This is a genomic window from Aeromonas sp. TECH754 (genome assembly GCF_056279295.1).
In genome coordinates this window covers 459669-575011 of record NZ_JBWBRA010000001.1, presented here as the reverse complement: position 1 = coordinate 575011, position 115343 = coordinate 459669, and the positions used below count along the sequence as shown (strand labels likewise).

The 115343-nt window shown below is 61.7% G+C and carries 91 protein-coding genes, 2 tRNA genes and 4 pseudogenes (2 of these 97 cut by a window edge); 58 read left to right on the top strand and 39 right to left on the bottom strand.

Annotated features, from left to right (window positions below; translation table 11 throughout):
* From recN to ACZ9IL_RS02515, 8 genes are all read left to right on the top strand, one after another.
* Window positions 1-1487, top strand: partial view of a DNA repair protein RecN gene (recN, locus tag ACZ9IL_RS02550; protein ID WP_476002081.1) — the 3' portion only. Its footprint begins 178 nt before the window's first position; only the last 1487 of its 1665 coding nucleotides appear in the window; the start codon falls outside the window, past its left edge; it ends in the stop codon at window positions 1485-1487.
* A 277-nt stretch (window positions 1488-1764) separates the two neighbouring features.
* Entirely contained in the window at window positions 1765-2646 is an 882-nt protein-coding gene (locus tag ACZ9IL_RS02545) for a DHHA2 domain-containing protein (protein WP_476002080.1), read from the top strand.
* A 309-nt stretch (window positions 2647-2955) separates the two neighbouring features.
* The gene (locus tag ACZ9IL_RS02540) at window positions 2956-3396 is read left to right on the top strand and encodes a universal stress protein (protein ID WP_476002079.1); all 441 of its coding nucleotides are present in this window, start codon (window positions 2956-2958) and stop codon (window positions 3394-3396) included.
* 238 nt (window positions 3397-3634) lie between these two features.
* Window positions 3635-4798 carry an efflux RND transporter periplasmic adaptor subunit gene (locus ACZ9IL_RS02535; RefSeq protein WP_476002078.1) on the top strand — a complete coding sequence of 388 codons (1164 nt, stop codon included), beginning with the start codon at window positions 3635-3637 and terminating at the stop codon, window positions 4796-4798.
* Entirely contained in the window at window positions 4795-6891 is a 2097-nt protein-coding gene (locus ACZ9IL_RS02530; protein ID WP_476002077.1) for a MacB family efflux pump subunit, read from the top strand. Before ACZ9IL_RS02535 ends, ACZ9IL_RS02530 begins: the two co-directional genes overlap by 4 nt.
* A 2-nt stretch (window positions 6892-6893) precedes the next feature.
* Window positions 6894-8336 carry an efflux transporter outer membrane subunit gene (locus tag ACZ9IL_RS02525; RefSeq protein ID WP_476002076.1) on the top strand — a complete coding sequence of 481 codons (1443 nt, stop codon included), beginning with the start codon at window positions 6894-6896 and terminating at the stop codon, window positions 8334-8336.
* Between the two features lie 139 nt (window positions 8337-8475).
* Window positions 8476-9282, top strand: coding sequence for a siderophore-interacting protein (locus tag ACZ9IL_RS02520; protein WP_476002075.1), 807 nt, complete (start codon window positions 8476-8478; stop codon window positions 9280-9282).
* A 257-nt stretch (window positions 9283-9539) separates the two neighbouring features.
* Window positions 9540-10646 (top strand): 3-deoxy-7-phosphoheptulonate synthase, encoded by a 1107-nt coding sequence (locus ACZ9IL_RS02515; protein ID WP_476002074.1) that lies wholly within the window; start codon window positions 9540-9542, stop codon window positions 10644-10646.
* A gap of 466 nt (window positions 10647-11112) precedes the next feature.
* On the opposite strand, the gene ACZ9IL_RS02510 is transcribed toward ACZ9IL_RS02515, so the two are convergent.
* Together ACZ9IL_RS02510 and dsdC are read right to left on the bottom strand one after the other, a co-directional pair.
* Window positions 11113-11520, bottom strand: a complete 408-nt coding sequence (locus tag ACZ9IL_RS02510) for an H-NS family histone-like protein (RefSeq protein WP_025327689.1) — start codon at window positions 11518-11520, stop codon at window positions 11113-11115.
* Between the two features lie 405 nt (window positions 11521-11925).
* Window positions 11926-12870, bottom strand: coding sequence for a DNA-binding transcriptional regulator DsdC (gene dsdC / locus ACZ9IL_RS02505; protein ID WP_476002073.1), 945 nt, complete (start codon window positions 12868-12870; stop codon window positions 11926-11928).
* Between the two features lie 232 nt (window positions 12871-13102).
* Here dsdC and dsdX point away from each other — a divergent pair, with 232 nt between their 5' ends.
* The 3 genes from dsdX to ACZ9IL_RS02490 all read left to right on the top strand — a co-directional run bounded on the left by dsdX (window position 13103) and on the right by ACZ9IL_RS02490 (window position 16293).
* Window positions 13103-14440 carry a D-serine transporter DsdX gene (gene dsdX, locus ACZ9IL_RS02500; RefSeq protein ID WP_476002072.1) on the top strand — a complete coding sequence of 446 codons (1338 nt, stop codon included), beginning with the start codon at window positions 13103-13105 and terminating at the stop codon, window positions 14438-14440.
* Between the two features lie 15 nt (window positions 14441-14455).
* On the top strand, window positions 14456-15787 hold the full coding sequence (locus ACZ9IL_RS02495; protein ID WP_476002071.1) for a D-serine ammonia-lyase: 1332 nt from the start codon (window positions 14456-14458) through the stop codon (window positions 15785-15787).
* A gap of 329 nt (window positions 15788-16116) precedes the next feature.
* Window positions 16117-16293, top strand: coding sequence for a hypothetical protein (locus ACZ9IL_RS02490; RefSeq protein WP_476002070.1), 177 nt, complete (start codon window positions 16117-16119; stop codon window positions 16291-16293).
* A 98-nt stretch (window positions 16294-16391) separates the two neighbouring features.
* Here ACZ9IL_RS02490 and icd read toward each other — a convergent pair whose 3' ends face one another.
* Together icd and ACZ9IL_RS02480 are read right to left on the bottom strand one after the other, a co-directional pair.
* Complete coding sequence (gene icd / locus ACZ9IL_RS02485; protein ID WP_476002069.1) at window positions 16392-17645, bottom strand: NADP-dependent isocitrate dehydrogenase; 1254 nt, start codon at window positions 17643-17645, stop codon at window positions 16392-16394.
* 201 nt (window positions 17646-17846) lie between these two features.
* Window positions 17847-18722: a helix-turn-helix transcriptional regulator gene (locus ACZ9IL_RS02480; protein ID WP_476002068.1), complete on the bottom strand. Its 876-nt coding sequence runs from the start codon at window positions 18720-18722 to the stop codon at window positions 17847-17849.
* A 130-nt stretch (window positions 18723-18852) separates the two neighbouring features.
* Between ACZ9IL_RS02480 and manA the strand changes: the two genes are divergently transcribed.
* Window positions 18853-20076, top strand: a complete 1224-nt coding sequence (gene manA, locus ACZ9IL_RS02475; protein WP_476002067.1) for a mannose-6-phosphate isomerase, class I — start codon at window positions 18853-18855, stop codon at window positions 20074-20076.
* Window positions 20077-20667: 591 nt separating this feature from the next.
* Window positions 20668-21216: a YgjV family protein gene (locus ACZ9IL_RS02470; RefSeq protein ID WP_476002066.1), complete on the top strand. Its 549-nt coding sequence runs from the start codon at window positions 20668-20670 to the stop codon at window positions 21214-21216.
* Between the two features lie 152 nt (window positions 21217-21368).
* On the opposite strand, the gene ACZ9IL_RS02465 is transcribed toward ACZ9IL_RS02470, so the two are convergent.
* Entirely contained in the window at window positions 21369-21518 is a 150-nt protein-coding gene (locus tag ACZ9IL_RS02465; RefSeq protein ID WP_152599150.1) for a hypothetical protein, read from the bottom strand.
* 706 nt (window positions 21519-22224) lie between these two features.
* On the opposite strand from ACZ9IL_RS02465, the gene ACZ9IL_RS02460 reads away from it, so the two are divergent.
* Window positions 22225-24117 (top strand): PTS fructose transporter subunit EIIC, encoded by a 1893-nt coding sequence (locus ACZ9IL_RS02460; protein ID WP_476002065.1) that lies wholly within the window; start codon window positions 22225-22227, stop codon window positions 24115-24117.
* A 316-nt stretch (window positions 24118-24433) separates the two neighbouring features.
* Here the strand turns inward: ACZ9IL_RS02460 and ACZ9IL_RS02455 are convergent, their stop codons facing one another.
* Entirely contained in the window at window positions 24434-26749 is a 2316-nt protein-coding gene (locus tag ACZ9IL_RS02455) for an Ig-like domain-containing protein (RefSeq protein WP_476002064.1), read from the bottom strand.
* Window positions 26750-27333: 584 nt separating this feature from the next.
* Between ACZ9IL_RS02455 and ACZ9IL_RS02450 the strand changes: the two genes are divergently transcribed.
* The 18 genes and pseudogenes from ACZ9IL_RS02450 to ACZ9IL_RS02365 all read left to right on the top strand — a co-directional run bounded on the left by ACZ9IL_RS02450 (window position 27334) and on the right by ACZ9IL_RS02365 (window position 48791).
* Window positions 27334-27714 (top strand): CopD family protein, encoded by a 381-nt coding sequence (locus ACZ9IL_RS02450; RefSeq protein WP_476002063.1) that lies wholly within the window; start codon window positions 27334-27336, stop codon window positions 27712-27714.
* A 205-nt stretch (window positions 27715-27919) separates the two neighbouring features.
* Window positions 27920-28181, top strand: a pseudogene (locus tag ACZ9IL_RS02445) (hypothetical protein).
* Between the two features lie 404 nt (window positions 28182-28585).
* Window positions 28586-29131 (top strand): GNAT family N-acetyltransferase, encoded by a 546-nt coding sequence (locus tag ACZ9IL_RS02440; RefSeq protein WP_476002062.1) that lies wholly within the window; start codon window positions 28586-28588, stop codon window positions 29129-29131.
* Between the two features lie 184 nt (window positions 29132-29315).
* Window positions 29316-29840: a hypothetical protein gene (locus ACZ9IL_RS02435; RefSeq protein ID WP_476002061.1), complete on the top strand. Its 525-nt coding sequence runs from the start codon at window positions 29316-29318 to the stop codon at window positions 29838-29840.
* Between the two features lie 47 nt (window positions 29841-29887).
* Window positions 29888-30679 (top strand): XAC2610-related protein, encoded by a 792-nt coding sequence (locus ACZ9IL_RS02430; protein ID WP_476002060.1) that lies wholly within the window; start codon window positions 29888-29890, stop codon window positions 30677-30679.
* Between the two features lie 632 nt (window positions 30680-31311).
* Complete coding sequence (locus tag ACZ9IL_RS02425; protein WP_476002059.1) at window positions 31312-33216, top strand: PTS fructose transporter subunit IIABC; 1905 nt, start codon at window positions 31312-31314, stop codon at window positions 33214-33216.
* Between the two features lie 421 nt (window positions 33217-33637).
* Window positions 33638-35044: a hexose-6-phosphate:phosphate antiporter gene (gene uhpT / locus ACZ9IL_RS02420; RefSeq protein WP_476002058.1), complete on the top strand. Its 1407-nt coding sequence runs from the start codon at window positions 33638-33640 to the stop codon at window positions 35042-35044.
* Between the two features lie 210 nt (window positions 35045-35254).
* Window positions 35255-35560 carry a PTS fructose transporter subunit IIB gene (locus ACZ9IL_RS02415; RefSeq protein ID WP_476002057.1) on the top strand — a complete coding sequence of 102 codons (306 nt, stop codon included), beginning with the start codon at window positions 35255-35257 and terminating at the stop codon, window positions 35558-35560.
* Complete coding sequence (locus tag ACZ9IL_RS02410) at window positions 35561-36328, top strand: PTS sugar transporter subunit IIA (protein ID WP_476002056.1); 768 nt, start codon at window positions 35561-35563, stop codon at window positions 36326-36328.
* A gap of 105 nt (window positions 36329-36433) precedes the next feature.
* Entirely contained in the window at window positions 36434-37393 is a 960-nt protein-coding gene (locus tag ACZ9IL_RS02405; RefSeq protein ID WP_476002055.1) for a pseudouridine synthase, read from the top strand.
* A 26-nt stretch (window positions 37394-37419) separates the two neighbouring features.
* Window positions 37420-37887, top strand: a complete 468-nt coding sequence (locus ACZ9IL_RS02400) for an NUDIX hydrolase (protein WP_476002054.1) — start codon at window positions 37420-37422, stop codon at window positions 37885-37887.
* Window positions 37888-38205: 318 nt separating this feature from the next.
* Window positions 38206-39312: a tRNA 2-thiouridine(34) synthase MnmA gene (mnmA, locus tag ACZ9IL_RS02395; protein WP_476002053.1), complete on the top strand. Its 1107-nt coding sequence runs from the start codon at window positions 38206-38208 to the stop codon at window positions 39310-39312.
* A gap of 164 nt (window positions 39313-39476) precedes the next feature.
* The gene (hflD, locus tag ACZ9IL_RS02390; RefSeq protein ID WP_476002052.1) at window positions 39477-40085 is read left to right on the top strand and encodes a high frequency lysogenization protein HflD; all 609 of its coding nucleotides are present in this window, start codon (window positions 39477-39479) and stop codon (window positions 40083-40085) included.
* Window positions 40086-40121: 36 nt separating this feature from the next.
* Window positions 40122-41492: an adenylosuccinate lyase gene (gene purB / locus ACZ9IL_RS02385; protein ID WP_476002051.1), complete on the top strand. Its 1371-nt coding sequence runs from the start codon at window positions 40122-40124 to the stop codon at window positions 41490-41492.
* Between the two features lie 134 nt (window positions 41493-41626).
* Window positions 41627-42757 carry a ribosomal protein uL16 3-hydroxylase gene (locus ACZ9IL_RS02380; RefSeq protein ID WP_476002050.1) on the top strand — a complete coding sequence of 377 codons (1131 nt, stop codon included), beginning with the start codon at window positions 41627-41629 and terminating at the stop codon, window positions 42755-42757.
* Window positions 42758-43160: 403 nt separating this feature from the next.
* Window positions 43161-44573, top strand: coding sequence for a pyruvate kinase PykF (gene pykF, locus ACZ9IL_RS02375; protein ID WP_476002049.1), 1413 nt, complete (start codon window positions 43161-43163; stop codon window positions 44571-44573).
* A 147-nt stretch (window positions 44574-44720) separates the two neighbouring features.
* Window positions 44721-48041, top strand: coding sequence for a mechanosensitive channel MscK (gene mscK / locus ACZ9IL_RS02370; protein WP_476002048.1), 3321 nt, complete (start codon window positions 44721-44723; stop codon window positions 48039-48041).
* Between the two features lie 132 nt (window positions 48042-48173).
* Window positions 48174-48791 (top strand): LysE family translocator, encoded by a 618-nt coding sequence (locus ACZ9IL_RS02365; RefSeq protein ID WP_476002047.1) that lies wholly within the window; start codon window positions 48174-48176, stop codon window positions 48789-48791.
* Between the two features lie 113 nt (window positions 48792-48904).
* Here ACZ9IL_RS02365 and ACZ9IL_RS02360 read toward each other — a convergent pair whose 3' ends face one another.
* The 4 genes from ACZ9IL_RS02360 to ACZ9IL_RS02345 form a co-directional block, all read right to left on the bottom strand.
* Window positions 48905-50512 carry a glycoside hydrolase family 3 protein gene (locus ACZ9IL_RS02360; protein ID WP_476002046.1) on the bottom strand — a complete coding sequence of 536 codons (1608 nt, stop codon included), beginning with the start codon at window positions 50510-50512 and terminating at the stop codon, window positions 48905-48907.
* A 30-nt stretch (window positions 50513-50542) separates the two neighbouring features.
* Window positions 50543-51523, bottom strand: a complete 981-nt coding sequence (locus ACZ9IL_RS02355) for an ABC transporter permease (protein ID WP_476002045.1) — start codon at window positions 51521-51523, stop codon at window positions 50543-50545.
* A 311-nt stretch (window positions 51524-51834) separates the two neighbouring features.
* On the bottom strand, window positions 51835-53319 hold the full coding sequence (locus tag ACZ9IL_RS02350) for a sugar ABC transporter ATP-binding protein (protein ID WP_476002044.1): 1485 nt from the start codon (window positions 53317-53319) through the stop codon (window positions 51835-51837).
* 51 nt (window positions 53320-53370) lie between these two features.
* On the bottom strand, window positions 53371-54468 hold the full coding sequence (locus ACZ9IL_RS02345) for a substrate-binding domain-containing protein (RefSeq protein ID WP_476002043.1): 1098 nt from the start codon (window positions 54466-54468) through the stop codon (window positions 53371-53373).
* Between the two features lie 246 nt (window positions 54469-54714).
* Here ACZ9IL_RS02345 and ACZ9IL_RS02340 point away from each other — a divergent pair, with 246 nt between their 5' ends.
* Together ACZ9IL_RS02340 and pgl are read left to right on the top strand one after the other, a co-directional pair.
* On the top strand, window positions 54715-55482 hold the full coding sequence (locus ACZ9IL_RS02340; RefSeq protein WP_476002042.1) for a helix-turn-helix transcriptional regulator: 768 nt from the start codon (window positions 54715-54717) through the stop codon (window positions 55480-55482).
* A 32-nt stretch (window positions 55483-55514) separates the two neighbouring features.
* Window positions 55515-56537 carry a 6-phosphogluconolactonase gene (pgl, locus tag ACZ9IL_RS02335; protein ID WP_476002041.1) on the top strand — a complete coding sequence of 341 codons (1023 nt, stop codon included), beginning with the start codon at window positions 55515-55517 and terminating at the stop codon, window positions 56535-56537.
* 93 nt (window positions 56538-56630) lie between these two features.
* On the opposite strand, the gene ACZ9IL_RS02330 is transcribed toward pgl, so the two are convergent.
* The 3 genes from ACZ9IL_RS02330 to ACZ9IL_RS02320 all read right to left on the bottom strand — a co-directional run bounded on the left by ACZ9IL_RS02330 (window position 56631) and on the right by ACZ9IL_RS02320 (window position 59444).
* The gene (locus tag ACZ9IL_RS02330; RefSeq protein ID WP_476002040.1) at window positions 56631-57206 is read right to left on the bottom strand and encodes a lipid-binding SYLF domain-containing protein; all 576 of its coding nucleotides are present in this window, start codon (window positions 57204-57206) and stop codon (window positions 56631-56633) included.
* Between the two features lie 100 nt (window positions 57207-57306).
* A complete protein-coding gene (locus tag ACZ9IL_RS02325; RefSeq protein ID WP_476002039.1) occupies window positions 57307-58044 on the bottom strand; it encodes a dienelactone hydrolase family protein in 738 nt (245 codons plus the stop codon).
* 161 nt (window positions 58045-58205) lie between these two features.
* Complete coding sequence (locus tag ACZ9IL_RS02320; RefSeq protein WP_476002038.1) at window positions 58206-59444, bottom strand: uracil-xanthine permease family protein; 1239 nt, start codon at window positions 59442-59444, stop codon at window positions 58206-58208.
* 308 nt (window positions 59445-59752) lie between these two features.
* On the opposite strand from ACZ9IL_RS02320, the gene ACZ9IL_RS02315 reads away from it, so the two are divergent.
* On the top strand, window positions 59753-60913 hold the full coding sequence (locus ACZ9IL_RS02315) for a hypothetical protein (RefSeq protein WP_476002037.1): 1161 nt from the start codon (window positions 59753-59755) through the stop codon (window positions 60911-60913).
* A gap of 86 nt (window positions 60914-60999) precedes the next feature.
* Here ACZ9IL_RS02315 and ACZ9IL_RS02310 read toward each other — a convergent pair whose 3' ends face one another.
* Window positions 61000-62706, bottom strand: coding sequence for an NAD-dependent malic enzyme (locus tag ACZ9IL_RS02310; RefSeq protein WP_476002036.1), 1707 nt, complete (start codon window positions 62704-62706; stop codon window positions 61000-61002).
* A 274-nt stretch (window positions 62707-62980) separates the two neighbouring features.
* On the opposite strand from ACZ9IL_RS02310, the gene mobA reads away from it, so the two are divergent.
* From mobA to ACZ9IL_RS02295, 3 genes and pseudogenes are all read left to right on the top strand, one after another.
* Window positions 62981-63625 carry a molybdenum cofactor guanylyltransferase MobA gene (mobA, locus tag ACZ9IL_RS02305; protein ID WP_476002035.1) on the top strand — a complete coding sequence of 215 codons (645 nt, stop codon included), beginning with the start codon at window positions 62981-62983 and terminating at the stop codon, window positions 63623-63625.
* Window positions 63622-64132 (top strand): annotated as a pseudogene (gene mobB, locus ACZ9IL_RS02300) (molybdopterin-guanine dinucleotide biosynthesis protein B); the annotation flags it as partial. The gene mobA and the pseudogene mobB, both read left to right, overlap by 4 nt.
* Before the next feature lie 349 nt (window positions 64133-64481).
* The gene (locus ACZ9IL_RS02295; RefSeq protein WP_476002034.1) at window positions 64482-65543 is read left to right on the top strand and encodes an FUSC family protein; all 1062 of its coding nucleotides are present in this window, start codon (window positions 64482-64484) and stop codon (window positions 65541-65543) included.
* A 72-nt stretch (window positions 65544-65615) separates the two neighbouring features.
* Here the strand turns inward: ACZ9IL_RS02295 and ACZ9IL_RS02290 are convergent, their stop codons facing one another.
* Together ACZ9IL_RS02290 and ACZ9IL_RS02285 are read right to left on the bottom strand one after the other, a co-directional pair.
* Window positions 65616-66173 carry a DUF3332 domain-containing protein gene (locus tag ACZ9IL_RS02290; RefSeq protein ID WP_476002033.1) on the bottom strand — a complete coding sequence of 186 codons (558 nt, stop codon included), beginning with the start codon at window positions 66171-66173 and terminating at the stop codon, window positions 65616-65618.
* A gap of 326 nt (window positions 66174-66499) precedes the next feature.
* Window positions 66500-66658: pseudogene (locus tag ACZ9IL_RS02285) on the bottom strand (GNAT family N-acetyltransferase); the annotation flags it as partial.
* A 90-nt stretch (window positions 66659-66748) separates the two neighbouring features.
* Between ACZ9IL_RS02285 and ACZ9IL_RS02280 the strand changes: the two are divergent.
* Complete coding sequence (locus ACZ9IL_RS02280; protein ID WP_476002032.1) at window positions 66749-67165, top strand: DUF1398 domain-containing protein; 417 nt, start codon at window positions 66749-66751, stop codon at window positions 67163-67165.
* 147 nt (window positions 67166-67312) lie between these two features.
* Window positions 67313-67990, top strand: coding sequence for a Crp/Fnr family transcriptional regulator (locus ACZ9IL_RS02275; RefSeq protein WP_476002031.1), 678 nt, complete (start codon window positions 67313-67315; stop codon window positions 67988-67990).
* 69 nt (window positions 67991-68059) lie between these two features.
* On the opposite strand, the gene tsgA is transcribed toward ACZ9IL_RS02275, so the two are convergent.
* The 3 genes from tsgA to ACZ9IL_RS02260 form a co-directional block, all read right to left on the bottom strand.
* Window positions 68060-69223 carry an MFS transporter TsgA gene (gene tsgA / locus ACZ9IL_RS02270; RefSeq protein WP_476002030.1) on the bottom strand — a complete coding sequence of 388 codons (1164 nt, stop codon included), beginning with the start codon at window positions 69221-69223 and terminating at the stop codon, window positions 68060-68062.
* 54 nt (window positions 69224-69277) lie between these two features.
* Window positions 69278-69979: a purine-nucleoside phosphorylase gene (gene deoD, locus ACZ9IL_RS02265; RefSeq protein ID WP_476002029.1), complete on the bottom strand. Its 702-nt coding sequence runs from the start codon at window positions 69977-69979 to the stop codon at window positions 69278-69280.
* Window positions 69980-70251: 272 nt separating this feature from the next.
* Window positions 70252-70653, bottom strand: a complete 402-nt coding sequence (locus ACZ9IL_RS02260) for a hypothetical protein (RefSeq protein WP_476002028.1) — start codon at window positions 70651-70653, stop codon at window positions 70252-70254.
* Between the two features lie 253 nt (window positions 70654-70906).
* On the opposite strand from ACZ9IL_RS02260, the gene ACZ9IL_RS02255 reads away from it, so the two are divergent.
* Complete coding sequence (locus tag ACZ9IL_RS02255; RefSeq protein WP_476002027.1) at window positions 70907-72931, top strand: BCCT family transporter; 2025 nt, start codon at window positions 70907-70909, stop codon at window positions 72929-72931.
* Between the two features lie 458 nt (window positions 72932-73389).
* Here ACZ9IL_RS02255 and ACZ9IL_RS02250 read toward each other — a convergent pair whose 3' ends face one another.
* The 6 genes from ACZ9IL_RS02250 to ACZ9IL_RS02225 form a co-directional block, all read right to left on the bottom strand.
* The gene (locus ACZ9IL_RS02250; RefSeq protein ID WP_476002026.1) at window positions 73390-74964 is read right to left on the bottom strand and encodes an ATP-binding cassette domain-containing protein; all 1575 of its coding nucleotides are present in this window, start codon (window positions 74962-74964) and stop codon (window positions 73390-73392) included.
* Window positions 74965-75324: 360 nt separating this feature from the next.
* A complete protein-coding gene (locus ACZ9IL_RS02245) occupies window positions 75325-75723 on the bottom strand; it encodes a YybH family protein (RefSeq protein WP_476002025.1) in 399 nt (132 codons plus the stop codon).
* A gap of 140 nt (window positions 75724-75863) precedes the next feature.
* Window positions 75864-77138, bottom strand: a complete 1275-nt coding sequence (gene thrC, locus ACZ9IL_RS02240) for a threonine synthase (RefSeq protein WP_476002024.1) — start codon at window positions 77136-77138, stop codon at window positions 75864-75866.
* Window positions 77135-78115 carry a homoserine kinase gene (gene thrB, locus ACZ9IL_RS02235; protein ID WP_476002023.1) on the bottom strand — a complete coding sequence of 327 codons (981 nt, stop codon included), beginning with the start codon at window positions 78113-78115 and terminating at the stop codon, window positions 77135-77137. The genes thrC and thrB overlap by 4 nt, the downstream gene beginning before the upstream one ends.
* A 2-nt stretch (window positions 78116-78117) precedes the next feature.
* Window positions 78118-80577 carry a bifunctional aspartate kinase/homoserine dehydrogenase I gene (gene thrA / locus ACZ9IL_RS02230; protein ID WP_476002022.1) on the bottom strand — a complete coding sequence of 820 codons (2460 nt, stop codon included), beginning with the start codon at window positions 80575-80577 and terminating at the stop codon, window positions 78118-78120.
* Between the two features lie 257 nt (window positions 80578-80834).
* Complete coding sequence (locus ACZ9IL_RS02225) at window positions 80835-81527, bottom strand: tRNA/rRNA methyltransferase (RefSeq protein ID WP_476002021.1); 693 nt, start codon at window positions 81525-81527, stop codon at window positions 80835-80837.
* A gap of 196 nt (window positions 81528-81723) precedes the next feature.
* Between ACZ9IL_RS02225 and aceK the strand changes: the two genes are divergently transcribed.
* Entirely contained in the window at window positions 81724-83451 is a 1728-nt protein-coding gene (gene aceK / locus ACZ9IL_RS02220) for a bifunctional isocitrate dehydrogenase kinase/phosphatase (protein WP_476002020.1), read from the top strand.
* A 99-nt stretch (window positions 83452-83550) separates the two neighbouring features.
* Here aceK and ACZ9IL_RS02215 read toward each other — a convergent pair whose 3' ends face one another.
* On the bottom strand, window positions 83551-83940 hold the full coding sequence (locus tag ACZ9IL_RS02215) for an META domain-containing protein (protein ID WP_476002019.1): 390 nt from the start codon (window positions 83938-83940) through the stop codon (window positions 83551-83553).
* Between the two features lie 165 nt (window positions 83941-84105).
* Between ACZ9IL_RS02215 and ACZ9IL_RS02210 the strand changes: the two genes are divergently transcribed.
* Window positions 84106-84582 (top strand): hypothetical protein, encoded by a 477-nt coding sequence (locus ACZ9IL_RS02210; RefSeq protein WP_476002018.1) that lies wholly within the window; start codon window positions 84106-84108, stop codon window positions 84580-84582.
* 4 nt (window positions 84583-84586) lie between these two features.
* Here ACZ9IL_RS02210 and rraA read toward each other — a convergent pair whose 3' ends face one another.
* The gene (gene rraA, locus ACZ9IL_RS02205) at window positions 84587-85066 is read right to left on the bottom strand and encodes a ribonuclease E activity regulator RraA (RefSeq protein WP_476002017.1); all 480 of its coding nucleotides are present in this window, start codon (window positions 85064-85066) and stop codon (window positions 84587-84589) included.
* Window positions 85067-85654: 588 nt separating this feature from the next.
* Here rraA and arcA point away from each other — a divergent pair.
* Complete coding sequence (gene arcA / locus ACZ9IL_RS02200) at window positions 85655-86374, top strand: two-component system response regulator ArcA (RefSeq protein WP_033130442.1); 720 nt, start codon at window positions 85655-85657, stop codon at window positions 86372-86374.
* Between the two features lie 147 nt (window positions 86375-86521).
* Here arcA and ACZ9IL_RS02195 read toward each other — a convergent pair.
* Window positions 86522-86596 (bottom strand) — tRNA-Gly (locus ACZ9IL_RS02195).
* 105 nt (window positions 86597-86701) lie between these two features.
* Window positions 86702-86775, bottom strand: a tRNA-Gly gene (locus ACZ9IL_RS02190).
* 201 nt (window positions 86776-86976) lie between these two features.
* Here ACZ9IL_RS02190 and cydD point away from each other — a divergent pair.
* The 4 genes from cydD to ACZ9IL_RS02170 all read left to right on the top strand — a co-directional run bounded on the left by cydD (window position 86977) and on the right by ACZ9IL_RS02170 (window position 91492).
* Complete coding sequence (gene cydD, locus ACZ9IL_RS02185; protein ID WP_476002016.1) at window positions 86977-88752, top strand: heme ABC transporter permease/ATP-binding protein CydD; 1776 nt, start codon at window positions 86977-86979, stop codon at window positions 88750-88752.
* Window positions 88745-90475 (top strand): heme ABC transporter ATP-binding protein/permease CydC, encoded by a 1731-nt coding sequence (cydC, locus tag ACZ9IL_RS02180; RefSeq protein WP_476002015.1) that lies wholly within the window; start codon window positions 88745-88747, stop codon window positions 90473-90475. The genes cydD and cydC overlap by 8 nt, the downstream gene beginning before the upstream one ends.
* Window positions 90476-90698: 223 nt before the next feature.
* Window positions 90699-91073, top strand: a complete 375-nt coding sequence (gene rcsF / locus ACZ9IL_RS02175; protein ID WP_476002014.1) for an Rcs stress response system protein RcsF — start codon at window positions 90699-90701, stop codon at window positions 91071-91073.
* A gap of 5 nt (window positions 91074-91078) precedes the next feature.
* On the top strand, window positions 91079-91492 hold the full coding sequence (locus ACZ9IL_RS02170) for a DUF488 domain-containing protein (protein ID WP_476002013.1): 414 nt from the start codon (window positions 91079-91081) through the stop codon (window positions 91490-91492).
* A gap of 66 nt (window positions 91493-91558) precedes the next feature.
* On the opposite strand, the gene ACZ9IL_RS02165 is transcribed toward ACZ9IL_RS02170, so the two are convergent.
* On the bottom strand, window positions 91559-92557 hold the full coding sequence (locus tag ACZ9IL_RS02165; protein ID WP_476002012.1) for an NAD-dependent epimerase/dehydratase family protein: 999 nt from the start codon (window positions 92555-92557) through the stop codon (window positions 91559-91561).
* A gap of 212 nt (window positions 92558-92769) precedes the next feature.
* On the opposite strand from ACZ9IL_RS02165, the gene tsaA reads away from it, so the two are divergent.
* Window positions 92770-93474 carry a tRNA (N6-threonylcarbamoyladenosine(37)-N6)-methyltransferase TrmO gene (tsaA, locus tag ACZ9IL_RS02160; protein ID WP_476002011.1) on the top strand — a complete coding sequence of 235 codons (705 nt, stop codon included), beginning with the start codon at window positions 92770-92772 and terminating at the stop codon, window positions 93472-93474.
* Window positions 93475-93548: 74 nt separating this feature from the next.
* Here the strand turns inward: tsaA and ACZ9IL_RS02155 are convergent, their stop codons facing one another.
* Window positions 93549-94670, bottom strand: coding sequence for a beta-ketoacyl-ACP synthase III (locus ACZ9IL_RS02155; RefSeq protein ID WP_476002010.1), 1122 nt, complete (start codon window positions 94668-94670; stop codon window positions 93549-93551).
* 54 nt (window positions 94671-94724) lie between these two features.
* On the bottom strand, window positions 94725-95066 hold the full coding sequence (locus tag ACZ9IL_RS02150; protein ID WP_476005395.1) for a hypothetical protein: 342 nt from the start codon (window positions 95064-95066) through the stop codon (window positions 94725-94727).
* Window positions 95067-95335: 269 nt separating this feature from the next.
* On the opposite strand from ACZ9IL_RS02150, the gene cysK reads away from it, so the two are divergent.
* The 4 genes from cysK to crr all read left to right on the top strand — a co-directional run bounded on the left by cysK (window position 95336) and on the right by crr (window position 99329).
* The gene (gene cysK / locus ACZ9IL_RS02145) at window positions 95336-96304 is read left to right on the top strand and encodes a cysteine synthase A (protein ID WP_476002009.1); all 969 of its coding nucleotides are present in this window, start codon (window positions 95336-95338) and stop codon (window positions 96302-96304) included.
* A gap of 442 nt (window positions 96305-96746) precedes the next feature.
* On the top strand, window positions 96747-97004 hold the full coding sequence (locus ACZ9IL_RS02140) for an HPr family phosphocarrier protein (protein WP_005303128.1): 258 nt from the start codon (window positions 96747-96749) through the stop codon (window positions 97002-97004).
* Window positions 97005-97048: 44 nt separating this feature from the next.
* Complete coding sequence (ptsI, locus tag ACZ9IL_RS02135) at window positions 97049-98776, top strand: phosphoenolpyruvate-protein phosphotransferase PtsI (protein ID WP_476002008.1); 1728 nt, start codon at window positions 97049-97051, stop codon at window positions 98774-98776.
* Between the two features lie 43 nt (window positions 98777-98819).
* Complete coding sequence (crr, locus tag ACZ9IL_RS02130) at window positions 98820-99329, top strand: PTS glucose transporter subunit IIA (RefSeq protein ID WP_005325875.1); 510 nt, start codon at window positions 98820-98822, stop codon at window positions 99327-99329.
* Between the two features lie 230 nt (window positions 99330-99559).
* Here crr and ACZ9IL_RS02125 read toward each other — a convergent pair whose 3' ends face one another.
* The 4 genes and pseudogenes from ACZ9IL_RS02125 to ACZ9IL_RS02110 form a co-directional block, all read right to left on the bottom strand.
* On the bottom strand, window positions 99560-103312 hold the full coding sequence (locus ACZ9IL_RS02125) for an AAA family ATPase (RefSeq protein WP_476002007.1): 3753 nt from the start codon (window positions 103310-103312) through the stop codon (window positions 99560-99562).
* A gap of 38 nt (window positions 103313-103350) precedes the next feature.
* Window positions 103351-103488 (bottom strand): annotated as a pseudogene (locus tag ACZ9IL_RS02120) (exonuclease SbcC); the annotation flags it as partial.
* A complete protein-coding gene (locus tag ACZ9IL_RS02115) occupies window positions 103485-104711 on the bottom strand; it encodes an exonuclease SbcCD subunit D C-terminal domain-containing protein (protein WP_476002006.1) in 1227 nt (408 codons plus the stop codon). The gene ACZ9IL_RS02115 and the pseudogene ACZ9IL_RS02120, both read right to left, overlap by 4 nt.
* A gap of 119 nt (window positions 104712-104830) precedes the next feature.
* Window positions 104831-105259: a GNAT family N-acetyltransferase gene (locus ACZ9IL_RS02110; RefSeq protein ID WP_476002005.1), complete on the bottom strand. Its 429-nt coding sequence runs from the start codon at window positions 105257-105259 to the stop codon at window positions 104831-104833.
* Between the two features lie 180 nt (window positions 105260-105439).
* On the opposite strand from ACZ9IL_RS02110, the gene rdgC reads away from it, so the two are divergent.
* Window positions 105440-106351, top strand: a complete 912-nt coding sequence (gene rdgC, locus ACZ9IL_RS02105) for a recombination-associated protein RdgC (protein WP_476002004.1) — start codon at window positions 105440-105442, stop codon at window positions 106349-106351.
* Window positions 106352-106441: 90 nt separating this feature from the next.
* Here rdgC and ACZ9IL_RS02100 read toward each other — a convergent pair whose 3' ends face one another.
* Complete coding sequence (locus tag ACZ9IL_RS02100) at window positions 106442-107038, bottom strand: GDSL-type esterase/lipase family protein (RefSeq protein WP_476002003.1); 597 nt, start codon at window positions 107036-107038, stop codon at window positions 106442-106444.
* A 128-nt stretch (window positions 107039-107166) separates the two neighbouring features.
* Between ACZ9IL_RS02100 and ggt the strand changes: the two genes are divergently transcribed.
* Together ggt and ybaL are read left to right on the top strand one after the other, a co-directional pair.
* Window positions 107167-108948, top strand: a complete 1782-nt coding sequence (gene ggt / locus ACZ9IL_RS02095) for a gamma-glutamyltransferase (protein WP_476002002.1) — start codon at window positions 107167-107169, stop codon at window positions 108946-108948.
* A gap of 395 nt (window positions 108949-109343) precedes the next feature.
* Complete coding sequence (gene ybaL / locus ACZ9IL_RS02090) at window positions 109344-110975, top strand: YbaL family putative K(+) efflux transporter (protein WP_476002001.1); 1632 nt, start codon at window positions 109344-109346, stop codon at window positions 110973-110975.
* A 211-nt stretch (window positions 110976-111186) separates the two neighbouring features.
* Here ybaL and ACZ9IL_RS02085 read toward each other — a convergent pair whose 3' ends face one another.
* On the bottom strand, window positions 111187-112464 hold the full coding sequence (locus ACZ9IL_RS02085) for an NAD(P)/FAD-dependent oxidoreductase (RefSeq protein ID WP_476002000.1): 1278 nt from the start codon (window positions 112462-112464) through the stop codon (window positions 111187-111189).
* Window positions 112465-112513: 49 nt separating this feature from the next.
* On the bottom strand, window positions 112514-113125 hold the full coding sequence (gene puuR / locus ACZ9IL_RS02080) for an HTH-type transcriptional regulator PuuR (protein ID WP_476001999.1): 612 nt from the start codon (window positions 113123-113125) through the stop codon (window positions 112514-112516).
* Between the two features lie 305 nt (window positions 113126-113430).
* On the opposite strand from puuR, the gene ACZ9IL_RS02075 reads away from it, so the two are divergent.
* Together ACZ9IL_RS02075 and gabT are read left to right on the top strand one after the other, a co-directional pair.
* Complete coding sequence (locus ACZ9IL_RS02075; protein WP_476001998.1) at window positions 113431-114909, top strand: NAD-dependent succinate-semialdehyde dehydrogenase; 1479 nt, start codon at window positions 113431-113433, stop codon at window positions 114907-114909.
* Window positions 114910-115148: 239 nt separating this feature from the next.
* Window positions 115149-115343, top strand: the beginning of a protein-coding gene (gene gabT / locus ACZ9IL_RS02070) for a 4-aminobutyrate--2-oxoglutarate transaminase (protein WP_476001997.1). 1107 nt of this gene lie beyond the right edge of the window; the window shows 195 of its 1302 coding nt (coding positions 1-195); it begins with the start codon at window positions 115149-115151; its stop codon lies beyond the right edge, outside the window.

Sequence of the window (115343 nt, the reverse complement as noted above, 5' to 3'; positions counted from 1 at the left end):
ACAAGACGGAGGTCAGCGCACGCTTCCTGCTGGACGGCAATCCTGCCGCCCGTGCCTGGCTCACCGCCAACGAGCTGGAGAACGAAGGGGAGTGCATAGTACGGCGGGTGCTCTCCGCCGAGGGGCGCTCGCGCAGCTACATCAACGGCGTGCCCGTCCCCTTGGTACAGCTCAAGAGCCTGGGTCAGTTGCTGGTCAACGTACACGGTCAACACGCTCACCAGATGCTGCTCAAACCGGACTATCAGCTGGCCCTGCTCGATGGTTACGCCGGCCATCATCTGCTGCTGGACGAGGTCCGTCGCCACTACCAGCAGTGGCGTCAGCTGCAAAATGAGTTGAGCCGCCTCAAGGCCGAGCAACAGCAACGGGAGGCTCGCCGCCAGCTGATCGAGTATCAGGTGCAAGAGCTGGACGAATTCGCCCTGCAACCCGGGGAGTTTGAAGCCATAGAGGAAGAGCACCAGCGACTCGCCAACGGCACCGAGCTGATGCAAGAGTGCGGCTTTTGCCTCGACTTGCTCTATGACAACGAAGAGACCACCATCGCCGGCCTGCTGCAGGTCGCGGTGGACAGGGCGGAGACCCTGGTCGCCATGGATAGCCGCCTTGGCAACGTGCTCGGCATGCTCAACGAGGCATTGATAGGAGTGCAGGAGAGCCACAGCGAGCTGCGCAGCTATCTCGATCGGCTGGAGCTGGATCCCGAGCGCTTCAACGAGCTGGAGGCCCGCCTATCCAAAGCCATCAACCTGGCCCGCAAGCACCACGTCAAACCGGCCGAACTGGCCCTGCACCATCAGGATCTCGCCGGCGATCTCGCCCGCCTCAATTCGGATGAAGAGAGGCTGGAGGGGATGGAAGAAGAGTTGGCCCAGGCACGGGAGTCCTTCGTACAGGCGGCCGAGGTGCTCAGCCAGAGTCGCCAGCGTTATGCCGAAGAACTCGGCGCCAAGGTGACCAGCAGCATGCACGAGCTGGCCATGCCCGATGGCCGCTTCGCCATCGAAGTCAGGCCCGATGCCCAGAGCAGTCTCTCCCCGCTCGGCATAGATAGAGTGGAGTTCATGGTCACCACCAACCCGGGCCAGCCGATCCAGCCGCTCGGCAAGGTCGCCTCCGGTGGTGAGTTGTCGCGCATCAGCCTCGCCATCGTGGTGATCAGCGCCCGCAAGATTTCGACGCCGACCCTGATCTTCGATGAGGTGGACGTGGGGATCAGCGGCCCGACCGCCGCCGTAGTCGGTCGCCTGTTGCGCCAGCTCGGTGAATCCACCCAGGTGATGGTGGTGACTCACCTGCCCCAGGTGGCGGGCAAAGGCCACCAGCACATGGTGGTCAGCAAGCACACCGATGGCAAGACCACGGAGACCCAGATGCAGGCACTCAACGCCAAGGCACGCCTCAATGAACTGGCCCGCCTGCTGGGGGGGGATCAAATTACCGACAACACCCTGGCCAATGCCCGCGAGCTGCTGGCTTCCTGAACTCCACGCGGGAAGGAGTATCTTTCTCCTTCCCGCTCATCCCCATCAGAATATTTAATATGCCAAACACACCCACAAAGCAATTTCAGCCAAAAAACCACCAATCTTCGATACCTCACGCTACTACCACGCATTCACCCCGGATTTTTACCCTTCCCTTAGAACGCTAGAGTGACTGCCATGAGGCTGTCCCGTGTACACTGTCATCATCAGCCCACCCATTTTACCCGAGCCCGGCAACGGATCCCTGTCAGGCCCAGCAACTCAGGAATCGTCCATGCTTCATGTCTTTGGTCACAAGAATCCCGATAGCGACAGCATCTGCACCGCACTGGTCACCGCCGACTGGCTAAACGAGCAGGGCCGTCCTGCCCAGGCCTTTGCACTGGGGACCCCCATCGCCGAGACTCAGTTCATTCTGGAAACCGCAGGAGTCGAGGCTCCCCCGGTGCTGAGCGGCAGCGTGGCCGACAAGCCGGTCTTCCTGGTGGACTTCAGTGAGCTGGAGCAGGGGCCGGAAGGTCTGGCCGACGCCGACGTGCAGGGCCTCATCGATCACCACCGCATCGGCACTCTCATTACCCGTGGTCCGCTCGATGCCTGGATCAGGGCCGTCGGCTGCAGTGCCACCGTGCTGCTGGAGCTGATGGACTACGACCGGATCTCCCGCGCCCAGGCCAGGCTGCTATTGGGGGCCATCGTCAGCGACACCTTCAACTTCACCTCCCCCACTACTACAGAGCAAGACAGGATCGCGGCCGACAGACTGCTGCCCATCGCCGATCTCGCCTTGGCCCCCTTTGCCCAGACCCTGCTGGAGCGCCGCACCCAGTTGGGGGATACCCCCCTTGCCGAGCTGCTGGTTGCCGACGAGAAGGCCTACCAGATCGCGGGTCATTCACTCATGGTCAGCCAGATCTGCGTGATGAATCCAGCCGAGCTGCTGGCCCGGCAGGATGAGCTGCAACAGGCCATGCAAGTCAGGCTGGGGCAGGACAAGCTGGAGGCCTATGTACTGATGCTGACGGATCTTGCCAAGGGGGACAGCCAGCTCCACTTCGCCAGCCAGGGGATCCTGCCCGAAAATCCCGTCCACCTTGCCGGCGCCGTCAGTCGCAAGAAGGAGGGATTGCCTTGGCTCGCCAGGTATTTCGCCTGACCGACTCGCAGGCCCGTCCATAATCTGACAGCTTTAACCCCTCGCCCGAGCCCTCATCTCCATCCCATGAGGGCTCGGGCCACATCTTGAATCCATTCGCGACTCGAGCCCCAAATCCCTTCATTTTCCATTCAACTCAATCTGTTATGATGATGTAAACGGACCTGATGCGTTCCGGCATCACCGACAAGAGGTGACGCTTGGCGTGAGTGAAACGGGTCCGTTTGATGGGAAGATCCCGCGGGCTCGGAATGATGAGAGGCAAGGGCCTCATCCTCCTTGACCCGCCCCTGCGAAGGAGAACTGCTTATGACCCCAACCAATATTGTGCTGTTGCTGGAAGGCAAGGATTACGAGCAGGAGACGCTGGCCAAGGCGAGTCGGCTGGCACAAGGAATGGGCTGCGAACTGACCCTGCTGCACCTGACCCACAGCAGCAAAGTCCGGCGCAACAGCCTGTCGCTGTCACAAGAGGAGCGCAGTGCCCAGGGCACTCTGGATGCCAAGGCCATCATCAGCCAGCTCATCACCCTCCTGCCCCACCCGGTCGATTATCAGTGCCTGGTGGTGGATGACGTGGTGGCAGACCTGAGCCGTTGGCTGGCATCACACCCGACCGCGCTGCTGCTGGTTGGCAGCCGTCACCACTGGATGGAGGGCTCTCTGGCACGCTTGCTCATCTACAAGCTGCCCGTCGATATCCAGATCTGCCACGAACCCTATGCCGAACAGCTGAAAGCCGTCGGTTGATGGCGGCTTGATACCATGGAGGGCCCGCTCGTTCTGCGGGGCCTCCCCTTGTGCCCTCCGCTCGCCTTCCTTTGTTCCTGCCCGCTGATCTCCTCGCCCCCCTGCACGCCTCGCCGCAGCCACATCTAGTGATAAATTCATCTACATGATTTCTTACACATTGCTCGCTTTTGTTTAGGCCCCGTTTGCTGCAGGATGTTGGCCTCGCACGCCTTCGCACGTTTCGTTCAGGTGAAAAATGAAAACTCTCCCCAGACAGGGCAAGCTCGCCTTGTTCATCCTGGTGCCGCTCGCCATCATCGTTTGGATGCTGTGGCCCAGCAAGACACCAGACCCCGTATTGACCGCATCGGTGACTCGCCAGGACGTGGAGCAGACGGTACTCGCCAGCGGTGTGCTGCAGGCCATCGAACAGGTGGATGTGGGTGCCCAGGTCTCGGGCCAGGTCACCTATCTGGCGGTCGAGGCCGGGCAACAGGTCAAGCAGGGAGATCTGCTGGCAGAGATAGATCCCCTGATCGCCCAGAACAACCTCAAGACCGCGGAGGCGGAGCTGGCCAGTCGGCGCGCTCAACTCAAGATCAAGCAGGCACAGCTCAAGCAGAACGAGCTGAGCTGGCGTCGCCAGCAGCAGATGTTCAAGCAGGAGGCGAGTTCCCGGGCCGATCTGGAGAGCGCCGAGGCGCAACTGGCCGTTACCCGCGCCGAGTTGCAAAGCGCCCAGGCGGATATCGACAGCGCCTTCATCAAGGTAGAGCGCACCAAGACGGAGCTCGGCTACAACCGCATTCAGGCTCCCATGGATGGCACAGTGGTATCCATCGTGACCCGTCAGGGCCAGACCCTGGCCGCCAGCCAGACGGTGCCGACCCTGCTCAAGCTCGCCAATCTGGATACCATGACGGTCAAGGCCCAGATCTCCGAGGCTGATGTGACCAAGGTCAGGGCCGGCATGCCGGTCTACTTCACCCTGATAGGAGATCCGGATACCCGCTATCACGCCACCCTGCGCACGGTTGAGCTGGCCCCCACCAATATCAACGAGCAGACTTCCAGCACCACGACCACCAGCAATGCCGCCATCTATTACTATGCCCTGTTCGATGTGCCGAACCCGGATCACCAGCTGAGGGTCGCCATGACGACTCAGGTCACCATAGTGCTCGGTGAACGCAAGCAGGTGCTGGCGATCCCGCAGACCGCCCTCGGCAAGAAGCTGGGGGACAACGAGTACGAAGTCGCCCTGCAAATAGAGGATCAGGCGAGGGAAGTGCGCCGCATCAAGACCGGCATGAAGGATGACATCAAGATCGAGGTTCTGAGCGGCCTGAAGGAACAGGACAAGGTGATCCTGGAGCAGGGCAAGCCCGTCCAAGACGATGACATGGAGAGAAGGCCGTGAGTGAGCCCTTGAACCGGCTCGAGGGACCGCTGATCCAGCTCAAGGGCATCGCCAAGCGCTACCAGAGCGGCGAGCAGGAAGTCACAGTGTTGCATCCGCTGGATCTCTGCATCCAGGCGGGGGAGATGGTGGCCATCGTCGGCGCCTCCGGCTCCGGCAAATCCACCCTGATGAACCTGCTGGGTTGCCTCGACCGGCCGAGCGGCGGCCAATATCTGTTTCGCGGGCAGGATACCGCCAATCTCGATGCGCTCGCCCTCGCAAGGCTGCGTTGCCACCACTTCGGCTTCATCTTCCAGCGCTACCACCTGCTGCCCCACCTGGACGCGGCCGCCAACGTGGAGATCCCGGCGGTCTATGCGGGCACCCCCCGCACCGATCGCCAGGCGCGTGCCCGTGCATTGCTGACACGTCTGGGCCTCGCCGATCGCAGCCATCACAGGCCGGGCCAGCTCTCCGGCGGACAACAACAACGGGTCAGCATAGCCCGCGCCCTTGCCAATGGCGGCGAGGTGATCCTGGCCGACGAACCCACCGGGGCCCTCGACAGCCACAGCGGCAAGGAGGTGATGGCCATCCTCAAGGAGCTGCACGCCCAGGGCCACACCATCATCCTGGTCACCCACGACATGGCAGTAGCCAGTCATGCGGATCGCATCATTACCCTGCGTGATGGCCGGGTAGTGGAGGACAGCGCTCAGACCCAGGCAGCGACCGCCAATCCTGCCGATGCTATCGTCTCCCTGCCCGACGGCCTGATGGTTGAAGAGATCGCCCAGACCGTGGCGACCACCGCCAATCCTGCCGTTCACATCAGTTCCCTGCCCGACGAGCAGGCAGTGGAGGACAGTGCCCAGGCCACAACGACAACTACCGCAGTCAGGGCCGCCAGCCAGGGCTGGGATCGCTACCGGGAAGCGGGTCGCATGGCCCTGCACGCCATGCTCGCCCACCGCATGCGCACCTTCCTTACCATGCTCGGCATCATCATCGGCATCGCCGCCGTGGTCAGCGTGGTTGCCCTCGGTCAGGGGGCACGCGCCAAGGTGATCAACGACATCAACGCCATGGGCACCAACACCATCGACATCTTCCCCGGCAAGGACTGGGGGGATGAGAAGGCGGCCAGCATCCAGACCCTGAACGAGCGGGATCTCGACGCCCTGCTCGGTCAGCCCTATCTGGAGGGGGCCAGCCCCCAGATCGCCACCTCGGGCCAGTTGCGTTTTCGCAACAAAACCAGCAGCGGCAACGTGGTGGGGGTCGGCAGCGACTTCTTCCGGGTCAAGGGGATGACACTCACCCGGGGCCGCCTGCTCGACGAGCGTGACATCCAGAACCGGACGGCGGTGGCAGTGGTCGATGGCAAGACCATAGAGAGTCTGCTCGGCAAGGAGGATCCCATCGGTCAGGTGGTGCTGGTCGGCACCCTGCCGGTGCGCATCGTCGGCGTGGTGACGCAAGAGACCGGCTTTGGCCGCAGCAGCCAGTCGGTCAGCATCTGGCTGCCCTACAGCGCCGTGATGAGCCGGCTCATCTCCCAGAACCATTTCAGCCAGATCACCATCCGGGTCAAGGACGGGATCCAGCCCGCTCTGGCGGAGCAGGCCGCGGTGGCGCTCTTGACCCAACGCCACGGGGTGAAGGACTTCTTCACCTTCAGCAGCGACAGCATCATCAAGTCGGTGGAGAAGACCACCGCCACCATGACGTTGCTGGTTTCCGCCATCGCGGTGATCTCCCTCATCGTCGGCGGGGTCGGGGTAATGAACATCATGCTGGTCTCGGTGGTAGAACGTACAAGGGAGATAGGGATCCGCATCGCGGTGGGGGCCCGTCAATCCGACATCCTGCAACAGTTCCTGATCGAGGCCGTGATGGTCAGCCTGCTGGGGGGCCTGCTCGGCATCGGTCTGGCCCTGCTCATCGGCTTTGTCTTCTCCCTGATCGTGGAGAGCTTCCAGATGCACTTCTCGCTCTTCTCCATCCTGATGGCCTTTGGCTGCTCCTCGCTCATCGGGATCCTGTTTGGTTACCTGCCCGCCCGCAACGCGGCCCGGCTCGATCCGGTCGAGGCGCTGGCGAGGGAATGATGATGCACAACTTATCCAGTCCGAGGCAGCACCTCTTGCCCAGCCAGAAGCGCGGCCTCTTGCCCAAACGAGGGCGCAGTCTCTGGGCGAAACACGCTCTCTGCCTCGCCGTCAGCCTGGCCCTCGGCGCCTGCAGCCAGCAGAGCACCTATCACAGGCCCGATCTCGTCATGGCACCCGCCTGGCAGCAAGCAGACCAGGATCTGACCCGGCAGCAGGCGGGCCTCTGGTGGCAGGGATTCAAGGACCCCGCCCTCGACCGGCTGGTCGATGCGGTCCTCACCGCCAATCCGGACATGCAGGTGGCAGGGCTCAGGTTGAAGAGCGCCCTGCTCGGCGCGGATCTGGCCGACACCAATCTCACCCCCGAGGTCAGCGCCAATCTGGGGGCGAGCGGCTCCAAGAACATGAAGGACGGCAGTACCAGCAGCAATCTGGGGCCCTCGCTCAACCTGAGCTATGAGGTGGATCTCTGGGGCCGGCTCGCCTCGGTGCGGGATCAGGCGAGCTGGGAGGCGCAGGCCAGCGAGCAGGATCTGGCGTCGACCCGCCTGATGCTGATCGGCAAGGCCCTGGAGCAATACTGGCAGCTGGCCTATCTCGGCTCGGCCATCAGCCTCGGCGAGCAACAGCTTCTCAACTACGAACGCGCCGAGCGGCTGACCCGGGCCAAATATGACGCGGGGGCCATCACCCGACTCGATCTGGTGCAGGCCAGCCAGCAGAAGGTCGGTAAACAGGCGGAGCTCGCCGCCCTCGCCTTGCAACGGGAGCAGGCCAGCAATGCCTTGCGCCTGCTGCTCGGTCGCAGCAGCGGCCCGCTGGAGTTTGCCCCGAGCGGGCTGGTCATGGCCCCCATTCCGACCCTGGCGGTCGGCATCCCTGCCGACGTGCTGGCGCGCCGCCCCGATGTGCAAGCCGCCGAGCTGCGGCTGCGCAAGACGCTGGCCAAGGGGGACGAGATCCGCACCGGCTTCTACCCCACCCTGAGCCTCACCGGCAACGCCAGCACCACCTCGGATACCCTGACCCAGATGCTGAGCAACCCGGTGGGGACCCTGGGGGCGACCCTGGCCCTGCCCTTCCTCGAGTACAACCAGACCCGGCTCACCATCGCCAGCTCCGAGCTCGACTACCAGATAGCCGAAACCGAGTTTCGCAAGCAGCTCTACACCGCCCTGCTGGAGGTGGAAGACGGCCTGTCGGCTCGCCATCAGGGTGAGCAGCGGTTGCGTTATCTGACCCAGCAGCGGGATTACGCCAAAGAGGCCGAGCGGCTGGCCGAGGCTCGCTTCCAGGCGGGCGCCACCGGGGTGCAACCCTGGCTGGATGAGCAGAATCGGCTGTGGGACGCCGAACTCAGCCTGCTCGGCCAGCAACAGACCCAGCTCAACAACATGGCCGGGATCTATCAGGCACTGGGGGGCAGTGATCGGGGATCATAGCCTCTCATCCTTCCCCTCTTCATCACGGTCGGGATGGGTTCCATCCTGGCCGTGACAGCCCATCCCCCTCCCCACAAAGCAATTGATAATAATTTTCATTTGATGAAAAATGGCGTCATCGTCTGCCAGGAGTACTCATATGTCACAGCCCGCCCCGGTCAATCGCCCTCGCCTGCTCACCGTCAAGCATGTCCATGATGTGGGCCCGCATCTGCGCCGGGTCTGCCTGACCAGCCCCGAGCTGATCGATTATCCCTTCAGTTGCGGCGGCGCCCATATCAAGATCATGTTGCCCCAACCGGGTCAGGATCATGCGGTACTGCCGACGCCGACCCCCAAGGGGCCCCGCTGGGAAGACCCGAGCCAGAAGCCCATCATCCGCACCTTCACCATTCGAGCCTTCCGCCGTGAGGCGCTCGAGCTGGATATCGACTTTGCCCTGCACGGCGACGTCGGGCCGGCCAGTCGCTTTGCCCTGCATGTCCAGCCTGGCGATCGGTTGGCCATCTCGGGGCCAGGGGGGCCGGATCCCATGCTGCAGCCAGCCGCGCACTATTACATGGTGGGGGATCTCACCTCTCTGCCTGCCATCAGCGCCATGGCCGAGGTGATGCCCGCCGAGGCGCAGGGGCATATCGCCCTACTGGTGCCTCATCAGGAAGATGTGCAGGATCTGTCGCTGCCAGCAGGAGTCAGCCTGCGCTGGTTTGTCGGCTCCCCAGAGCAGACCGACCCGCTGGTGAGCTATTTCACCGCATTGCCCATGGTATCGGAGCTGAGCTATTTCTGGTTCGGTGGGGAAGAGGGCCTGGTGGTGCCGCTGCGCCGCCATGTCAGACGTACCCTGGAAGTGGATCGCCAGCGGGTCTATGCCGTGCCCTACTGGCGCCATGGCAAGGATGAAGATGCCTACCATCAGGATCGCCACGCCGTGATGGATAGCTGATAGTTAGTCGTTTTCCCTATATAAATCAGGCCTATCTCCACAAGAGGACAGGCCTGACTAGAATCCAATTTCCACTCTTTTTTTCGCCTCCCCCCCATCTTGGTGATCCCCTCACCAGGGCTTGCATTCGCGAGAGACAACAAGATAATGATAATCACTCTCAACAATGTGTTCTGTCGTTGTGCCCTTGACCCCTGACACTCAGGGTCTGGGTAGCAGACATCTCATTTACCCCCAGGTACAGCAAGGTAATCCAGATGGCAGTTTTGAATTCGGTAATGCGCGCCTTCGCGGTCGAGACTCTCCCCACTCCTGCCAACCTGTTGGCGCAACACCCCTGTCCCGGCGACATGGCGCAGCAGATTGATCGGCATCGTCACCAGGTTCGCCAGATCCTCACCGGCGCAGACGATCGCCTGCTGGTGGTGATCGGCCCCTGCTCCATCCACGATCCTCTTGCCGCGATCGATTATGCCAAGCGTCTGGCCCAACTCGCCCAGACGTATCAGGACAGCTTGCTCGTCGTGATGCGCACCTATTTCGAGAAGCCGCGCACCACGGTCGGCTGGAAGGGGCTGGTGTTCGATCCTCATCTGGATGGCAGCAACGACATCGGCCAGGGCCTTCATCTGGCTCGCCAACTGCTGCTGGATATCAATCAGTTGGGGCTGGCCACCGCCACCGAGTTCCTCGATACCACCAGCTTCCTCTATCTGGCGGATCTCATCAGCTGGGGCGCGATTGGTGCGCGCACCACGGAGTCTCAGGTACACAGACAGCTCGCCTCGGCCCTGCCCTGCCCCGTCGGCTTCAAGAACGGTACCGACGGCAATATCCGGGTGGCCATAGACGCCATTCAGGCCAGCGAGGCATCCCACCTGTTCACCGCCCCGGGCAGCCAGGGTGGCATCGTCGTGATCAAGAGCGAGGGCAACCCGAGCGGGCACATCATATTGCGCGGTGGCACCCTGCCCAATTATCACCAGAGCGACGTGACGGATGCCGCTGAGCGCCTGGCATACCAGGGGCTCAACCATCGACTGATGGTGGATTGCAGCCACGGCAACAGCCAGAAGCAACACAGGAACCAGCTGAGGGTAGCCGCAGAGCTCTGCCGTCAACTGAGTGCAGGGAGCGATACTATCGCCGCCGTCATGATTGAGAGCTTCCTGCAAGAAGGCAGCCAAAAGCCTGCACCGCTGAATGAGCTGCAATATGGCCAGTCGATCACCGATGCCTGCCTGTGCTGGGAGGAGAGTCAAACCCTGCTGGCCATGCTGGCCGATGCCGTCTGGGCTCGTCGCCGCTTAGCCGGCATGTTGCCGAGCGCGAACCATCGCGAAGATATCCAGCTCGTGAGCTAATTCGATCCCTATTTATTCACGGCGGGGTCAGCAGACCCCGTATTAAAAAATCATCGCACTCATCACACCCCCACATATATATCCGGCACAAGGGTGCCAAATAGAACAGAGATAACAGAAAATGTCTCTGCGAGACTGGCAAGAAGATGGGGGAGTGACACAGAAGCGTGGCCGAAAATGATCCTGATTATTTCATCGCTCTGAGTAGATCCTGCATTTGTTAATCAGGATCATCGATGACAGAAGAGGGTTGACTGAGTCTTCATCAGAGGATAGATAATGGCAGGGGGGGTGGGAACATCAAACGTTACTGATAGATACGTTTTTATCTCCTCATGCTGGCCATGACTATTCCAATGGCAACGAGACAAATATCTTGTCTACCGCATGAGTCGTTCCCTGGCATAACCACAGAAATAATAATGCCGCCCAAGAGGCGGCATTATCACTGAATAGATCGAAGCGATCAGATCAGGAAGTCATTCAGATCCTTGCCCAGCGCAACCTGCTCGGCAATGGCTTTGGGCATACGGCCCTGGCCGGTCCAGGTCTTTTCCTGGCCATCTTCTTGGTACTTGTATTTGGCCGGACGCGGAGCACGCTTGCTCTTGGTCGCGCCAGCGGCAGCCGGAGTAGCCACGCTGCCGATCAATTCACGCGGATCGATGCCTGCTTGCTGCAGCATCTCGGTGAACTCACTCAGCTTGCGCTGACGTTCTTCTTGCTCGGCCCGCTCTTGTTCAACAGACTCGGCGCGCTCGTTATATACCAGATCAAACTTCTCTTTCGCTTCTTGCAGTTGCTCAAACGGCAGTTCACGGATGGCAGCGCGCAAGCTACGAATGTTCAGCAGAACCTTTAGAAATTCGTTCATTACTTCCTCACAGAATTATTTTTGTATGTCACAGGGATGACTCATTTTGAGAATAGCATGTCTGCTCGATAACAACATAATGATTTTATAACTGTGCAAGGATTATTGACAACACCCTTTTCATTATTTTCTAGGTTAATTCACACACCGGTACATATTGAAAAACCGATGTCACAGACAATATTTTCTTCAGCATTGGTTAATGCCGGGTCAGTTTCTCCATCACATTGGTCGAACAGATAAATGCCGACGGTGCACTCCAACCCCCAGTTGGGACACGCTACCGACCGAGGAAGTTGGTCTCCCTGCACAAATGATGCGCGAGTCATTCACTCCCTGGCCGGGAATAACACCGATGAATGCAATGACCCCATGCCGATATGGGCTACCGGCATGGTTCCCCATTCAACCTGCCAGCTGCGCCTGGGTGCTGATCCAGTCGATGAAGGCCTGGATCTTGGGACACTGGCGGTTGGGGAGCGTGGCGAGGTAATAACGCTGATCGCAGCGTACCTCCTTGTCCGGAAAAGGAGCCACCAGCTCGTTTCTTGCCAACCGTTTGCTCACCAGACGCTTGCGGCCCATGGCAACACCGGCGTGGTTCATGGCGGCGATGATGGCAAGATCGGAGCGATCGAACCCCATGTTTGCCTGACAGCCGTCGATGGCGATGCCGGATTGGCGGGCCCAGCTGTGCCACTCGTCAGTCTCGGAGTCATGTCCCCAAGCCTGCCTGTCGTGCAGCAGGCGGCAGTGCTGCAAATTGTCCGGGCTATCCAGCAACTGGTGTTGCTCGGCATATTCCGGGCTGCATACCGGCACCATGTATTCGTCCATCAGCGGGTGAATGACGAGTCGCTCCGGCGTCTTGTCATCGAAATAGAGCGTCAGGTCGATGCCATAGCCGTGCAGGTTGATGTTCTCGTTGCCGGTCATGATGTTGAGATCTACCTGAGGATGCAGGCGGGAGAAATCTGCCAGTCTCGGCACCAGCCAGCACTGGGCGATGGAGGGACGGGAATAGACGGTCAATGAGCCCGACAGCTCCTGGTGCTTGATCTCCAGGATCTCCTGATTGATGAACTCCAGCGACGACTTGAGCGCCCAGAATACCCGCTGCCCCTCCGTCGTCAGCACCACCTTGCGATGAAATCGCTGGAACAGCTTGAAACCGAGCTCCTCCTCCAAGGCACTTATTCTGTGACTCACTGCGCTCGGGCTGAGCGCCAGCTCATCGGCCGCCAGGGCAAAGGAGCAGTGGCGCGCCGCCGCCTCGAAGGTATGCAACTTGGCGAGCTGATAGCCATTGAGCAGCTTGTTTCTCGATACATAGTTGTCTTCGGTATACATCCGCATCTCTCGCCAGGCTGTCGGGTAAGACCGCCATCATATCCCGGCGCCTCCGACTTTGGATGCAACAAGCAAACCCAAATCACCACATTCAGGAAAAATGTGATGAATGTGGCACATTTGCATCATCTCAACGCACCCAAGACGCCATTTTCATCATTTGTCAGCTCCCCCCTCCTTGCCGTTCAATAGCCCCATCAATCACCGCTCATCACTTATGTCGAGGCGCAGTATGAATTCTGAAATGTGGGTCGTCGGTACCTTGCTGACAAGTATCATCCTGATCGTCTTCACCATAGTGAAGGGCAAGGTGCATCCCTTCCTCGCCCTGCTGCTGGCTAGCTTCTATGTCGGCACCATGATGGGGATGAACCCGGTCAAGATGGTCAATGCCATGGAGGAAGGCATTGGCGGTACCCTGGGCTTTCTCGCCGCCGTCATCGGCCTTGGCACCATACTCGGCAAGATGATGGAAGTATCGGGCGCCGCCGAGCGCATCGGTCTCACCCTGCAAAAATGCCGCTGGCTCTCGCCTCAGGTGATCATGGTGCTGGTCGGGCTGGTGTGCGGCATCACCCTGTTCGTCGAGGTCGGGGTGGTGCTGCTCATTCCGCTGGCCTTCTCCATCGCCCGCAAGACCAACACCTCGCTGCTGACTCTGGCGATCCCGCTCTGTACCGCTTTGATGGCCGTGCACTGCATAGTGCCGCCCCATCCGGCCGCGCTCTATGTCACCAATCAGCTGGGTGCCGATGTGGGATCCGTCATCGTCTATGGCCTCGCGGTCGGGCTGTTTGCCTCCCTCATCGGCGGCCCCCTGTTCCTGAAGCTGCTCGGCAAACGGCTGCCGTTCAAGGGCGTGCCCGCTGCCTTCGCCGACATCAAGGCCCGTGATGAGGCAACGCTGCCGACTCTCGGTGCCTCCCTCTTCACCGTGCTGCTGCCCATCCTGCTGATGCTGGCCAAGACGGTGGCAGAGCTCAACATGGCGCATGACGCCGCCCTCTATTCCTTGCTGGAGTTTATCGGCAACCCCATCACCGCCATGTTCATCGCTGCCTTCACCGCCTACTACGTGCTGGGGATCCGTCAGCGCATGAAGATGGAAGGGCTGCTGGATCAGACCGAGCAGTGCTTCTCCTCCATCGCCAACATCCTGCTGATCATCGGGGCCGGCGGCGCCTTCAACGGTGTGCTCAAGGCCAGCGGCCTGGGTGACAGCCTCGCGGCCATCCTCTCCCAGCTGGACATGCACCCCATACTGCTGGCCTGGCTGGTCGCCATAGTGCTGCATGCCGCGGTGGGATCCGCCACGGTCGCCATGATGGGCGCCACCGCCATCGTCTCCCCCATCCTGGTGCACTACCCCGAGATCAGCCCCGAGATCATGACGCTTGCCATCGGCTCCGGCGCCATCGGCTGTACCATGGTGACCGACTCCCTGTTCTGGCTGGTCAAGCAATATTGCGGTGCCACCCTGAACGAAACACTCAAGTACTACACCAGTGCGACCCTGGTCGCCTCCCTGATGGCGCTTGCCGGTACTTTCCTGCTCTCCTACATCGTCTAACAAGGCCGAGAAACCATGAGAAACATCGATATCCAGCAACTTGTCAGCCAGTACCCGCTGCTGCAATCCCTGATCGCCCTCGAGCCCCTGACCTGGTTCAACCCCAATGCCAGCACCCTCGCGGTCGGGTTGCCCCATGTCGGCCTGGATCAGCGCGATGTCGCGGATGCCTCCGCCCGCCTCGCCCGCTTCGCCCCCTATCTGTGTGAAGCCTTCCCGGAGACCCGCGCCACCCAGGGCATTCTGGAATCCGGGATAGCCGCCATTCCCGCCATGCAGGCCACCCTCAATGCACGTTACGGGGTCGAGGTAACCGGCCGGCTGCTGCTCAAGAAAGACAGCCACCTGCCGATCTCCGGCTCCATCAAGGCACGGGGCGGCATCTATGAGGTGCTGACCCACGCCGAGCAGTTGGCAATCAAGGCCGGCAAGCTGCGCACAGACGACGACTACGGCAAGCTGTTCTCCGACGAGTTCCGCCAGTTCTTCGGCCAGTACAGCATCGCGGTGGGTTCTACCGGCAACCTCGGCATGTCCATCGGCATCATGAGCGCCAAGCTCGGCTTCACCGTCACCGTGCACATGTCCGCCGATGCGCGGGAATGGAAGAAACGCAAGTTGCGCGAACATGGCGTCATCGTGGTGGAATATGCCGAAGATTACGGCGTCGCGGTGGAGCAAGGGCGCAAGGAGGCAGAGCGCGATCCCAACTGCTTCTTCATCGACGACGAGAACTCTCGCACCCTGTTCCTCGGCTACTCGGTGGCCGGCGAGCGGCTGAAGGCGCAGTTCAAGGAGATGGGCATCGCGGTGGATGCCGAGCACCCGCTGTTCGTCTACCTGCCCTGCGGCGTGGGCGGCGGCCCGGGCGGCGTGGCCTTTGGCCTGAAGCTCGCGTTTGGGGATAATGTGCACTGCTTCTTCGCCGAGCCGACCCACTCCCCCTGCATGCTGCTCGGGGTCCACACCGGCCTGCACGATCACATCTCGGTGCAGGATCTGGGCATCGACAACCTCACCGCCGCCGATGGCCTCGCGGTGGGTCGCGCCTCCGGCTTCGTCGGCCGTGCCATGGAGCGGTTGCTCGATGGCTTCTACACCCTGAGCGATCAGGAGATGTATGACCTGCTGGGGCTGCTGGACCGCGATGAGCAGATCCGGCTCGAGCCTTCGGCGCTGGCCGGCATGCCGGGTCCCTGGCGGATCGCCGCCAACCCGGAGTGGCAAGCCGCGCAGGGGCTCGATAAAGCCGCCATGGCCCGGGCGACCCACCTGGTGTGGGCCACCGGCGGTGGCATGGTGCCCCCGGAGGAAATGGCAAAATACCTGGCCACGGCCCGGATCTGATCTTTTTTTCACCCATAAAACCCGCCACCTCGGCGGGTTTTTCTCTTCATGGATCAGCAAGATGGCATGTCTTTTGCCAAATGCCCGCGGGCCTTCGATCCTTCTCCTCTGCCGTCAATCCCCCCAAGTTGGTTATTTTGTGATACTATAGGGGCCGTTTTTTGACATCTGCGCTCCGTTATCGCCCTTATCCGGCGAGATCGCGACCTAGTTTCGCTATCACAACGAACCGACGCGCAGCACCACCTGTGGCCTGGATGAGTCAGTCATGGCAAGGGAATCTGCCAGACGACAACCACCAAGGGCACCTTAGATAAGGAGATCGGACTATGAAACAGTATCAAAGTTGGCTGGGACAATATCTGATGAGCCGTCGTGATGGCGATCATGCCATGGCATCCGAACTCGCCAGCTCCATCTGCGAGTTCTGGCAAACCCAGGGCGATGAAGCCGAGAGCAGCAAGTGGCAGCAGATCTATCAGCAGCACGTGGAAAAGACCACCTGATGGCCTGAGCCAGCGTGCGGGTCCAGGCCCGTCATCCATAAAAAAACCGGCGCTCATGGCGCCGGTTTTGCTTTTCGAATCCTGTTGGACCCAAGACCTTACATCTGGTCGATCATGTCCTGGGCGAACTGGGAGCAGGAGCGCAGGGTGGCGCCTTCCATCAGTCGCTCGAAGTCATAGGTGACCGTCTTGTTGGCAATCGCCGCTTCCATCCCCTTGATGATGAGATCGGCCGCCTCGGTCCAGCCCAGGTGGCGCAACATCATCTCGGCGGAGAGGATGAGGGAGCCCGGGTTGACCTTGTCCTGACCGGCGTACTTGGGCGCGGTGCCGTGGGTCGCTTCGAACAGGGCCACACCGTCGCCGATGTTGGCGCCGGGGGCGATACCGATGCCACCGACCTGAGCGGCCAGGGCGTCGGAGATGTAGTCGCCGTTCAAGTTCATGCAGGCGATGACATCATACTCGGCCGGGCGCAGCAGGATCTGTTGCAGGAAGGCATCGGCGATGACGTCCTTGACGACGATGGTCTTGCCGGTTTTCGGGTTCTTGAAGGAGCACCAGGGGCCGCCGTCAATCAGCTGGGCATCGTACTCTTTCTGAGCCAGGGCATAGCCCCAATCCTTGAAGGCACCTTCGGTGAACTTCATGATGTTGCCCTTGTGCACCAGGGTCACGGAGTCGCGATCGTTGTCGATGGCATACTCGATGGCGGCACGGACCAGACGCTCGGTACCGGCCTTGGACATGGGCTTGATGCCGATGCCGCAGGTCTCGGGGAAGCGAATTTTCTTCACGCCCATCTCGTTTTGCAGGAAGGCGATAACCTTTTTGGCTTCATCGCTGTCCGCCTTCCACTCGATACCGGCGTAGATGTCTTCGGCGTTCTCGCGGAAGATCACCATGTCGGTCAAGTCCGGACGCTTGACCGGGCTCGGGGTGCCTTCGTAGTAACGGACCGGGCGCAGGCAGATGTAGAGATCCAGCTCCTGGCGCAGGGCCACGTTGAGGGAGCGAATACCGCCACCGACCGGGGTGGTCAGCGGGCCCTTGATGGCCACGCAGTATTCACGAATGAAATCCAGGGTTTCAGCCGGCAGCCAGGCACCTTCGCCATAGACGTGGGTCGACTTCTCGCCGGTAAAGATCTCCATCCAGGCGATAGAACGCTCGCCCTTGTAGGCTTTCTCGACCGCGGCATTCACCACGTTCAGCATGGCCGGAGTCACGTCCACACCGATGCCATCCCCTTCGATGAACGGAATGATCGGATTGTGAGGAACCTTCAGTTTGCCATTAGCATCGACGGTGATTTTTTGACCTGTGGTCGGGATAACTACTCTGCTTTCCATCGGCATCTCCTAACTTCCGTTTGTTATAAATATGTCATTGAGCGCGGCCATCTTAGCCCATCCATTTTCATAATCAAATGGCGGGTGCGCATGTCCGACCATAGTCGGGCACTGGATCACAATGCACCCGCCCCGCTCGCGTTCGATCACTCCTGACCGCATCCAACGCCTGTGTTACGCAGCCTCAGGCGGTATCCTCCCTCACTCTGCCAGGCTGTCGGTCTGGCCCTGCGGCTGGCTCAGGGAGCGGTATTGAGAGGGGGTCAGCCCGGTCTTCTGCTTGAACACCCGGCAAAAATAATTTACATCGACGTAACCACAGCGGTTTGCCACCTCTTCCAACCGAAACCGGTACTTTTTCAACATGAACTTGGCCCTGTCGATGCGCACCCAGCTGATGTAATCGGCGAGGCGCATGTGCCCCTGCTCGCGAAACAGGTGAGAGAGATGGCTGGCCGAGACGTTGAAGCGGTGCGCGATGGAGTCGCGGCTGATGGGACGGTGAAAGTTCTCCTGGATGTAGATGCAGATCCCGTGGAACAGGTCCGCCCCCCTCGGCCGGTCGAAGGCGGACTCCGCCAGCAGCTGGCGGGCGCTGGTGAGCAGCGCCTGCAACAGATGGTTGTCGGTGGGCGAGCGACCGGGATCCTCGGTCAGCGCATTGAGCGCCGCCAGTATGTGCTCGATCACGTGCCCCGCCCGGGCCATGATGCTGTGCTTTTGCACGTCGAAGAAATCGGGTTCGTCGCGGCGCTTGCTCACCAGGCTGAAACCGAGCTGGCGCTTGCCAAACAACAGGCTCAGCACCGAACAGTCGGTGGTCCATTGCGGTTTGTTCCAGCCGTTGGGGGGGATGTAGAGCGCCTGTCCCGGCAATACGCTGACTAGCTTGCTGCCCTGCTCCTTGTCCCAGATCTGGTTGAGGTATTCACCGCTGAACACCAGTTCGAGGCGGGGAAAGTTGACCTGATAGCTGAAACCGGGCGGCACGCCCTGCTCGCTGGCAAACCAGATCTGCTCAAAGGGAACCTGTTCATGGAGGGCGCCGTCGAGCAGCTGGCTGAAGATGAGTGACATGATGATCCCGATCAAGAGAGAGGCAAGCGATTGCGGCGCGCGCGACCGCCCATGTTATAGTCCGGCACTGCGGGTCAATTCTACCTTTTTCTTCACTCTCGTTTTTTTCAAATTACATGAGGCGTCCCTTATGAGCAGTCGCGATCTGCCCTCTTCACTCCCCCCTTTTCTGCTGATGCAAAACCCGATTCAGGGCTATGACTGGGGCAGCCATGACGCCCTGACCCACCTGTTCGGCATCCCCAATCCCGCTGGAAAACCCCAGGCCGAGCTGTGGATGGGCGCCCATCCCAACGGCTGCTCCGAGGTAACACTGGCCGGCGCTGCACAGAAGCTCTCCAGCCTGATCGATGGCGCCCCGGCGGCTGCGCTGGGGGAGGCTACCCTGGCTCGCTTCGGCAGCCTGCCGTTCCTGTTCAAGGTGCTGTGCGCCGAGAAGGCGCTCTCCATCCAGGTGCACCCGAGCAAGGCCCAGGCCGAGGTCGGCTTTGCCAAGGAGGAGGCCGCCGGCATCTCGCCCAAGGCTGCCAATCGCAACTACAAGGATCCGAACCACAAGCCTGAGCTGGTGTTTGCCCTCACCCCCTATCAGGCGATGAACGGCTTTCGCGCCATTCCCGCCATCCTGGCGCTGTTCGAGCGGGTCAATATCCCTGCCCTGAGCGAGCTGACCGCAGCCCTGGCCAGCGCTCACTCAGCTAATCGGAGCGAGACCGGCCTGCAGCACTTCTTCCACCAGTTGCTGATCCTGGAAGGGGAACCTAAAGAGAGAGCGCTGGCGGATCTGCTGGCCTATGCCGCCCAGCATCAGGACGAGGAGACCTTTGCGCTGATCACCTCGCTTGCCACCCAGTACCCGGGAGATGTGGGGCTGTTCTCACCGCTGTTGCTGAACGTGGTGACCCTGGCGCCGGGCCAGGCCATGTTCCTCGACGCCTGCACCCCCCACGCCTATGTGCGCGGCACCGGCCTCGAGATCATGGCGAACTCGGACAACGTGCTGCGCGCCGGGCTGACGCCCAAGTACATCGACGTGGCAGAGCTGCTCGATTGCACCCGCTGCCTGCCCAAGCCGGACGATCAGATCCTGCTGGCCCCCCGCGTCGAAGGCGCCGTGCAGCACTTCGATGTGCCGGTACCGGACTTCACCTTCAGCGTCTATCCGGCCGGCGAGTACCATCTCACCACCGCCAGCGCCGAGATCCTGTTTGCCATCGATGGCACGGTGACGCTCAAGCAGGGTGATGAGATGCTGCGCCTCGTGAAGGGGCAGTCCGCCTTCGTCCCCGCCGCCACCGGCCACTACCAGTTGCTGGTCGAGGGCCGGGTCGCCCGTGCCGGCAACCGCAGCTAAGAGCCGACGCACGGCACAGATAACAATGAGGGCCATCCATCGATGGCCCTCATTGTTGCGCTACTAGCCCCCCGCCCCTGAGCCAGAGAGGTCTCTCAAGGTGCGGGATAAGGTACGTCAAGCGCCGATCTGAACTGCCAGTGCGCGAGATACTCACGGGCAACCGCCGCATGTCGCGCAGGGCTACCAGGTTCTCCGAGGTGAGCGTCTCGACGGAGGGGCGACGTTGCAGGAGCCGGTGTCGACCGTGCCGTCATCGACGATGATGTCCTGTCGTGATGGATGTGGAAATTGGTCGATGGCGGGACAGAGCGCCGCGGTGATCGGCACCTTGACTGGAACCGGTTACATGGTACGATTTTGCACCGGACAAGGCCCCTTCGACGGCCCTGCCCTCATTGTCAAACCCGCCATTCATTGCGCGCGGGCCAGACGCAGCCTCATTGGAGTCATTCCAGTGCCGGCACCAAGCCCAAGGTTTTCCATGACTGACCTGCTGTCCCCATTCGCCGCCCTCGGCAGCGAACAACCGCGCGGTAACGCGCCTCATCACGCCAAGGGCTCGGCGCTCTGCAACTGCGGTATCTCCCTGTGAATCTGACACTGAGCTGGCTGACCCCGGTCTGGACCCTGTTTCAGCAACAACCTTTGGCCCAGGGCATCGGCCTCGCCGCCATGCTGGTCGGCATCAGCGCCTTCCGCCAACGGGATGACGGGCGTTTTCGACTGCGCCTGTGCCTCTATCAGGGGGCCATCGCCTTCCACTTCCTGCTGATGGGGGCCAGCACGGCGGGGCTCAGTGCCGGCCTCAGCTGCGCTCGCACCCTCATCTCGGGGCGCACCCGCAGCCCCTGGGTGATGCTGTTCTTCCTGGTGCTGGTGTGGGGGCTCGGCATCCCCGGGATCACCAGCCCGGTGCAGTGGCTGCCCATCATAGGCACCACGGTCGGCACCTGGGGCCTGTTCCGTACCCAGGGCATAGCGCTGCGGCTCTGCATGCTGGCGGGAGGGTTTTGCTGGACCAGCCACAACATCCTCATCGGCTCCATCGGGGGCAGCCTGATCGAGTTGAGTTTCCTGTTCGTCAACTGCCACACCATGTACCGCATGTGGCGCCAGCCGCTAACGACCCCTACCTGAGGCTTGGCCCGCGTCCGTGACGCCGGATGAGCCGGATCAATAGCTCACCCGCCCCGGCGCCGAGCCTGCCAGAAAAAAACCACCGCCCTGACAGGGCGGTGGTTTTTTATTATCAAGCTGACGATGGCCATCACGGGGTGGCCATCTTCTGGCTAGTTTTCTGCCGCTTCCGGCTGGGGCGTCTCGGTGCGCTCCCGCTGCAGTTCATCGACCCTGGCTTGCCATTTGTCATGGGCCTGTTTTTGCCCCTGTGACTCAAATTCCTGGCGCATGGTGTCGATCTCTTGGTCAAGTTTTTCCATCAGGATGTCTCCTTACATCTCGGGTTACACACTGGCTGACGGCACAGTTGGCCAACCTGCTCTCTTGATTGGACACCAATCCCGCCTCCATTGTCCAACCAAATAAACGATTGATTATGCAAAAACCAATCTAAAAAATGATGAATGGTTTCTTGTGAGGCCGCCAAAAACGCCTTCTCCGCGTCGAAAAACACCCCCTCAAAAATCACAAACAATCGATTACTATCAAATACTTAAATTAAATCTAGCAACCCCTTAATCTTGGTTAAAGATGGCGGGTGACTATGCACGTTTTTCTCACTCAGCCCAGCCTCACCTCTTCTTGCACCATGCGGAGCGGGCATCATGACCCCGCTCAGCCTCCATTTTGCCAGATGGCTCACATTTCAAGACCGGCCTGAGGCGCACAAATCTCCATTCAGGTTGTGCGGTCAATATTGGCAAATGCCCTAATCGCGTTTTCATTCATGGTTTTTATAAAATTAACCATCTGTTTTTAATGGTGTTTATTAAAAATAAGTCAGATTGAAAGCCATATAGCAAAATGCGAGCAGGGTCACAGGGCTGTGGTATTGACACAAAACTCCAGTAAAGGGCACATATCTCCGATTTCGGTGAGAGGTGTTGGACGAAACAATAGCGGGGTCAATCGTTTGCTCCATCCAAACATCACCTCACCAGGGCTCGCAGGAGCCAGGAGACACCAATGCTCACCTCGTTGATAGATGAAGGACTGATCTGCCTCGACCTTGCCGCCCGCGACAAGCAGGGGCTCTTTGTCGAGCTGGCCGCCCAGCTGAAAAAAAGCGGTAAAATAGCCGATCAGGATAGTTTCGTGCGCGATCTCTGGGCCCGGGAGAATCTCGGCAACACCGGTTTCGAGCAGGGCGTCGCCCTGCCCCACGCCAAGAGCGAGACGGTGACGGCCCCCGCCATCGTTGTCGGCATCAGCCGCCAGGGGATCGACTACGGCGCCGAGGACGGGCTGCCCTCCCGCCTGTTCTTCATGATTGCCTCCCCCACAGGCGCCGCCAACCACCATATCGAGGTGCTGGCCGAGCTCTCCACCAAGCTGCTGGAACCCGATTTTATCCCCCGCATGCAAGCAGCCCGCAGCAAGGCCGAGGTGCTGGCCCTGCTCTCGGCCACAGGCAGCGTTAAGCCAGCCCCAACACAGGCGAGCCGAGCGTCTCACGTCAGTGCCCCCGAGCCCCAGGATCGCAGCATCAAGGCCCAGCTCAATACCCTCAAGCAGCACCTGCTGTTTGGCACCTCCCACATGATCCCCTTCATCGTCGCGGGGGGCGTGCTGCTGTCGCTGTCGGTGATGATGAGCGGCAAGGGCGCGGTGCCCGAGGCCGGGGTGCTCAAGGACATGGCCGACATGGGGATCGCGGGGCTGACCCTGTTTACCGCCGTGCTCGGCGGCTACATCGCCTACTCCATGGCGGACAAACCGGGGCTGGCTCCCGGCATGATCGGCTCCTGGATTGCGGTACAGCAGTTCCATACCGGCTTTCTCGGCGCCATTCTGGTGGGCTTCATCGCCGGGCTTATCGTCAATCAGCTCAAGCGCATAAAGCTGCCGGACTCCATGAGTTCGCTCGGCTCCATCTTCATCTATCCGCTCGTCGGCACCTTCCTGGTGTGCGGCATCGTCATGTGGGTGATAGGTGCCCCCATCGCCGCCATGATGGAGGGGATGAACCACTGGCTCTCCAGCATGGCCGGCTCCGGCAAGGTGATGCTGGGCGCCATTCTCGGTGGCATGACCGCCTTTGACATGGGCGGCCCGGTCAACAAGGTCGCCACCCTGTTCGCCCAGACCCAGGTCAACACTCAGCCCTGGCTGATGGGGGGCGTCGGCATCGCCATCTGCGTGCCGCCGCTGGGCATGGCGCTGGCCACCCTGCTCTCACCCCGTCGCTACAAGAAGGAGGAGCGTGAGGCGGGCAAGGCGGCCGCCATCATGGGCATGATCGGCATCAGCGAGGGGGCTATTCCGTTCGCCGCCGCCGATCCGGTGCGGGTCATCCCGGCCATCGTCGCGGGCGGCATCGTCGGCAACATCACCGGCTTCATGATGCACAGCATCAACCACGCCCCCTGGGGTGGCTGGATAGTGCTGCCGGTGGTGGAAGGCAAGATGGGTTACATCCTCGGCACCGTACTCGGCGCCCTGACCACGGCCCTCATCGTCAACGCGCTGAAAAAACCGGTGACCGACGAGGAAGAGGTCGCCACCCCGAATGGCGGCTATGAGGTCATCGAAGCGGAAGGAGAAGCGGACGTGCTCGCCATCACCGCCTGCCCCTCCGGCGTCGCCCACACCTTCCTCGCCGCCAAGAGCCTGCAAAAGGCGGCAGCCAAGGCGGGGATCAAGCTGAAAGTGGAGACCCAGGGCGCCAACGGCATCATCAACCGCATCACGGCAAAGGACGTGGCCAACGCCCGCTGCGTCATCCTGGCCCACGACGTCGCCATCAAGAACAGGGAGCGCTTCACTAATATCGAGATTATCGATGTTAAGACCAAGGATGCTATCCATAATCCAGATGGATTATTGGCCCGCACCCAGGCAAACAGCAAGGTGGCCTGAACCATCAGCCACTGACATGACGAGGGGCCGCGAGGCCCCTTTTCTTGTCTATGCCCTGTCGCCACAAGCCATCGACACCATCCTCTGGAACAGCCAGACCGGGAGGCACAGCCCCCCTGTCGGAGTATCTTCGCCTGCATCCCGAGAACGTCACCGACGATGATGAGAACACCTGTGGCTCCGATAAGGGGTTAAGCCATTTCTTCCCCAAACGACGCGAGCCGCCATTAAGGCGGCCCGCTAAGGGGGGATTTGGCGGCTCAGGATAGACCCGCCACCTATAATACGCTGCCCGCACCGGACAACAGCCAGGAGCTTATGGCTTGGCCAGGGTATCGAGGTCGCCAATCAGCAGCGTACCCCGCCCTCCCGTCATCTTGTGGAAGTTGGTGCCCTGTTGAGACGGATTGTCGGTCCGGGTCAGCAGGGTGGCGCCGTCGTTGTAGTTTTTGATCTCGGTAGCGGTAAGCGTCCGATCCGACAGGATCAACAGCAGCGCCCTGAACTGTTTCTGCGCGTCGGCCGCCGCGGGTACCCTGGGTTTCTGATCCGCCGGGATCAATGCGTAGGCGTCGAGGCTGGCCGGATCCGTCATCTCGTTCGCCGCCATCAATCCCATCAGATAGAGCTCGATATCGGCGTAGTTGGCACTCACGTCGTTCAACTGCCCGCTGATGCCAAGCTCTCTCCCCCAGTGCCCCGGCTGGCTGCTTGGCACCGCCCAGTTCGCCCAGCGGTGGGCCATCTCGTGCAAGATGGGGCCATAGGTTGAGGTAGACAGGTACTTCTTCATGTAGAGGAAGGAGACGCCCTGCAGCTTGCCGCCGGAGTGGAACGCCGCCGTGTAATCCATCGCAGGAAGACCTATGCCCAGGATGTCGTTCTTGACGTGGGTGTATTCGCCGGTGGGCATGCCAGGCGGCACCCCATCGTTGTTCATCAGCACAGTGATGAAGTCGAACTGGTCCTGAAACTGGGCATAGACCAGCCCGGTCAGCTCTTTGAGCGCCGCCTGCCCCTCGGCGGAGTTGATGGAGGTGCGGTTCCAGAATGCGAACGCCTCCGGACTCAGGACCAGGGAAGCCAGCTGGTTGCGTAGCGGCTCGACCAGGATGGGATCCGCCGCCGGCACCACCGACAGGCTGGCCAGGTTGGCACTCACTCCGGCCATCTCGGCCGAGATCAGCGCCGTCCCCTCTGCCAGTCCCGTCGCCTCACCGCGACTGCCCTCGGCATTGCTGATGGCCGCGATGGCGGGATCGTCGGAGTGCCACCAGAGCGCCGCATCCTGGGTCACCTCCCGCGTGCCGCCATCCGACAGCGTCGCCATGGCCTGGAAGGATCGCTTGGCCCCCACAACCACCGAGGCGTTATCCGGCGAGATAGCCAGGTCGGTCACCACGGCCGGGGAGACGGTCACCGCAGCCGAGGCCGTGAATGGCGCGCCGGCGACGGTCCCGCTTGCCGTGATGCTGGCCGTCCCCGCCTGGTGGCCGGTCACCAGACCCTTGCTGCCCACCGCGCTGCTGACACTCGCCAGCTCGGGGTGACTGCTGGTCCAGTGAAGGAGCGGACTCTGGGTCACATCGAGGGTACTGCCATCGGACAGATGGGCTGTGGCGGTGAATGGGGTCTGCAATCCGACGGGAACGCTCCCATTTTCCGGCTGCAGGCTGAGCCGGATCATGGTCGCCTGGCTCACCTCGATCCGTTCGCTCGCAACGAGCGCCATCTCGTTGAGGGTGCCACTCGCCATGATATCGGCGCTGCCCACCGCAAGCCCCGTCACCACCCCGTCGGGGTCGACGCTTGCCACCGCCGGGGCATTGCTGCTCCAGCTCAAGGCCTCGTGGCCGGTCACCTCGATGGGGGCACCGCCGTCCGACAGGCTGGCAAAGGCATGCAGTTGCGCGCTCAGCCCGACCGGCAGCGGACCCGCCGGCGCCTGAATGTCCAGCCCGGAGATCTGGGCGTCGGTCACCTCCAGCTGCGCCGAGGCATTGAACTCGACACCGTTGGCGCTGCCGACGGCCTCTATGATGGTGCTGCCCACCGCCACCCCGGTGGCAATCCCCTTCTGATCGGCGACATTGCTGATGGTGGCTATTTCCTCCTGCTGGCTGTGCCAGCTGATCGCCTCGGCCCGGGTCACCTCCCGCGATACCCCGTCGGAGAAGGTGGCGATGGCCACGAATTCCTGATCCAGCCCAGGAGGCACCGCCGCCTTGGCCGGCGTGACCTGCAGATCGGTCACCCGAACGTCGATCACCTCCACCGTGGCGGTGGCGCTGTAAGGCTCGCCGTTGGCGGTGCCGGTCGTGGTGATGAGCGCCGTCCCCGGGCTGATGCCCTTGGCGAGCCCATCGTCATCTATGGTGACCACGGCGCTGTCGCTGCTGCTCCAGGTGATATTGGGGTGCGGCGTCACATCCTGTACCATGCCGTCATCCCAGACGGCCATGACCTGGAACTGCTGCTCGAAGCCGACAGGCACCCTGGCACTCCCCGGGCTGACGTGCAGGGAAGAGAGGGGATGCCCGTCACCGGATGCGCCGCTCTCCTCGTCGTCATCACCACAGCCCCACAGCGCCAGCGCCGCCAGCCCTATCATCATGTACTTGCGCAAACTCATCACCACTACTCCCACTCATTCCCTGATCCGGCTCACAGCTCATGAACCGGGACTGCCTGTCGCGGCAGCGATTTGAATCTTTCGCGGAGTAGAGCAATGGACCCTGCCGCCGTCCATCGAAAGTCGCAGCGCAGAAAGCCAGGGTTCAGAAAGGAGATAAGGACAGACCAGTCAGGTGCCAACCCGTTCGATTGCAGGGATGCGTCGACGCGATCTGGCGATCATCAGTGCGATGACGGGCACCTGACCCGGCTTCCATGGCTCCGCCCGCAACGACCCGCTCCGCCCAGAAGTTATTTATTGATCTTGAACAGCTTTTAGTCGCCATTTGGTTTTGCGAAATCATGCCATTGGTTAACATCTTTAGCCGATGGCCAAACAGGGTCGCTAATGCCCTGGGGTCATCCCAACAGGATGTCAGTCCATTGCAACCTCTGCGATCGCCCATGAGATGGGACGCGTCGGTGATTGATGCGATGGTTCATTAAAGACAGATCAACAGATATATAACCGGAGGGATGATGTACGGATTGGCACTGTTGTTACATATATTGGCGGCCACGATCTGGACGGGTGGCCATATAGTGCTGTCGGTGGTGGTACTGCCAAAGGTATTGAGAGAGCGCTCCCCCGCCAGGCTGTTGGAGTTCGAGTCGGTTTACGAAAAGATCGGCATGCCGGCGCTGATCATCCAGGTGATAACGGGTCTGTTTTTGGCTTACCGAATGCTGCCAGATGTGAGCCAGTGGCTGGATTTTTCCAATCCCATCGCCCACCCGATCCTGGTAAAGCTGTCGTTGCTAACCTTGACGCTCTGCTTTGCCCTGAGTGCGCGGTTTCGAGTCATCCCCCATCTGTCCGAGAAAACACTCAATGCCATGGCGTGGCATATTGTCCCGGTGACCATCATCTCCATCCTGTTTGTCATCACCGGCGTGTCGTTTAGAACCGGTTGGTTTTATTGATGCTCGGGAATAAATCGAGCTGAGCATCTGTTTCCACGTGTTGGCATCCCGGTGTTAACTCCCCAACGCTGCCGAGGGGCCGAATCGTTGAACCCGACACCGCCCCAGCCGGTTAGGCCTCGACACAGCCCCCTGAACGGGGAGTTGAGAGCCAGACGGAGAAGATTATGATGGGCGCGCCCCCCACCTCGAGAGCGACGCCAGTATGACAACCTTGAGCGAACCGTGCGAAATCCATCGTTGCGACCGCTGCGGCGAGCGCACCCGCCATATCGTGGTGCTGGTCCCTCGCGACCACAGCAAGGACATCATGCCCAAAGACAAGTCCAAGACCTTCTGGCAAGCCTTTCGCGCCAGCCTGCTCACCAACACCGTATTTGGAGACAAGCTCGCCTACCTGGACCCTAATGTGCGACATCTTATCTGCGAGCTGCGAGCGCTGCGGCGAGACCTTTCTCGAGTATTGAGCGCCATGTCACAAAGTGGCTGGCGCCTCTGCGGTAACTCAAGTCAGCCCCGCCAATTCCGCGCTGGCCGCCCCCCCCCTGAACAAGCCATTTGTTGATCCCGAGCCGGTTTTTATCGGCTCCCTGTGTTACTACCGCACCGCTTTGATTAAGATGTTCCACTTGGCTACCAATGCCTTTGTGGAGTCGCATCCATGACACAGATCTATCACGCCATTTCAGGTCAATCGCAGATGAAAAGCAGCAAGTTGGAGGCTGAGATCCAGGGGCGGTAGCTTAGTCTGATGAAAAGGTGAAGGTCTTGAATATGTCTTCGCGAAAGTCCGATTACGCTGCGCTAATCGAACCTACAGTTATAATCGGAGCGACACTTAACCGAGTGTTATACGTAACTAGGTGAATATATGGAAATAGTAGAAGCAAAACTATCAGATTTAGATCTTTTCTTTGAGTATCTAGGTGTTCAACTTCTAGAAAACGCATCCGACAACTCACCACTATTTCAACCAATTCCAAAGGATCACTGCAAAGTATCAGAACAACTTAGAACCAAGTTTCGAGATGGTTTTGGCGTTAGTATCGGTAAGCCAAGTTGGAGAAAGCTTTGGTTAGCTAAAAACTCAAGCAGCCATATTCTTGGGCATATAGATTTGCGCCATTACAGTGGAGAATATAACACCCATCGTGTTTTGTTAGGCATGGGTGTAAAAAACAATGCCAGAATGCAAGGTTTAGGAATAAAGCTATTAGAATCAGCATTCCGATTTTGCCAAGAAACTGACAGTATTGACTGGTTAGATTTAAACGTCCTTTCAAACAACATTCCCGCAAAGAGCCTGTATTTGAGGTGTGGCTTCAAAATTATAGGTGAAGTATCTGATTTTTATCGCATTGATGGAGAATCAGTGTCAGAAACTACGATGACTCTCTGCACAAAAAATCATGTATAAGGAATGATTTTAGAGATGTTCTCTAGGCATTGCAGGCTCGTAGGCTCGTAGGCTCGTAGGCTCGTAGGCTCGTAGGCTCGTAGGCTCGTAGGCTCGAATAGCGTAGTGTATTCGAACATTCGCGTCATCACTTCGTTCATTGCACCCTACGGCACTACAACTTTACATATCAAGACAAAATATTATGAAAGCAAGCGTAATTTACTTATTATTGCTCATCGAATTATTCAGCCAAACCACATTCGGTAGCGAAGCCGGATCTCAAATGCCACCTCGGACAGAGGACTATCCGGCACCACCTGCATATAAAGGTAAGCCAGCCAAGCTTTCACTAGACTCTGAATTGGCCAGAGCATTCCGCACCCGACTGACCGAGGCATTGTCACAAAAGCCAGTATATGCAGGTGAATATGTACTTACAGGCTGGGGATGCGGTTCATCAGGTTGTTATAACCAAGTCCTGGTCAACAAACGCACGGGAAAGGTACTGGATACTGTATTTAATGCATATAGCTCATATGATGTAAGTGATGATTCTGATACCCGTGTGGGAGAATGGATAGAGTCTCCTCAAATTGATAGCAGCCTTCTTACCACGACCAAAGTTGAAAACAGTAATGATGGTGCATCATTTATTTATCACACCAATTATTACATCATTGATAAAAACCAGCTCACGCTCATAAAAACGTTTCAAGACAGTAAATAAACGACGCAAACAACACTTAAAAAACTCAAATAGCAGAATAAATAAACATGAAAAATTTTGTCATCATTGCAACTTTATTATTATGTTTCTCCGTCTCTGCAGAGACAAACTCATCTTATGTTATTGACGGAGTAAAAATTGAAATACAAAAAGAAAATGACTGTTATTATTTATTGGATACCGGAAAAGAGAAAGAAAAACTGATATGTGTTGATGATGAACTGCAATCTGATGTTATCATAAAAGATTTCAATTTTGATGGTTATAAAGATATCGCCATCACTAACTCTCTCGGCATGGTAAATACTGTTTTTTATGTATTCTTTTATGACCATATAAATGCAGCATTTAAAGAGTTAAAAACTGCGAATTATAAAATGCCAGCCTCTTCCTGTGGGGGGCTCTATAACCTTGCGGTTAGATCAGAGGCTCTTTCTTTAGTTAGCTCTTGCCGCTCCGGTCCTATATGGTATTACGACACTTACCGATATAATGCCCAAGGTGAACTCTGGCTATATAAGACAACAGAGCATCAGATCCAAAATTCCGAGATTGATACTTTCCCTCTCTACGAGCACACATTTAATCAGAAGGGAGAGAAACTGGACACCGTTGCGATTGACTTTGATGGTAAGAAAATTCTCTGGCCAGTCACTTCCGAGAAAGCCTTTCTCTACTCATCACCTGAAAAAACATCAAAGACCAAAGCCTATCTTATTCATAATGACAAAGTAGAAATTCTAGAGCAAAAGGATGACTGGATTAAGATTCGGTTTGCCTCCAGAAAAGGCCACCTTGTCCGCTGGCTTTATCTTCCAGAAGCAATAGCCAAAAGTTAAACTAGAACTTTTAATACCCAAGCATACTTAGATATTCGCGTCATCAATTCGGTAGGGTGCAATAAGCGCAGCGCATTGCACCTCTACCTTTTCTGCCTCCAAACAAGCGGTGCAATTCACTTCGTTCTTTGCACCCTACGGGGCCAATGCCTGTGGTTTCACTCGTGCGTTGTGGTGGGCTGTCTGGCACCGATGGCGCGACCCATTTATCCACCCTTCCCCTCGCCTGCCTCCCCTTATCAAGCGCCCCACCACCGCCATTTATGTGCGTCAGCTCACACCCCGCCCGCTCTTTTCACCTCACAAATTTACAGCTCCGCACCTCTTCATGGCCGAATCACATCACAAGCCATCACAAAAGCACGTTGAAAAAAAACGTCAAGATACTGATTTTTAAAAACAAAAAATCACTCACCGATTCAATTCAGACCAATTTTGTCAGCTGGTCTGCTGTGCGATCGGGGTCACATTCGAGGTGATGTCGCACAAAAATCCAGTATTTCGCAGTTTTGTCCGATAGGTGTGCTGCCTAGCGGGCGGGATAATAGTGGGGTCACTTTTGTCTGCATGTCTTGGGCGGTAGCCCAGGAAAAGATGCCAACAGGCTCCATCAAGGGAGCAGGGAGAACGCCATGATCACCACCCTTATCAACGAGCAACTGATCGCGCTCGATTTAAAGGCCACGCGCAAGGAGGAGGTCTTCAGCGAGATGGCTCGCCTGCTGGTCTCCCAGGGCAAGGTCAGCGATGAGCAGCAGTTCATCAAGGACTTGTGGGCCCGGGAAGCGCTGGACAACACCGGTTTCGAGGAGGGCGTTGCCCTGCCCCACGCCAAGAGCGCGGCAGTAAGCACCCCGGCGGTGGCCATCGGCATCAGCCGCGCCGGCATCGACTACGGCGCAGAGGATGGCAAGCCCTCCCGGCTGTTCTTCATGATTGCCTCCCCGGCCGGCGGCGCCAACCACCATATCGAGGTGCTGGCCGAACTCTCCGCCAAGCTGATAGAAGAGGGCTTCATCGCCAAACTGCTGGCCGCCAAGACCTCGGTTGCCGCGCTGGCCCTGCTGCTCGAGAAGAAAGAGGATCAAGCCGCCCCGGCTGCCGACAAGGGCTTCATCATCGGCGTCACCGGCTGCCCGGCCGGCATCGCCCACACCTATCTGGCGGCCGAGTCGCTGGAGCGCGCCGCCAAGGAGCTGGGTTACGAGGTGAAGGTGGAGACCAACGGCTCCATCGGCGTCAAGAACAGCCCGACCGCGGCCGAAATTGCCCGCGCCAGCGCCATCGTCGTCGCCTGCGACAAGCAGGTTGACATGGCCCGCTTCAACGGCAAGCCGCTGATCAAGACCGGAGTCAAGGCCCCCATCAAGGATGGCAAGGGCCTTATCGAGCAGGCGCTCAAGGCCCCCGCCTATGTGGCGGACAAGGATGAGCGCAAAAGCGAGGAGAAGAGCACCGGCGGCAGTGGCGATCTCTACCGTTACCTGATGAACGGCGTCTCCCACATGATCCCGTTCGTGGTCACGGGGGGGTTGCTGATCGCCCTGGCGCTCGCCATCGGCGGCGATCCGACCCCGAGCGGCATGCAGATCCCGGCAGGGAGCATGTGGAACCAGATCCTCAACGTGGGCGTCGCCGCCTTCACCCTGATGATCCCCATCCTGGCGGGTTACATCGCCTACGCCATCGGTGACAGACCTGCCCTGGCACCGGGCTTCATCGGTGGCTGGATTGCCAACAACGGCAGCTTCTACGGCGCCGACGCCGGTACCGGCTTCATCGGTGCCATCATCGCGGGCTTGCTGGTCGGTTATCTGGTGCGCTGGATTGCCACCCGTCACTACCACAAGATGGTGCAGCCGCTGGTGCCTATCCTGATCGCCCCCATCGTCGGGTCGCTGTTTATCGCCGCCGTCTTCATCTTCATCATCGGTGCCCCCATCGCCGACATGATGACCGGCCTGAACGCCATGCTGCTCTCCATGAGCGGCGGCAGCCTGGTGCTGCTGGGCATAGTGCTGGGGGGCATGGCGGGCTTTGACATGGGTGGCCCGGTCAACAAGGTGGCCTTCCTGTTCTCGGTGGGCATGATAGCCTCCGGCCAGACCCAGTTCATGGGGGCCATGGCCTGCGCCATCCCGGCCGCGCCGCTCGGCATGTCGCTCGCCACCGTGCTCGGCCGCAAGATGGGTATCTTCGATGCCTCCGAAATCGAGGCGGGCAAAGCCGCCGGTGCCATGGGCCTGGTGGGGATCTCCGAGGGTGCCATTCCGTTCGCCGCTCGTGACCCGCTCGCCGTCATTCCGGCCAACGTGCTGGGCAGCATGACCGCCGCGGTGATGGCCTTCCTGTTTGGCATCACCAACAGCGTGGCCCACGGTGGCCCCATCGTGGCCCTGCTGGGCGCCGTCAACAAGCCGCTGCTGGCCCTGCTCTGCATGATCTGCGGCGCCATCGTCACCGGCGTGGTCGCCGTTGCCCTGAAGAAACTGCGGCTGAAGAAGACAGGCGAAACCGCGCTGGCCAAGGCCGCCTGACGTTCTCACCTATCGCTTCTCACAGATAGCCAGAGGCCACCCCAGGGTGGCCTCTTTTATTGCCTGCTCGCCGAGGCGCTCAGGCGCCGCTCGACACATAGATTCGCTTATCGAACGGCCGTCCCGTGATCCCCTTCACACTTCGCGGCCAGATCCCGCCAAACTAGGAAATTTTCCTATCTCCCCTAGGGATGGCTCTCACGCCCTCCCGGCAGCACCTCATTACAGTCGTCCCACCTGATGTAGTGACCCGCCCCTTCGCAGACGCAAGGTGCCGGGCACAGGTTCAATCGACCGGGCAGCCCCGCTTCCCCGTCGGCCTTTCCGTGGCGTGACCTCTTATAACCGGTTGAAGCATCAACCACTGAACAAACGAAGGGCGCGGCGGGAATACCGTCTATCTCGCAGAGGATGAACGAAGATGTTGAAATTGCTCCAACAGGTCCGGGTCCCCACCCTGGACCTGCCGGTCGAAGCCCGGCGCAAACTCTGGTTCAAGCCGTTTATGCAATCCTATCTGGTTGTGTTTATCGGCTATCTGACCATGTATCTGATCCGCAAGAACTTCAACATTGCGCAGAACGACATGATCCAGGAGTACGGTCTCTCCATGACCCAACTCGGCATGATTGGCCTTGGTTTCTCCATCACCTACGGGGTGGGCAAGACCATCGTCTCCTACTATGCCGATGGCAAGAACACCAAGCAGTTCCTGCCGCTGATGCTGATCCTCTCCGCCCTGTGCATGCTGGGCTTCAGCGCCAGCATGGGCGGCACCGGTTTTAGCCTCTACTTCATGATCTTCTTCTATGCCCTGAGCGGCTTCTTCCAGAGCTGTGGCGGCTCCTGCAGCTACTCCACCATCACCAAGTGGACCCCGCGCAACAAGCGCGGCACCTACCTCGGCATGTGGAACCTTTCCCACAACGTGGGCGGGGCCGGGGCGGCCGGGGTGGCACTGTTCGGTGCCAACTACCTGTTCGATGGCAACGTGCTCGGCATGTTCATCTTCCCGTCCATCATCGCGCTGGTCGTCGGCTTCGTCGGCCTGCGCTTTGGCAACGATTCGCCGGAGGCCTACGGTCTGGGCAAGGTGGAGGAGCTGTTTGACGAGGTCGCGAGCGAAGAGGACATCGCCACCGAGGAGCAGAAGCTGACCAAGGGTCAGATCTTCGTCAAGTACGTGCTGATGAACAAGGTGATCTGGCTGCTGTGCTTCGCCAACATCTTCCTCTATGTGGTGCGCATCGGCATCGATCAGTGGTCCACCGTCTATGCCCACCAGGAGCTTGGCTTCTCCAAAGAGATCGCCATCCAGGGCTTCACCTTCTTCGAAGTGGGCGCCCTGGTCGGCACCCTAATGTGGGGTTACCTCTCCGATCTGGCGAACGGTCGCCGCGGCCTGGTGGCCTGTGTGGCACTGGCGCTGATCATCGCGACCCTGGGTCTCTATCAGCACGCCACCACCCAGTTCATGTTCCTCGGCTCCCTGTTCACCCTGGGTTTCCTGGTGTTCGGCCCGCAACTGCTGATCGGCGTGGCCGCCGTGGGCTTCGTCCCCAAGCAGGGGATCAGCGTGGCCGACGGGGTCAAGGGCACCTTCGCCTACCTCATCGGTGACAGCTTCGCCAAGCTGGGGCTGGGCATGATTGCCGATGGCACCCCCATCTTCGGTCTGACCGGCTGGGACGGCACCTTCGCCGCCCTCGACATAGCCGCCGCCGCCTGCCTGGTGTTGATGGCCTGCGTAGCCGTGGCCGAGGAGCGCAAGATCCGCCGTATCAAACGGGAACTGAAAGCGGCCGAGCTGGCGACCCAGCCCGCCTGATAGATAACGAGTTTCACTCCGTTGTGTGCATTCGGCTCGCCCTCTGGCGGGCCGTTTTTTTATCTTGGCGCCATCATCCACAAACGGGGCCAAGCCTTGGATGAAGCGGCGCCAGCGCGCCACCAAGATCCCACTTTTCGCCCGCACCTTTGGCAAAATCAGGCGCTTGGCGCTATCTTGTTGCCCCACTTCAATTTGCTTCGAGAGCCCATGAAGATCCTCGCCGTCACCGCCTGCCCTACCGGCATCGCCCACACCTACATGGCCGCCGAGGCGCTGCAAAAAGCCGCCGACAAACTGGGACTGAAGATCAAGGTCGAGACCCAGGGCGCCATGGGGCTGGAGAACGTGCTGACCGCCCGGGACATCGCCGCCGCCGATCTGGTGCTGATCGCCTCCGACATCGAGATCGAGCAGAAGGAGCGCTTCCTCGGCTGCCCCCTGCGCCAGGTATCGCTGGAATCCGTGCTGATCGACGCAGCCGCCGTGCTCAAAGCGTCCATCAGCGGCGTCTGAATGCTGCGCCGCGAGCTCACCTTCTGTTGCCGCCAGGGCCTGACCATCACCCAGGCCAAACAGCTCTGCCGACTGGCAGGGCTGTTCAAGTCTCATATCCAGTTCATCAATGTGACCCGCCGCCAGAACGTAGCGGCGACTAACCAGCTCGCCCTGCTCACCCTGGCGACCCAACCCGGCGATCTCTGCCAGCTGCTGATCGAGGGGCTGGACGCGGAGCTCGCCCACATGGCCTTCACCTGCTGGTGCGTTGAGCTCGGCCAGCCGCTTGGTCGACCCACCACCGCCGCCCAGGCCGAACAGCGACTGCGCGATGCCCAGCCCGACTACTGCTTCTCACTGGGCCAGCTCGGCCACGCCAACGCCCCCCTCGACAAGGCGCTGGCCCTGAGGGTGCTGGTGGACTTGCTGCCGGGGGAGCTGGTGCGTGACCGGCCCGCGCTGGAGCAGGCCATCGATAGCCGCGAGCGGCTCGCCGCCACCATCATCCGACCGGGGCTTGCCATGCCCCACGTGATCTGCCCCGCCATCCGCCAGCCCTCTCTCTCGCTGCTGAGCAGCGCCGAGCCCATCGAGTGGGGATCGGCGCTCGGGCCGGTCAACACCCTCATCTTGCTGGCCATCCCGACCGATCTCGCCCCCGAGCAGCTGCGCCCCCTCACCCGGCTGGCCCGCGCCCTGATGGACGAGACGGTCAGCACGGCGCTCTTGCACGCAAGCTCCCCCCCAGCCCGGCAGGCCATCGTCATCGAAGGCCTGCTGAGCTGATCAGGCTCATCGACGTCTTTGCGCTGACGTGAGCCAGCTTCGTTCATCTGCCAGCCGATCCCCCTGTGATACAATCCCGCATCCTCTGCTTTTGGTGTGCATTCGATGAAACCAGCCCGTCCCCGTCTCTCTCTCGCCAACCATCCGCCGGCCACCGGCCGCACCACAACGGCGGGCCAGGCACGCCCACGGGCCGAGCCAAAGCCGCCCCTTGCCCTGGCCGATCGCAAGCTGTTGCTGCTGAACAAGCCCTACATGGTGCTGTGCCAGTTCACCGACGAGGCGGGCCGCAAAACCCTCAAGGATTACATCACCGAGCCCGGCATCTATGCCGCCGGCCGGTTGGATCGCGACAGCGAGGGGCTCTTGCTGCTCACCAACGACGGCAAACTGCAGGCTCGCCTGACCCAGCCGGGGGAGAAGACTCCCAAGACCTACTGGGTGCAGGTGGAAGGCGTGCCGAGCGAGGAAAATCTGGCGAGTCTGCGCGCCGGCGTCGAGCTCAACGACGGCCTGACCCTGCCCGCCGGGGCGCGGATCATGGATGCGCCTGATGTCTGGCCACGCAATCCCCCCATTCGGATGCGCAAGGAGATCCCCACCTGCTGGCTGGAGATCAAGATAGTGGAGGGGCGCAACCGCCAGGTGCGGCGCATGACGGCCCACATCGGCCACCCGACCCTGCGCCTCATTCGCTACGCCATAGGTGACTGGAATCTCGATGACCTGACCCCAGGCCAGAGCCGCAGCCTGCCCGCCCCCGAGCTGGCCGCGCTCTCCCGTGCCAATACATCGCGCGCCAATGCATCGCGCCGGGACGGCCAGGGAACGCCGGATCGGGCGGTGAAATCGACTGCAAACAATAAGATTGACGATAAATTGCGCAATCAAAATAGGCCGAAGGCAGCGCGAGATGCTGTTAGCGCATCGCAGAATAGCAGGCCCCATGGCGCCGAGCGCGGCCTAACCCCATCCCGTCCCGCCCAACCAGCGGACGGCAAACCCCGCAGCTCGGGACGTGGCACGGCCCGTCGCCCGGCTCGCGGTGGCAACAGCCAATCCTGAATGAACACGAGAGACAAGGAGTCCTTATGACTGATCACCCACCCCTGCAGAGCCGTCTGACGGTGGCCGCCCTGGTACACTGGCAGGGGCGCTTCCTGCTGGTGGAGGAAGAGATCGCGGGCCAGCGCCGCTTCAACCAGCCCGCCGGCCATGTGGAGCCAGGGGAGAACCTGATCGACGCCGCCTGCCGCGAGCTCAAAGAAGAGACGGGACTCAGCGCCCGTCCCGACAGCTGGCTCGGGGTCTATCTGTTCAAACCGGCGGACAGCGAGGCCACCTTCGTGCGCACCGCCGTCATCTTCGACCTTGAAAAGGCGCCGGGTCAGCACCATCCAGAGGATCCCGACGGCGACGTGCTGGCCTGCCACTGGCTCACCCTTGACGAAATAGCCGAGTGCAAACCGGCCCTGCGCAGTCCGCTGGTGTGGCAGTGTATCCAGGATTATCTGGGGGGAACCCGGCTGCCACTGTCGGCCCTCAAGGCCTTTATTTGAGAGTCTGTCCACGATCTTACTGCGAGGCCGTGATCAAGGCTCATGTGCTGCTCGCTTGTTTGTCACCGAGAGGGCTCACGCATATCTATACGCGCCGGTTCCTGCGCTGCTCTTTACCGAGCCTCCGACCTCTCGTGACCGATCGTGAGCAGGCCATTTGAGGTCGTTTGGCGCCATTTTTTCATCATGGTGCCGACAATCAGAAAAACGATTTCCTGTCATCCTTCCTCGCAAGGGAAGCTGTGCAGGGATATGTGACCCGGGGCGCGAAATTCTGGTAGAATACGCCCCGTTTAAACGAACTGGTAACTTCGACTAATGACAGACAACAGCCAAATCAAGGTGATCGTCGGCATGTCCGGCGGCGTGGATTCTTCCGTCTCGGCCTACTTGCTCCAGCAGCAGGGTTATCAGGTCGAAGGCTTGTTCATGAAGAACTGGGAAGAAGACGACACGGACGAGTACTGCTCTGCCTCCCAGGATTTGGCTGACGCTCAGGCCGTCTGCGACAAGCTGGGCATGAAGCTGCACACCATCAACTTCGCCGCCGAGTACTGGGACAACGTGTTCGAGCACTTCCTCGAAGAGTACAAGGCGGGCCGCACGCCGAACCCGGATATCCTGTGCAACAAGGAGATCAAGTTCAAGGCGTTCCTGGAATTTGCCGCCGAAGAGCTGGGTGCCACCTACATCGCCACCGGCCACTATGTGCGCCGTGACGACAGCACCGGGCGCCCGCGCCTGCTGCGCGGTCTCGATGGCAACAAGGATCAGAGCTACTTCCTCTACACCCTGAGCGAAACTCAAGTGGGTCAGAGCCTGTTCCCGGTCGGGGATCTGGAGAAGCCGGAGGTGCGCCGCATCGCCGAGCAGCTCGAACTCGTCACCGCCAAGAAGAAAGACTCCACCGGCATCTGCTTCATCGGTGAGCGCAAGTTCAAGGACTTCCTCGCCAAGTTCCTGCCCGCCCAGCCCGGCCCCATCGAAACCGTGGACGGCAAGGTGATCGGCGAGCACCAGGGCCTGATGTACCACACCCTGGGTCAGCGCAAGGGCCTCGGCATCGGCGGTCGCAAAGACGCCACCGAGGAGGCCTGGTACGTGGTGGACAAGGAAGTGGAGCGCAACGTGCTGGTGGTGGCGCAGGGCGAGCATCCGCGTCTCTACTCCGACGGCCTGATCGCGAGCCAGCTGCACTGGGTGGATCGCACCCCGATCCGCGCACCGCGCCGCTGCACCGTCAAGACTCGCTACCGCCAGGAAGACATCCCCTGCCTCATCCAGCCCATCGACGATGAGACCATCCGGGTCATCTTCGACGAGAAGCAGGCCGCGGTGACCCCGGGCCAGTCCGCCGTCTTCTACGACGGGGAAGAGTGTCTGGGTGGCGGCATCATAGAGCAGCGCTTCAGCCATCCGGTGTGAATGACGGAATGGGCTCCCTTCTCCCCTTGCGGGAGAAGGGCTGGGGATGAGGGGAATAGCTAGCCACCCTCACCCTGGCCTCTCCCTGAGGGAGAGGCCATACAAAAGGATCATGGCTTGCTACGGCATCAGCCAATGAGTGAACAGAACAGGGCCATGAATTTATGAGCGATAAATTTCAAGACAGAACCATGGCCTTTGCCGGCATCTGCCAGGCGGCCTATCTGGTGCAAAAAGTAGCCCGCGACGGCAGCTGCGACGAGGCCTCCCTGCGTGAGAGCCTGCAAAGCGTGCTGGTGACCAATCCCAAGCAGCCGCTGGAAGTGTTCGGCAGCCACCTCGCCATCCGCGACGGCTACCGCGCCCTGGTGGAACAACTTGGCACCAGCAACCAGAAGAACGCCGAGCTGACCCGCTACGTGGTCAGCCTGATCGCGCTGGAGCGCAAGCTCGCCAAGCGCAAGGACATCCTCAACATGCTGGGGGAGCGGATCGGGCAGATCGGCCGTCAGCAACAGCATTTCGATCTGCTCGACGAGCAGATCCTGGCCAACATGGCGAGCATCTACAGCGATCTCATCAGCCCCATCGGGCCGCGCATCCAGATCGCTGGCACCCCGCTGTTCCTGCAACAGCCGCTGGTGCAGCACAAGGTGCGCGCCCTGCTGCTGGCGGGCATCCGCGCCGTGGTGCTGTGGCGCCAGCTTGGCGGCAGCCGCACCCAGATCATCTTCGCCCGCAAGAAGATGGTGGAACTGGCCAAACGTTTCTAAGTTTCTAACCCCCCACACACATCAGGAGTTCACCCCATGGAGCTGTCCGCGCTGACTGCTGTTTCCCCGATTGACGGTCGTTATGGCGACAAGGCCGATGCCCTGCGCCCTATCTTCTCCGAATTCGGCCTGCTGCGTTTTCGCGTCGAAGTCGAGGTGCGCTGGTTGCAGAAACTGGCGAGCCACGCCGGGATCCCGGAAGTCCCTGCCCTGAGCGCGGCCGCGAGCGCCCTGCTCGACGGCATAGTCCAGAACTTCAACGAGAGTGACGCCGCCCGCATCAAACAGATCGAGCGCACCACCAACCATGATGTGAAAGCGGTGGAGTACTTCCTCAAAGAGAAGGTGGAAGTGGACCCGGAGCTGGCTGCCATCAGCGAGTTCATCCACTTCGCCTGCACCTCGGAAGACATCAACAACAACTCCCACGGCCTGATGCTGAAAACCGCCCGCGACGAGGTCATCAAGCCTTATTGCGAGAAGCTGATCAGCGAGCTCAAGCGCCTGGCCCATGAGTATCGCGACATGCCGCTGCTGTCCCGTACCCACGGCCAGCCTGCCACCCCGAGTACCATGGGCAAGGAGATGGCCAACGTCGCCTATCGCCTCGAGCGCCAGTACAAGCAGATCATGGCGGTCGAGATCCTCGGCAAGATCAACGGCGCGGTCGGCAACTACAACGCCCACGTCAGCGCCTACCCGGATGTTGACTGGCACCAGTTCTCCGAGCAGTTCGTCACCTCATTGGGCCTTACCTGGAACCCCTACACCACCCAGATCGAGCCGCACGACTACATCGCCGAGCTGTTCGACGCCATGGCCCGCTTCAACACCATCCTGATCGACTTCGACCGGGACGTGTGGGGCTACATTTCGCTGGGTCACTTCAAGCAGCGCACCGTGGCGGGCGAGATCGGCTCCTCCACCATGCCGCACAAGGTCAACCCCATCGACTTCGAAAACTCCGAAGGCAATCTGGGTCTGGCCAACGCAGTGTTCCAGCATCTGGCGAGCAAACTGCCGATTTCCCGCTGGCAGCGAGATCTCACCGACTCGACCGTGCTGCGCAACCTCGGTGTCGCCGTCGGCTACTCCCTGATCGCCTATCAGGCGACCCTCAAGGGGATCTCCAAGCTGGAAGCCAACAGCGCGGCCATGGCCGCCGATCTGGATGCCAACTGGGAAGTGCTGGCCGAGCCGATCCAGACCGTGATGCGTCGCTATGGCATCGAGAAGCCCTACGAGAAGCTCAAGGAGCTGACCCGTGGTCGCCGTGTCGATGCCGAAGGCATGCGCACCTTCATCGACACCCTCGAACTGCCCGAGGAAGTGAAGGTGGAGCTGAAGAAGCTGACCCCGGCCAACTATATCGGTCAGGCCCAGCGACTGGTCGATCTGCTGAAGTAAGCGGATAAGATGCACTCGGGGGCCCTGGGCACGATTGCCACGGGGCCCCTGTTATTTTGGCCTGCAACAAAGGTCTTGCCCCAGGCCGGCAGACGCCTTGGGCAAGACCTTTCTGAATGAGATACGAGAAAATCATGTACGAACTCAATCTGGATATCGCTCACTTCCTCGAGCATTACTGGCAGAAGCGCCCGCTGCTCATCAAGGGTGGCTTCAAGGACTTCCAGGATCCCATCAGCCCGGACGAGCTGGCGGGCCTGGCCATGGAAGAGGTGGTGGAATCTCGCCTGGTGACCCGCTTTGACGGCAAGTGGGCCGCCGCCCACGGCCCCTTCGAATCCTACGATCACCTGGGCGAAGAGAACTGGACCGTGCTGGTGCAGGCGTGCAACCACTGGGCCCCCGAGGTCAACGAGCTGGCGCTGCCGTTCCAGTTCATCCCGGGCTGGCGCTTTGATGATGTGATGGTGAGCTTCTCCACTCCCCACGGCGGCGTCGGCCCCCACATCGACAACTACGACGTGTTCATCACCCAGGGTCAGGGCAAGCGCCACTGGCGGGTGGGCGATGCAACGCCGCGCAGCGAGTTCGCCGCCCACGCGGCCCTGCTGCACTGCGAGCCGTTCGAGGCGATCATCGACGTCATCATGGAGCCGGGCGATATCCTCTACATCCCGCCCGGATTCCCCCACGAGGGCTACGCCATCGAGCCGTCCCTGAACTTCTCGGTGGGCTTCCGTGCGCCGGATGCCAAGGCACTCATCTCCTCCTTTGCCGATCACCTGATCGACAACGAGATGCGCACCGAGCGTTACGCCGATCCTGATCTCAAACCCCGTGCCCGTCACGGCGAGATCCTGCCCCACGAGATGCACCGTCTGCGGGAATTGATGCAGCAGGCGCTGGACGATGAGACCCTGTTCAAGGAGTGGTTCGGCACCATGATCTCCGAGGCCAAGCACGATCTGGACGTCAATCCGGTCGAGCCTGACTACAGCGCCGAGGAAATCGCCGACCTGCTGACCCAGGGCGAGCCCGCCATCAAGGTGCCGGGGCTGCGCTCGGTCTGGTTCAGCGGCGACGCCCAGCAGTGCTACATCGACGGCGAGGCCTGGACCCTGCAGAGTGAAGATGCTGCCGCCATCTCGCTGTTGTGCGACCAGGACATCATCACCCAGGCCGACATGGTGGAGCTCGCCGATCAGGCCGGCTTCCTGCAACTGCTGACCCGCCTGGTCAACCGTGGCTACTGGTTCTTCGGCTGATCCCAAGCCGTGCGAAACCCGGTCATACCAAGGCGCCGCTGGTGACAGCGGTGCCTTTTTTCCCTCGAAGGCCTCCCTTTATTCTCCTCTCGCTGGCAACCGACGGCCCCCTCACTACACTTGGTGGCGGCTCGGTCATAAATCGCCGATCGCCCTTGGCGCCTTACTCTGTTGTTTGTTATTTAACAACATTCGTTCGACGCCTGTGCGCGCGATGAATGGGAACCAAATGGGCTGAGATCTGGGAAACCAATTATTTTAGCCCCTAAAATCAACAGTGAGCGAAAACGTTATCTTGTAAATTGAGGCGGTTTTAGCTCAAAACGTTGTTTCTGGATCATAAAAAGTATCCAAAAACTGGTGTATATTGCTCGGCGGAAACTCCTTAACCATGAAGACTCCCATGAAAAAGACCAAAATCGTCTGCACCATCGGTCCCAAGACCGAATCCAAAGAAATGCTGACCAAGATGCTGGATGCCGGCATGAACGTCATGCGTCTGAACTTCTCCCACGGTGATTACGCCGAGCACGGCACCCGTATCAGCAACCTGCGTGAAGTCATGGCCGAAACCGGCACCCGCGCAGCCATTCTGCTGGATACCAAGGGTCCGGAAATCCGTACCATGAAGCTGGAAGGTGGCAACGATGTCTCTCTGGTCGCCGGCCAGACCTTCACCTTCACCACCGACCAGACCGTGGTTGGCAACAAAAATACCGTCGCCGTGACCTACGCCGGCTTCGCCAGCGATCTGCGCGTCGGCAACCGCATCCTGGTCGATGACGGCCTGATCGGTCTGGACGTCATCGAAATCACCGAACGTGAAGTCATCTGCAAGGTGCTGAACAACGGTGATCTGGGCGAGAACAAGGGTGTCAACCTGCCGGGCGTCTCCATCAAGCTGCCGGCCCTGGCCGAGAAAGACAAGCGTGACCTCATCTTCGGTTGCGAGCAAGGCGTTGATTTCGTTGCTGCTTCCTTCATCCGCAAGAAAGAAGACGTACTGGAAATCCGTGAGCACCTGAAAACCAACGGTGGCGAAGCCATCCAGATCATCTCCAAGATCGAAAACCAGGAAGGCCTGGACAACTTCGACGACATCCTGGCGGTGTCCGACGGCATCATGGTTGCCCGTGGCGACATGGGTGTGGAAATCCCGGTTGAAGAAGTGATCTTCGCCCAGAAGATGATCATCACCAAGTGCAACAAGGCACGTAAAGTGGTCATCACCGCCACTCAGATGCTGGATTCCATGATCAAGAACCCGCGTCCGACCCGCGCCGAAGCTGGCGACGTGGCGAACGCCGTGCTGGATGGCACCGATGCCGTCATGCTGTCCGGTGAGTCCGCCAAGGGTAAATACCCGCTGGAAGCCGTGACCATCATGGCCACCATCTGCGAGCGTACCGACGCCGTGATGCCGTCCAACCTGTCTGCTGCCAACGACAGCAACAAGCTGCGCATCACCGAAGCCGTCTGTAAAGGCGCGGTAGAGACCTCCGAGAAGCTGGATGCCCCGCTGATCGTGGTTGCCACCGAAGGCGGCAAGTCTGCCAAGGCCATTCGCAAGTACTTCCCGAAAGCCTGGATCCTGGCCGTGACCACCAACCAGAAGACGGCTGCCCAGCTGGTGCTGACCAAGGGTGTAGTGGCTCACGTGGTTGACAGCATCGCCTCCACCGACGATTTCTATCGCATCGGTAAAGAAGCGGCGCTGGCCAGCGGCATGGGTCTGAAGGGTGATGTCGTGGTCATGGTTTCCGGTGCCCTGGTACCGAGCGGCACGACCAACACCGCCTCCGTTCACGTACTGTAATTAGTCCTGAACCGATGAAACGGCGCCTTCGGGCGCCGTTTTTTTTATCCGCCCCCCTGCTTCGTTTTTAAAGCCGGTGTTAGAATCCACGCGAATTCCCCCCCAGTGGGAAACCTCCCGAATTTCGCGTAATAACCCGGACGTTTTATGCCCTCAATACAGTTCAGAAGAGCCTCGGCCACCCTGCTGCCGCTGCTCTGTTTACTCATCAGCCTCTGCGCCCCCCAGGCCATGGCACAAGACGTACCGCAACGGGCCACCGTGCAGCGGGCCCTCGATGCGCTCGGCAAATCAGATACCCTCACCGTCAGCCAGCAGGCCGATCAGAAGCTGCTGACCGACACCCTGAGCCTGCTCGACAACATCGAGAAGGAGCAGGCCAAGTCCAAGGCCCAGACCCAGCGGCTACGCACCCTGCCCGCCGAGATGAAAGAGATCGGCGCCAAGCTCGACAACCTGACCCAGGGCAAGAGCCCGGAGCAACTCAAGAGTGAATACGCCAGCATGAGCCTGGCGGAGCTCGACAGCCGCCAGACCGAGATCATGGCCAATCTACAGGAGGCCCAGGAGGCGCTCGGCACCATCGGCAGCCAGATCACCAACCTGCAGACCCTGCCGGAGCGGGCCCAGGCCAACATGAGCCGCGCCTACCAGCGCAGTCAGGAGATCCGCACCCGTCTGAATTCCGGTGACAGCATCAGCAGCGCCGAGAAGATGAAGCTGGGCACCGAGCTGGCGCTGCTGGACTTGCAGCTGGCCAACCTGCAAAAGGAGCTGGATAACCGCACCAGCATGCAGGATCTGGTGGTCAAGCAGCGCGACTACCAGAGCGCACGGCTGGCCAATGAAGAGCAAAAACTGCTGGCGCTGCAGGAGCAGAGCAGCGCCAAGCGCCTCGGCGACACCGAGAGAACCGCCGAGCAGACCGGCGAGCTGGTGGCCTCCGAGGACAACCCGCTGGTACAGAAAGAGCAGGAGATCAACCACCAGCTCAGCCAGCAGTTGATCACCGCCACCACCAGCCTCAACTCGCTGGCTCAAAAAAATCTGCAGGCCAAGAGCTGGCTGGAGCGCGGCACCCAGACCGAGCGCAACCTCAATGAACAGGTGCAGATGCTCAAGGGCAACCTGCTGCTGTCGCGTATCCTCTATCAGCTCTATCAACAGCTGGAAGCCGCACCCTCCGTGCTGGTGAAGAATCTGGAGGAGCAGATAGCCGACCTGCACCTTGCCCAGTTCGAACTGAGCCAGCAGCGGGATCTGCTGTTCCAGAAGACCCAGTATCTGGACAACCTCATCGCCAGCAGCAACGAGCCGATCAGCGAAGAAGACAAGGCGAACCTCACCCGTCTCATCGAGACCCGTATCAGCCTGCTCGATCAGCTCAACCGCCAACTCGACAGCCAGCTGACCAACGCCATCAGCCTGCAGCTGACCCAGCAGCAGCTGACCCGGGTCTACGCCTCCATCGAATTCACCCTGCAACAACACATCTTCTGGGTGAGCAGCAACAAACCCATCGATGGCAAGTGGCTCATCACCTGGCCCGCCCAGGCCTACAAACAGGCCTCCGAGCTGGTGCTCAAACCGGATTGGAGCGGCTGGGGCGAGATGTTGCTGCCGGTCTCCCTGCTCGCCTTGCCACTCTTGCTGGTCGGCGGCCTGCTGCTGTGGAAACGGCCAACCATCCTCGATCGCCAGCAACGGATCGCCAAGGATCTCGGCCGCTTCCGCCATGACAGCCAGTGGCACACCCCACGCGCCCTGCTCTACACCGTGCTGCAACGGCTACCCGGCACCCTGTTCATCCTGGCCGCCGGGCTCTGGCTCACCTATTGCGGTCTGCTGAGCCCGAAACTCATCTTCCAGATCACCCTGAACCTGGCGCTCGGCTATCTGGTGTTCAGCGTCTACCTGTCGGTGATGCGCCCGGGCGGCATGGGTGAGAGTCACTTCCGCATTTCCAGAACCGAGTTGCAAGCCAAGCGCACCAGCATGCGCTACCTTTGGTTGCCGCTTTTACCACTGATTATGCTGTCTACCAAGGCTGTGGTAGAGCCTTCGTCTCTTGGCAACGACGTGATCGGCCAGGCCCTGACCCTGGCGCTGCTGGGACTTACCGCCTATCTGGTGCTGCCCATCTCCCGCGCCCGCATCAAGGGCGAAGCCAGCATGCTGCAGACCCTGACGGCGGTGGCACTGGCCCTGGCGCCGGTGGCGCTCATGGTGCTGGCGGCGCTCGGCTACTACTACACGGCCCTGAAGCTGACCGGCCGATTGATCGAATCCTTCTACCTCATCATCATCTGGAGCCTGATCTATCGCACCGCCCTGCGCGGCCTGGAGTTGGCGGCCCGTCGCCTGGCCTATCGCCGCGCCGTCGCCAAGCGTGAACACAAGTCCCTGGAGGATGCGGAAGGGGGTGAGGCCATCGAGGAGCCGGTCACGGATCTGGAAGAAGTCAGCCAGCAGTCCCTGCGTCTGACCCGCACCATGCTGCTGCTGGTGTTCGGGGTCGCCTTCTACTGGCTCTGGTCCGATCTGGTCGCGGTCTTCTCCTACCTCGACAGCATGGTGCTGTGGCACAAGAGCGAGGGTACCGGCGCCAATGCCGTGCTCTATCCGGTCAGCCTGAGCGACGTGCTGACCGCGGTCTTCATGCTGGGGGCCGCCTGGTCTCTTGCCCGCAACCTGCCCGGTCTGCTGGAGGTGCTGGTGCTCTCTAGGCTGCGTCTCGCCCAGGGCACCGCCTACGCCATCACCACCATGCTCAACTACGTGCTGATCGGGGTCGGTACCCTCACCGCGCTCTCCCTGATGGGCATGCAGTGGGACAAGTTGCAGTGGCTCGCCGCGGGTCTCACGGTCGGTATCGGCTTCGGCCTGCAGGAGATAGTGGGCAACTTCGTCTCCGGCATCATCATCCTGTTCGAGCGACCGGTCCGGATCGGCGACACCGTCACCATCGGCACCTTCTCCGGCACCGTCTCCAAGATCCGCATCCGCGCCACCACCATCACCGACTTCGACCGCAAGGAGGTGATCATCCCGAACAAGGCGCTGATGACGGAGCGGCTGATCAACTGGTCCCTGACCGACACCGTCACCCGCGTCATCGTGCGGGTCGGGGTGGCTTACGGTTCGGATCTGGAGCTGACCCGTACCCTGCTCAAGCAAGCGGCGGACGACAACAGCCGGGTACTGAAGGATCCGGCTCCCATCGTCTACTTCCTCACCTTCGGCGCCAGCACCCTGGATCACGAGCTGCGTTTCTTCGTGAGCGAGCTCGGTGATCGCAACCCGGCCGTGGACGAGCTGAACCGCAAGATTGATCAGCTGTTTCGCGAGCACGGCATCGACATCGCATTCAATCAGATGGACGTCCATATCAAGAACAAGCAAGGGGATGAGCAGAAGGTGGAATCTCGCCAATCCCTGCCCCCCCAGAGCGGTGGCAAGCCGGCCTGACCCAGGCTCCTTTCGTATCAAACAGGCCCCGTCATGGGGCCTGTTTTTTTATGAACGCGGCAGATGCCTTGAAAGCGGGCCAGGCCCCCCAATATAGATGGGACAATGGAATGTCATTACCTGAGGACTGCAATGGACTATCTCTACGCCGTGGTGCTGTTCGCCATCTCGTCATCGGTCACCCCGGGCCCCAACAACATCATGGTGATGAGCGCCGGCGCCAACTTCGGGGTCAGGCGCAGTCTGCCGCTGCTGGCCGGTATCTGCGTCGGCTTCACCATCATGCTGTTGCTGGTGGGTCTGGGCTTCGGCCAGCTCTTTACGCTCTTCCCCGACTTGCACCTCCTCATCAAGTGCGTCGGTACCCTCTATCTGCTCTACCTGGCCTGGCTGATCGCCCGCTCGACCGATGAGGTCGCCGGCGCAACACAGGCGACACCGCTCGGCTTCCTCAAGGGCGCCCTGTTCCAGTGGGTCAATGCCAAGGCCTGGGTGGTTGCCACCGGCGCCATCGCCGCCTTCACCAGCGCCGGAGTCGGCTTCTACCAGCAAAACCTGACCATAGCCCTGACCTTCTTCATCGTCTCCTTCCCCTGCGTCGGCGCCTGGCTGCTGTTTGGCACCCTGCTCAAGCGCTGGCTGACGAGCCCCCGTGCCCGTCGCGTCTTCAACCACGCCATGGGGGCGCTGCTGGCCCTGTCGGTACTGCCCGTGGTCCACGAGCTCTGGGGACAACTGGTCTCCCAATAAAACAGGCCCCTCACGGGGCCTGTTCATTATGTTGGTCTCAATCACCTTCTCAGCTACAGGAGCCGATGAGCTTCCAGGGATCCCGCCATCCCCAGATGGCGGGAGAAACCGGTTCAACTGACCAGGCTCACCGCCCGGCCCTGTCGTGTCTCGAGGCGGCCCAGCAACACCTCGGCGGCGGCGCGGGCACTCTCCGGCCTGGCCGAATGGCTGCACAGGTAGTAACGCACCTCTGGGTAGCCGAGCAGATCGTAGGGACTGCGCAGCGCCACCACGATCAGCCTGTCCACCTCGGAGCTGAGCCGGCGCACCAGCGCCTGGGCCTCCTGCTGATCGAAGTCCTCCCCGGGCAGAGGGTGGTTTTCGGTCACCAGCACCAGCCAGCCCTCTCCCAGACGGTCGAGTTCGCCTGGCCCCACCTCTCGCACCCGCCGCTGGCCCTGGCCGAGGGCCGCGATAAAGTGGTCGTAGGCGGGCTCGCGCTGATTGGGGCCTATGCCGCGGGCATTGGTGAGGTTGTGGTAGCTGGCCGTCGGGGTGGCATTGAGCACATAGAGCGGTGCCTCGTCGAGCGCCGGCACCTGGCGCAGCCAGGTCAGCGCCGCACCGGCGCACTCCCTGGCCACCCGCTGGTGCGCCGGCATGTCAACCTGCTGATAAAGCGCCATGGGCACCAGCCTGGCGAGCTTGAAGGCGACGATGCGGGCCAGGGCGGCATCGATCAGTGCCTCGTCCAGATCCCCCGCCGCCACCGCGGCCATGATGCCGTGGATCATGGCGAGCTGTTTGTCGAGGTAGCCGTCGCTGTGGTCGTAGTGCTCCTCGGAGAGCATGATCATGTTGACGCCGGCCTTGAGCGCCAGCACCGCCGCCGTGGGCGGCGAATAGTGATGGACGATGGCACCCATGTTCATGCTGTCGGAGATAATGAGCCCCTCGAAGCCCATCTCGGTGCGCAGCAGATCCTGCAAGATGACGGGTGACAGGGTGGCCGGGCGCTCGGCATCGATCTGCGGGTAGAGAATGTGGCTGGTCATGATGAGCTCCACACCCGCGTCGATGGCGGCCTGGAAGGGCAGCAGATCCTGCTTGCGCAGCTCGGCGAGGGACTTGTCGACCCTGGGGATCTCGCGGTGGCTGTCACCCTGGGTGTCGCCGTGCCCCGGAAAATGCTTGCCGCTGCCGCAGATGCCGCCGCCATGCAGGCCACGCACCGCCGCCGCCGCGTGCAGCGCCACCCTGGTGGGCCTGTCACCGAAGGCGCGGCTGTCGATGATGGGGGATCTCGGGTTGAAGTTGACGTCGCAGCAGGGCCCCAAAATGCAGTTGAAGCCGGCAAAGCGCATCTCCTCGGCCATCACGCTGTACATGCGCTCCGTCTGTTGGCCCTGCTCCGCCACACCGAGGGCCAGGTTGCCGGGCCCGGTAGTGGACTCGCCCACCAGCACCCCCCAGGCTCCCTCCTGATCCACCCCGAGCAGGAGCGGCAACCGCCCCTGTCCGGCACCTATGTCCGTCAGCGCCCGGGTCAGCCGCTGGGCCTCCTCGAAGGTGTCGCTGTTGTCCTGGCTGAGGTAACAGCCTCCCAGGTTGTACTCGGTGATCAGGGGGCGGATGGTCTCGGCCGACTTGCCGGGAAAGGCCAGGATGAACAGCTGACCCACCTTCTCCTTGAGGCTCCAACGGGCGATGATGTTCGCCACCTCGGCATCTATCTGCATGGTCTCTTCCTTGGTTGTCTGAGGGTGAACTTATTGTTTGCGCAGCTGTTTGAGCTGCCCCATGGTGAAGGTGACGGCCACGATGACGATGATACCGCGCAGGATCAGCTGCTGATCCACGTTCAACCCCATCAGGATCAGGCCGTTGTTGACCATACCCATGATGAGCGCGCCTATGACGGACCCGACCACAGTGCCCTTGCCACCAAACAGGTTGGTCCCCCCAATGATGACGGCGGCGATCACCAGCATGAGATCATTCTCCCCCAGGGTGTAGCGGGCACTCTGCAGCCGTCCCGAGTAGAGGATGCCCGCGAGGGCGGCGAGGAAGCCGTTGAGCATCAGCACATTGAGCTTGATGCGATTGATGTTGATGCCCGAATACATGGCGGAGATCTTGTTGCCGCCGGTGGCCAGCACCTGCTTGCCGAAGCGGGTGTTGCGCAGCACCATGGCCCCCACCACGGTCACCAAAATGGTCCAGACGAAGAGCACCGAGATGGGGCCGATGTCGCCGGAGCCGAAGATGAAGACGTAGAGATCGTTGTCGATGGGGATGGACTGCAACGAGGTGGACCAGCGCGCTATGCCGGTGATGATCCCCGTGGTGCCGAGTGTCACCAGGAAGGAGGGTATGCCGACCTGGGTCACGAACAGGCCGTTGATGGCCCCGATCATTGTGCCGACCAGCAGCGCCGCCGATATGGCCAGCAATATGCTGTCCGTCTCTTGCAGCGTCAGGGCCGCGACGATGGCGCAAAGGGCCACCGTCGCCCCGAACGAGAGATCGATCTCGGCGGCGCTCAGGACGAAGGTCATGCCCACCGCCATGATGGCGATGGTGGCGGTTTGGCGCGCTATGTTCATCAGGTTGACCGAGCTCAGAAAGCCCTTGTCATGCAGCACCACCGAGAAGAACACGAAGATGCCGACAAACACCAGATAGATGATGTAGTCGCGCCAGTTGATGCGGCCGCTCTTGGGCGCCGCCGGTAGGGTTAAATCTTTCATCCTTGATCCCTCGCTTGTCATTGAACCGCCGCCAGCAGCGTCTCTTCGCTCATTCGCCGTCCTTCCAGGCAGGCGACCATATGCCCCTTGTTCACCACATGGGACTCCTCGCTTGTCATTGCACCGCCGCCAGCAGCGTCTCTTCGCTTATCGACCGTCCTTCCAGACAGGCGACCATATGCCCCTTGTTCACCACATGGGACTCTTCGTTTGTCATTGAACCGCCGCCAGCAGCGTCTCTTCGCTCATTCGCCGTCCTTCCAGACAGGCGACCATATGCCCCTTGTTCACCACATGGGACTCCTCGCTTGTCATTGCACCGCCGCCAGCAGCGTCTCTTCGCTCATGCGCCGTCCTTCCAGACAAGCCACGATGCGGCCCTTGTTTACCACGTAGATGAGGTCACAGAAGCTGGCGACCTCGGCATATTCACTCGACACGAAGAGGGCGCCGTTGCCGGCGGCGACATAGCCGTCCACTATCTTCATGATTTCGTACTTGGCATGGATATCGATGCCGAAGGTGGGGTCATCCAGCAGCAATACCCTGGCCTCGGTGGAGAGGCACTTGCCGATCACCACCTTCTGCTGATTGCCCCCGGACAGGAAGCGCACCGACTGCTCGGGTCCGCTGGTCTTGACCCCCAACCGTTTGATCTGATCGCGCACCATGGCATCCCCCTTCGGCTTGTCCAGCCCCAGCCCCTGGGTGAGGCGGTCATAGGCCGCCATCAGCATGTTGTCCGCCACCGAGAAGTCGAGCACCAAGCCCTGACTGCGGCGCTCCTCCGGCACCATGTTGATGCCAAGGGCGATGGCCTCCCTGGGGGAGCGGATCCGCACCGGCTCACCCTGGATGCGGATCTCGCCGCGTCGCACGGGAGCCAGACCGTAGATGGCTTCCAGGATCTCGGTGCGCCCGCTGCCGAGCAGCCCCGCCAACCCCACTACCTGGCCCGGCAGCACCCGCAGCGACACCTCGTGCAGTTGTTCGTTGGAGACCTCAAGCAGCTCCAGCAACGGCACGGTTCCCGGTGGCGAGGCCGGACGTGACCAGCTCAGGGAGGTATCCCCCTTGCTGCCCAGCATGGCCTCCACCAGCGCCTCGACGCTGGTGCCGGTGGTCGGGGTGGCGAGCACGGTGTGGCCGTCACGCAGCACGGTCACCGCATCACAGACCCGCATGATGTCGCTGAGATAGTGACTGATGTAGATGATGGACATCCCCTGCCCCTTGAGGGTGGCGATCACCTTGAACAGCTCGTTGATCTCGCCGCTGGACAGCGACGCAGTCGGCTCGTCCAGCACCAGGATGCGGGCGTTCTGGGCCAGGGCCTTGGCTATCTCGACGAACTGTTGCTGGCCGACGCTGAGTTTCCCCACCTCGCAGGCCGGATCCAGCTCGACCCCGAGCATGGCCAGCAGGGGCCGGGCCCGGCGTATCCGCTCCCGGTTGGAGATGAGGGCCCCCTCCTCACCGCCACCGGCCAGGAAGAGGTTGTCGGCCACCGACAGGGTTGGTACCAGGCTGAGATCCTGATAGACCATGGCGATCCCCTCGGCCTGCGCCTCCCTCGGGGTGCTGAAGTGGCAAGGCTTGCCAAACAGCAGCACCTCGCCCCCGTCCCGACCGTGAAAGCCATTGAGCAGCTTGACCAGGGTGGACTTGCCAGCCCCGTTCTGGCCGACGATGGCGTGTACCTCCCCCCGTTTGAGGCGAAACGACACATCCTTGAGCACGGGGATGCCGTCAAACCCCTTCCTGATACCGCTCGCCTCGATTGCGTACTGATCCATGTCCTACTCCTTGCATGAGAAACCCCGCGTAAGAGAGCCGTCACTGTCCGTTTATTGACTGAGGGGCTGATCCAGCGCCTTGATCACGGCCGCCGGCGGCTCCCGGCGCAGCGCCTGCTGCCAGGCATCGGCCAGATTGGCGCGGGTGACCGCATCGGCGGAGACGGTGACGAAGGGAGGCGTCGATTCGCCCAGCTTGGCCAGCACGCCCATGGTGGCCAGGGTCTGGCCGAGATCGTAGGGCAGGTCCGTCACTATGCCAGCCACGTTGCGCCCCTTGGCCATGTCCAGCGCGTTGGCGGCCCCGAGATCCATGGTGATCACCTTGATATCCTTGCGCCCGGCGGCGCGGGTGGCGGCGACCACCCCCTCGGCGATGGAGTCCCAGGGAGCGTAGATGGCCTGAATGTCCGGGTGCTGGGTGATGAGGGCCGAGGCGACCACCTCACCGTCGTTGGCATTGGCGATCCCCTGTTTGGCCAGGATCTGGATGCCGGGATGATGCTTGGCCAGGTTGGTCAGCACCGCCTGATCCCGCTGGTTGGTGACGTAGTAGTTCGCCTCGTGGTAGATGAAGCCGATCTTGCCCCGCTCGCCCACCGTCTTGGCCAGCATGTCGGCGGCCAGGCCGCCCATCTCGAACAGATCGTCGGTGACGATGCCGGCATAGTCCTTGCCGTGCTGGAAACCGGTCGGCAGGTTGCTGATCAGCACCAGCTTGCTGCCCTGCTGAACCGCGGGACGGAAGGCGGCGGCCCCGGAGACGGGATCCACCACCAGAGTGATGAGGATGTCGGGGGCCATGGCCATCACGGTTTCCACATCGGTCTTCTGCTTGTTGGCATTGAACTCGGCATCGGTCACCGCCACTACCTTGACGTTCAACTCCTGAAACTTCTCCTTGGCTCCCTTGATGAGGGCACTCGACCAATCCGAGGTGGTGTGCATCAGAATGGCGGCGGTGTACTCCTTCGCCTTCGCCTGGGCCTGCTGCTCGATACTGAGTGTTATCTGGGTATAGGGGGTGGGGGGCTCACCGTTCGGTCCCAGCGTCGTCGCGGCCTCCTGCGCGGTGGCTGGGCCGGCAAGCAGCATGGCACCCGCCAGCCCTGCAGCTAAAAAGTGTTGAGGTAAGGTCTTTGCCAGCATGGTATTCTCCCTATATCCATTGAGTGGTCGATAGGTATTATCTAGGTGTTTTATAGCCTTTAATGCGACGACGCTCACCAAATGTCTCGATCATTTCGTGACGCCAATCACATGTGTGTTTGTTTTTTGTTAATGAATGGGTGTTCTGGCGGAGATACCTAGGTGTTTATTGTCCCTGGCAACGGGACAAAAGGCGTCGATGGGGCTCTCGCATGCAACACCGCAGGAAGCGGAACCGGATGGGCAATGAGTAACAAGCTGACCTCCCTCGCCGAGCAGGGACTCTGTCATCGTTTGCTGGCGCGCAACGATCTCTATTTCATCGCCTTCGATGAGCAGGAGCAGGTGGTCGCCTCCAGCTACCCGGTCGATACCTTGGTCCTCAATCGGCTGGATGACCTGGTATTCCTGGTCGGCCCGGATTATCTGAAGGCCATTCGCCAGCGCATCCGTGGCCACCTGCCTCCCCTGCACTTCGAGATCCTCAACCTCGCCTTCGAGCTGTTCGCTCATGAAGATCCGGCGCAACCGCTCATCTGGTGCCTGCAGATAAAACCGAGTGACAACCTGCAGGAGAGCGCCATCGAGCAGGATCACCGGCTCATCAACGAGCTCAGCCACTCCCTGGCGGCCCTCAGCGACAGCGCGACACCTGAGATGGAGGCCCAGCGCCTGCAACTGATCGGCCGCCATCTGCCGGAGGTGGAGCAGAAGCTGCAACAGATCCAGGATCCGGCCCTGAAGATGTGTCTGGAGCTGATCCGCGCCAGCATGGAGAACAGCCTGCAGAGCCTGGCGGGAGACGGCAACCAGCGCCTGTTGGCGGTGTTGACCCCCTCCGAGATGCAGGTAGCCGAGTTCATTCGCAGCGGCATGTCCAGCCAGGAGATCGCCAGCGCCCTCAACGTGGCAAAGAAGACGGTGGAGAATCACCGCAACAGTGTGCGCATCAAGCTGGGGCTGGCCAATCGCGGGGTCAATCTGCGCAACTACCTGCTCAGCCTGGAAAAATAATCTGTATGCCCCCTCATTCTCAGGAGCCTGTTATGCAGCAAGTGGTTTATGTCGCCAACCCGGTGAGCGGGTTGATCCATGTCTTTCAGCTGACGGAAGCCGGGTTGGTCCCGCTGCAGCAGGTGCAGACCGGCGGTGAGGTGCAGCCTCTGGTCATCAGCCCGGACCGGCGCTGGCTCTATGCCGGCGTGCGGCCCGATTTCGCGGTGCAGAGCTACCCCATAGCGGCGGATGGCCGACTCGGGACGCCGGTGTCGGCACCGCTGCTCGGCAGCGCCTCCCACACCTGCACCGATGAGTCGGGTCGGCTGTTCTTCGCCGCCTCCTACGCCTTCGACCATGTCAGCGTCTCGCCCATGGACGAGGCGGGCCGGGTGCAGGCACCGCACCAGCGTATCGACGGCCTGATGGCTGCCCATTCGGTGACCCTGCTGACGACGGTACAGGGCGAGCAGGAGCTGTTGGTGGCCTGCCTCAAGGACGATGCCATCCGCCGCTTCGCGCTGAACGAGCAAAGCCAGCTGGTGCCCCACCCCCTGGGGGACATTCACACCGCCGCTGGCGCCGGGCCCCGCCATCTGGCGCTGCACCCGAGCAACGGCGATCTCTACTGCCTCAACGAGCTCGACTGCACCCTCAACCGCTATCACAGGGAGACGGATGGCCGTATTCAGGAACGCCAGAGCCTGGAGATGCTGCCCGCAGGCTATGAGGGGCAACGCTGGGGGGCGGACCTTCACCTCACCCCGAACGGCCGTTACCTCTATACCTGTGAGCGGGCCAGCAGCCTGCTGACCCTGTTTGAGGTCGATGAGCGAGACGGCGCCCTGACTCCCCTCGCCCATTTCCCGACCGAGCCCTGTCCCCGCGGCTTTGCCATCGACCACAGCGGCCACTCTCTGGTGGTCACAGGGCAGGAGTCTCAGGATATTGCACTGCACCGCATAGACCCCGAGACGGGGCATCTGGCGCTGTTGTCCCGCCAGCCGGTGGGCAGAGGGGCCATGTGGGTGAGAGTGCTGGCGCTGGCAGAAGAAACCGCGGCTGGCCACTGACAGTGGCGCAGGAAAGGCAGTAAAAAAACAAGCGGCGCTCAAAGGCGCCGCTTGTGACTGAGGCTGAGACCGGGATGATCCGAGCCGGTGGCGCTACTTGCCGTTGAGCGCATCATCCGGCCAATACTTGTAACCCTGCATGGTGGCCTGCACCGCCACCCCCTGTTCGGTGAGCTGGTACATCTTCACCTTCTGGAAATCTGCGTTGGCCGCCTCGCTGACCACCACCTTGCCATCCTCGGCGGATTTCGCCGCCACGTCGGCCTGGGCGCTGGCATCAAAGCCGGTGGTGATGAAGCGATCCAGGGCGGCGGCATCGTTGAAGATGATCACCGCCTGGAATTTCTTGATCCCCATGCCCACTCCGAACCCGGCGGTGGCCATCTTCATGTAGGTATCGCGGCCGGTCCTGTTGTCCCTCAGCACCCCGTAGCCGCTCCCCGCACTGAGCAACAACAGGTTGTTGTTCACATTGCTAAAGACGGCATAGCCCCTGGATCGGGTCACTTCCCGCTTGATGTCCGGCGCCTTTCCATACAGGGTCGACAGCGTTTGCTGGCGCATCTGCACTATGGTATTGCGCTGCTGGGCCGGGGTATCGCCTTTGGCAGCGCAGCCGATCAGCAGCAGCACGACCAGGATCTGGCCCCATAACCGCATCTGACGCATATCATGACTCCTTGCTCTATCAATCTGTGCGATGTCGGCCCCTCACGGGACGGACCCCTTCACCAGATGAGTATATGCCCGAGCCCCACACCTGACGCCGTTAGCCCTTGGTCACCTCCCCGAGAAACTCGGTGAAGCGCCGCCAGGATTTGGCATCGGCGTCGGCGCGGTAATTTTCGGAGCCAAAGACGCTGAACGCGTGAGGGGCACCGCTGTAGCTGACGGCTTCATGCTTGATGCCGGCGCTCTCCAGCTCGGCGATCAGCGCCGCAAATTGACCGAGAGACACCGCCTGATCCGCGCTGCCATGCTGAATAAGCAGGCTCGCCCTGGTCTGCTTGTAATCCTGCCCGGCCGGGGTCTCCAGCCCACCGTGCACGCTCACCACCCCCTTCAGATCGGCGCCGCTGCGGGCCAGCTCCAACACGGCCGCCCCCCCGAAGCAGTAACCGAGTGCTACCGCATTGTCGAGCCGCCCACCGAGCTTGCCGGCCTCGGCCAGGGCTCCTGTGAGCAACTGGCGCATCCTTGGTCTGTCCTGATAGAGGGCCCCGGTCAGCTTCTTCTTCTCTTCCATGGCGGTCGGCCTGACCCCCGCACCGAACAAGTCCACCGCGAACACGCTGTAGCCGAGCGCCACCAGCATCTCGGCGCGCTTTATTTCGTAGCCGTTCAACCCATCCCAGTCATGCACCAGCAGCACCAGCGGCGCCTGCTTGCCGGCCGCCAGGTAGTAACCCTCGAATGGCTGGCCTTCGATCTCGTAGCGCACCGCGCCGGCCTGAGCCGCGCCGCCCCATATCAGCCCGAGCAGGGCCAGGATCCATGCCTTCTTCATCTCGTTTTCCCTCACCTGTGAATGACGCTCCTGATTGTAGCCGCCAGAGGCCGGGGCGCCGTTCCGGGCTCCTCACCGCCCTCTCTCTACGCTTGACCCATAAGCAAGAGGCCACCCTGGGGTGGCCTCTTGGCGAACACAGATGAAGGATGGGCAGCGCCTTAATCCTTGGCTGCATCCATGACGCCAGTCTCGGAGTGAGCAGGCAGGATCAGGTTCAGCAGGATGGCGGCCACCGAGGCCAGACCCACGCCAGCCAGGGCGAAGTCACCGATCTTCATCTCCAGCGCGCCAACCCCCACAGTCAGGGTCACGGCCACGATGGCGATGTTGCGGGACAGCCCCAGATCCACCTTGGACTCCACCAGGGTCTTGAGGCCGATGGCGGCGATGGATCCGAACAGCAGCAGCATGATACCGCCCATCACCGGCATCGGGATGGAGGTGAGCAGCGCATTGAACTTGCCAAAGAAGGCCAGAATGACGGCAAACACCGCGGCCCAGGTCATGGTGACCGGGTTGAAGTTACGGGTGATCATCACGGCGCCGGTCACTTCGGCGTAGGTGGTGACGGGCGGTCCGCCGATGAAACCGGCGAAGCAGACGCCGATGCCATCACCGGCCAGGGTGCGGTGCAGACCCGGGTTCTTGGTGTAGTCCTGACCGGTCACACCACCGATGGCGAGCACGCCGCCGATGTGTTCGATACAGGGGGCGATGGCCACCGGCAGCATGAACAGGGCGGCGGCCCAGTTGATCTCCGGGGTCTCGAAGTGGGGCAGCGCCAACCAGGGAGCGTTGACCATGCCATCGAAGCTCACCTGACCCATCAGCACGGCAGAGACATAACCGGCAATCACGCCACACAGGATGGGAATGAGCTTGATCCAGCCCTTGCAGAACACGGCGGCGATCAGGGTCACCGCCAGCGAAATCCCCGCCAGGGTCAGGGCGGTGCCAGCAGGCACAACCTGCTCACCGCCGGCGCGGCCCATGGCCATGTTGCAGGCGACCTGGGCGACCGACAGCCCGATCACCATGATCACCGGGCCAATCACCACCGGCGGCAGCAGCTTGTGCACGAAGCCCATGCCGCGCACGCGGATGATGGCCGCCAGGATGAAATACATGAAGCCGGCGGCGAACAGACCGAACATGGTGGACGGCAGCCCCCAGGTCTGGGTGGCGTAGATGATGGGGGCGATGAAGGCGAAGCTGGAGCCGAGGAAGATCGGCACCTGACGACGGGTGCAGAGCTGGAACAGCAGGGTGCCTACACCGGCGCCAAGCAGGGCCATGGAGGGGTTCAGTCCGGTGAGCAGGGGCACCAGAACCATGGCACCGAAGGCGACAAACAGTATTTGCAGCCCGGCGACACTTTGCTTGACCAAGGAAAACATGGGTGTCCTTAATTTTTTGATAACTGACAGGGATAATTGACACTTTTCAGTCATCATCACAGGTTTTCAAGGTATGAAATGAGCCGATGGGCTTCATACGTTACCTTTTACTGCTTGGGGAGGGCATGAAACTGGCTTTTTAGGCGGGATTCGTTGCGACAAGCATCGAGTATGCGATTTTACGCACTTTCATAGCAGACGCAAAACGTTTTTCCACTGAGTTTATTTTGTCAATGACCATTCAGGGGTCTGAACGAGGGAGCGCTCTATACTTGAACACGTCAATCAAGCCGGACAAGGAGTCCCCCATGTCACTACCTCACTTCAAACCCAGCCAGCGCAAACTGCTGGTGGGATCAGCGATTGCACTCGCCCTGTTTGCCAGCCCTTTCAGTTATGACTTCGCCCACCACGAGTGGCAACTGAACCAGGCACAGGCCAAATCCTGCTTCATCGCCGGCACCCGCATCCTGATGGCCGACGGGAGTGAACGCCCCATCGACAGTCTGCAGGCGGGAGAGCTCGTGCAAGACCAGTACGGCCAGGTCAACCGGATCCTGGCGGTCGAGCGGGTCATGCTCGGCGAGCGGCGACTCTACGGCCTCAACAACCTGCCGCCCTTCTTCACGGCGGAGCACCCCTTCCTGACCTCCCGTGGCTGGGCAGCTATCTCCCCGGCCATGACTCGTGCCGAGCAGCCTGCCCTGGCCGCGCTGCCACTGTTTACCGGCATGCGCATCCTGTGCGGGCCGACGGCGGGCGCGATCACCGGCAATCTGGCGCTGGCTCCCCAGCCGGACGAGCTGCTGGTCGAATCGCTCTACTCCATCGCATCTCCTCCCACCACGGCGCTGTTTAATCTGATCCTAGATGGTAGCCACAGCTATATCGCCAACTCGCTGATCGTTCACAACAAAGGGGGTGACGACAGCGGCGGTGGCGGTGGAAGCAACAGCGGCGGTGGAAGCAACAGCGGTGGTGGAAGCAACAGCGGAAGCAGCCATGGCGGTGATGACAATGGCAACGGCGAGCACGCCGGTGGCGATCACCATGCCGGTGGAGAGCAACACGCCGGTGGCGATCACCATGCCGGCGGAGAGCATCACGCCGGTGGCCGGGTAGACGACAACGGGGTGGACGCCGTCGATGCCAACGGCAACAAGCTCAGGGGTGATGGCACCGTCGACGACAACGGCGTGGATGCCGTCGATGCCAATGGCAACAAGCTCAGGGGCGATGGCACCGTCGACGACAACGGCGTAGACGCCGTCGATGCCAACGGCAACAAGCTCAGGGGCGACGGCACCGTCGACGACAACGGCGTGGATGCCGTCGATGCCAACGGCAACAAGCTCAGGGGCGATGGCACCATCGACGACAACGGCGTGGATGCCGTCGATGCCAACGGCAACAAGCTCAGGGGCGACGGCACCGTCGACGACAGCCTGCTGCTGCCCAAGAAACAGTGATAGGCGCGAGTGGCCGACAGGCGACTCAGGACCGACAAAAAAAGAGGGTGGCTCAAGCCACCCTCGTCGTATTCGCCGGTGAGTCGTCAGACCCTGCGATAGGGCAGATAGAGCGGCTCCCACATGTGGCTCAGGATGTGTTGCTGCAGATCCTGGCCGATGAGCGGATGAGAAGGATCCCTTCGCACTATGTCTTTGAGCACCGCCGTCGCCACGTGCACCGAGATGTTGCGCAGCTCGCTGATGCGCGGGTAGACAGTGCCACGAGCCAGATCCGCCTCGCTCACGCACTCCGCCAGGGCGAAAGCCGCCGTGGTGAAGATGTCGGGACTGATCTCGCGCAACTGGCTGACGATGGCGGCCAGGCCCACGCCGGGGAAGATGAAGACGTTGTTGCCCTGACCGATGCGGTGATCCTGCCCCTCGAAGTGCACGTCCTTGAACGGGCTGCCGGTGGCGACGATGGCGCGCCCCTGGCTCCAGCGGTAGATGTCTTCCGGCAGCGCCTCGCAGTTGGCGGTCGGGTTGGAGAGTGGGAACACCATGGGGCTGTCGCAATGCTCCAGCATCAGCCGGATATGCTGCTCCTGGAAGGCGCCCCCCACCCCGCTGGTGCCGAGCAGCACGGTGATGGGCACATGGCGCAACACCTCTATCAGGCAAGCTTTCTGCACGCCCCACTGGGCCAGCAGCAGCCCCGGTTTGGCGTAGCGACGCTTGTACTCGTCGAGCCCCTCCCGGTTGTCACACACCAGTCCCTGGGTGTCCATGATGTAGATGCGATCCCGCGCCGCCTGCGGATCCAGCCCCTCGCGGATAAGCCCGCCGCAGATCTGATCCGCCACCCCGACCCCGCCTGCGCCGGCACCATAGACCAGATAGTTCTGCTGGCCCAGGGTTTCTCCCTTGGACTTGACCGCCCCGAGGATCCCCGCCAGCACCACGGCGCCCGTACCCTGAATGTCGTCGTTGAACGACGGCAGGGACTGCTGGTAGCGCGACAGGTTGTTGAAGGCGTTGGACTTGCTGAAGTCTTCCCACTGCAGCACCGCATTGGGGAAGTGGCGCCTGACGCCGGCCACGAACTTGTCGATGAAGTCGTCATACTCCTTGCCGCGAATGCGTCTATGGGGCTGACCCAGGTACATGGGGTCGTCCAGCAATGTCTGGTTATCGGTGCCCACGTCCAGTGCGATGGGCAGGCAGCAGGCAGGGTGGATGCCGGCCGCCAGGGTGTAGAGGGAAAGCTTGCCGATGGGGATCCCCATGCCGCCCACCCCCTGATCGCCGATACCGAGGATGCCCTGGCTGTCGGTCACGACTATGATGCGCACCGACTTGGCATCCATGTGCCGCGCCAGGGATCCCATGTCATCGACGTTCTTCTGGGTGATGTAGAGGCCGCGCGCCTTCTGGTAGCGGTGGCTGAACTCCTGGCACGCCTTGCCCACGGTCGGGGTGTAGATGATGGGGGTCATCTCCTCCACGTGGCGCGACAGCAGGGCGTAGAACAGGGTCTCGTTGCGATCCTGCAGTGCCCGCAGGTTCTGATACTTCTCGATATCGCTGCAGGCACTCAGGAAGCCCTGATAGACCCGCTCCAGCTGGGCCTCGAAGGTCTGTACCTGGGGCGGCAAGAGGCCGCCCAGCTCGAAGTCGGTGCGCTCCTGTTCGGTGAAGGCGGTGCCCTTGTTGAGGTTGCGATCGTTGAGGAGATCGGTGCCAGTCAGTGCGACGGGGCGAAAATCCTCTCCCTGCGCGTCTTTCCACAACAGATATTGTCCGGTAGCCATAGTCATTCTCTTTGATTTACATGAAGTTGCCATTAGGCAGGAGAGCAAGACTCAGATTGGCTCTGATCATATGACGTTTAGGGATTCTGTTTTGTGAGCTCAGGCATACCCTGCGGCCAAAGCCCGTCTCCCTGCTTGCCGTGGGGCAGACAGCGGGTTGCTCCGGCGCCACTCTTGGCGCAAGATCGGCAGATTGTCGGCGCAGCCACGCTTCTCACCCTCCTGTCTCGATGGATGAGAACCCTGCCCTCCCCCTTGACCCTGATGGAGTACCATGAGCATCCGCGATCCCCAGCCCCCCGCTTTTCCCGTCTGTGCCGTGATCCTGGCCGGTGGCCGCGCCACCCGCATGGGGGGCGATGACAAGGGTTGGGTCACCTTGGCGGGCAGGCCGCTTATCGAGCACGTGCTAGAGCGGCTGCGACCCCAGGTGGACGAGGTGCGGATCAACGCCAACCGCAGTGAGGCGCGCTACCGCGAGCTCGCCCCCGTGATCGGCGACGACAACGCCGACTTCCTCGGACCGCTCGCCGGCATGCAGGCGGGGCTTGCCGCCGCCCGCCACCCTTGGGTGCTGTTCGTGCCCTGTGATGGGCCCTGTTTGCCGCCGGATCTGATGGCCCGCTTTCGCGCCGCCCTGGCCGCGCAGCCGACGGCCGAGCTGGTGGTGGCCCATGACGGCACCCATCTGCAACCCGTGGTCGCCCTGTTGCACCAGTCCCTGCTCCCCTCGCTGCAACAGGCGCTGGCGGAAGGGGAGCGTAAAGCCGCCGCCTGGTTTGCCCGCCACCGGATGGCGGTGGTGAGCTTTGCCGACCAGCCGGACGCCTTCATCAACCTCAACAGCCCGAGCGAGCTGGCGGAGTATGAGGCGCGTCTGCTCGGCGCCTCCTCGCCCCGCCAAGGGGTTGTCTCATGAAGGGCCCCACTCTGCCCCTGCTCGGCTTCGTCGCCTGGAGCGGCACCGGCAAGACCACCCTGCTGGAGAAACTCATTCCCCTGCTGAACCAGCGCGGCCTGCTGCTCGGCGTGCTCAAACACACCCACCACCAGTTCGACATCGATCAGCCGGGCAAGGACAGCCATCGCCTGCGCAAGGCCGGTGCCGGTCAGGTAATGGCAGCCTCCAGCCTGCGCCACGCGCGCATCGTCGAGACCCCGGACGGCGAGACACCCTTTGCCGATCTGCTGGCCGGCTTCGACTGGGAGCGGCTCGATCTGCTGCTGATCGAGGGCTTCAAGCACGAGCACTTCCCCAAGATAGAGCTGCATCGCGGCGCCATCGGCCGGCCCCTGCTGTTCCCGGACGATCCGGACGTGATGGCCCTGGTGAGCGACAGCCCCCAGGCCACTGTTCTGCCCCAGTTCGGCTTCGACGAGCTGGACGCCATCGCCGACTTTATCTGCCACTGGCTGGCCGAGCGCAACACCGCACCTGATGATCTTCTATCCCAGCCCGCCGATCTGAAGGCACGCCAGCCCCTGCGGCTGATGGCCCGCATCCTTGTCGACATACCGATGGCAATAGCGGCGGGTACGGGCCAGGAGGGAGCAATGCAGATGCAGCCCGGCCACCTCGAGCAGGATGCCAACGGCAGCTTGCGGGTGCGCCCGGCCCATGCTCTGATCCCCAGCGCCCAGCCGTGCGCCAACTGCCTGATTGAACTGCCGACCAACGGGCGACCCATAGTCCAGGGCGAGCGAGTCTGGATCCGCCTGCTGCCGGACTGACGCGACCCCTGCGGGCCCCTATCCACCCTAGATGAGATCATCCCTTGCGCCTGAATGCTCCGCTCTCCCGATTCGATCTGCTGATCTATGGCCGCTATCGCCTGGTGCACGGTCTGCGCATCGCCCTGGCCTTCACCCTCACCTTCCTGCTGACCCGGGAGATCAAGCTGCCGGAGAGCACCTGGCCGCTCATCACCCTGGTGGTGGTGATGGGGCCCATCTCGTTTTGGGGCAACGTGCTGTCACGGGCCCTGCAACGGGTGGTCGGCACCATCTTCGGCGCGGCCTGCGGCGTGGTGGCGCTCTATCTCGAGCTCTACTCCCTGCCGCTGATGCTGGTCTGGAGCTGTGCCATCATGTTCCTGTGCGGTTACCTGGCGCTCGGCAAGCGCCCCTATGTGGGGCTGCTCATCGGCATCACCCTAGGGGTGGTCATGGGCGGTGCGCCGGGTGACATAGAGACGGCCCTGTGGCGCAGTGGCGACGTGATCCTGGGCTCCATGCTGGCGCTGATGTTCTGCAGCATCTACCCCCAGCGGGCCTACACCCACTGGCGGCTGCAGATGCACGACACCCTGCTGATGGCCCATCGCCTCTATCACACCCACCTCTCCCCCAATGTGCTTGAGCGTCCCAAGCTTGCCCAGAAGCACTCCCACCTGCTCGCCAAGATGGTCAGCCTGCGCCCCCTGCTGACCCCGGCCGTCAAGGAGACTCGCCTGGGCGCCCCCCTGTTCGAGGCCATCCAGACCACGATGCGCAACACCCTCTGCACCCTGGAGATGCTGGCGAACACCTATTGGAACGATCGCCAGAGCCACTTCCTGATGCAGAGCACCCCGGAGCTGCGAGCCTGCCAGCAGGCGACCGAGGCGCTGATCACCCAGCTCGCCCTCATGCTCAAGAGCGGCGATCGCCAGGATGCCGAACGGGCCCTCGCCAGCCTGCACGAGGCTGCAACCCAGGTTCGCGCCCAGGTGCGGCTCAGCGCCGAGGGCGATGCCACCATCAGCGGCTATCTGTGGCTCAACGTCCAGCTCACCGAGCAGCTCACTCAGCTGAGCCGCCTGCTCGGGCTGGTGCTGCAGCCCTACGCCCGCAAATAACAAGAGCCCCCGAAGGGGCTCTTGGACCGGTGCAATTTCACCGCTCGGCTCAGACGTGACGCGCTTGCGCCATCAGGCCATGCCGCGCTGCTCGCGGCTCATCTCGGCCAGTTGCTGCTCGGTCAGGGTCGAGACCAGCTTGCCATCGAGATAGATATCCAGCAGCTCGCCCCGCTTCTCGCCGCGCATCATGCTGTTGCGACCGTCGAGATAGTGGATCTCCATCTGGGCGCTGCGCTCGTTCGGGTAGCTTATCTCCACCTCGCGCACCCCTTGCGGCAGCATGGCGAGCGGCACCTTGTTGAGGGCCGGGTCCAGGTGCTGGTTGACCTTGATCACCGTATCGGCCTTCTGATCCACCAGCGCCGGCGCCTTGCCGGTGATGGGGTTCTTGCCGGACCAGAACTCGATGGTGTTGAACACGAACAAGTCCGCCGTCGCCGCCACGGCATAGACGGGGGAGAGCAGCATGAAGACGCCGGCGCGACCGTAACGGTTGTCCACCGCGCTGAGGTTACCCTTGGTCAACATGGAGGAGATCCCCATCTGCCCCATGCAACCGCCGAGACCCAGGCTCGCCACCATCCCCAGCAGCAGTGCCGCGGCCCTGCCTTTCTGTCCAACTGCCATCTTTTTCTACCCGCTCAATGAAAAATGAGCCGGCAGCCTAAACAAGGCGGCAGGGGGAGACAATTCGCAATCCGGAGGCGATTCAGTCGGCATTCAGCTTGGGCGACTGACCGCGCACGCAAGACACATTCTTGCCAAATGCCGTCGCAGGGGCCGGCGCCTGGCGAGTCGCCCCGCTCAGAGGGAGAGATTGGATACCGTCTCGCAGACCCGGTTTGCCTCCTGCCGGATCTCGACCACAACTGCCAAGCCCTTCCCGACTCGATGGCCGCGTTGTGCATGCACCCGCTTGCCTGACCGTCGAGGTTTTCCTGAGACTCTCGGGATCAACTCGCGGGTTGCCATTCCAGATAGGCCGGGTTGGCCACGAAGCCGCGCCGCAGATAGAGGGCGCGGCCCTCGTCGCTGGCATGCAGCCACAGCTTGCCCAGTTGCTGCTCGCGAGCATAGGCCAGCATGGCATCCAGCAGGGCGCCGGCCATGCCGACCCCAGCCCCGCCATTGCAAGGCGAATCCGGGTCGATCACAATCCGTTCATTCCTCCCGCGCCCCGCGCCACAACCACAGAAGAACCCATGAGCCAAGCCATCCACAACCTGACCGCCGCCCTGCAACGCGCCATGGAAACACGCCCCGCGGTGGGTGGCTTCCCCCACCTCGCCGAGGTGCTGCGCGCCGCCGGGGTGACCCACAACCGCTGGTCGCTGCCCGCCTGCCAGAGTCTCTATCTCACCGCCCTGGGTAATGTGGTGATGCAGGGCACGCCGCTGGTGAGCGGCATCATTGATGTGCCGAGGTTCAACGAGGAGGCCCTGATCCGCGCCCTGCGCACCGATCAGGCGGGCCAGAGCAGCTTCGAGCAGTTCCTGAGCGCCGCCTGGCAGGCTGGCGTCGTCGCCTATGAGGTCGATTTCAACGCCCGCACCGTGAGCTACGTCGGCGTCTTGGGTGAGTGCTATGTGGAAGCCTACCCGGCGGTGACTCTACCCTGATCCCAAGGATCTCCTGGCGGTCGCCCTGACCGAAGAGGTGAAAGAAGTCAAGGTGGCCGAGGCTGGATGCCACATTATCGAAGACTGGAGTATCCGGAGGGGAACGTGTGTAATAATCACCGGTTTTCATCGAGCTCCGGGTCTTTCATGCAACTCAAACCTCTTCTCAAGGGGCGCTTTCAACCCCACTGGCAGGCCGGCAACGATCTGATCGAACAGGTGGTCAGCTCCTGCATCACGGAGCTGCGTCTCATCCCCGAGGGGGAGCCCCTGATGCGGCAGGGCGAACCGCTGCGAGATCTGGTGCTTGTGAAGAGCGGCCGCATCGCCATGGGCCACACTGCCATGAACGGCCGCCGCTTTCAGCTCGGCACCCTGGAATGCGATAACCAGCTGTTTGGCGAGATGGAGTTCTTCACCGGCTACCGCTGCCAGCTCGACATCATCGCCGAGGAGCCACTGGAAGTGGCCCGCATCGACGGCGAACGGCTGGAGCAGGCGCTGGTCGTCCACCCCAAGGTGGCACTTTTCTTCGCCACGGCCATCGCCATCGATTATCAAGACACGGTGGACATCTTCACCTGCCGCATGCTCTACCCCATCAGCTACAACATCGCCCTCGACCTCTATCACAGCCACTGCCACGACAATCCGGTGAGCGGCTTTCGCAAGGGGTATCAGGAGGCGGAACGCTTCGGCACCACGGACCGGGTCTACCGGCGGGCGGTGAAGGAGCTGATGGACAAGGGACTGGTGGCGCGCGGCGAGGAGGGGTTGCAGATCCGCGATCTGGCGGGGCTCAAGGGGTTTCTGGAGCAGCCATAAGTAGCCGGTTAAACAGCAACAACAAAGAGGGGCGGTCGATACCGCCCCTCTTGCCATTCACTCTCCCGCTCAGGCCAGACAAGGCTGGGGCCGGGCGATGCGCAACGAAGCCACCAGCATGGCGAGGATCAGGCCGTAGATCAGCGGGATGGCGTACATCACCGCCTGCAGACCGATCACCTGCTCCAGCAGAGCGCTGATGGCCGGGCTGAACATGGCGCCCGCGCTGCCGCTGATGAGGATATAGGAGACGTTCTTGCTCGATGCCTGGTGCACAAACGACACCCCGTAGGCGATAAAGGCGTTGTAGAGGGCCGCGCAGACAAAGCCGTAACCATAGGTGAGGTAAGGCAGCTGGCTCAGGTTGTCGGTGGTGACGATCAGGGTCGTCATCCCCATCGCCAGGGTGATAATCACCAGCAGGAAGGTACGGATCGGGATGCGGGTGACAATCACCGTCGATACCAGGGCGCCGAGTAGGGCCGCCGTCCAGTACTGGGTGATGATGTTGCCCGCCTCCTCGAAGGGGATACCGAACTTGTTCTTCACGAACATGGGCGCCCAGGTGAGGAAGGTATAGAGCGCCAACATGCCGAGGAAGAGCCCCAAGCCACCGCTGATGATGCCAAGGTTCCACTCGGAGTGCTCGTTACCGGCGCTCTCGCCGCCCGCCTCGCAGCTGCGGAAGTTGGTCAGCACCGCCACCAGCATGGTCGCCAGCGCCACCACGCCCACAGCCAGATAGCTCCAGCTCCACGCCATGGCGTGAGTCAGGGTGTAGGTGGTGATGAGCGGGAAGACCACCCCAGCCACGTTGAAGGTGGCATCCTGCACCACCAGCATGGTGCTCTGCATCCGCTCCTTCCAGACGCTCACCACAAGGGTTCCCGCGATGCAGAGCCCCACCCCGCCACACAGGCCGATCACCGTCATGGCCGCCATCACCACATAGAGGGAACCGGTCAGATGGAGCGAGGCCGCCGCCAGCGCGATCAGGCCGTAGCAGAGCAGCGTCATCCGCTTGAGACCCACCTTCTCGATGAGGAAGAAGGCGGCAATGGTGCCCGCCAGCGCCCCACCGTTGAGCAGGGAGAAGATGGAGGCCACCTGATTGACATCGGCGCCGAACTTGGCGGCGATGGGGTCGATCAGCATGCCGAACTGGGTCGCAAAACCGGCCATCACGAAGTTGGCCAGGAAGCTGATGGCAGTGAGGGAGAGCTTATTGTTCATATTGGATCTCTCATAAGGGTCAGGGTGCGTGCAGGGTGGTGCGGGTCACATAGCTCAGAGCGCGGTGTGCAGCGCCAGCTCGATCATCTGGTTGAAGGAAAGCTGCCGCTCCTCGGCAGTGGTCTCTTCACCGGTCAGGCAGTGGTCGGAAACGGTCAGGATGGCGAGCGCCTCGATCCCCTGCTGATGGGCCAGCCCGTAGAGACCGGCTACCTCCATGTCGATGCCGAGCACGCCAAACTTCTCCAGCGCCGGAATGAGGTTTTCGTCCGGATCGTAATAGAGATCACCGGTGAAGATATTGCCGACCTTGACCGGAATGCCCTTCTCCTGCGCCTGGGTGTACGCCTTGTGCAGCAGGGCGAAGTCGGCCGAGGTAGCCATCTGATAACCGGCGCTGCGCTTGGCATTGGTGGGAGAATCGGTGCCCGCCGCCTGGGCCAGGATGACGTCACGCATCTGTACGTGGCGCTGGGTTGCCCCCAGGCTGCCGATGCGGATGATGCGCTTGACCCCGAAGTCGTTCACCAGCTCGTGGGCGTAGAGCACCATGGAGGGGATCCCCATGCCGTGACCCATCACAGAGATGCGCTGGCCGTTGTAGTAGCCGGTGTAGCCCAGCATGTTGCGCACATTGGTCACCTCGCGCGCATCGGTCAGAAAGGTCTCGGCGATATAGCGGGCCCGCAGCGGATCCCCCGGCATGATGACGGTCTCGGCGAAATCGCCCGGGTTGGCATTGATATGAGCTGTCATGATTGTTGTGCTCCAGTTTGACTCCTGTAGATGAGCGCATCCTAGCCCCCGTCCCCTCGCCCCTTGCAGGACAAAAGTCCTGTTGCCCCGATCGAGATCCCAGTTCTGACAACTTGTTCTCAGGCACTGGCAGGCAACACCAACGAATCATGTCGAGACCTCTCTGCGACTTGCCCAAGGCGCTGATCAGCCCAGAACCATTGCACAACACAAAAAAGTGCGGGGGCCCACGCCCCCGCCATCACTGCACAATCAATTCCAGCGTTATCGGCTTATGTGGTCTTGACGCACTTTTGCACGAAGCTGTTCTTGGCGGCGCCCGCCAGCTTCTTGTCGGCCGCAGCCTTATCACACTGGGCTGCCTTGTCGGCCGCGGCATCCGTCTTCACGCACTTCTGGATAAAGCTGTTCTTGGCCGCCCCTGCGAGCTTCTTGTCGGCCGCCGCCTTCTCGCACTGGCTCGCCTTGGCGTTGGCCGGTGCAGTCGCGGCAGCATCCTTGACGCACTTGCCGACAAAGCTGGTCTTGGCCGCTCCCGCCAGCTTCTTGGCCGCGGCCTGGGCCTCGCACGCTTGCTGCGCCGCCGAACCCGCACTCTGCACCGTAGGCGTGGCGCTGTGCGCAACTCCCATACCGAACAGCAACACAGTCATCAGGATGGCGATACCTTTCATATGACAAGCCCTCATCATTGATTTGATTGTGGTTCTGGCGATAGGAGAACCGGGCTTTACCCGCCTCTCTCTTCCGATTGCACTATAGTCGCCCCGCCCTCGGACGACCAAAGCCGCCACCACCGACGCGCCAAATTGCTGCAAAGTGACGCAGGCGCTGCCGTGTGGGCTTGCGCTAAATGCCATCTCTTTTCATTTGTTTAGGGAACAATGGTTTTATAGTGTCTTGAGTCCCTCTACTCAAAGGTGTCCCATGAACGCTCCCCGCCCCCCCAGATGCACACTGTCGCTACCCATCTTCATTCCCGGTCTGCTCTTCATCCTGGGGCTGCTGGCTGTCTGCTCCCTAGCGCCGGAAGCGGCCGCCCGCTTCTTTGGCGCAGGCCAGAGCTGGATAGCCGAGCACTTCAGCTGGTTCTACGTGCTGGTGGTCGGCATGTTCCTGATCCTGCTGCTGGTGCTGGCCTTCAGCAGCTACGGCAACATCCGGCTCGGGCCGGACGACGCCAGGCCCGAGTTCAGCTTCACCTCCTGGCTCGCCATGCTGTTTGCCGCCGGCATGGGAATAGGGCTCATGTATTTCGGGGTGGGCGAGCCCATGACCCACTTCGTCTCCCCGCCCCAGGCGGTGCCCCTGACTCCCGCCGCCGCCCGCGAGGCCATGGTCACCACCTTCTTCCACTGGGGCTTTCACGCCTGGGCCATCTACGCCATCGTCGGACTGGTGCTGGCCTACTTCGGCTTTCGCTACAATCTGCCGCTGACCATACGCTCAGGCCTCTACCCCATCTTCAAGGAGAAAATCCATGGGCCGCTCGGCCACGCGGTGGACGTCTTCGCCCTGGTGGGCACCATCTTCGGCATCGCCACCACGCTCGGTTACGGGGTCTTGCAACTGTCGGCGGGGATCACCCGGCTCACCGGGATGGACACCTCGGGGGAGCTGTTCCGCTTTGGCCTCATCGGGGTCGTCATCGCCCTGGCCGGCCTGTCTGCCGTCACCGGGCTCGACAAGGGGGTCAGGCGCCTCTCCGAGCTGAACCTGTTTCTCGCCATCGTGCTGCTGCTGTTCGTGCTGGTGGCCGGCCCCACCCAGTACCTGCTTGGGGCTCTGTCCGAGAACATAGGCAACTATGTCTCCTCCCTGAGCCAGCTCACCTTCCGCACCTTCACCTACAGCGAGACCCGCCAGGCAGGCTGGTTTGGCAACTGGACCCTGCTCTACTGGGCCTGGTGGATCTCCTGGTCTCCCTTCGTCGGCCTCTTCATCGCCCGCATCTCCCGCGGGCGCACCCTGCGCGAGTTCATCCTCGGGGTGCTGTTCGTGCCCACCGCCTTCAACCTGCTGTGGATGACGGTGTTCGGCAACGCCGCCATCTGGGCCAGCCAGCAAGCGGGAGGCCAGAGCCTGATTGACTCGGTCAGCAACATAGACACCCTGCTGTTCAACTTCTTCGACCTCTTGCCGGGCGCCGACATCACCTCGGCGCTGGCGGTCATCCTCATCAGCGTCTTCTTCGTCACCTCCGCCGACTCGGGGGCCTTCGTCATCGACAACATCGCCACCCAGGGCAAGGAGGGCTCCCCCATCTGGCAGCGCCTGTTCTGGGCCCTGCTGCTCGGTGTCACCGCGGGCACCCTGATGAGCACGGGGGGGCTGGCGGCGCTGCAATCCATGACGCTCATCGCCGCCCTGCCGTTCGCCTTCATCATGGTGCTGCTCTGCCTCGGTCTGGTGCGCGGCCTGATTGCGGACAAGGAGCACTCGGCCAGGCGCCTCTCCCCCGCCACCGATTTTTGGAACGGCAAGCAGTGGCGCACCCGCATGGATCACCTGCTGAGCCCCTCCAGCGAGGCGGATGCCCGCCGCTTCCTGAGGGAGACAGCCCTGCCCGCCCTGACGGCCCTGTGCCGGGAGTTTGAGGCCCGCGGCCTCACCAGCCGGGTCGAGCAGAGCGATCCGGATCAGTGCCTGCTGCTGGTGCCCCAAGAGGGGCGGCGCGACTTCGGTTACGGGGTGCGCATCGAATCCAGACCCGCCCCCGCCTTCAACCCGCTGGAGGCGACCCACAACCACGACCCGGACGCCCGCATCTTCGAGCCCATGACCTTCTTCGCCGACGGCCGCGCCGGTTACGACATCCAGTACCTGACCCGGGACGAGCTGAGCGCCGACGTCTTGCGCCAGTACGAACGCTATCTGGTGCTGAGCCAGGACGAGGGGCAGGATCTGCTGAGCGCGGCGCCTGAGCACAGCCCGCCGGAATCAGGGGGCTGATGGCCCCGCTGACTGGCAAGACGGGTTAGCAAACGGCGCAGCCCCGCCGGCTCTGAAGCTTCGCCGAGCAGGCGCCCAACCCGAGCAATAAAAATCCCCCATCCAGGGGGATTTTTATTGGCAGCCACTCGGCTAGTTGACGGCGCCCCACAGGGCAAGGCAGCCGACAACGCTATCCAGCCGCGTGGCACCGCAACCAACGGCCGAGATAACAGATCGCCGTTCGCCACTACGGTCTGCGACCTCATCAGCGCGATCAGAATCTATATCCGCTCACCCATTTCCCGGCCGCAAGAGTCGGCCCTATTCGGCTTGACCACCAATTGGTGAGCTGGCGAAAAAAACGCAGATCTTCCTGATAGTTGCGTCTTTTTCTGACTGGTTTGCGTATGCAGCTTGGGCATATGCTACCCATTCGGCATGCATGACTCCATTCGGACCCCGCGCGTTGGGCCGGCTCACAACTTAGCCCCCTCCAACCAATACTCCCGCTCAATCCCCACTCCGGCAACAAAGTCGGGATCGTGGGAGATCAGCAGCAGGGTGCCCGGATAATCGGCCAGCACCTGCGTGAGCAGCTGACGCGAGGGGTGATCCAGGTGGCTGTCAGGCTCATCGAGCAGCAGCAGGTCGGGCAGTTGCGCCAGCACCATCAGCAGGCCCAGTTTTAGCCGCTCGCCACAGCTGAGAGCATGACAGGGCGCCAAGGCGCGATCCCCACGCAGCCCGATGCCCGCCAACCGAGTTCGGGCATCGCTCTCGGTTAGAGCTGGCGCCACAGCCAGCAAGTTGGCAAAGGGGCTAAGCGCGCGATCGATCAGGCTCAAGCCCTGATCCAGACAGACCAGCCTGGCGCTGATCCGGTAGGAACCCGACTCTAGCGCAAGTTCCCCTTGCAACATCTTGAGCAGGCTCGACTTGCCACTACCGTTCTTGCCGCTGAGCAGGCAGCGATCTCCCCGCTGTAGCACCAGACTGACGCTCTGGTTGTGCCAGCGCGAATGGCAAGCCGCAGTGATCACCAGCGGCTGGGCGCTGCTCGGTTTGCTGGTATCCCCCCCATCCTGCCACTGCATGCGCAGGGGCTGCACCGCCGCCAGGGCGGCTGCCGCATCAGCCTTGAGCCCCAGTTGCTGCTGATGACCGCGCTCGTGGCGATCCAGCACCTTGCCAAGGGACTTGCCCGCCTGATCCTTGTTGAAATCCAGCAGCACCTTGGCCTGAGAGCCGCGCTCCCGGCGACCCTGACTGGCGCGCTTTGCCGCCTGCTCGCGCACCCTTTGCAGTGCCTGGGCTGCCGCTTTCTCGCTGCGCACGGCCTGCGCCAGACGCGCACTCCTTGCGGCCTGTTCGTGAGCCTGCTGGGCGAGATACTCCTCAAACGAGAGCTGGGCGCTTTGCAGCCCCGGCTCGCTCAATTCGAAAATCTGCTGGGCCTGATTGAGCAATCGCCGGTCGTGGCTCACCAAGAGATAGCCGCCACTATGGTTGGCCAATCGCCGCCCCAGCCACTCGATGCCACTGGCGTCCAGGTGATTGTCCGGTTCATCCAGCAGCAGAAACTGCTCGGGCTCGGCGAAGAGCGCCAGCAGCCTTAGCCGGGTGAGCTGGCCGCCGCTTAAACAGTTGAGGGGCTGCCTGATATCGACCTGCAAACCGGCCTCGGCCAGCAGCGCGGCGAGATCGCCACGCAAGTTCCAGCGCTCCCCTAGCAGATCGAAATCCCGACTCGCGATGCTGCCCTGCTCGATGCGTTCAAGGGCCCGCAGGGCCTCCCCCCAACCGATGAGATCGGCCACTGTGCCCTCGCTTTCGGAGGCAAATTGAGACAACCAGGCGATGGGAACGGACCATTCGACCTTGCCCGAGACAGGCCGGCGCAGACCCGCCAGCACCTCCAGCAGCAGGCTCTTGCCGATGCCGTTGCGACCGATCAGGGTGCAGGGCGCACGGGGCAAGGAAAAAGTGAGGGGCGCAATGCCTGGCAGATAAGGCAGTTGCAACTGTTTGATATGACATGAGAGTTGGGTCATCTGAACTCCTGAAGGCCAATACCGGAGCACTAAGCCAAGAGTGAAGCCAAATGACAGGGACGCAGCGCCTGCAAACAAGAGAAGCAATGAGGGACAACATCAACCTGTCACGGTAAAGACACACCCGGCCTCAATGAAGAGGAGCAGAAAACTGGAGGGTGCGGACAGGTTAAATGCGCATCGGAGGAAGTACTCTTGGGATCAGAAGAGCGGTAACGGTAACCAAATGCCCCAACAAGATCAACCCGTGCACCACGGCGACTAGCACGGAGAGCGAACCGGTACCCCGATTCAGGGGCTAACCATGGGCGCGAGCAGGCCAAGGATCCAGCCAGGTGAGGCGGCATTGAGCCGCCGGGGTTATGGGACTGCCGCCAGCAGCGCGGTGCCGTAGGAGTTGTCGACGGTGCAGCGCCACTGCCCGTCGGGTTCCTTGCGAAACACATAGGTGGCGCGCCGGGTTTCATCGATCCAGCCCTCGCCGTCCGGATAGCGCAGCCGGGTCTCCATGATGACCAGGGCATTGTCGGCCCCCTCTATCACCTCCATGGCCCCCTGGGTCACCTCAAGCCGGCCCTGAAAGTAATCGGAGATGGCCGTGAAGGCGCGGCGGATGGCGGGGATGCCGCGTGCCACCATGCCGGGTTTCACCACCAGAGAGGCGTCCTCGGCGTAGAAGGCCATCAGGGCGTCGAAGTCGCGCCGGGAGATGGCGGCGTCGCAGGTCTCGATCAATGTGCGAAGGGGATGCTGGCTCATACAGTGTTCCTTAGGATCTGCTCACGCTCTGATAGTGAACAGGTGCTTAATCCAATGCGGGTTTCCCCACCCTATGCCGGACATAAAAAATCCCCCGCTCTCGTAATAAAATCGGGGGATCTTCAGCGTCTCATGGCGGCTTAGCCCACCAAAAACGCCCTTAACCGGGCGAACTCTGCCGGCAGGTTGTGGGACAGGAGCGGCAGGGCGGCGTGCTTGGCGAGCGGCGCTGGCAGTGGCACGTCCAGCCCCAGGATGGCATCCACCGACTCCTTGAACTTGGCGGGATGGGCGGTGCAGAGGAAGACCCCTACCTCGTCCTCGCCTAACTGCTCACCCAGCAGATCCCAGGCGATGGCACCGTGGGGTTCGCACAGGTAGTCCAGCTGATGCAGGCGCTTGAGCGCATCGCGGGTCTGGGCGTCGTCACGCATACCAGAACCCAGGGTCTCCAGCGCCCAGCCGTTGCGGCGGCACAGCTCCTCGACCCTAGGCCAGTTGTTGGGGCGGCTCACGTCCATGGCGTTGGAGAGGGTCGCGACCGTCTGGTGCGGCTCCCACTGACCTGTCTTGAGGTAGCGCGGCACGGTATCGTTGGCGTTGGTGGCGGCGATAAAGCGCTTCACCGGCAGCCCCAATGCTTTGGCAATCAGGCCTGCGGTGAGGTTGCCGAAGTTGCCGGACGGCACGCTGATGACCGCTTTATGGCGCTCGGATCGTGGCAGCTGGGCCAGCGCCTCGAAGTAGTAGCAGACCTGGGCCAGCAAGCGGCTGATGTTGATGGAGTTGGCGGAGTTCAGGCCGATGGCCTTTTTCAGCGCCTCGTCGTCGAAGGCATCTTTCACCAACGCTTGGCAGGCGTCGAAGTCGCCGTCGATGGCGATGGTGCGGATATTGCCGCCAAGGGTGCAGAACAGCGCCTCCTGCAGCGGGCTGATCTTGCCCTTGGGATATAGGATGACCACCTCGATCCCCTCCAGCCCGTAGAAGGCGTGGGCCACGGCGGCGCCGGTGTCGCCGGAGGTGGCGGTGAGTATGGTGATCTTGTCGTTGGTCCTGAACGCGGCTAAACACTGGGCCATAAAGCGGCCACCGAAGTCCTTGAACGCCAGGGTCGGGCCGTGGAACAGCTCCAAGGCATAGGTCCCATCTTTCAACTTCACCAGGGGCGCCGGGAAGGTGAAGGCGGCGTCGATAAGCTCGCTGACCTTGGCGGCGGGCACTTCATCCCCCAGCAGGTGGCTGATGATACGCGCCGAGCGAGGCACGAGCGGCAGCGCTAGCAGGGCATCCACGTCGGCCAGCGGCTCAAGCCTCTCGGGGAAGAAGAGCCCCTGCTCGCGGCCCAGACCCTGGCGCACTGCCTGGGCGAAGCTGACCTGTTCACTCTTGTCCTTGATATTGTAAAGATTCATAGCTCGCTTCCTGTTACCCGTGCCCCGGCCATGTCCAATTTGCAGACCCGGGCAAATCCATCTTCGTTCTGCACGAAATGTGCGTCCATCCAGTCTTTCATCCGCTCGGCCTGGGCCAGATCCTTCATCACCACGAAGACGCTGGGGCCAGAGCCCGAGATGCCGGTGGCGAGCGCACCGTTCTGGGCCGCCTGGGCCCGCACCTCGTTGAAGCCTTCGATCAGCGCCGCGCGATAAGGCTCGGCGATCACGTCTTTGAGCACGCTCGCCGCCAGCCCTTCCTGCTGGCTGTAGCTGGCGTGCACAAACGCCGCCAGCCGGCGGCCGTAGGTGAGGCAGTCCTGGCGACGATACTGGGCCGGCAAGATGGCGCGGGCGGCGGCGGTGGAGACGACTGTGCCCGGGTAGCAGACCACCCAGTACCACTGCTCGAACACCGGTATGCCCTGGCTGATGACGCCGGCCTCTTCCACGATCAGCTGCATGCCGCCGAGATAGCAGGGGGCCACGTTGTCGTAGTGCACCGAGCCAGAGATACGTCCTTCCATTTCCCCCATTAACAGCAGGAGATCGTGCTCATTTAGCAGATTATCGTGGAAGGCGTTGAGCCCCTCCAGCGCCGCCACCACGCTGCAGGCGCTGGAGCCGAGGCCCGAGCCCACCGGCAGGTTCTTCTCCAGCACCATCTCGAGCGAGCGCAGCTTGTGGCCGCGCTTCTCCAGCGCCTCGCCATAGGCTACCCAGCAGTCGTAGAGGATGTTCTTCTTGGGGTCGTCCGGCAGCTTGTGGGCGTAGCGGCCCACGGAGGAGAGGGCAAACGCCACATCGGCCGCCTTGACCTGGACGCGATCCCCCAAGAGGGAGCCATCCACGGGGGCGAGCGCCGCCCCCAATACATCGAATCCCACGCTCAGGTTGGCACTGGAGGCCGGGGCATAGGCCACCACGCTACCGCTCTGGTACATGTCTGAACTCATGCTTATAGCTCCTGCTTCCAGTTCTGGGTGCGCAGCACGTCGGCGAAGACGCCGGCGGCAGTCACCTCGGTACCGGCGCCATAGCCGCGCAGCACCAGGGGGATGGGCTGGTAATAGGTGGAGAAGAAGGCGAGCGCGTTCTCCCCGTCCTTGACCTTGAACAGCGGCTCATCGGCGCCGACCGCCTTGATGGCGACCTTGCACTTGCCCCCTTCGATGGACCCCACGTAGCGCAGCACCTTGCCCTCGCTCTGGGCCAGCGCGAACTGATCGCGGAACCAGCCGTCGGCTTCCGGCAGGCGAGCCATGAAGGCCTCCACATCGCCGCTGACGTCGAAGCCCGGCGGCAGCGCCTGCTCCACTTCCACGTCGGACAGCTCCAACGCCATGCCGGCCTCGCGGGCCAGGATCAGCAGCTTGCGGGCCACGTCCATGCCGTTGAGATCGTCGCGGGGATCCGGCTCGGTGAAGCCATTGCCGCGGGCAATCTTGGTCGCCTCGGAGAAGGCCATGCCCTCGTCCAGCTTGCCGAAGATGAAGGAGAGGGACCCGGACAGCACGCCGTCGAAGGCGCGCAGCTTGTCGCCGGCCTTGATGAGGTTCTGCAGGTTCTCGATGACCGGCAGGCCGGCACCGACGTTGGTCTCGTACAGGAACTTGCGACGGGTCTGGCGGGCGGTGCGGCGCAGCGCCTTGTAGTAATCGAGCGACCCTGTGTTGGCCTTCTTGTTCGGGGTAACCACGTGGAAACCGGCGGCCAGGAAGTCCGCATACTGGACGGCGACGGCCTCGCTCGAGGTGCAATCGACGATCACCGGGTTGATGAGGTGGCTCTCTTCCACCGCCTTCTTCACCGCCTCCAGGCTGAAGCTGCCTGGGGCCTCTACCAGCTGCTCGCGCCAGTTGGCGAGGTTCAGGCCATCCTTGTTGACCGCCATCTGGCGGCTGTTAGCGATGCCGACCACTCGCAGGCCTGTGCCCTGCTCGGCCAGCACGGGTTGCTGGCGGGCAATCTGATCCACCAGGGCCGCGCCGACGCCGCCCACACCGACCACAAACAGATCGATGAACTGCTGGCTGCCGAAGAAGTTCTGGTGGCAGGCCTTGATGGCCTCCGCCACCTTGCGATCCCGCACCACGGCGGAGATGGAGCGCTCGCTCGAACCCTGCGCGATGGCGACGATGTTGATGGAGGCCTGGGCCAGGGAGGTGAAGAAGCGGGCCGCCATCCCCTTGCTGGTGCGCATGCCGTCACCGATGAGGGAGATGATGGCGAGATCGGTCATGATCTCGAGCGGATCCAGCAGCTGGTTCTTGAATTCCAGCTCGAACTCGCGCTCCAGCACCTTGCGGGTCTTGTCGCTGTCATAGCTGTGGATACAGAAGCTGACGCTGTACTCGCTTGATGACTGGGTGATCAGCACTATGCTGACCCCGGCGCGGGAGACGGCGGAGAAGATCCGGCCCGCCATGCCCACCATGCCCTTCATGCCGGGGCCGGAGACGTTGAACATGCACATGCCGGAGAGATCCGAGATGGCTTTCACTTTCAGGTCGTCATCCCCCTGCTCGACGCCAATGAGGGTGCCCGGCCCCTGCGGGTTGAAACTGTTCTTGATGAGGCAGGGAATGTGGAACTGGGCCACCGGGGCGATGGTTTTCGGGTGCAGCACCTTGGCGCCGAAGTAGGAGAGCTCCATCGCCTCCTTGTAGGAGAGGGTTTTGAGCAGGTAGGCATCCGGCACCAGGCGCGGATCGCAGTTGTAGCAACCTTCCACGTCGGTCCAGATCTCGCAGCACTCCGCATCGACGCAGGCGGCCAGGACGGCGGCGCTGTAGTCGGAGCCGTTACGGCCCAGCAGCACGGTTTCGCCCTTGTCGCTGGCACCGGTGAAGCCCGGCATCAGGTAGAGGCAATCGCTGCGCAGTCCCTTGGCGGCGAAGCGCAGGCGGGAAGCCTCGATGTCGACGTGAGCCTCCAGGTAGCCACCGTCGGTGGCCAGCAGCTGCTCCGGCACGATGAGATCCAGTTCGAGGCCGCGCACCCGCAGCAGCTCGTGCATAAAGGCGATGGAAAGGTTCTCGCCCCGGCTCAGGATGCGGGCCTGCACGTTGTCCGGGCAAAGCCCCAGCAGCCGGATGCCCTGCATCAGCCGCTCCACCTGATCCAGTTCGCTGGTCAGGCGGGCCAGCAGCGCCTTGTCGTCCAGCGCCGGGTAAGCGGCCTTCAGCCCCGCCAGCAGGCGGGAGAAGATACCGTTGATTTCAAACAGGGTGGGGCTGGCATCCATGCCGCGACTGGTCTGCTCTACCAGGGCAACCAAGTGATTGGTCACCTTGGCCGGTGCCGACAGCACCAGAGCAACCTGGGATTGGCCGTGGGTATTGACCGCGATATCGGCTACCCGTAAGAAACGCTCTGCGTCGGCCAGTGACGACCCGCCAAACTTCAACACTCTCATCGCTTTCTCTCCCTGTATTCCCTGCAAAGTGACCTGAAAATCGGCCTGAAAACTATCCAACAAAAAGGCCCGTACTGGGTGGGTACGGGCCTTTTTTGATTTCTGTGCTTGTTCGTCAGCGCATCAACCGGCCCCAGTGCCACCTGTGGTGGTACCGGTAATAATGGTGGTGGTGACATTGATGAATGACTGCATGACGAACACTCTTGAACGAAGCTGGCTTTTAGCAATACCGCGCCGACAGCAAAGCTGTCAACTTAAACCTCTTTGCCAAGCTTGCGGGCGAGGTCTTTACAGAGCAGATGCAGCATATTCAAATCCCGCTGCGGCAGCATGGGCACTCGGTCCATCACCCATTGATGCAGTTTTTCATCCTGCGAAATCCCGATATCACCGAGAATTTCTGCTGTTTTTGATTTCAGCACCCGAACCTGCCCGGTGTTATCAAAATTTTCTGCTACGCCCTCTGGCTCGTCCAGCAGTTGGCTCATCTCGTAGGCATACAGCATGATCGCCTGACCCAGGTTCAGGGAGGGGTAACTCACCTTGAGGGGCAGGTAGCTAATAAGATCCACTTGGGCAAGCTGCTCATTGGAAAGCCCCGACTCCTCGCAGCCAAACACGATGGCGACCTTGCCAAGGGGTGGTTTGGCGCGGATCTGATCGCGGATCTCGGCCGGGGTGAGGTAGTGCTGATAGCGGCCACGCTGGCGGGCGGTGGTAGCGACCACCAGATCCATGTCGGCGAGCGCCTCGGCCAGGGTGTCGAAGGCCTCGGCCTCGGCCAGGATCTCCTGTGCCCCGTGGGCCACCCAGCTCGCCTCCTCCTCTTCGTGCACCCGGCTCGCCACCAGACGCATGGCATCGAAGCCCATGGTTTTCATGGCACGGGCGGCCGCCCCGACGTTGGCCGCCCGGGCCGGCGCCACCAGCACAAAATAGAGTTTCATTGGGTTTCCTCATTGGGCAGGACCGACGGTGCAAACGGCTGCGAACCATCGGCAAAACAGGGGCGCAATCTACCGTTTCTGCCCGAAAAATGCCACTTGAACAGATGTTTGGATGTTGCCATAGTGGCCGGACGAGTGAACAAATTGCAGACAAATAAAGACGCTATCGGCCCGACAGATCACAAGGAAGAGAGAGATGCAGCAGCCATTGGAACAGGCCGTCGCCGAGACGATCTTGCAGCGCTTCGAGTCATTTTACAGCCGCTTTCTGGAGATCACCCAAGGCAGCAAGAGCCGCTTCGAGAACAGTGACTGGCTGGGGGTGCAGCTCGCCGGGCGCGAGCGCATTCGCCTCTACGACCACCACGTGGGCGCCACCACGGCGCTGATCAAGCAGATGATGGGGGAGCAGTTGCCGAGCCAGGCGCTGCTCAAGCAGGTAAAGGGGGCCTTCAGCGATCTGCTGCCCAAATGCGAGAACTTCGAGGTGGCAGAGTCCTTCTTCAACTCCGTCTATCGCCGTATCTTCCGCCATCGCAACATCCGCGACGAGAACCTCTACATCCACCCCTTTTGCAGCCGCGGTGACAGGCCCGATCTCAGCGGCCTGCTGCGGGTCTATCGCACCAGCCTCACCCAGTTGCCGCAGACCCTGAGCAAGCTGCTCGGGGATTACAGCTTCACCCTGCCTTATGAGGACAAACAGCGGGATATCGTCGACATCCACCGCCATCTTGCCGAGAACGGACCGAGTATCCTGCATGACGAGCCGTTTGCCATCGAGCTCTTGAAGGAGGTGTTTTACCGCAACAAGGGCGCCTATCTGGTGGGACTTATTCGGGTGAAGGGAGAGGTTCACCCCTTCATACTGCCGCTGCTCAGCACCGGCCAGCACATCTATGTGGACACCGTCATCTTCGAGCCGGAGCTGGCCTCCATCGTGTTCGGCTTCGCCCGCGCCTACTTCATGGTCTATGCCCCGGTGCCGGCGCTGTTCGTACTGTTCCTGCGCCAGATCATGCCCCGCAAACCCGACTACGAGATCTACAACGCCATCGGCTGCCAAAAGCACGGCAAGACCGAGCTCTATCGCCACTATCAGCAGCATCTGATGGCAAGCCGGGAGCAGTTCGTCATCGCCCCCGGCATCAAGGGGATGGTGATGAGCGTGTTCACCCTCCCCTCCTACGACGTGGTGTTCAAGGTGATAAAAGACGAGTTCACCCCGCCAAAGGACGTGAGCCACGAGCAGGTGAAGGCGAAATACCGGCTGGTGAAACAGCACGATAGAGTGGGTCGCATGGCCGATACCCAGGAGTTCACCAACTTCGAGTTTCCGCTGGAGCGGATTTCCCCGGAGCTGCTCACCGAGCTGAAAGCGGTGGCCCCCTCGGCGCTCACCCTCACCGCCGACAAGCTGGTGATCAAGCACCTCTACACCGAGCGCAAGATGATCCCGCTCAACCTCTATCTGGACAGGGCGGACGAGCAGCAGACCCGGCTCGCGCTGGAGGAGTACGGCAATGCCATCAAGCAGCTGGCGGCGGCCAACATCTTTCCCGGTGACATGCTGTTCAAGAACTTTGGCGTGACCCGCCATGGCCGGGTGGTGTTCTACGACTACGACGAGATCTGCTACATGACGGAGTGCAACTTCCGCCAGATCCCGCCGCCGCGCTACCCGGAGGACGAGTGGAGCGCCGAGCCCTGGTATTCGGTCGCCCCCAACGACATCTTCCCCGAGGAGTTCGCCACCTTCCTGCTGCAAAAGCCCCAGGTGAGGACAATCATGATGCAGGTACACAGGGAGTTGTTCGATGCCAATTACTGGAAGATGCTGCAGAGCAACATCAAGGAGGGGGTGTTCGAGGATGTCTATCCCTACCGGCGCAAGAAGCGCTTTCGCTTTCAGCGGGGAGGATGAGTCATCTCATCCCAGCCCCATCAGAAAGGGACGCCGCGGCGTCCCTTTCTATTTCCGATATCCGCGTCCGGTTACGACAGACGCTGACGGCGGCTCCGGTTATTTCACCGCATCGAAGGTGAGTAGCGCCGCCTTGTTGGCATCGCTCAACACCAGCTGCTGGCCCTCGATCTGGAAGGTCGCGACCTTCTCCAGAGTCTGCAGATAGTTCGACTCTTTGGCGGCCAGATCCCCCGCGCACATCATGCGGGTCGATCCCAGCGGGCCCAGCACCAGGACGCCGTCGCCCTGCTGGGTGATGGCGCCAAAGTAGCGGTTGCAGCCGCCCTTGCCGACCACCTTGTCACCGGCGACCTGCAAAGTGAAGGCATCGCCGCTCGCCCCTTGCAGCTGCCAGCTCGATGCTTGCAACTCTGCCATATTGGCACCCGTTGCCATGGCGCAGCCTCCCAGGGCCAGTACGGCCAGCAGGGTCAGTTTCTTGTTCATGCGTTCATCTCCCAATGGAAAAAGCGTGAAGACGCGAAATGAGGGGTCTCTGTACCACGAGCGTAGCGCCAACTAAAACTCTTTTATTGTGAGTGAGGTAGCCTTTACTCCCCGTCGTCATGTGCCATGCTTGTAGTCCTGTTCGGACCCAGGGAGGGGAAACGAATGGTCAAGTCTCTCATCATCGCACTCGCATCCGGCCTCAGTCTCTCGGCCCAGGCAGCTGACTGGAGCTTTCTCCAGAATGGAGCAGAGAGCCAACTCTACGTGAAAAGCTACTCCGGCGTGCTGCTCGGCAACCAGACCCATCACAGCGACAACTTCGATCTCTGGCTCATCAACACCGGCTACCAATACCCGGTGCAAGACGATGTCAGCCTCTACATGGAGGCAGGGCCCGCCATCGGCACTCACAGCGAGCAGGCCGGCTTCAATATCAGCTCGGGGGTGCGCTACCAGCTCTCCCCTTCTCTGAACATCGGCAGCCAGCTCAAGCAGTTGGAGGTGAGCAAGCCCAGCACGCTGGTAGAGCTCAACAGCAGCCTGCTGCTGACACCCCAGCTGGCGATCACCGCCAATTACGGTGTCAGTGCCTTCAGCACCGAGCAGTTCCTCACCCTGGGTGTTGGTTTCAACTTCTGAGCTATCAGATGAGCCGGGCACCGCTCACCAGCACGCCGTTGAGATCGGCGTAGACATAGTCACCCGGAGCTATGGTCACCCCGGCGAAAGAGACCACGGTATCCAGCTCGCCCTTACCCAGTTTCTCGGTCTTGACCGGACAAGCCGCCAGCGCCTTGACCCCCAGCGCCAGCGTCCCTAGGGTACCCACATCCCGCACCGCACCGTGGATCAGTATGCCTTCCCAGCCTTGTTCCGCCGCCTTGATGGCCAGCTGATCCCCGAGCAAGGCGCGGCGCAGGGAACCACCGCCGTCGATCACCATCACCTTGCCCTGACCGGGGCGGGTCACCAGCTCTCGCACCAGGCTGTTGTCTTCGAAACAGGAGAGGGTGACCGCCTGACCATGAAACAACGGCTTGCCACCATAGTCGTGAAACAGCGGCTCAGCCACCTGCAGGGCATCGCCGTGTAGGTCGCAAAGATCGGGCAGTAAATCCAGCATGTTCAGCATCCTTCCATGGAATGAGTGAGTCCGCTCATTCTTTCATCAAGCCGTGACTCTGACAATCCAGTGAGACGCAGGAGGTGACGACATGAGCTCGGGCATGGCTGAATATCAGACGGTGGTGATGGCGCAGACAGGCCAAGAGGATGGTGCCAGGGGGCAATAAGACACAGTTTTCTGTAGTTTTCCCACAAATCCATGTCAACCACATGTTACATCCCATTACATTCCATAGGGGCGAAAAAGCGGGCCAGCCCAAGTATCATGCAGCGAACTCAGGGATTGACCTATATCAAACCTGAGTTAAAAAGTTGCTATCTGACGGCAAAGAGTGTTGTTATGCGCCTGTTAACTGATAAAATGCAGCAACTTTTGTAATGGATGACTATTCAGGCTTTGCTCGCTCAGATTTGATGAGTGCCTACAGATGGCACAGGGATGTTTGCCAACGCTGATACCACATTCGCGATGATTCGACCTGATATTCATATCCAGGATGACGTAATAAATTTTCAGGATCGGTCGGATAACGCCAAAGAGTGTTAAAATTTCGAAAATTAACTGATAAGAATCTGGGAATACTCAATGCAAACACCGCACATTCTGATCGTCGAAGACGAACTGGTCACTCGTAATACGCTCAAAAGTATCTTCGAGGCCGAAGGCTACATAGTGCTTGAAGCCAACAATGGCGACGAGATGCACCAGGCCCTGACCACCCACACCATCAATCTGGTGATCATGGACATCAACCTGCCGGGCAAAAATGGCCTGTTGCTGGCACGCGAGCTGCGTGAAGATGACAACATCGCCCTGATGTTCCTGACCGGTCGTGACAACGAGGTGGACAAGATCCTGGGCCTGGAGATCGGTGCCGATGATTACATCACCAAGCCGTTCAACCCCCGCGAGCTGACCATCCGTGCCCGCAACCTACTGAGCCGCACCATGAACGTGACGGCCGGCGGCGAAGAGAAGAAGCTGGTCGAACGTTACCTGTTCAACGGCTGGGCGCTGGACATCAACAGCCGCGCACTGGTCAGCCCGGCGGGCGACATGTTCAAGCTGCCGCGCTCCGAATTCCGTGCCATGCTGCACTTCTGCGAAAACCCGGGCCAGATCCAGACCCGTGCCGAGCTGCTCAAGAAGATGACCGGCCGTGAGCTCAAGCCCCACGACCGCACCGTGGATGTCACCATCCGCCGCATCCGCAAGCACTTCGAGAGCGTGGGTGACACTCCTGAGATCATCGCCACCATTCATGGCGAAGGCTACCGCTTCTGCGGCGAGCTGGAGCAGGAATAATCCCTGCTCATCAGAACTCTGTGTGGTAAGAAGAGGCGCCGTTGGCGCCTCTTCTGTTTTCGGCGATCGGAGCAACACCGCGGGCACGACCCAGTGAGCCGGAAAACAAAAAGCCCACTCGATTGAGTGGGCTTTTTGCATGAAAACTGGAGCGGGCAGCGGGAATCGAACCCGCATCATCAGCTTGGAAGGCTGAGGTAATAGCCATTATACGATGCCCGCCTGGCATCAGAAATCGCAATGGATACAAGGTAGTGAATCAGCGTCAAGAAGGGCGTGCGAAGCAGAGGCGATAACGAGACGAGTTGCCTACCGGGCATCAGAATGTGGAGCGGGTGATGGGAATCGAACCCACGTATGCAGCTTGGGAAGCTACCGTTCTACCATTGAACTACACCCGCGTCAGTGGCCTCTACTATATGCATTTTGCCGGTGAGCGCAATCACCGCCATCGTGTTTTTTGCCATAAATCAAGCTGTTCGACCAACTAATGAGCATGAAGGTGGTTTTTCAAGCAAACAGTCTCAGGCTCCCGGCACGGCAAGGTTGCCAAGCACAGGGGGCGACGATAGTCTTGCGCCACTCGTTTGAGGAGGGTGGTAATGGACAAGCACAGACAGAAACATCTCTATGGCTGGTTGCGCAAGCAGTCGAGCCATGGCCGACGCTGGATCGGTCTATCCATCGGCCTTGGCATGGGCCAGGGTATCTTGATGGTGGCCCAGGCCTGGCTGCTGGCGACCCTGCTCCACGGCTTCATCATCGAGGGCACGACCCCCGAGCAATCCATCCCCCTCTTCATTACCCTGCTGCTGGTGACACTGACCAAGGCCGGGCTTGCCTACGGACGCGAGATCGCCAGCTTCAAGGCCGGCAGCGCAGTGCGCCAGGCCATCCGTGAGCTGGTGCTCACCCGCCTCGGCCGCCTCGGGCCGGCCTACATCCAGCGCCGTCCTGCCGGTAGCTGGGCCAGCCTGCTGCTGGAGCAGATCGAAGACATGCAGGAATTCTTCTCCCGCTACCTGCCCCAGATGGCCGTCGCCGTCTTCATCCCTGTGGTGATCCTGGTGGCCGTGTTCCCGGTCAACTGGGCCGCCGGCATCATACTGCTTGGCACGGCGCCGCTCATTCCGCTGTTCATGATCCTGGTGGGGGTCGGCGCCGCCGATGCCAACCGCCGCAACTTCCAGTCGCTGGCACGGCTCTCCGGCCACTTCCTCGATCGCCTGAAGGGGCTGCGTACCCTACAGCTCTTCCTGCGTACTCAGGCCGAAGGTGAGGCCATTCGCGATGCTTCTGAAGATTTCCGGGAACGCACCATGGAGGTGCTGCGCCTCGCATTCTTGAGCACCGCCGTGCTGGAGTTCTTCGCCGCCATCGCGGTGGCGCTGGTAGCGGTCTACTTCGGCTTCTCCTACATAGATCACCTGAACTTTGGCAACTATGGCGTCAAGGTCACGCTCTTTACCGGCCTGTTCGTGCTGTTCCTCGCCCCCGAGTTCTACGCCCCCCTGCGCGAGCTCGGCGCCCACTATCACGCCAAGGCGCAGGCCATAGGCGCCGCCGAACAGTTGCTGGAATTCCTGGAGGCCGAGGTCAGCGAACCGGCATCGGGCACGGCCCCCTTCCAGGCCCAGGGCCCCATCCTGGTGGAAGCCCGTGGACTGGAGGTGTTGAGCGCCGAGGGCAAGGTGCTGGTCGGCCCCCTCGATTTCACCCTGGCCCCCGGCTCGCGCACCGCGCTGGTCGGCATCAGCGGGGCGGGCAAGAGCTCGCTGGTCAACGCCCTGCTCGGTTTTGCCCCCTATCGCGGTGAGCTGAAGGTCAACGGCCAGGAGCTCGCCAGCCTCGACATGAGCCAGTGGCGATTGCAGCTCGGCTGGTTGTCCCAGAACCCGCAACTGTTCCACGCCTCCTTGCGTGACAACCTGCTGCTCGCCAAACCCTCTGCGAGCGATGCCGAGCTGGAAGCCGCCCTGCAACGGGCGGATGCCTGGCAGTTTGCCAAGGAGAAGGGGCTCGACTATCCCATCGGCGATCAGGCTGGCGGCCTCTCGGTCGGTCAGGCCCAGCGCCTCGCCCTGGCCCGCACCCTGCTCAAGTCGACCCAGCTGATGGTGCTGGATGAACCCACCGCCAGCCTGGATCGCCACTCGGAGCGCGCCATCATGAGCACCCTCGAACAGGCAGCGGAAGGCCAGACCCTGTTGATGATCACCCACCGCCTCGACCAGCTCACCAAGATGGACAATATCCTGGTGCTGGAGCGTGGCTTGTTGGTGGAGCAAGGCAGCTTCCAGCAACTCAGCGAGGCCAAGGGGCCCTTTGCCCGCCTCTTGTCACAACACCTCTCCCAAGGGGACTCTCTCGATGCGTGATCTACTGCCGTTTCTGCGTCTCTACCGCCAGCACTGGCTCAGCCTCACCCTCGGCCTGCTGCTGGCGCTGGTGACCCTGGTGGCCGGCATGGGACTGTTGTCGCTGTCCGGCTGGTTCCTCTCCGCCGCCGCGGTGGCCGGACTGGCCGCGGCCAGTCGTGACACCTTCAACTACATGACCCCGGCCGGGGGCGTGCGCTTCTTCTCCATCATCCGCACCGCCAGCCGCTGGGGTGAGCGGGTGGTGAGCCATGACGCCACCTTCCGGGTGCTGACCCGGCTGCGGGTCTGGTTCTGGCAAAAACTCTCGCCGCTTCAGACCGGCGCCCTGGCCGGGTTCCGCCAGGCGGATCTGCTCAACCGGCTGGTAGCCGATATCGACGCCATGGATCACGTCTACCTGCGCCTCATCACCCCCATAGGTGCGGCCCTGCTCAGCTGCGCCGGGCTGGTGTTCTTCCTCTCCTTCTTCGACAGCCGGCTGGCACTCACCCTCGGCGCCATCCTGCTGCTCGGCATGATTGCCCTGCCGCTGGTGTTCTACTTCGCCGGCCGCACGCCGGGCCAGGCCCTGATCGCCGAGAAATCCAGCCTGCGCACCCGACTGGTGGACTATCTGGACGGCCAGGCCGAGTTGCAGATGTTTGCCGCCGCCCCCAAGGCGCTCGGCGAGCTGCAACAGGCCGAGCAGGCCCTGATCCGCGCCCAGGCCCGCATGGCCAGGGTGAGCGGGCTGGCCAATGCCAGCGTCCAGTTGCTCAGCGGCTGGACCCTGACCCTGATGCTGTGGCTGGCTGGCCACGGCGTGGGCGGCGCCCTGCCGGATCCCATCACGGCGCTGATGGTGTTCGCCACCCTGGCGAGCTTCGAGGCGCTGCTGCCACTGGCGGGCGCCTTCCAGCATCTCTCCACCAGCCTCACCTCGGCCCGCCGTCTCAACGAGATACTGCAAGAGGCCAAGGCCCCCGACTGGGGTGATGAGCAGCAACCTGCCCACGATGGTTCCCTGCAGATCCGCGACCTCCACTTCGCTTACCCAGGCAACCCTCAGCCCGTGCTGCGGGGTTGCAGCCTGCAACTGCGGGCCGGTGAGAAGCTGGCGCTGCTGGGCCAGACCGGCTGTGGCAAATCCACCTTGATGGGACTGCTGACCCGGGATTGGAACCCGCAATCGGGGGAGATCCTGCTCGGTGGCAAGCCCTTGAGCGCCTACAGCGAAGCGGCGCTACGCACCTCCTTCTCGGTGGTGAGCCAGCGGGTACACCTGTTTGCCGCCACCCTGCGCGACAACCTCAAGCTGGCCGCACCCGCAGCCGACGATGCGCGGCTCATCAAGGTGCTGGAGCAGGTGGGTCTTGGCTCCCTGTTGGAAGATGACGCCGGACTGGACGCCTGGCTCGGGGATGGTGGTCGCCCGCTCTCCGGGGGCGAACGCCGCCGCATCGGCATCGCCCGCGCCCTGCTGCACGATGCCCCGCTCTGGCTGCTGGACGAGCCGACCGAAGGGCTCGACAGCCAGACCGAGCGGGAGATCATGGATCTGTTGTTCGAACTCGGTGCCGATCGCTCCCTGCTGCTCATCTCCCATCGCCTGCTGGGGTTGGACCGAATGGATCGCATCGCCCTGATGGAGGAAGGACAGATCCGCCTGTGTGCTCCCCACGCCGAGCTGCTGGCCGATGACTACTACCGCAGCCTGCATCAGCGGCTGGCGCCAGCCTGATCCCCTTGCCAGAGAAAGCATGAAAGAGGGGGCATCCATGCCCCCTCACTCTTTCGACTCTCTTGAAAGTATGCCGGCTCGATGATGGCGATCCGCCTCAACATCAACGGCTGGCATCGGTCTGATCCCCATCACACCCCGTCTTGCTGGCTAAAAATGGGGCTGGTCCCAGGCAGCGACTGACCCCTATAATGGCCCTCTCACCGTTCAACAAGATGCCGACATGAAACGCCTGACCCTATTGCTGCTGCCCCTTTTCACCTCAGGTTGCGCCTACTTCTCCTTCAACAGCAATCTGGACAAGGAGAACTTCGACGACTACTTCAAGCCAGGCAGCGTCCGGATCTATGAGCAGGGCCAGCTTGCCGATCTCAACTACCTCTACCTCGGCACCGTCGAGGGGGAATCCTGCCAGAGCGACACCAATCAGCCGGTGCCCAACGCAGGTGAGGCTCGCACCCTGGCCCGTCGCCGCGCCGCCGACATGGGCGGCAACGGCGTCAGTTTCGACAAGTGCGCCGAGTTCAGCGATGTGCCGGGCTGCCTGAAGCAGGTGATCTGCTACGGCCAGGCGCTGAAAGTCGCCGAAGAGAAGTAATCGACATGGCGCTCGCCATCGTCCGGCTCGGCAGTCCCCGCCTGCCCGATGAAGGGCTGCGCATCGGCACGGTGCGCCGTCCGCCCCGTGGCGTGCCCAAGAGCGAATTCGCGACCCAGGATTGGTACGACGTCTGGTTCCCCAACCTGGCCCCCAGCCCCGAGACTATGAAGCTGGGTCAGGGTGCCGAGACGCCGGCCCAGTGGGCCGCCTTCTGCAAACAATACAAGGCGGAGATGGCGACCCCGGCCGCCCGCCACGATCTGGCGCTGCTGGCCGCGCTCTCCCATACCACCAATCTGTCGGTGGGCTGCTACTGCGAGCAGGAGTCCCACTGCCATCGTGGCCTGCTCAGGGCGTTGCTGGCCGATTGCGGTGCCGTGCTGCGCCAAGGCGCCGAACCATTCGCGAACAGATAGACAGAGAGGGCGTCCCGTGGGACGCCCTCTCTGCTTTCAGGGTGCACGCTGCGCCTCGCCAGACCCCTACGGCAGGCTGTGGGCGGCCTGCACCCGTTGGCGCAAGGCCTGCTCCTCAGTGGCACTGAGTCCCGGCAAGGCAGCGGCCTGCCCCTCGGCCGTCAACCAGTCGGCGAGATCGGCCACCGTCTCCTCCAGCGGCCGGAAGTTGAGGCCATGGACGATGGCTGCCTCGGCGCTGATCTGGCCATAGCCCGCATACTCGGCCAGCTCGTTGGGGAGCAGCGTGGGGTAGCTCTGCCAGGGCTCCACCCCGGCCGCCAGCAGCGCAGACCAGGGTAACCACTCTGGCTGAAGCGGCGCCACCGGTACCAGCCGGGCGGCGAGGCGATCCACCCAGTCCACCAGCGCGATACCGGGTTTGAGCAGGTTGAAGCAGCCTCCCAGCCGCTGCTCGGCACAGCGCAGCACGAACTCGGCGCAGTCTCGCACGTCCAGATACTGCAACCGGTCCTGCCCCTCCCCCGGCAGCAACCAGGGACCGCCCCGCTGCACCCGTTTCACCCACCAGGCCAGGCGACCGGTGGGATCCTGAGGGCCACACAAGACGCCTGGGCGCAGTATGCAAAGCCGCTCCCCCCAGCGGGCACGATACTCGGCCTCGCACAGCACCTTGAGGGGGCCGTAGTCCGCTGGCATCTCCCCTTCTGCAATCTCATGCAAGGGGGCCGACTCATCCATCCCTGCCCGGGCGAAGTCGCGATAGACGCTGATGGTGGAGATGAAGATCAGCCGCTCGCAGCGTCCGAGCAAGGCGGCGGACAGGCTGGCCGCCTGCTCGGGTCTATAGCAGCAGGTGTCGATGACCAGATCCCAGTGCAGCCCCTCCCCCTGCAGCGCGCTGAGATCCCGCTCTCTGTCCCCTTGCAGCAGGCTCAGCTCGCGCCAGTCCGGGTGCGGGCGGTGACCGCGATTGAACAGCGTCACCTCGTGACCCCAATCCAGCGCCAGCGCGGTGAGATGGCGCCCCAAAAAGCCGGTGCCGCCGATAACAAGCAGTTTCATCCCTGTCCCCTCTGCAGCACGATCCGCTGACCTGGATAGGTGCGAGCGCCATGCCGACATGTCCCTGCCTCACCCTACGCAAGTCGGCGCCCTGGCACAGCCCTCATGGTGCCGGGATGGGACAGGGATCACGACGAGGAGCATAGCGAGGCGGTGCCTGCGTTTTGGGGCCGTCTGTGCTAAATTGCCGGGGTTTTCTGTCAGGATCCGCCATGAAGTTCGAAATCGACACCCTCGGGATCATCCACTCTCCCTACAAGGAGAAGTTTGCCATCCCCCGCCAGCCCGGTCTGGTCAAGTCGGCCCGCGCCCGGCTCGAGTTGCTGCCCCCCTACGATCAGCCGGATGTGCTGCGCGGCATCGAGCAGTTCTCCCACCTCTGGCTCAGCTTCGTGTTCCACCAGACCATGGCCCAGGGCTGGCACCCGACGGTGCGCCCACCTCGGCTCGGCGGCAACGAGCGGGTCGGCGTCTTCGCCACCCGCTCCACCTTCCGCCCCAATCCTCTCGGATTGTCGGTGGTGGCGCTGCACGGCGTGGGCCGCGAGCGCGGCAAGCTGTGGCTCGAACTCGGCGCAGTGGACTTGCTGGACGGCACCCCCATCGTCGACATCAAGCCCTATATCCCCTATGCCGATAGCCTGCCGGATGCCCGCGGCGGCTTCGCCCCGGATGCCCCGACCCCGCCGCTCATGGTGAGCTTCAGCGCCGAGGCGGAGCAGCAACTGCAACCCTGGCTCAAGGCCCACCCCGAGCTGCGCCAGCTGGTGAGCGAGGTGCTGGCCCAGGATCCGCGTCCAGCCTACAAGAAAGGCAAGCCGGACGAGAAAGAGTACGGAGTGAGATTGTTCGACCTGAACGTGAAATTTAAGATAAATGAACCAGAGTGCGTGATCCTGGCTATAGAAATGGCGTGAAAAATTCCAATCAGGCAGTGTAAAAAACCACCCAGGCGGGTGGTTTTTTCATTGTAAGAACAAGGTCGGAATGATTAGCGACGTTGCAGCAGCAGGCTGCCGATGGAGTAACCGGCGCCGAAGGAGCAGAGCACGCCGCGCGCCCCGCTCGGCAAGTCCTGGTTGAACAGGTGGAAGGCGATGATGGAGCCCGCCGAACTGGTGTTGCCGTAGCTGTCCAGGATCACCGGCGCCTCCTCCTGGCTGGCATCGTGGCCCAGCAGCTTGCGACCGATGAACTGGTTCATGGTGAGGTTCGCCTGATGCAGCCAGAGCCGGCTCAACTCCTCCGCCTCCCAGCCCTGCGCCTTCAGTTGACCGTCTATCTGCTCGCACACCAGCGGCAGCACCTCCTTGAACACCTTGCGCCCCTGCTGGCGGAACAGCTTGTCATCGCCATAGCGGGTGCGCGGGCTGAAGCGGTTCAAAAAGCCGAAGTTGTTGCGGATGTTGTTGGAGTACTGGGTCACCAGCTTGCTGGCCACCAGTTGCCAGGGATTGGCCACCTTGCAATCGGCCTCCCGCTCCAGCAGCACAGCGGTGCAGGCGTCGCCGAAGATGAAATGGCTGTCCCTGTCCCTGAAGTTGAGGTGGCCCGAGCAGATCTCCGGGTTCACCACCAGCGCCAGCTTGGCGGTGCCCGCCGCCAGCAGATCCGCCGCCGTCTTGATGCCGAAGGTGGCGGAGGAGCAAGCCACGTTCATGTCAAACGCCATACCAGTTGCGCCGAGATAGTGCTGCAGCTCGATGGACAGCGCCGGATAGGGGCGCGGCATATTGGAAGCGGCGACGATGACGAGATCGATCTCACCGGGCTCACGACCGGCGGCGATCAGCGCCTGCTCGGCGGCGGCCACCGCCATCTCCACCATGATGGAGGGTTTGTCGTCCGGGCGCTCGGGGAGCAGCGGCTGCATGATGTCGGGATCCAGCACCCCCTCCTTGCTCACCAGATAGCGGCTCTTGATGCCGGAGGCCTTCTCGATGAACTCGCAGCTCGAATGCTGCTTGGCGTCCAGCTGGCCGGCGTCGATGGCGGAGGCGTTCTCCTCGTTGTAGAGATCAGCATACTGATTGAAGGCCGCTACCAGCTCTTCGTTGCTGACGGCAAAGGGCGGGGTATAGAGGCCCGAACCGCTGATTACGATGGAAGTCATCTTTGCTCCTGGCCGGGTGCAATCCCGGCTTGTCTGTTTTGTAGGGTCAGAGGATTACAGCTGATCGATCGCCTGGGCGAGACCAGCCAGGGTCAGCGGGTGCATGCGCCCGCCGATCAATTCGTTGATCAACTTGATGGAGGGATGCCAGAGCCACTCCCGTCTGGGGAGAGGGTTGATCCACACCAGCTTGGGATAGTGCTGCCGCAGCCGGGCGAGCCACGGCTGGCCACGGCGAATGTAGTGACCGATATCCCCCACTCGCGGGTCGCCGAGCTGGGAGTCCCGCAACCGCGCCACGTCATCGTATTCATAGAGTCCCGGCTGGGCCTTGGTGGTGGATTTGATGTGCCAAGTGATGCAGCGGCTGCCTCGCCGGCTCCGTATTGCCGGCACCGGGCTCACCCTTAATGAGCAGGGGCTTTTCCAGCAAGATGGCGGCATTGACTGCCATACTCAGTGCCGTTGAGGCGAGATAGCGATCGCTTCCTGCAAGTCCCATGGCGTCCGTTCCCTTGGTAGCACAAGGCCCGGCCTGGGCCTCGGTAATAAAGAATAAGTTCTATATGTTGTAATAACATATTGTTATAACGATTCGTCACTTCTCATTCAGAAATCACAGGGTAATCTGGTTTCATCGCCTTAACAAACACAGGGATAGCACCATGAGCAAAATTTTTGAGGACAACAGCCAGACCATAGGCAACACCCCGCTGGTTCGTCTCAACCGTGTTACCAAGGGCCGTGTGCTGGCCAAGATCGAGAGCCGCAACCCCAGCTTCAGCGTCAAATGCCGGATCGGTTCCAACTTGATCTGGGATGCCGAGAAACGCGGCGTGCTGACCAAGGGCAAGGAGATCATCGAGCCCACCAGCGGTAACACCGGCATCGCCCTGGCCTTCGTGGCCGCAGCTCGTGGCTATCCCATCACCCTGACCATGCCGGCCACCATGAGCCTGGAGCGCCGCAAGCTGCTCAAGGCGCTCGGCGCCAACCTGGTGCTGACCGAAGGCCCGCTCGGCATGAAAGGCGCCATCGCCAAGGCCAACGAGATCCTCGAATCCGAGCCGAACAAGTACGTCTTGCTGCAGCAGTTCGAAAACCCCGCCAACCCCGAAATTCACGAGAAGACCACCGGCCCCGAGATCTGGGAAGCCACCGACGGTGACGTGGATGTGTTCGTGGCGGGCGTCGGTACCGGCGGTACCATCACCGGGGTCTCTCGCTATTTCAAGCAGACCAGAGGCAAGGCCATCGTCTCGGTCGCGGTCGAACCCTCAGAATCCCCCGTCATCAGCCAGAAGCTGGCCGGCCAGGAGATCAAACCCGGTCCCCACAAAATTCAGGGTATCGGCGCCGGTTTCATCCCGGGCAACCTGGATTTGACTCTGCTGGACAGAGTCGAGCAGGTGAGCAGCGAGGAGTCCATCGAGATGGCCCGTCGCCTGATGGAAGAGGAAGGCATTCTGGCGGGAATAAGCTCTGGCGCCGCCGTGGTGGCTGCCGCGCGTCTGGCCGAGTTGCCGGAGTTTGAAGGCAAGACCATCGTCGTCATACTGCCGAGCGCCGCCGAGCGCTACCTCTCCAGCGCCCTGTTTGCCGGGGTGTTCAGCGAGCAGGAACTGCAGCAGTAATTGATCGGCTTACATCAAAACAACGGCGCTCTTCGGGGCGCCGTTTTCTTTATGAGCTAGACTCAGTAGTCGGCAGTGCCAGTCGGCCCCTTATTTTTTGGGGTAAAATAACAAATTTCAGGGTGACAAAAAAAGCAGACATTCTGTGATAAATCTCATATCCTGTGCGGCGTCACGAGGTGTTTGCCGGTTAGGTATCACAAGGTAACAAAGTGTTATTTTTCGTTATAAATTAATTTCAGGCCAGTCCTGACGCGGCTTGTAGCCCGATAACGAAAAAGACTTAGCCAGGACGCCGAATACTGCACAGAAAATTGACCTGGATTAAACCATTGCAGGTCTGATTTCGTTACTTTACAACATATCCATACTGACACGGTGAGACAGGGAGCCTCATAAGCGACCATCTCTCCACACAATATCAATAATATGGGGTGAAACCATGTACGAGAAGTCTGTTGTTATTACTGCTGAAAACGGCCTGCACACCCGTCCCGCAGCTCAGTTCGTGAAAGAAGCCAAAGAATTCCAAAGCGAGATCACTGTGGTCTCCGGTGGCAAATCCGCCAGCGCCAAGAGCCTGTTCAAGCTGCAGACCCTGGGCCTGACCAAAGGCACCAACGTGACCATCCAGGCCGACGGCCCGGACGCTCAGAAAGCCGTTGAGAAGCTGGTTGCCCTGATGGACGAGCTGGAGTAATCCGGCTTTATTCCTCCCCCACAGTCGTTTTAATAGGAAGGATTATGATATCTGGCATTCTTGCGTCCCCCGGTATCGCATTCGGCAAGGCGCTTCTTCTGAAAGAAGATGAAATCGTTATCAATCAGGGCAAGATTTCTGTTGACCAGATTGATGCCGAAATCAACCGCTTCCTCGAAGCCCGCACCAAGTCAGCCACACAGCTGGAAGCCATCAAAGAGATGGCCGGTCGCACCTTCGGTGAGGAAAAAGAGGCCATCTTCGAAGGCCACATCATGCTGCTCGAAGATGAGGAGCTGGAAGGGGATATCAGATCCTTCATTAAAGACAACAAGGCATCCGCCGACAAAGCCATCTATGAGGTGATCGAACAGTACGCCAAGATGATGGCCGATCTGGATGACCCTTATCTGCGTGAGCGCGCCACCGACTTCCGTGACATCGGAACCCGTCTGGTGAAGAACGTGCTGGGCATCGCCGTTGTCAATCTGAGTACCATCGACGAAGAGGTCATCCTGGTCGCCAAAGACCTGACCCCGTCCGAAACCGCTCAGATCAACCTGAAATACGTGCTGGGTTTTGTCACCGACATCGGTGGCCGTACCTCTCACACCTCCATCATGGCCCGCTCTCTGGAGCTGCCGGCCATCGTGGGCACCAACGACGTCACCGCGCGTGTCAACAATGGTGACATGCTGATACTGGATGGGATCAACAACCAGATCATCGTCAACCCGACCGCCGAGCAACTGACCGAGGCCAAGAAATTCCAGGCCCAGTTCCAGGCCGAGAAAGATGAACTGGCCAAGTTGAAAGACCTGCCTGCCATCACCCTGGATGGTCATCAGGTCGAAGTCTGCGCCAACATCGGTACCGTCAAGGATACCGAGGGTGCCATCCGCAATGGCGCCGAAGGCGTGGGTCTGTACCGCACCGAGTTCCTGTTCATGGACCGTGATGCGCTGCCGACCGAAGACGAGCAGTTCAAGGCCTACAAAGAAGTGGCAGAGGCCATGCCGGATCAACCGATCATCGTCCGTACCATGGACATCGGCGGCGACAAAGAACTGCCCTACATGAATTTCCCGAAAGAGATGAACCCCTTCCTGGGCTGGCGTGCCGTGCGTATTTTCTTCGATCGCGAAGACATCATGCACGCCCAGCTGAAGGCCATTTTGCGCGCCTCTGCCTTTGGCAAGCTGCGCATCATGTTCCCGATGATCATCTCCGTCGAAGAGTTCCGCAGCCTCAAGGCGACCGTGGAACAGCTGAAGGCCGAACTGCGCGCCGACGGCAAAGCCTTTGATGAATCCATCGAAGTAGGTATCATGATCGAGACCCCGGCCGCTGCCGTGATGGCTCATCATCTTGCCAAGGAAGTGGATTTCTTCAGTATCGGTACCAACGACCTGACCCAGTACACCCTGGCCGTCGACCGTGGTAACGAGATGATTTCCGCCATGTACAACCCGCTGTCGCCCTCCGTCCTGACCCTGATCAAGATGGTCATCGACGCTTCCCATGACAATGGCAAGTGGACAGGTATGTGCGGTGAACTGGCTGGTGACGAACGTGCCACCCTGCTGCTGCTGGGTATGGGTCTGGATGAGTTCTCCATGAGCGCCATCTCTGTGCCGCGTATCAAGAAGCTTATCCGTAACACCAACTTCGAAGATGTGAAGGCAATGGCAGACCAGGCTCTGAGCTATGCGACCGCCGCCGAAATCGAAGCCTGTGTAGATAACTTTATTAAGCAGAAGGCAGTCTGCTAAGATCGGCTGCAAACAGCGACAATCATCTCTAGGAGCTTTTACTATGGGTCTGTTTGATAAACTGAAGAAACTGGTTTCCGATGACAGCTCTGACACCGGTGGCATCGAAATCTTTGCCCCCCTGTCAGGCGAAATCGTACCGATCGAAGATGTACCTGACGTCGTCTTCGCCGAGAAGATCGTGGGTGATGGTATCGCCATCAAGCCGGCTGGCAACAAGATGGTTGCCCCGTGCGACGGCACCATCGGCAAGATCTTCGAGACCAACCATGCGTTCTCTCTGGAATCCGACTCTGGTATCGAGCTGTTCGTTCACTTCGGTATCGACACCGTTGAGCTGAAGGGCGAAGGCTTCACCCGTATCGCTCAGGAAGGTCAGAAGGTCAAACGTGGTGATACCATCATCGAGTTCGATCTGGCCGTTCTGGAAGCGAAAGCCAAGTCTACCCTGACACCTGTGGTCATCTCCAACATGGATGAGATCAAAGAGCTGATCAAGATGACTGGCGCCGTGACCGTGGGCGAGACCCCGGTGATCCGCATCAAGAAATAATGCGCTGCTGGCCTGCGCCAGTTGCCGCTACAAAAAACCGAAGCCCTTGGCTTCGGTTTTTTTATTCCTGACCGTCATGATCCAGACATGGGATAACGCGGGCGATTTCTCATCCACTCCCCCTCACCCATGCCGGTGACGAAGGGATCTTCATCCATTTCGCGTATTGAAAAAGCCAGTCCGGCACCCCGGACTGGCTTTTTATTGCAGTGGATCTGACAACCCCCGGTTCAGGGCAATACCACTCGACTCTCGCCTCCACCGAGGGCTTCGACCCTGATCTGCACGCCGATGCGTTCAACCAGGGTCTGCACGTGGGAGATGACCCCAATCTGGCGACCCGCCGCCTGCAGGGAGTCGAGGCTGGAGAGCGCCAGATCCAGGCTGTCCGGATCCAGGGTGCCGAACCCCTCGTCGATGAACAGCGATTCGACCTGAGTCTGGCGGGAGGAGAGACTGGAGAGCGCCAACGCCAATGCCAGCGACACCAGGAAACTCTCGCCACCGGAGAGGGAGTCCACCGAGCGCACCTCGTCCCCCATGTCGAGATCCACCACCTGCAGCGCCAGATCGGTGCCGGGCACCCGCTCCAGCCGGTAGCGTGGCGACAGCTCGGCGAGCTGGGCATTGGCCTCCAGCAACAGACGCTCGAGCGTGAGGCTCTGGGCGAAGGTGCGGAGCTTGGCGCCGCTGGCGGAGCCGATGAGTTCACTCAGTTGCTGCCAGTGATCGGCCACCCCTTGCTGGCGAGCCAGCTCCTCCTGCAGGCTTCCCACTTTGATCGCGGCTGCTTCGGCCTGAGCCAAGGCGCTCTTGCACTGGAACAGCAGCTCTTCCAGCTCGCGGCAATGGGTCTCGCAGGCACCGAGGCGCTGGCTCAGCGCCTCGGCACTGAGCGCCGTCAACTCACCGTGGTGCTCACGGTAGCGTTCCCGCTTGGCCTCTTCCTGCGCCTGAGCCCGCTGACGCTCGCCGAGCCGGGTACGCGCCTCGGCCAGGGCATCGTCCAGACGCTGCAAGGCGGCGCGGCGCGCCTTGATCTCATCCGGCTGGATGGCTAGCAACCGACGCAGTTCATACTCGGCAATGCCGAGGGTGCTGGCCCGGGCCGACCAGCGTCCCTGCACCTCGCGCTGCCGCCGGCTGCTCAGCTGCCGGTCCTGCTCGAGATGGGTCATCCGGGTCTTGAGCTCGGTTTGTCGCTCCCGCAATGCGCGCAGGGTCGTCACTGCCCCATCGAGCTGGCTGTTCAACTGCTGCAGTCGCTGCTGCCACTCGCTCTCGACCGTGACGATGGCACGCCCCTCGAGGCAGGCCTCCCGACTGGCAACGAGTCCCTGCCGCTGCAGATCCCCTTCCTTGTAGTCAAGCTCCAGCTTGTGCATCAGCTCGTCCTGGTTCTGCACCCGCACCGCCTGCGCACTCAGGACGGGCGTCTGGCTGGCGATGTCCGCCCCGAGCTGCTCCCACTCCCCCTGCCCCTGCAGATAGGCCTCGCAGGTCTGTTGCCACGCCTGCCAACGCTGGCCTTCTGCCCACTGGCGCCAAGGCTCGGCCCCCATCTGCTGATCGAGCCGGGTCTCCCCCTGTGCCAGACGCTGGCGCAGGCTGCTCTCTTGCTCGACCAGGCCCTTGAGCTCGGCCTCCCACTCCACCTTCTGGCGCTCGCTCTCGTGCCACTGCTGTTCAAACTGCTGATGACGAGCATTGAGCTGGGCCAGCTGCTCACGCAGCCCCGCCAGCGCCTGCTGTTCCTGCTGAGCCTGTTGTAACTGCTGCTGACCGGTCGCCAGGCTCAATTTCAGGGCCTCCGCTTGCACCAGCAGTTGGGCCTGCAGCTCGGTCCACTCGGCCGGGCTCTGATCCTGACGCAATGCCAGCTCGGGCAGATTGTTGCCTGCCAGCTGACGCCAACGTACGACGAGACGCTCGGCGCTCGTCGCCAGCTCGGGTTGTTGCTGCTGACGGGCGAGCAGCTGACGGGTCAGTTCGACCCGCTCGCTTTCCCCTTGAATGTGTTGATGATTGAGCCGCTCCCACTCGAGATCCAACTGCCGGGTGCGGTCGGCCTGCTGAGCCAGGATACCCGCCACCTGCGGCTGACTCTGGCGATAGGGATGCTCCCTGGCACCGCACAGCGGGCAGGGTTCATCATCCTGCAGCTCATGACGATGCTGCTCGAAACTGGCCACGGCGCGGGCCTGCTCCAGTGCACGGCGCGCCTCGTCACGCTGGATGGCGAGACGGGCCAGGGCCGGTTCCCACTCGGCGTGCAAGGCCGCGAGCCGGGCCAGTTGCTGCTCGAGGGTGGCGATCTCTTGCCACAGCCGCTCCTGCTGCTCGCTGTGGCTGCGACCCGCCTCTGCCAGCTCCAGCAGCTGATGCACCCGCGCCAACTGCTCGGTGTCGGATTGGCGTCGCTCCTGGGCACGGGCCACCTGAGCATCCCACTCCTGCGCCTGCTGCTCATCGTGCTGGCGTTGCAGCCGGCTGCGCTCCTGCAACCAATGCTCCCGCTCCTGCTGGCCCTGCTCCAGGCGTGCGCCAAGTTCGCGCAGGGCCTGACTGCGCTGCTCGCGGCTCTGCTGCAAGCGCTGCAACTGCGCCCGACTCTCGACCCAATCCTGCATGGCGGCCAGCAAGGGGCGCCACTGAGGAGCCAGGGATGCCAGGGTTTTGCGCTCCTCGAGCCAGCTCGCCCATTGCTGGCGGCGCGCCGTCAGCCCTTGTATCCGTTCGGCTTGCTGCTGCCACTCCTGCTGCAACTTGAGCTGCAGCGTGCGGGCCTGGGTGCCCTGTTGCCGGATCTCCTGCAACTGGCTGACTCTCTCCTTGATGCGAGTATCGAGCTCCTGCGCCCGCTTGAGCTCGGGTTGCAACGCCCCCCACTCCCGCTCGGCGGCACTCTTGTCTGCCAGCAACTGCTGCTCGCGCAGCACAGCCTGCTGCTGCGCCTGCTCAATCTGCGCAAGTTCAGGACCCAACTGGCCGATAAGCAGCGTTTGCTGCTGCAGCTCCTCGGTCAGGCGAGCCAGCTCGTCGTGATCGGCGCGGGCCACCTGGGCCTGCTCGGCCCGGGCAAACTCCTCCCGCTCGGAAGTAGCCTCATTGTGAGCCGCTTCGGCGGCGGTCAGGGCGGCCTGCCCTTCCTGGCAAGCCTGGCGCAGGCCGTTGATCCGAACGTTGAGATCGCGCAAATCCTGCAACAGCTGACGCTGCTGTTGCTCATGCTTGAGACCGATGGAGAGGCGCTGCTGCTCGTCGATCCAGTGTTCCCGGGTCGCCTCGTCCATCAGCGCCACGTCACCGAGCCGCTGGCTGATGGCCGTGAGCGCCTGCTGCTCGGTGCGGGCACGCTCATGGGTCTGGATCGAGATGGCGGAGTAGAGCTCGGTGCCAGTCATCCGCTCCAGCAGTGCCGAGCGTTCGTCGGCGCTGGATTTCAGGAATGCCGCAAACTCCCCCTGAGGCAGGATCACCGCCCGGCGGAACTGCTCCCAGGAGAGCCCCACCAGCTCATCGATACGTTCCTGCAATTCCCGTTTGCTGCCGGAAAAGAGCTGTCCGGTCTGGACATCGGTCAGGCTGCGCTCCTGAGCCTGGAAGCGTCCCTCCGAGCGGTTGCGTGCCCGGCGCACCGCCCAGCGAGCCAGATAGCGGCGGCCGTCGCAGCCACGAAACTGCACCTCGGCAACGCCGCTGGCGTGACCGCGGCTGAGGATGCCACGCACGTCGTTGGCCTTGAGCTTCTCCTCGTCATCCTGGCGACCGACCTCGGCCACGTTCTTGCGATTGGCGATGAAGCGCGGCATCTCGTCATAGAGGGCGAGACAGATGGCGTCGAGCAGGGTGCTCTTGCCCGCGCCGGTATTACCGGTGATGGCGAACAAGCCGGCGGCGCCCAGAGCACCGCCATTGAAATCGATGGTGAAACGGCCGGTCAGACTGGCCAGGTTCTCGCCTGACAGAGAGAGGATCTTCATGCGTCACACACCTCCAACCACGCCAACCCGATATCGCGCGTACTCTTGCCCCCATCGGTGGTATTGCCGGTGATGGCGAACAAACCGGCGGCGCCCAGAGCACCGCCATTGAAATCGATGGTGAAACGGCCGGTCAGACTGGCCAGGTTCTCGCCTGAAAGAGAGAGGATCTTCATGCCTCTGACTCCTTCACCTGCACCAAAATCTCTTCAAACGAGGCCACCAGTTCGGCCGTCGGCTCCCCCTCGAACTGGCGCTGATAACAGAGCCTGAACACCTCGGTGGGGGAGATCTCGTCCAGCCTGCGCCGCTCTGCGCCATCGGCCAGCCCCTGACCCGACCCCTGATAGCGCGTGCTGATGCGGGCCAGGCGCACCGGCTTGCCGGCCATGGCCGCCAGCACGCGCTCGCGAATGCGGGCCTCGGGCTTGGGCAGCAACAGCCGCACCTCGAGGAAGGGCTGCGCCTCCGGCGGACGCGCCGGCAGATCGAGCGCCTCGATGGCGGTCAGGGCCGTGGCGAGATCGCTCTCCGGCAACCGGATCATCTCGACGCTGCGAGGCACCGGGATCCGCTCCAGCGTGGCCAGCCTGCCCGCCTCGAACGTCACCTCCAGCACCTGATGGTGGTAGTTTGTCTCGGCCAGCGACAGAGGCAACGGCGAGCCGCTGTAGTGCACGCCGGGGGCCGGGCTCTGGGCCAGATGAAGGTGACCGAGGGCGGTGTAATCGGCCTGGGCGAAGATATCGGCGGGCAGGGCATGCTGGTTGCCGCCGAGCACCCGCCGCTCCGAGAGCTCCGAGAGCTGACCCGCTGCCAGATAGGCGTGGCCCATGGCGATCAGCGCCTGATCCGGCTCACAGCGCGCACGGCCGGCGCCGAGCACGGTCTCATAGATCTGACGAACTCCTTCAATCAACCTGTCCTGCCCCTCCGCCAGCGCCTCGACCCGCAGATCGCTGCTGCGCAGGAAGGGCACGGCGGCGCACCAGGCGGCCACCTTGCCGTCTTTGCCCCGCAGCGGCACCAGCAGGCGCTCCGTCTCCAGCCGCCCCTCCCCGTCCCGGCTGATGCTGCCCACCAGATGCAGATCGAAGGCGCGCAGCAGCTCGTGAGGGGCATCCAGCTTGGAGGGGGAGTCGTGATTGCCGCCGATGAGCACCATGTCCAGTGCCGGGTGTTCGGCGCGCAGCCTCGCCAGGAAGCGATAGAGTTGCTGCCAGGCGCTGGCAGGGGGATTGGCAGTATCGAACAAATCCCCCGCCACCAGCAGGGCATCTATCTGCCGTTGCCTGATGGTCTCGGCCAGCCAGTCGAGGAAGGCATCGTGTTCGAAACGGCGCTCATGACCGTGGAGTTGATGGCCAAGGTGCCAGTCGGCTGTGTGCAGGATCTTCATGAGAAAGCGGCTCGGTATAAAGGGAGGGGTGCCAAGGGCACCGAATGCAGACAGGATGCGGACATGGCCCCCTTTTTTCAAGCGCCGCCAGCCAACAAAGGCTGGCGGCCGGGCCCACTTCAACTCGGCAGAAAGTGCATCTGATACTGGGGATGACCGGTCAGGGGATCCGAGACCTCGTCCCCGACGGTGAAGCCATGGCGGCGATAGAAGCGCACCGCGGGCTCGTTCTCCACGAATACCCGGGTGTGCAGCTCGCCCCCCTGCTGCTTGGCCTCCTGCAGCAGGGCGTGGCCAACCCCGCGCCCCTGCCGGTCAGGGCGCACGAACAGCGCGGCCAGAAAATCGTCCACCAGGGCCATGAAACCGAGCAGCTCGCCCCGCTCCTCGAACACCCAGATGCGGGCGTGATCGAGATAACGGGTTCTCAGCTCCTCCTGAGCCTGCCACCAGCAGGACGCATCGACGAAGTCATGGGCCTGCAAAGACGCCAGCAACCAGATTTCGACTATTTCTTCCATGTCTTGCGGCCGACTCGCTCTCAACATTTACTTATCCTTGTTAACAAGTTGAACACCAGCAGTCTAGGGGAGTTCGCTCACCGTCCGAGTGCCAAACATGATGCCCTGTGAACTCGATCGCCCTTTATTTAGCGAGAATGATTGGCTGATCACAAAGCGCCTCTCTAGTACAATGCCCGCCGGACAATCTATGAGACCGAGGACGCCATGTGGTTTAAAAACCTGCAGATTTATCGCTTTACCCGCCCCTTCGAACTGACCGTGGAGCAGCTGGAAACCCAGTTGGAGGCCTGCGCCTTCACCCCCTGTGGCAGCCAGGATGTCTCCCGGTTCGGTTGGGTCAAGCCCCTCGGCAAATTCGGTTCAACCCTGACTCACAGTGCCTCCGGTCACATCCTGCTGTGCGCCCGCAAGGAAGAGAAAATGCTGCCGGGCACGGTGATCAAGGAGATGCTGGCGGAGAAGGTTGAAGCGATCGAATTCGAGCAGGGCCGCGCCCTCAAGAAGAAGGAGAAGGAGGCGCTGAAGGAGGAGATCATGCATACCCTGCTGCCGCGCGCCTTCAGCCGCACCAGCCAGACCTTCGCCTGGATCAACCCCGCCGACAACCTGATGGTGGTGGATGCCGGTTCTGCCAAGAAGGCGGACGATCTGCTGGCGCTGCTGCGCAAGTCCATCGGCTCCCTGCCGGTGGTGCCGGTGGCGCTCAAGAACCCGCCCGAGATCACCATGACCGAGTGGTTGAACGAGGGCAATCTGCCCGCCAGCTTCACCCTGGAAGACGAGGCCGAGCTGCGCAGTGCCATGGAGCACGGCGGCATCATCCGCTGCAAGCAGCAGGATCTGATGAGCGAGGAGATCAAGAATCACCTGGCCAACGACAAGATGGTGACCAAGCTGGCCCTGAACTGGGGCGAGACCCTGAGCTTCGTGCTGGGGGACGATCTCTCCATCAAGCGTCTCAAGTTCAGCGAAGAGCTGCGCGAGCAGAACGACGATGTGACCAGCGAAGATCCGGCCGCCCGCCTGGACGCCGACTTCGCTCTGGTGACCGCCGAGCTGGCCCAATTCATCCCGGCCCTGTTCGCCGCCCTCGGGGGCGAAGAGCAGTCCATCTGAATGCTCGCCACGCCGTAAAAAACCGCCTGCTGGCGGTTTTTTCATTCTGCGACCGGATGATCCGACGGCATCTGTCGTAGCTGACGTGACTCAGAGTGCGCCACGCTCCTGCAGCCGTCGGTGCAGCCGCTCGGCCAGGGTGCGATAGCCCTGCTCGTTAAAATGCACCGCATCGGACTTGAGTACGGGGCTGCGCAGCAGCTCGCCGAGGCTGTCGTTGTCCAGCACCAGCCCGTAGCGCTCCGCCAGCTCCCCGTAGAGGGGGGCCCCGTCGGCAAACAGGGACTTGCGAGGCACCCCCACCAGCAGCACCTGGGCGCCGCTGCCCTGCGCCGCCTCTATCATGGCGGCCAGGTTCTCCTTGAGCGCCCCCTCCCCGCTGCCGCGCAAGATGTCGTTGCCCCCCTCCAGCAGGATGACCAACGCCGGCTTGTGCTCGGCCAGCAGTCCGGGCAAACGGGCCCTGCCCCCTAGGCTGAGCTCCCCCGACACCCCGCCATTGATGACGGTGCGGCCGCTCAACTGCGCCAACACGCTGGGGTAGCTCTGGGCCGGGCTGACGCCGCGCCCCTCGGTCAGGCTGTCACCGAAGGCCAAGATGGTCGCCCCCGCGCCCAGGGGCTTGAGGCCAGGCTCACCACAGGCGGCCAGCAGCAGGCAGCACAGTCCCATCACCAGATGTCTCATCCATCCTCCCCGCCCAGTCTCAATCGTTGATAAATTTGTAACCATATGAGTAGAAAGACAATCTTTCAATTGAGCTTCAATTGTGACAGATTCTTGAGGTTGCACAATAAATCGACAAGGAGAGTGTCATGTCCCACCGATCCCTCGGCCTGCTGGCGGCCTTAGGCCTGCTCGCCGGCTGCGCCCCTCAGAATGCCTTCCACTACGTTGCCCCTGCCCAGACTCTGATCGCGCCCGAGGCGGCCAGTGGCTGGACCGATAAACCGGGCTGGCAGGGCCATGACTTCATGGTGGCCGCCGCCAACCCGCTGGCGGTGGATGCGGGCTACCAGATCATCAAGGCAGGCGGCAGTGCCGTCGATGCCGCCATCGCGGTCCAGCTGGTGCTGACCCTGGTCGAGCCCCAGTCCTCCGGCATCGGCGGCGGCTCCTTGCTGCTGGTGTGGGATGGCAGCAAGGTGACGGCGGTGGATGGCCGGGAGACGGCGCCTGCGGCGGCCACGGATCAGCTGTTTATGAAAAACGGCAAACCCATGGCCTTCTATGACGGCGTGGTGGGTGGCCGCTCGGTCGGCGCCCCCGGCACTGTGCGCGCCTTGGCGATGGCCCATCACCGCTATGGCAAGCTGCCCTGGGCCAGCCTGTTCGAACCCGCCATCACGCTAGCGGAACAGGGTTTTGTAATAAGCCCCCGGCTGGCCACCCTGATTGCCAAAGACCCCTACCTCGCCAAGGATCCCGAGGCCCGCGCCTACTTCTACCAACCGGATGGCGCGCCCAAGCAAACGGGCACCCGGCTCACCAACCCGGCGCTGGTCGAGGTGCTGAAGACCCTGGCGCGGGATGGGGCCGATGCCTTCTACCGGGGGCCGCTGGCCGAAGCCATGGTGGCCAAGGTGCACCGGCATCCCACCAATCCAGGGGTGCTGGCGGCGGCCGATCTCGCCAGCTACAGCGCCAAGCTGCGAGACGGCCTCTGCTTCGACTATCGGCAGAGCGAGATCTGTGGCTTCCCGACCCCCTCATCGGGCACCCTGGCCCTCGGCCAGATCTTCGGCATGCTGGAGAGCCACGACATGGCGGCGCTCAAGCCGGTGCAAGGGCCGGATGGCCGGTTGGCTGCCTCAAGCGATGCCATCCATCTCTACAGCGAAGCCGCACGGCTCGCCTTCGCCGATCGCAACCAGTACGTGGCCGACAGCGACTTCGTCGGCGTGCCGGTGGCCGGGCTGCTCGACAAAGGCTACCTCGCCGAGCGCGGCAGGCTCATAGGTAAGCAATCCATGGGGCTGGCCAAGCCGGGCACGCCGCCACAGGCGCTGGCCAGGGGGCAGGACGCGACACCGGAGCTGCCCTCCACCAGCCACGTCTCCATCGTCGACAAGAGCGGCATGGCGGTCTCCATGACCAGCTCCATCGAGGATGCCTTCGGCTCGCGGCTGATGGTCAACGGCTACCTGCTCAACAACCAGCTCACCGATTTCTCCTTCACCTCGATGGACGCCGCCGGCCTGCCGGTCGCAAACCGGCTCGAGCCGGGCAAACGGCCGCGCTCCTCCATGTCGCCCCTGTTGGTGTTTGACAAGCAGACCGGCGCACTCGAGATGAGCCTCGGCTCTCCCGGCGGCTCCGCCATCATCAACTACGTGGGCAAGACCCTGCTGGGAACCCAGGATTGGGGGCTAGATCTGCAACAGGCGATCGCGCTGCCGAATTTTGGCAGCCGCAACGGCCCCACCGAGCTGGAGCAGGGACGTACGCCTCAGAGCGTGATCCAGGGGCTCAAGGCCAGGGGGCACGAGATCCTGCTCAATGAGCAAACCTCGGGATTGCAAGGAGTACAGCGCAATGCTGCCGGCTGGTTTGGCGCGGCCGACCCCAGGCGCGAAGGGGTGGCCAGGGGTGAGTGAAGGCTTGTGACCCTTCGTATCTACTGCCCTTGTTTCAATGGAGGCGGCCTGGTGCCGCCTCCATCATGTCTGCCTCGCGCCTCCCTCGCTCAACACCCAGAAAAACTCATCGCCGATTGATTGAAGCTGCCAATAAATGTGACAAAGGGTCACTCCTTCCCCCTAATACTATGATTTATACGCGTTTAGTCTCGAATAATGACTTAAACGTGGATAATTGTTGCTTGAACAAAAAAAATACATTATTTTTCAATAGAAACGGCAACTGTTGTCCCCAAGATATTGTGCTTGCCACGGCCAACATCTGTCTCTTTCGCCCCCTGCTCATTGACAGCTGCCCTCTTCACCACCGCGGTGATCTGGTAGCCCCTGACTGCCATTAGCGAGGTGACGACATGGACCACTCTCTCCCCCTTATCACAACCCTGGTTGGCGGCCTCGTGCTGGCCTATATCTTCGGCATGCTGGCCCAGCGCCTGCGGATCTCCCCCATGGTGGGTTATCTGGCGGCAGGCGTCGTGTGCGGTCCCTTTACTCCCGGCTATGTCGCCGACCTGCAGCTGGCCCCTGAGCTCGCGGAGATCGGCGTCATTCTGCTGATGTTCGGGGTGGGCCTGCACTTCTCCCTGAAGGATCTGCTCTCGGTTAAACACATCGCCATCCCGGGTGCCATCGTCCAGATTGCCCTGGCGACCCTGCTCGGCCTCGGCCTCTCCCAGCTGCTCGGCTGGAGCATCACCGCCGGCGTGGTGTTCGGCTTGGCGCTCTCCACCGCCAGTACCGTGGTGTTGCTGCGGGCGCTGGAGAGCCGGGGCCTGGTCGATACCAAGGAGGGGCGCATCGCCATCGGCTGGCTCATCGTCGAAGACCTGGTGATGGTGCTGGCGCTGGTGCTGCTCCCCATACTCGCCAACCTGCAGCAAGGGGATGAGGGCCTGACCCTCGCCCATGTGCTCTGGGATCTGGGCCTCACCCTGACCAAGGTCGCCGCCTTCATCGCGCTGATGGCCATCGGCGGTCCACGCCTCATTCCCTGGTTGCTGGCCCGCACCGCCGCCACCGGCTCCCGGGAGCTGTTTACCCTGGCAGTGCTCTCCTGTTCGCTCGGCATCGCCTTTGGCGCCGTCAAGCTGTTCGGGGTCTCCTTTGCCCTCGGCGCCTTCTTCGCCGGGGTGGTGATGAACAGCTCGCACCTGAGCCACAAGGCCGCCAACGATACCCTGCCCTTGCAGGACGCCTTCGCCGTGCTGTTCTTCGTCTCGGTGGGCATGCTGTTTGATCCCACCATCTTGCTGCGCGAGCCGCTGGCGGTGCTGGCCACCATCTTCGTCATCGTCATCGGCAAGTCGGTGGCGGCCTTCGCCATAGTGCGGTTATTTGGACACAGCCATCGCACGGCGCTGACCATCTCGGCCAGCCTGGCCCAGGTGGGGGAGTTCTCCTTCATCCTGATGGGGCTGGGGGTCATGCTGGAGCTGGTGCCCGAGGTGGCACGGGATCTGGTGCTGGTCGGCGCCTGCTTCTCCATCATGCTCAACCCGCTGGTGTTCAACCAGGCCGAGCGCTGGCTGCGCCGCCATCCCGAGCCGCAGGTGGAGGAGAGCCCCCCGCTCTGCCCCTTGCAAGGCCATGTGGTGGTGGTGGGCGCCGATGGCGTCGGCAATCACCTGATCCGGCAACTGCACGCACAAGGGCAGGAGATGGTGGTCATAGACACGGATGAGCGGCTGCTGGAGCCCTGGCGCGCCCAGGGGATCACCTGCCTGGCTGGCCATCCTGTCCAGCAGGATCTGCTCGCGGCGGCACTCCCCAATGCCAGTTGGTTGCTGATCACCCTGGAGGACAGCCTGCTGGCCGGCGAGATCGCCGCGGTGGCGCGCGAGCAGGGTGCCCTGCTGCGGATCGCCGCCTGTGCCCATCAGGCGGAAGAGGTGCATCATCTGCTGATCCGCGGGGTGCACCAGGTGGTCAAGTGCGAGGAGGAGGCGGCGCGTCGTCTGTGCCAGCTGGCAGTCCAGCCAACCTGAGACTCAGTCCCTTATTGAAAGCGCCGGCGGTCTGCTCATCCCTGAAAAAAGGTGCGCAGCCGCACTTCCCCCCGTAAGAACCACCACTCGAGCCAAAAAAGAGAGGGAGGCATCATGCCTCCCTCTCTTTTTGTTTATGTTTCGTGGTGCAGGTGCAGCCCCATGGTCGATGACAGTGACATCACCTGCTGGTTGCCAGCGTCATCGGTGGCTATACCCCCAGCCGATCCCGCAGGGTGTACCAGGCGGCGCCGGCGGCGGTGAAGGGGATGCGCAGCAAGCGGCCACCCGGGAAGGGGTAGTGAGGCAGCTTGGCGAAGGCGTCGAAGCGCTCCGCCTGGCCACTCAACACCTCCGACAGCAGCTTGCCCGCCAGATGGGTGCAGGTGACGCCATGGCCGCTGTAGCCCTGCATGTAGTAGATGTTGGGACCGATGCGACCAAATTGCGGCAGGCGTGACAGGGTCAGCAGGAAGTTGCCGGTCCAGGTGTACTCCACCTTGACGCCCGCGAGCTGGGGGAAGGTTTTCAGCATCTTGGGGATGATCAATCGCTCTATATCCGCCGGATCCCGCGCCCCGTAGACCACGCCACCGCCGTAGAGCAGCCGGTGATCCCCGGTGGTGCGGTAGTAGTCGAGCAGGTAGTTGCTGTCTTCCAGGCAGTAGTTCTGCGGCAGCAGCGAGCGCGCCCGCTCCTCCCCCAGCACCTCGGTAGCGATCACCTGGGTGCCGCAGGGCATGCTCTTGCCGGCGAGCTCGGGCACCAGGTTGCCAAGATAGGCATTGCCGGCCACCACCACGAAGCGTGCCTTCACCGCGCCCTTGGCGGTCTTGACCAGGGCGGGCTGCCCCGGGGTGATGGAGGTCACCGCGGATTGCTCGAAGATTTTCCCTCCCTGCAGGCGGATGGCTTCCGCCTCCCCCAGCGCCAGGTTGAGGGGATGGATGTGGCCACCGCTCTTGTCGAGCAGGGCGCCGACGTAGCGATCGCTCGCCACCACTTCGCGCACCCCGTCCCCATCGAGCAGCTCCAGCTGATCGTTGCCCCACCTCTGCCAGCGCTCATACTGCGCCTTGAGCTCGTGCAACTGCTTCTCGGTCTCGGCCGCGAAGACCCCGCCCTGCTGCAGATCGCACTGGATGTTATAGCGCTTGATCCGATCGCGGATGATCTGGCCTCCCTCAAACAACATGGAGCCGAGCAGCCTGGCCTGATCCGGCGGGCAGTTCGCTTCTATGGTGTCGATGTCGCGGCTGTAGGAATTCACTATCTGGCCGCCGTTGCGACCGCTGGCACCGAAGCCGACCCGGGCAGCTTCCAGCACCACCACCTTGTAGCCTTTCTCCACCAGGTGCAGGGCGCTGGAAAGCCCGGTGTAGCCCGCCCCTATGACGCAGACGTCGCACTCCAGCTGCTCGGTCAGGGTCGGATAGGGCGCATGCTTGTTGGCGCTGGCGGCGTAGTAACTGTTTACATGTTCGGTCATGATCCTTGTTTCCTTACCGGTTCTGTTCCCAAACTCTCTTCGTTCAACACTAGAAACTGGCCGGGGTATGGGCGCTGACGATGCGACAGGTCTCCCCCGACGGATTGCTGAAACTGTGGGGCTCGCCCGTGTCGATCACGTAGCTGTCCCCGGCACTGAGCTGGTAGGTCTGGCCGGCCAGGGTCAGCAGCACCGAGCCTTCCAGCACGGTACCCACCTCCTCCCCCAGATGCTTGACCAGGCCCCCGGTGTCGGTGCCGGGGGCGTAGGTCTCCAGCATGAAGCCGAGCTGACGCCGGTTGTTGCCGTTGTGCACCAGCTTCATGGAGACCCCCTGACTGCCCAGCTCGATGAGCTGCTCGGCCTTGATCACCACGCTCGGCGCCCGCCCCTCCTCCTCGGCGAAGAAGCGGGAGAGCGGCAACTCATAGACGCTCAGCAGCTTCTGCAACGAGGCCACCGACGGGCTCACCTTGTTCTGCTCTATCATGCAGATGGCACCGTGGGTCAGCCCGCTCAGCTCGGCGACCCGCCGCTGGGAGAGCCCGAGCCGACGGCGGGTGGCGGCGAGCCGCTCCCCCATGCTTTTATCCATTCGTTTGTCAGTCAAGGGGTTATCCGTCATGGCCTGCCACCTGGCCTCTCCCTGTGGTTGCTGCATGCCCGCCTCCTTGGGTGACTGTTCGAGTACCCTGTGCCATCTGGTTAAAATAGTGAGTCAGTTTCGGTGGCGTGTTCGTTATGCTGAACAATCAACACCGTTCATTATTTTGCACACCACCCCCACCAAAAACCGATAGAATCGTCCTGACAGCTCCATTTTTAGCATGCAGAGCCCCGTTTACTCAAATATATTTAACACTTGAAAAACATTTCGGCTCAATTTATCGTCATCCAGTGCTTATTATTCTATACGGTGGCACCTTGGAATGAGTTGGCCACCCAGACCCACAATCGAGGCTTCCCATGTCAGCATCCTCAACATCACAACCGATCCAGATTCATGCCTTGCTCAAGTCTCTCGCCTATATAGATGGTCGCTGGTGCGAGGCCGCGGACGGACGCCAGTTCGCGGTGCATAACCCGGCCACCGGTCAGGTCATCACCCAGGTGCCCGACATGAACGAGGCCGACACTCGGCGTGCCATCGAGGCAGCCCATGCAGCTCAACCCGCCTGGGCCGCCCTCACCGCCAAGGAGCGCAGCGCCAGGCTGTATGCCTGGTTTGAGCTCATCATGGCCAATCAGGACGCGCTGGCCCGCATCATGACCTGTGAGCAAGGCAAGCCGCTGGCCGAGGCCAAGGGCGAGGTAGCCTACGGTGCCAGCTTCATCCAGTGGTTCGCGGAAGAGGGCAAGCGCGCCTACGGCCGGACCATCCCGGGCTTCTCGGGTGACAGGCGGCTGGCCACCATCAAGCAACCGGTGGGCGTGGTGGCCGCCATCACCCCTTGGAACTTCCCCATCGCCATGATCACCCGCAAGGCCGGCCCGGCCCTCGCGGCCGGTTGCACCATCGTCATCAAGCCCGCCGCCGAGACGCCGCTGTGCGCGCTGGCGCTGGCGGCGTTGGCGGAGCAGGCGGGCATCCCGGCCGGGGTCATCAACATCGTCACCTCCCATCAGGCCTCGGTGGTGGGGAACGAATTGTGCAACAACAAGGCGGTGCGCAAGCTCTCCTTCACCGGTTCCACCCGCATCGGCAAGCTGCTGATGCGCCAGTGCGCCGACACCATGAAGCGACTCTCCCTTGAGCTCGGCGGCAACGCCCCCTTCATCGTGTTTGACGACGCGGATCTCGACGCCGCCGTCACCGGAGCGCTCGCCTCCAAGTACCGCAACGCGGGCCAGACCTGCGTCTGCGCCAACCGCATCCTGGTGCAGGCCAGCGTCTATGACGCCTTCGCAGACAAGCTTGCCGCCGCCGTGCGCGCCTTCAAGGTCGGGGATGGCCTGAACGAGGGCACCCAGATCGGCCCCCTCATCAACCCGGCCGCCGCCGACAAGGTGACGAGCCTGGTCAAGCAGGCCGAGGCCGCCGGTGCCCGGGTGCTGGTCGGAGGGGCCCCCCATCCCGCCGGTCCACTGTTCTATTACCCCACCATCCTGACGGAGGTGGCCAGAGACAACCCCATATTGCAGGAAGAGATCTTCGGGCCGGTCGCACCCCTGGTGCGTTTCGAGACCGAAGCGGAGGCCATCGCCATCGCCAACGACACCCCCTACGGCCTCGCCGCCTACTTCTATGGCCGGGACATCGCCCGGGTATGGCGGGTGGCCGAGCAGCTGGAATACGGCATGGTGGGCATCAACGAGGGGATTATCTCCACCGAGCTCGCCCCCTTTGGCGGCATCAAGGAGTCCGGCCTCGGCCGGGAAGGGGCGGCAGAGGGGCTGGAGGAGTATCTGGAGACCAAATATCTCTGCTTCGGCGGCATTCGCTGAGGTGCTCGGGGTGCGGATGTATCGCTATAAACGATGCTTTTTCACCCAAACCATCCATTAACAAGATAGTGAAGCGTACCGACCGGCCGCCACCAACAGCTTAAAAGCGCCTGCGGCGAGCCGGCAGCACACCAGACCAGCCGTCGTCGGCAAGCCCCGGCGACGATCCGCGGGTGGTTGCCACCCGCTAGCGACATTGCCAAGGAATAGACGGGGCCCGTGCCCCTCAGGGAGGAAAGATGAGTCATTCAGATAGCCATGCCGACAACAACCAGAGCTGGCAAGCCCGCCGTGAAGCGGCCGTGGTACAGGGGGTGGGCACCCTGCTGCCGGTGTTCATCGACCGGGCGCAGAATGCCGAGCTGTGGGACGTGGAGGGCAATCGTTACATCGACTTTGCCTCCGGCATCGCGGTGCTCAACACCGGCCACAAC

Coding starts and splice junctions, on each gene's coding strand:
- ACZ9IL_RS02545 (WP_476002080.1), top strand. CDS start 1,765: ATGCTTCATGTCTTTGGTCACAAGAATCCCGATAGCGACAGCATCTGC.
- ACZ9IL_RS02540 (WP_476002079.1), top strand. CDS start 2,956: ATGACCCCAACCAATATTGTGCTGTTGCTGGAAGGCAAGGATTACGAG.
- ACZ9IL_RS02535 (WP_476002078.1), top strand. CDS start 3,635: ATGAAAACTCTCCCCAGACAGGGCAAGCTCGCCTTGTTCATCCTGGTG.
- ACZ9IL_RS02525 (WP_476002076.1), top strand. CDS start 6,894: ATGCACAACTTATCCAGTCCGAGGCAGCACCTCTTGCCCAGCCAGAAG.
- ACZ9IL_RS02520 (WP_476002075.1), top strand. CDS start 8,476: ATGTCACAGCCCGCCCCGGTCAATCGCCCTCGCCTGCTCACCGTCAAG.
- ACZ9IL_RS02515 (WP_476002074.1), top strand. CDS start 9,540: ATGGCAGTTTTGAATTCGGTAATGCGCGCCTTCGCGGTCGAGACTCTC.
- ACZ9IL_RS02510 (WP_025327689.1), bottom strand. CDS start 11,520: ATGAACGAATTTCTAAAGGTTCTGCTGAACATTCGTAGCTTGCGCGCT.
- dsdC (WP_476002073.1), bottom strand. CDS start 12,870: ATGTATACCGAAGACAACTATGTATCGAGAAACAAGCTGCTCAATGGC.
- dsdX (WP_476002072.1), top strand. CDS start 13,103: ATGAATTCTGAAATGTGGGTCGTCGGTACCTTGCTGACAAGTATCATC.
- ACZ9IL_RS02495 (WP_476002071.1), top strand. CDS start 14,456: ATGAGAAACATCGATATCCAGCAACTTGTCAGCCAGTACCCGCTGCTG.
- ACZ9IL_RS02490 (WP_476002070.1), top strand. CDS start 16,117: ATGAAACAGTATCAAAGTTGGCTGGGACAATATCTGATGAGCCGTCGT.
- icd (WP_476002069.1), bottom strand. CDS start 17,645: ATGGAAAGCAGAGTAGTTATCCCGACCACAGGTCAAAAAATCACCGTC.
- ACZ9IL_RS02480 (WP_476002068.1), bottom strand. CDS start 18,722: ATGTCACTCATCTTCAGCCAGCTGCTCGACGGCGCCCTCCATGAACAG.
- manA (WP_476002067.1), top strand. CDS start 18,853: ATGAGCAGTCGCGATCTGCCCTCTTCACTCCCCCCTTTTCTGCTGATG.
- ACZ9IL_RS02465 (WP_152599150.1), bottom strand. CDS start 21,518: ATGGAAAAACTTGACCAAGAGATCGACACCATGCGCCAGGAATTTGAG.
- ACZ9IL_RS02460 (WP_476002065.1), top strand. CDS start 22,225: ATGCTCACCTCGTTGATAGATGAAGGACTGATCTGCCTCGACCTTGCC.
- ACZ9IL_RS02455 (WP_476002064.1), bottom strand. CDS start 26,749: ATGAGTTTGCGCAAGTACATGATGATAGGGCTGGCGGCGCTGGCGCTG.
- ACZ9IL_RS02440 (WP_476002062.1), top strand. CDS start 28,586: ATGGAAATAGTAGAAGCAAAACTATCAGATTTAGATCTTTTCTTTGAG.
- ACZ9IL_RS02435 (WP_476002061.1), top strand. CDS start 29,316: ATGAAAGCAAGCGTAATTTACTTATTATTGCTCATCGAATTATTCAGC.
- ACZ9IL_RS02430 (WP_476002060.1), top strand. CDS start 29,888: ATGAAAAATTTTGTCATCATTGCAACTTTATTATTATGTTTCTCCGTC.
- ACZ9IL_RS02425 (WP_476002059.1), top strand. CDS start 31,312: ATGATCACCACCCTTATCAACGAGCAACTGATCGCGCTCGATTTAAAG.
- uhpT (WP_476002058.1), top strand. CDS start 33,638: ATGTTGAAATTGCTCCAACAGGTCCGGGTCCCCACCCTGGACCTGCCG.
- ACZ9IL_RS02415 (WP_476002057.1), top strand. CDS start 35,255: ATGAAGATCCTCGCCGTCACCGCCTGCCCTACCGGCATCGCCCACACC.
- ACZ9IL_RS02410 (WP_476002056.1), top strand. CDS start 35,561: ATGCTGCGCCGCGAGCTCACCTTCTGTTGCCGCCAGGGCCTGACCATC.
- ACZ9IL_RS02405 (WP_476002055.1), top strand. CDS start 36,434: ATGAAACCAGCCCGTCCCCGTCTCTCTCTCGCCAACCATCCGCCGGCC.
- ACZ9IL_RS02400 (WP_476002054.1), top strand. CDS start 37,420: ATGACTGATCACCCACCCCTGCAGAGCCGTCTGACGGTGGCCGCCCTG.
- mnmA (WP_476002053.1), top strand. CDS start 38,206: ATGACAGACAACAGCCAAATCAAGGTGATCGTCGGCATGTCCGGCGGC.
- hflD (WP_476002052.1), top strand. CDS start 39,477: ATGAGCGATAAATTTCAAGACAGAACCATGGCCTTTGCCGGCATCTGC.
- purB (WP_476002051.1), top strand. CDS start 40,122: ATGGAGCTGTCCGCGCTGACTGCTGTTTCCCCGATTGACGGTCGTTAT.
- ACZ9IL_RS02380 (WP_476002050.1), top strand. CDS start 41,627: ATGTACGAACTCAATCTGGATATCGCTCACTTCCTCGAGCATTACTGG.
- pykF (WP_476002049.1), top strand. CDS start 43,161: ATGAAAAAGACCAAAATCGTCTGCACCATCGGTCCCAAGACCGAATCC.
- mscK (WP_476002048.1), top strand. CDS start 44,721: ATGCCCTCAATACAGTTCAGAAGAGCCTCGGCCACCCTGCTGCCGCTG.
- ACZ9IL_RS02365 (WP_476002047.1), top strand. CDS start 48,174: ATGGACTATCTCTACGCCGTGGTGCTGTTCGCCATCTCGTCATCGGTC.
- ACZ9IL_RS02360 (WP_476002046.1), bottom strand. CDS start 50,512: ATGCAGATAGATGCCGAGGTGGCGAACATCATCGCCCGTTGGAGCCTC.
- ACZ9IL_RS02355 (WP_476002045.1), bottom strand. CDS start 51,523: ATGAAAGATTTAACCCTACCGGCGGCGCCCAAGAGCGGCCGCATCAAC.
- ACZ9IL_RS02350 (WP_476002044.1), bottom strand. CDS start 53,319: ATGGATCAGTACGCAATCGAGGCGAGCGGTATCAGGAAGGGGTTTGAC.
- ACZ9IL_RS02345 (WP_476002043.1), bottom strand. CDS start 54,468: ATGCTGGCAAAGACCTTACCTCAACACTTTTTAGCTGCAGGGCTGGCG.
- ACZ9IL_RS02340 (WP_476002042.1), top strand. CDS start 54,715: ATGAGTAACAAGCTGACCTCCCTCGCCGAGCAGGGACTCTGTCATCGT.
- pgl (WP_476002041.1), top strand. CDS start 55,515: ATGCAGCAAGTGGTTTATGTCGCCAACCCGGTGAGCGGGTTGATCCAT.
- ACZ9IL_RS02330 (WP_476002040.1), bottom strand. CDS start 57,206: ATGCGTCAGATGCGGTTATGGGGCCAGATCCTGGTCGTGCTGCTGCTG.
- ACZ9IL_RS02325 (WP_476002039.1), bottom strand. CDS start 58,044: ATGAAGAAGGCATGGATCCTGGCCCTGCTCGGGCTGATATGGGGCGGC.
- ACZ9IL_RS02320 (WP_476002038.1), bottom strand. CDS start 59,444: ATGTTTTCCTTGGTCAAGCAAAGTGTCGCCGGGCTGCAAATACTGTTT.
- ACZ9IL_RS02315 (WP_476002037.1), top strand. CDS start 59,753: ATGTCACTACCTCACTTCAAACCCAGCCAGCGCAAACTGCTGGTGGGA.
- ACZ9IL_RS02310 (WP_476002036.1), bottom strand. CDS start 62,706: ATGGCTACCGGACAATATCTGTTGTGGAAAGACGCGCAGGGAGAGGAT.
- mobA (WP_476002035.1), top strand. CDS start 62,981: ATGAGCATCCGCGATCCCCAGCCCCCCGCTTTTCCCGTCTGTGCCGTG.
- ACZ9IL_RS02290 (WP_476002033.1), bottom strand. CDS start 66,173: ATGGCAGTTGGACAGAAAGGCAGGGCCGCGGCACTGCTGCTGGGGATG.
- ACZ9IL_RS02280 (WP_476002032.1), top strand. CDS start 66,749: ATGAGCCAAGCCATCCACAACCTGACCGCCGCCCTGCAACGCGCCATG.
- ACZ9IL_RS02275 (WP_476002031.1), top strand. CDS start 67,313: ATGCAACTCAAACCTCTTCTCAAGGGGCGCTTTCAACCCCACTGGCAG.
- tsgA (WP_476002030.1), bottom strand. CDS start 69,223: ATGAACAATAAGCTCTCCCTCACTGCCATCAGCTTCCTGGCCAACTTC.
- deoD (WP_476002029.1), bottom strand. CDS start 69,979: ATGACAGCTCATATCAATGCCAACCCGGGCGATTTCGCCGAGACCGTC.
- ACZ9IL_RS02260 (WP_476002028.1), bottom strand. CDS start 70,653: ATGAAAGGTATCGCCATCCTGATGACTGTGTTGCTGTTCGGTATGGGA.
- ACZ9IL_RS02255 (WP_476002027.1), top strand. CDS start 70,907: ATGAACGCTCCCCGCCCCCCCAGATGCACACTGTCGCTACCCATCTTC.
- ACZ9IL_RS02250 (WP_476002026.1), bottom strand. CDS start 74,964: ATGACCCAACTCTCATGTCATATCAAACAGTTGCAACTGCCTTATCTG.
- ACZ9IL_RS02245 (WP_476002025.1), bottom strand. CDS start 75,723: ATGAGCCAGCATCCCCTTCGCACATTGATCGAGACCTGCGACGCCGCC.
- thrC (WP_476002024.1), bottom strand. CDS start 77,138: ATGAATCTTTACAATATCAAGGACAAGAGTGAACAGGTCAGCTTCGCC.
- thrB (WP_476002023.1), bottom strand. CDS start 78,115: ATGAGTTCAGACATGTACCAGAGCGGTAGCGTGGTGGCCTATGCCCCG.
- thrA (WP_476002022.1), bottom strand. CDS start 80,577: ATGAGAGTGTTGAAGTTTGGCGGGTCGTCACTGGCCGACGCAGAGCGT.
- ACZ9IL_RS02225 (WP_476002021.1), bottom strand. CDS start 81,527: ATGAAACTCTATTTTGTGCTGGTGGCGCCGGCCCGGGCGGCCAACGTC.
- aceK (WP_476002020.1), top strand. CDS start 81,724: ATGCAGCAGCCATTGGAACAGGCCGTCGCCGAGACGATCTTGCAGCGC.
- ACZ9IL_RS02215 (WP_476002019.1), bottom strand. CDS start 83,940: ATGAACAAGAAACTGACCCTGCTGGCCGTACTGGCCCTGGGAGGCTGC.
- ACZ9IL_RS02210 (WP_476002018.1), top strand. CDS start 84,106: ATGGTCAAGTCTCTCATCATCGCACTCGCATCCGGCCTCAGTCTCTCG.
- rraA (WP_476002017.1), bottom strand. CDS start 85,066: ATGCTGGATTTACTGCCCGATCTTTGCGACCTACACGGCGATGCCCTG.
- arcA (WP_033130442.1), top strand. CDS start 85,655: ATGCAAACACCGCACATTCTGATCGTCGAAGACGAACTGGTCACTCGT.
- cydD (WP_476002016.1), top strand. CDS start 86,977: ATGGACAAGCACAGACAGAAACATCTCTATGGCTGGTTGCGCAAGCAG.
- cydC (WP_476002015.1), top strand. CDS start 88,745: ATGCGTGATCTACTGCCGTTTCTGCGTCTCTACCGCCAGCACTGGCTC.
- rcsF (WP_476002014.1), top strand. CDS start 90,699: ATGAAACGCCTGACCCTATTGCTGCTGCCCCTTTTCACCTCAGGTTGC.
- ACZ9IL_RS02170 (WP_476002013.1), top strand. CDS start 91,079: ATGGCGCTCGCCATCGTCCGGCTCGGCAGTCCCCGCCTGCCCGATGAA.
- ACZ9IL_RS02165 (WP_476002012.1), bottom strand. CDS start 92,557: ATGAAACTGCTTGTTATCGGCGGCACCGGCTTTTTGGGGCGCCATCTC.
- tsaA (WP_476002011.1), top strand. CDS start 92,770: ATGAAGTTCGAAATCGACACCCTCGGGATCATCCACTCTCCCTACAAG.
- ACZ9IL_RS02155 (WP_476002010.1), bottom strand. CDS start 94,670: ATGACTTCCATCGTAATCAGCGGTTCGGGCCTCTATACCCCGCCCTTT.
- cysK (WP_476002009.1), top strand. CDS start 95,336: ATGAGCAAAATTTTTGAGGACAACAGCCAGACCATAGGCAACACCCCG.
- ACZ9IL_RS02140 (WP_005303128.1), top strand. CDS start 96,747: ATGTACGAGAAGTCTGTTGTTATTACTGCTGAAAACGGCCTGCACACC.
- ptsI (WP_476002008.1), top strand. CDS start 97,049: ATGATATCTGGCATTCTTGCGTCCCCCGGTATCGCATTCGGCAAGGCG.
- crr (WP_005325875.1), top strand. CDS start 98,820: ATGGGTCTGTTTGATAAACTGAAGAAACTGGTTTCCGATGACAGCTCT.
- ACZ9IL_RS02125 (WP_476002007.1), bottom strand. CDS start 103,312: ATGAAGATCCTCTCTCTGTCAGGCGAGAACCTGGCCAGTCTGACCGGC.
- ACZ9IL_RS02115 (WP_476002006.1), bottom strand. CDS start 104,711: ATGAAGATCCTGCACACAGCCGACTGGCACCTTGGCCATCAACTCCAC.
- ACZ9IL_RS02110 (WP_476002005.1), bottom strand. CDS start 105,259: ATGTTGAGAGCGAGTCGGCCGCAAGACATGGAAGAAATAGTCGAAATC.
- rdgC (WP_476002004.1), top strand. CDS start 105,440: ATGTGGTTTAAAAACCTGCAGATTTATCGCTTTACCCGCCCCTTCGAA.
- ACZ9IL_RS02100 (WP_476002003.1), bottom strand. CDS start 107,038: ATGAGACATCTGGTGATGGGACTGTGCTGCCTGCTGCTGGCCGCCTGT.
- ggt (WP_476002002.1), top strand. CDS start 107,167: ATGTCCCACCGATCCCTCGGCCTGCTGGCGGCCTTAGGCCTGCTCGCC.
- ybaL (WP_476002001.1), top strand. CDS start 109,344: ATGGACCACTCTCTCCCCCTTATCACAACCCTGGTTGGCGGCCTCGTG.
- ACZ9IL_RS02085 (WP_476002000.1), bottom strand. CDS start 112,464: ATGACCGAACATGTAAACAGTTACTACGCCGCCAGCGCCAACAAGCAT.
- puuR (WP_476001999.1), bottom strand. CDS start 113,125: ATGCAGCAACCACAGGGAGAGGCCAGGTGGCAGGCCATGACGGATAAC.
- ACZ9IL_RS02075 (WP_476001998.1), top strand. CDS start 113,431: ATGTCAGCATCCTCAACATCACAACCGATCCAGATTCATGCCTTGCTC.